Source organism: Pseudomonas sp. KU43P, from assembly GCF_033095865.1.
In the GTDB taxonomy this organism is placed as follows: Bacteria; Pseudomonadota; Gammaproteobacteria; order Pseudomonadales; family Pseudomonadaceae; genus Aquipseudomonas.
Map to the genome: position 1 here is coordinate 5,367,501 of NZ_AP019365.1, position 115,343 is coordinate 5,482,843.

The 115,343-nt window shown below is 62.6% G+C and carries 98 protein-coding genes and 1 tRNA gene (2 of these 99 cut by a window edge); 53 read left to right on the top strand and 46 right to left on the bottom strand.

The window, feature by feature from the left end:
- Window positions 1-1,054: the 5' portion of a tyrosine--tRNA ligase gene (gene tyrS / locus KU43P_RS24660; protein WP_317660064.1), read on the bottom strand. The gene continues 146 nt to the left of window position 1, outside the view; 1,054 of the gene's 1,200 nt are visible here — the first part of the coding sequence; the start codon lies at window positions 1,052-1,054; the stop codon falls past the left edge of the window.
- 215 nt (window positions 1,055-1,269) lie between these two features.
- On the opposite strand from tyrS, the gene KU43P_RS24665 reads away from it, so the two are divergent.
- Together KU43P_RS24665 and KU43P_RS24670 are read left to right on the top strand one after the other, a co-directional pair.
- On the top strand, window positions 1,270-2,688 hold the full coding sequence (locus tag KU43P_RS24665; RefSeq protein WP_317660065.1) for a peptidoglycan DD-metalloendopeptidase family protein: 1,419 nt from the start codon (window positions 1,270-1,272) through the stop codon (window positions 2,686-2,688).
- A 4-nt stretch (window positions 2,689-2,692) separates the two neighbouring features.
- On the top strand, window positions 2,693-3,784 hold the full coding sequence (locus tag KU43P_RS24670; protein ID WP_317660066.1) for an anhydro-N-acetylmuramic acid kinase: 1,092 nt from the start codon (window positions 2,693-2,695) through the stop codon (window positions 3,782-3,784).
- A gap of 60 nt (window positions 3,785-3,844) precedes the next feature.
- Here KU43P_RS24670 and erpA read toward each other — a convergent pair whose 3' ends face one another.
- Complete coding sequence (gene erpA / locus KU43P_RS24675) at window positions 3,845-4,195, bottom strand: iron-sulfur cluster insertion protein ErpA (protein WP_317660067.1); 351 nt, start codon at window positions 4,193-4,195, stop codon at window positions 3,845-3,847.
- A gap of 145 nt (window positions 4,196-4,340) precedes the next feature.
- Entirely contained in the window at window positions 4,341-5,375 is a 1,035-nt protein-coding gene (gene argC, locus KU43P_RS24680) for an N-acetyl-gamma-glutamyl-phosphate reductase (RefSeq protein ID WP_317660068.1), read from the bottom strand.
- A 144-nt stretch (window positions 5,376-5,519) separates the two neighbouring features.
- Between argC and hemJ the strand changes: the two genes are divergently transcribed.
- The 6 genes from hemJ (at window position 5,520) to KU43P_RS24710 (ending at window position 9,949) form a co-directional block, all read left to right on the top strand.
- Window positions 5,520-5,945: a protoporphyrinogen oxidase HemJ gene (gene hemJ, locus KU43P_RS24685; protein WP_317660069.1), complete on the top strand. Its 426-nt coding sequence runs from the start codon at window positions 5,520-5,522 to the stop codon at window positions 5,943-5,945.
- Window positions 5,946-5,975: 30 nt separating this feature from the next.
- Window positions 5,976-6,932 (top strand): NAD(P)H-dependent flavin oxidoreductase, encoded by a 957-nt coding sequence (locus KU43P_RS24690; RefSeq protein ID WP_317660070.1) that lies wholly within the window; start codon window positions 5,976-5,978, stop codon window positions 6,930-6,932.
- A gap of 67 nt (window positions 6,933-6,999) precedes the next feature.
- On the top strand, window positions 7,000-7,782 hold the full coding sequence (locus KU43P_RS24695; protein WP_317660071.1) for an SDR family NAD(P)-dependent oxidoreductase: 783 nt from the start codon (window positions 7,000-7,002) through the stop codon (window positions 7,780-7,782).
- 63 nt (window positions 7,783-7,845) lie between these two features.
- Window positions 7,846-8,184 (top strand): histidine triad nucleotide-binding protein, encoded by a 339-nt coding sequence (locus tag KU43P_RS24700; protein ID WP_003255518.1) that lies wholly within the window; start codon window positions 7,846-7,848, stop codon window positions 8,182-8,184.
- Window positions 8,185-8,250: 66 nt separating this feature from the next.
- On the top strand, window positions 8,251-8,898 hold the full coding sequence (coq7, locus tag KU43P_RS24705; RefSeq protein WP_317660072.1) for a 2-polyprenyl-3-methyl-6-methoxy-1,4-benzoquinone monooxygenase: 648 nt from the start codon (window positions 8,251-8,253) through the stop codon (window positions 8,896-8,898).
- A gap of 10 nt (window positions 8,899-8,908) precedes the next feature.
- Entirely contained in the window at window positions 8,909-9,949 is a 1,041-nt protein-coding gene (locus tag KU43P_RS24710; RefSeq protein WP_317660073.1) for a DUF2157 domain-containing protein, read from the top strand.
- Between the two features lie 40 nt (window positions 9,950-9,989).
- Here the strand turns inward: KU43P_RS24710 and KU43P_RS24715 are convergent, their stop codons facing one another.
- Window positions 9,990-10,412, bottom strand: coding sequence for an OsmC family protein (locus KU43P_RS24715; RefSeq protein ID WP_004376171.1), 423 nt, complete (start codon window positions 10,410-10,412; stop codon window positions 9,990-9,992).
- A 191-nt stretch (window positions 10,413-10,603) separates the two neighbouring features.
- On the opposite strand from KU43P_RS24715, the gene crp reads away from it, so the two are divergent.
- Window positions 10,604-11,248 carry a cAMP-activated global transcriptional regulator CRP gene (crp, locus tag KU43P_RS24720; protein WP_317660074.1) on the top strand — a complete coding sequence of 215 codons (645 nt, stop codon included), beginning with the start codon at window positions 10,604-10,606 and terminating at the stop codon, window positions 11,246-11,248.
- On the opposite strand, the gene KU43P_RS24725 is transcribed toward crp, so the two are convergent.
- From KU43P_RS24725 to KU43P_RS24740, 4 genes are all read right to left on the bottom strand, one after another.
- Window positions 11,245-11,949 (bottom strand): biotin/lipoate A/B protein ligase family protein, encoded by a 705-nt coding sequence (locus KU43P_RS24725; protein WP_317660075.1) that lies wholly within the window; start codon window positions 11,947-11,949, stop codon window positions 11,245-11,247. The two genes, crp and KU43P_RS24725, sit on opposite strands and share 4 nt — an antisense overlap.
- 88 nt (window positions 11,950-12,037) lie before the next feature.
- On the bottom strand, window positions 12,038-12,871 hold the full coding sequence (gene trpC, locus KU43P_RS24730) for an indole-3-glycerol phosphate synthase TrpC (protein ID WP_317660076.1): 834 nt from the start codon (window positions 12,869-12,871) through the stop codon (window positions 12,038-12,040).
- Window positions 12,868-13,917 carry an anthranilate phosphoribosyltransferase gene (gene trpD / locus KU43P_RS24735; protein WP_317660077.1) on the bottom strand — a complete coding sequence of 350 codons (1,050 nt, stop codon included), beginning with the start codon at window positions 13,915-13,917 and terminating at the stop codon, window positions 12,868-12,870. The genes trpC and trpD overlap by 4 nt, the downstream gene beginning before the upstream one ends.
- Before the next feature lie 9 nt (window positions 13,918-13,926).
- Window positions 13,927-14,520 (bottom strand): aminodeoxychorismate/anthranilate synthase component II, encoded by a 594-nt coding sequence (locus KU43P_RS24740; protein WP_317660078.1) that lies wholly within the window; start codon window positions 14,518-14,520, stop codon window positions 13,927-13,929.
- A gap of 359 nt (window positions 14,521-14,879) precedes the next feature.
- On the opposite strand from KU43P_RS24740, the gene estP reads away from it, so the two are divergent.
- Complete coding sequence (gene estP, locus KU43P_RS24745) at window positions 14,880-16,781, top strand: esterase EstP (RefSeq protein WP_317660079.1); 1,902 nt, start codon at window positions 14,880-14,882, stop codon at window positions 16,779-16,781.
- Between the two features lie 100 nt (window positions 16,782-16,881).
- Here estP and trpE read toward each other — a convergent pair whose 3' ends face one another.
- From trpE to KU43P_RS24790, 9 genes are all read right to left on the bottom strand, one after another.
- Complete coding sequence (gene trpE / locus KU43P_RS24750; protein ID WP_317660080.1) at window positions 16,882-18,363, bottom strand: anthranilate synthase component I; 1,482 nt, start codon at window positions 18,361-18,363, stop codon at window positions 16,882-16,884.
- 70 nt (window positions 18,364-18,433) lie between these two features.
- Window positions 18,434-19,252, bottom strand: a complete 819-nt coding sequence (locus KU43P_RS24755; RefSeq protein WP_317660081.1) for a phosphoglycolate phosphatase — start codon at window positions 19,250-19,252, stop codon at window positions 18,434-18,436.
- Window positions 19,249-19,923: a ribulose-phosphate 3-epimerase gene (rpe, locus tag KU43P_RS24760; RefSeq protein WP_029885954.1), complete on the bottom strand. Its 675-nt coding sequence runs from the start codon at window positions 19,921-19,923 to the stop codon at window positions 19,249-19,251. The genes KU43P_RS24755 and rpe overlap by 4 nt, the downstream gene beginning before the upstream one ends.
- Before the next feature lie 209 nt (window positions 19,924-20,132).
- The gene (locus KU43P_RS24765; protein WP_317660082.1) at window positions 20,133-20,960 is read right to left on the bottom strand and encodes an ABC transporter permease; all 828 of its coding nucleotides are present in this window, start codon (window positions 20,958-20,960) and stop codon (window positions 20,133-20,135) included.
- A gap of 11 nt (window positions 20,961-20,971) precedes the next feature.
- Window positions 20,972-22,219 (bottom strand): ABC transporter permease, encoded by a 1,248-nt coding sequence (locus tag KU43P_RS24770; RefSeq protein ID WP_317660083.1) that lies wholly within the window; start codon window positions 22,217-22,219, stop codon window positions 20,972-20,974.
- Between the two features lie 90 nt (window positions 22,220-22,309).
- On the bottom strand, window positions 22,310-23,344 hold the full coding sequence (locus KU43P_RS24775; RefSeq protein ID WP_317660084.1) for an ABC transporter substrate-binding protein: 1,035 nt from the start codon (window positions 23,342-23,344) through the stop codon (window positions 22,310-22,312).
- A gap of 40 nt (window positions 23,345-23,384) precedes the next feature.
- A complete protein-coding gene (locus KU43P_RS24780) occupies window positions 23,385-24,509 on the bottom strand; it encodes an ABC transporter ATP-binding protein (protein ID WP_317660085.1) in 1,125 nt (374 codons plus the stop codon).
- A 147-nt stretch (window positions 24,510-24,656) separates the two neighbouring features.
- Window positions 24,657-25,286: a response regulator transcription factor gene (locus KU43P_RS24785; RefSeq protein WP_317660086.1), complete on the bottom strand. Its 630-nt coding sequence runs from the start codon at window positions 25,284-25,286 to the stop codon at window positions 24,657-24,659.
- A complete protein-coding gene (locus tag KU43P_RS24790) occupies window positions 25,283-27,685 on the bottom strand; it encodes a PAS domain S-box protein (RefSeq protein ID WP_317660087.1) in 2,403 nt (800 codons plus the stop codon). The genes KU43P_RS24785 and KU43P_RS24790 overlap by 4 nt, the downstream gene beginning before the upstream one ends.
- A 94-nt stretch (window positions 27,686-27,779) precedes the next feature.
- Here KU43P_RS24790 and KU43P_RS24795 point away from each other — a divergent pair, with 94 nt between their 5' ends.
- Window positions 27,780-28,778: an alpha/beta hydrolase family protein gene (locus tag KU43P_RS24795; RefSeq protein WP_317660088.1), complete on the top strand. Its 999-nt coding sequence runs from the start codon at window positions 27,780-27,782 to the stop codon at window positions 28,776-28,778.
- A 93-nt stretch (window positions 28,779-28,871) separates the two neighbouring features.
- Here the strand turns inward: KU43P_RS24795 and KU43P_RS24800 are convergent, their stop codons facing one another.
- The 3 genes from KU43P_RS24800 to KU43P_RS24810 are packed head-to-tail and all read right to left on the bottom strand — an operon-like array spanning window position 28,872 to window position 31,325.
- Window positions 28,872-29,636, bottom strand: a complete 765-nt coding sequence (locus KU43P_RS24800; protein ID WP_317660089.1) for a TerB family tellurite resistance protein — start codon at window positions 29,634-29,636, stop codon at window positions 28,872-28,874.
- 1 nt (window position 29,637) lies between these two features.
- Window positions 29,638-30,309, bottom strand: a complete 672-nt coding sequence (murU, locus tag KU43P_RS24805; RefSeq protein ID WP_317660090.1) for an N-acetylmuramate alpha-1-phosphate uridylyltransferase MurU — start codon at window positions 30,307-30,309, stop codon at window positions 29,638-29,640.
- Window positions 30,306-31,325, bottom strand: a complete 1,020-nt coding sequence (locus KU43P_RS24810; RefSeq protein ID WP_317660091.1) for an aminoglycoside phosphotransferase family protein — start codon at window positions 31,323-31,325, stop codon at window positions 30,306-30,308. The genes murU and KU43P_RS24810 overlap by 4 nt, the downstream gene beginning before the upstream one ends.
- A 130-nt stretch (window positions 31,326-31,455) precedes the next feature.
- Here KU43P_RS24810 and KU43P_RS24815 point away from each other — a divergent pair, with 130 nt between their 5' ends.
- From KU43P_RS24815 to KU43P_RS24865, 11 genes are all read left to right on the top strand, one after another.
- Window positions 31,456-34,263 (top strand): LPS-assembly protein LptD, encoded by a 2,808-nt coding sequence (locus KU43P_RS24815; RefSeq protein ID WP_317660092.1) that lies wholly within the window; start codon window positions 31,456-31,458, stop codon window positions 34,261-34,263.
- Window positions 34,244-35,563, top strand: a complete 1,320-nt coding sequence (gene surA, locus KU43P_RS24820) for a peptidylprolyl isomerase SurA (protein WP_317660093.1) — start codon at window positions 34,244-34,246, stop codon at window positions 35,561-35,563. Before KU43P_RS24815 ends, surA begins: the two co-directional genes overlap by 20 nt.
- Window positions 35,560-36,549 carry a 4-hydroxythreonine-4-phosphate dehydrogenase PdxA gene (gene pdxA, locus KU43P_RS24825; protein ID WP_317660094.1) on the top strand — a complete coding sequence of 330 codons (990 nt, stop codon included), beginning with the start codon at window positions 35,560-35,562 and terminating at the stop codon, window positions 36,547-36,549. Before surA ends, pdxA begins: the two co-directional genes overlap by 4 nt.
- On the top strand, window positions 36,546-37,346 hold the full coding sequence (gene rsmA / locus KU43P_RS24830) for a 16S rRNA (adenine(1518)-N(6)/adenine(1519)-N(6))-dimethyltransferase RsmA (protein WP_317660095.1): 801 nt from the start codon (window positions 36,546-36,548) through the stop codon (window positions 37,344-37,346). The genes pdxA and rsmA overlap by 4 nt, the downstream gene beginning before the upstream one ends.
- Window positions 37,347-37,493: 147 nt before the next feature.
- Complete coding sequence (gene apaG / locus KU43P_RS24835) at window positions 37,494-37,874, top strand: Co2+/Mg2+ efflux protein ApaG (protein WP_008091198.1); 381 nt, start codon at window positions 37,494-37,496, stop codon at window positions 37,872-37,874.
- Entirely contained in the window at window positions 37,874-38,740 is an 867-nt protein-coding gene (locus KU43P_RS24840) for a symmetrical bis(5'-nucleosyl)-tetraphosphatase (protein ID WP_317660096.1), read from the top strand. The genes apaG and KU43P_RS24840 overlap by 1 nt, the downstream gene beginning before the upstream one ends.
- A 14-nt stretch (window positions 38,741-38,754) precedes the next feature.
- A complete protein-coding gene (gene glpE / locus KU43P_RS24845; protein ID WP_317660097.1) occupies window positions 38,755-39,084 on the top strand; it encodes a thiosulfate sulfurtransferase GlpE in 330 nt (109 codons plus the stop codon).
- Window positions 39,085-39,366: 282 nt separating this feature from the next.
- A complete protein-coding gene (locus KU43P_RS24850) occupies window positions 39,367-41,289 on the top strand; it encodes a PrkA family serine protein kinase (protein WP_317660098.1) in 1,923 nt (640 codons plus the stop codon).
- A 141-nt stretch (window positions 41,290-41,430) separates the two neighbouring features.
- Window positions 41,431-42,702, top strand: coding sequence for a YeaH/YhbH family protein (locus tag KU43P_RS24855; RefSeq protein WP_317660099.1), 1,272 nt, complete (start codon window positions 41,431-41,433; stop codon window positions 42,700-42,702).
- Complete coding sequence (locus KU43P_RS24860) at window positions 42,699-44,267, top strand: SpoVR family protein (protein WP_317660100.1); 1,569 nt, start codon at window positions 42,699-42,701, stop codon at window positions 44,265-44,267. Before KU43P_RS24855 ends, KU43P_RS24860 begins: the two co-directional genes overlap by 4 nt.
- A 60-nt stretch (window positions 44,268-44,327) precedes the next feature.
- On the top strand, window positions 44,328-45,443 hold the full coding sequence (locus KU43P_RS24865; RefSeq protein ID WP_317660101.1) for a multifunctional CCA addition/repair protein: 1,116 nt from the start codon (window positions 44,328-44,330) through the stop codon (window positions 45,441-45,443).
- Window positions 45,444-45,561: 118 nt separating this feature from the next.
- Here KU43P_RS24865 and folK read toward each other — a convergent pair whose 3' ends face one another.
- Both folK and folB read right to left on the bottom strand, forming a co-directional pair.
- Window positions 45,562-46,071 carry a 2-amino-4-hydroxy-6-hydroxymethyldihydropteridine diphosphokinase gene (folK, locus tag KU43P_RS24870; RefSeq protein WP_317660102.1) on the bottom strand — a complete coding sequence of 170 codons (510 nt, stop codon included), beginning with the start codon at window positions 46,069-46,071 and terminating at the stop codon, window positions 45,562-45,564.
- Window positions 46,062-46,418 (bottom strand): dihydroneopterin aldolase, encoded by a 357-nt coding sequence (gene folB, locus KU43P_RS24875; protein WP_317660103.1) that lies wholly within the window; start codon window positions 46,416-46,418, stop codon window positions 46,062-46,064. Before folB ends, folK begins: the two co-directional genes overlap by 10 nt.
- Window positions 46,419-46,492: 74 nt before the next feature.
- Here folB and plsY point away from each other — a divergent pair, with 74 nt between their 5' ends.
- Window positions 46,493-47,062, top strand: a complete 570-nt coding sequence (gene plsY / locus KU43P_RS24880; protein ID WP_317660104.1) for a glycerol-3-phosphate 1-O-acyltransferase PlsY — start codon at window positions 46,493-46,495, stop codon at window positions 47,060-47,062.
- Window positions 47,063-47,068: 6 nt separating this feature from the next.
- On the opposite strand, the gene tsaD is transcribed toward plsY, so the two are convergent.
- Complete coding sequence (gene tsaD / locus KU43P_RS24885; protein WP_317660105.1) at window positions 47,069-48,094, bottom strand: tRNA (adenosine(37)-N6)-threonylcarbamoyltransferase complex transferase subunit TsaD; 1,026 nt, start codon at window positions 48,092-48,094, stop codon at window positions 47,069-47,071.
- Between the two features lie 204 nt (window positions 48,095-48,298).
- Here tsaD and rpsU point away from each other — a divergent pair, with 204 nt between their 5' ends.
- From rpsU to KU43P_RS24910, 5 genes are all read left to right on the top strand, one after another.
- Window positions 48,299-48,514: a 30S ribosomal protein S21 gene (rpsU, locus tag KU43P_RS24890; protein ID WP_003255575.1), complete on the top strand. Its 216-nt coding sequence runs from the start codon at window positions 48,299-48,301 to the stop codon at window positions 48,512-48,514.
- 295 nt (window positions 48,515-48,809) lie between these two features.
- Window positions 48,810-50,792, top strand: a complete 1,983-nt coding sequence (gene dnaG, locus KU43P_RS24895) for a DNA primase (protein ID WP_317660106.1) — start codon at window positions 48,810-48,812, stop codon at window positions 50,790-50,792.
- A gap of 67 nt (window positions 50,793-50,859) precedes the next feature.
- A complete protein-coding gene (rpoD, locus tag KU43P_RS24900; RefSeq protein ID WP_317660107.1) occupies window positions 50,860-52,710 on the top strand; it encodes an RNA polymerase sigma factor RpoD in 1,851 nt (616 codons plus the stop codon).
- A 122-nt stretch (window positions 52,711-52,832) separates the two neighbouring features.
- On the top strand, window positions 52,833-56,579 hold the full coding sequence (locus KU43P_RS24905) for an EAL domain-containing protein (RefSeq protein ID WP_317660108.1): 3,747 nt from the start codon (window positions 52,833-52,835) through the stop codon (window positions 56,577-56,579).
- A 16-nt stretch (window positions 56,580-56,595) separates the two neighbouring features.
- Window positions 56,596-56,672: transfer RNA gene (locus KU43P_RS24910), tRNA-Ile, on the top strand.
- Window positions 56,673-56,721: 49 nt separating this feature from the next.
- Here the strand turns inward: KU43P_RS24910 and KU43P_RS24915 are convergent.
- Window positions 56,722-57,276 carry a serine acetyltransferase gene (locus KU43P_RS24915; RefSeq protein ID WP_317660109.1) on the bottom strand — a complete coding sequence of 185 codons (555 nt, stop codon included), beginning with the start codon at window positions 57,274-57,276 and terminating at the stop codon, window positions 56,722-56,724.
- Between the two features lie 119 nt (window positions 57,277-57,395).
- Between KU43P_RS24915 and KU43P_RS24920 the strand changes: the two genes are divergently transcribed.
- The 10 genes from KU43P_RS24920 to KU43P_RS24965 all read left to right on the top strand — a co-directional run bounded on the left by KU43P_RS24920 (window position 57,396) and on the right by KU43P_RS24965 (window position 68,074).
- Entirely contained in the window at window positions 57,396-57,857 is a 462-nt protein-coding gene (locus KU43P_RS24920) for an Lrp/AsnC family transcriptional regulator (RefSeq protein ID WP_317660110.1), read from the top strand.
- Window positions 57,858-58,020: 163 nt separating this feature from the next.
- Window positions 58,021-59,703: a flavin monoamine oxidase family protein gene (locus KU43P_RS24925; RefSeq protein WP_317660111.1), complete on the top strand. Its 1,683-nt coding sequence runs from the start codon at window positions 58,021-58,023 to the stop codon at window positions 59,701-59,703.
- Between the two features lie 14 nt (window positions 59,704-59,717).
- Window positions 59,718-60,512 carry a carbon-nitrogen hydrolase family protein gene (locus tag KU43P_RS24930; RefSeq protein ID WP_317660112.1) on the top strand — a complete coding sequence of 265 codons (795 nt, stop codon included), beginning with the start codon at window positions 59,718-59,720 and terminating at the stop codon, window positions 60,510-60,512.
- 97 nt (window positions 60,513-60,609) lie between these two features.
- A complete protein-coding gene (gene pqqF, locus KU43P_RS24935) occupies window positions 60,610-62,898 on the top strand; it encodes a pyrroloquinoline quinone biosynthesis protein PqqF (protein WP_317660113.1) in 2,289 nt (762 codons plus the stop codon).
- Between the two features lie 166 nt (window positions 62,899-63,064).
- Window positions 63,065-63,136: a pyrroloquinoline quinone precursor peptide PqqA gene (gene pqqA, locus KU43P_RS24940; protein WP_008365141.1), complete on the top strand. Its 72-nt coding sequence runs from the start codon at window positions 63,065-63,067 to the stop codon at window positions 63,134-63,136.
- Between the two features lie 80 nt (window positions 63,137-63,216).
- A complete protein-coding gene (gene pqqB, locus KU43P_RS24945; protein ID WP_317660114.1) occupies window positions 63,217-64,128 on the top strand; it encodes a pyrroloquinoline quinone biosynthesis protein PqqB in 912 nt (303 codons plus the stop codon).
- 9 nt (window positions 64,129-64,137) lie between these two features.
- Window positions 64,138-64,893, top strand: a complete 756-nt coding sequence (gene pqqC, locus KU43P_RS24950; protein ID WP_317660115.1) for a pyrroloquinoline-quinone synthase PqqC — start codon at window positions 64,138-64,140, stop codon at window positions 64,891-64,893.
- Window positions 64,890-65,165, top strand: coding sequence for a pyrroloquinoline quinone biosynthesis peptide chaperone PqqD (gene pqqD / locus KU43P_RS24955; protein WP_317660116.1), 276 nt, complete (start codon window positions 64,890-64,892; stop codon window positions 65,163-65,165). The genes pqqC and pqqD overlap by 4 nt, the downstream gene beginning before the upstream one ends.
- The gene (gene pqqE / locus KU43P_RS24960; protein WP_317660117.1) at window positions 65,137-66,285 is read left to right on the top strand and encodes a pyrroloquinoline quinone biosynthesis protein PqqE; all 1,149 of its coding nucleotides are present in this window, start codon (window positions 65,137-65,139) and stop codon (window positions 66,283-66,285) included. The genes pqqD and pqqE overlap by 29 nt, the downstream gene beginning before the upstream one ends.
- Window positions 66,251-68,074: a S9 family peptidase gene (locus KU43P_RS24965; RefSeq protein ID WP_317660118.1), complete on the top strand. Its 1,824-nt coding sequence runs from the start codon at window positions 66,251-66,253 to the stop codon at window positions 68,072-68,074. The genes pqqE and KU43P_RS24965 overlap by 35 nt, the downstream gene beginning before the upstream one ends.
- A 35-nt stretch (window positions 68,075-68,109) precedes the next feature.
- Here KU43P_RS24965 and KU43P_RS24970 read toward each other — a convergent pair whose 3' ends face one another.
- The gene (locus KU43P_RS24970; protein WP_009681539.1) at window positions 68,110-68,268 is read right to left on the bottom strand and encodes a YqaE/Pmp3 family membrane protein; all 159 of its coding nucleotides are present in this window, start codon (window positions 68,266-68,268) and stop codon (window positions 68,110-68,112) included.
- A gap of 138 nt (window positions 68,269-68,406) precedes the next feature.
- Window positions 68,407-69,687 (bottom strand): aspartate aminotransferase family protein, encoded by a 1,281-nt coding sequence (locus KU43P_RS24975; RefSeq protein WP_317660119.1) that lies wholly within the window; start codon window positions 69,685-69,687, stop codon window positions 68,407-68,409.
- A 210-nt stretch (window positions 69,688-69,897) separates the two neighbouring features.
- Here KU43P_RS24975 and KU43P_RS24980 point away from each other — a divergent pair, with 210 nt between their 5' ends.
- Window positions 69,898-70,824 carry a LysR family transcriptional regulator gene (locus KU43P_RS24980; protein ID WP_317660120.1) on the top strand — a complete coding sequence of 309 codons (927 nt, stop codon included), beginning with the start codon at window positions 69,898-69,900 and terminating at the stop codon, window positions 70,822-70,824.
- 230 nt (window positions 70,825-71,054) lie between these two features.
- Here KU43P_RS24980 and KU43P_RS24985 read toward each other — a convergent pair whose 3' ends face one another.
- The 10 genes from KU43P_RS24985 to bioB form a co-directional block, all read right to left on the bottom strand.
- Window positions 71,055-72,833, bottom strand: a complete 1,779-nt coding sequence (locus KU43P_RS24985; protein ID WP_317660121.1) for an acyl-CoA dehydrogenase C-terminal domain-containing protein — start codon at window positions 72,831-72,833, stop codon at window positions 71,055-71,057.
- A gap of 124 nt (window positions 72,834-72,957) precedes the next feature.
- Entirely contained in the window at window positions 72,958-74,241 is a 1,284-nt protein-coding gene (locus KU43P_RS24990; RefSeq protein WP_317660122.1) for a sensor domain-containing diguanylate cyclase, read from the bottom strand.
- Window positions 74,242-74,469: 228 nt separating this feature from the next.
- Window positions 74,470-76,602 (bottom strand): cytochrome-c peroxidase, encoded by a 2,133-nt coding sequence (locus KU43P_RS24995; RefSeq protein ID WP_317660123.1) that lies wholly within the window; start codon window positions 76,600-76,602, stop codon window positions 74,470-74,472.
- Between the two features lie 623 nt (window positions 76,603-77,225).
- Window positions 77,226-79,031, bottom strand: a complete 1,806-nt coding sequence (locus KU43P_RS25000; RefSeq protein ID WP_317660124.1) for a phenylacyl-CoA dehydrogenase — start codon at window positions 79,029-79,031, stop codon at window positions 77,226-77,228.
- 303 nt (window positions 79,032-79,334) lie between these two features.
- Window positions 79,335-79,631: a pyrroloquinoline quinone biosynthesis protein PqqE gene (locus KU43P_RS25005; protein ID WP_317660125.1), complete on the bottom strand. Its 297-nt coding sequence runs from the start codon at window positions 79,629-79,631 to the stop codon at window positions 79,335-79,337.
- Window positions 79,632-79,748: 117 nt separating this feature from the next.
- Window positions 79,749-80,429 (bottom strand): dethiobiotin synthase, encoded by a 681-nt coding sequence (gene bioD / locus KU43P_RS25010; RefSeq protein ID WP_317660126.1) that lies wholly within the window; start codon window positions 80,427-80,429, stop codon window positions 79,749-79,751.
- Between the two features lie 10 nt (window positions 80,430-80,439).
- Complete coding sequence (gene bioC, locus KU43P_RS25015) at window positions 80,440-81,258, bottom strand: malonyl-ACP O-methyltransferase BioC (RefSeq protein WP_317660127.1); 819 nt, start codon at window positions 81,256-81,258, stop codon at window positions 80,440-80,442.
- Window positions 81,251-81,982: an alpha/beta fold hydrolase gene (locus KU43P_RS25020; RefSeq protein WP_317660128.1), complete on the bottom strand. Its 732-nt coding sequence runs from the start codon at window positions 81,980-81,982 to the stop codon at window positions 81,251-81,253. Before KU43P_RS25020 ends, bioC begins: the two co-directional genes overlap by 8 nt.
- On the bottom strand, window positions 81,975-83,147 hold the full coding sequence (gene bioF, locus KU43P_RS25025) for an 8-amino-7-oxononanoate synthase (protein WP_317660129.1): 1,173 nt from the start codon (window positions 83,145-83,147) through the stop codon (window positions 81,975-81,977). Before bioF ends, KU43P_RS25020 begins: the two co-directional genes overlap by 8 nt.
- A gap of 1 nt (window position 83,148) precedes the next feature.
- On the bottom strand, window positions 83,149-84,207 hold the full coding sequence (gene bioB / locus KU43P_RS25030; protein ID WP_236236981.1) for a biotin synthase BioB: 1,059 nt from the start codon (window positions 84,205-84,207) through the stop codon (window positions 83,149-83,151).
- A gap of 89 nt (window positions 84,208-84,296) precedes the next feature.
- On the opposite strand from bioB, the gene KU43P_RS25035 reads away from it, so the two are divergent.
- From KU43P_RS25035 to rarD, 4 genes are all read left to right on the top strand, one after another.
- Window positions 84,297-85,034: a ComF family protein gene (locus KU43P_RS25035; protein ID WP_317660130.1), complete on the top strand. Its 738-nt coding sequence runs from the start codon at window positions 84,297-84,299 to the stop codon at window positions 85,032-85,034.
- A 54-nt stretch (window positions 85,035-85,088) separates the two neighbouring features.
- Window positions 85,089-85,853 (top strand): TOBE domain-containing protein, encoded by a 765-nt coding sequence (locus tag KU43P_RS25040; RefSeq protein ID WP_317660131.1) that lies wholly within the window; start codon window positions 85,089-85,091, stop codon window positions 85,851-85,853.
- 64 nt (window positions 85,854-85,917) lie between these two features.
- On the top strand, window positions 85,918-86,892 hold the full coding sequence (locus KU43P_RS25045; protein ID WP_317660132.1) for a serine/threonine protein kinase: 975 nt from the start codon (window positions 85,918-85,920) through the stop codon (window positions 86,890-86,892).
- Between the two features lie 63 nt (window positions 86,893-86,955).
- Window positions 86,956-87,843 (top strand): EamA family transporter RarD, encoded by an 888-nt coding sequence (rarD, locus tag KU43P_RS25050; protein WP_317660133.1) that lies wholly within the window; start codon window positions 86,956-86,958, stop codon window positions 87,841-87,843.
- Window positions 87,844-88,190: 347 nt separating this feature from the next.
- On the opposite strand, the gene KU43P_RS25055 is transcribed toward rarD, so the two are convergent.
- Window positions 88,191-88,709, bottom strand: coding sequence for a glycine cleavage system protein R (locus tag KU43P_RS25055; protein WP_317660134.1), 519 nt, complete (start codon window positions 88,707-88,709; stop codon window positions 88,191-88,193).
- A 454-nt stretch (window positions 88,710-89,163) separates the two neighbouring features.
- Between KU43P_RS25055 and KU43P_RS25060 the strand changes: the two genes are divergently transcribed.
- Window positions 89,164-91,341 carry a malate synthase G gene (locus tag KU43P_RS25060; protein ID WP_317660135.1) on the top strand — a complete coding sequence of 726 codons (2,178 nt, stop codon included), beginning with the start codon at window positions 89,164-89,166 and terminating at the stop codon, window positions 91,339-91,341.
- Window positions 91,342-91,471: 130 nt separating this feature from the next.
- Here KU43P_RS25060 and KU43P_RS25065 read toward each other — a convergent pair whose 3' ends face one another.
- Window positions 91,472-91,915, bottom strand: coding sequence for a response regulator (locus tag KU43P_RS25065; RefSeq protein ID WP_317660136.1), 444 nt, complete (start codon window positions 91,913-91,915; stop codon window positions 91,472-91,474).
- Between the two features lie 190 nt (window positions 91,916-92,105).
- Between KU43P_RS25065 and KU43P_RS25070 the strand changes: the two genes are divergently transcribed.
- The 8 genes from KU43P_RS25070 to KU43P_RS25105 all read left to right on the top strand — a co-directional run bounded on the left by KU43P_RS25070 (window position 92,106) and on the right by KU43P_RS25105 (window position 103,299).
- Window positions 92,106-94,043, top strand: a complete 1,938-nt coding sequence (locus KU43P_RS25070) for a putative nucleotidyltransferase substrate binding domain-containing protein (RefSeq protein WP_317660137.1) — start codon at window positions 92,106-92,108, stop codon at window positions 94,041-94,043.
- Window positions 94,040-94,750 carry a PolC-type DNA polymerase III gene (locus KU43P_RS25075; protein WP_317660138.1) on the top strand — a complete coding sequence of 237 codons (711 nt, stop codon included), beginning with the start codon at window positions 94,040-94,042 and terminating at the stop codon, window positions 94,748-94,750. The genes KU43P_RS25070 and KU43P_RS25075 overlap by 4 nt, the downstream gene beginning before the upstream one ends.
- A gap of 217 nt (window positions 94,751-94,967) precedes the next feature.
- Window positions 94,968-95,486, top strand: a complete 519-nt coding sequence (locus KU43P_RS25080; RefSeq protein ID WP_317660139.1) for an RNA polymerase sigma factor — start codon at window positions 94,968-94,970, stop codon at window positions 95,484-95,486.
- Window positions 95,483-96,439: a FecR domain-containing protein gene (locus tag KU43P_RS25085; RefSeq protein WP_317660140.1), complete on the top strand. Its 957-nt coding sequence runs from the start codon at window positions 95,483-95,485 to the stop codon at window positions 96,437-96,439. Before KU43P_RS25080 ends, KU43P_RS25085 begins: the two co-directional genes overlap by 4 nt.
- Before the next feature lie 212 nt (window positions 96,440-96,651).
- Window positions 96,652-99,084 carry a TonB-dependent siderophore receptor gene (locus KU43P_RS25090; RefSeq protein WP_317660141.1) on the top strand — a complete coding sequence of 811 codons (2,433 nt, stop codon included), beginning with the start codon at window positions 96,652-96,654 and terminating at the stop codon, window positions 99,082-99,084.
- Between the two features lie 82 nt (window positions 99,085-99,166).
- On the top strand, window positions 99,167-100,279 hold the full coding sequence (locus KU43P_RS25095; RefSeq protein WP_317660142.1) for a PepSY-associated TM helix domain-containing protein: 1,113 nt from the start codon (window positions 99,167-99,169) through the stop codon (window positions 100,277-100,279).
- Window positions 100,276-100,455, top strand: a complete 180-nt coding sequence (locus tag KU43P_RS25100) for a hypothetical protein (protein WP_317660143.1) — start codon at window positions 100,276-100,278, stop codon at window positions 100,453-100,455. The genes KU43P_RS25095 and KU43P_RS25100 overlap by 4 nt, the downstream gene beginning before the upstream one ends.
- Window positions 100,456-100,527: 72 nt before the next feature.
- Window positions 100,528-103,299, top strand: coding sequence for a dermonecrotic toxin domain-containing protein (locus tag KU43P_RS25105; RefSeq protein ID WP_317660144.1), 2,772 nt, complete (start codon window positions 100,528-100,530; stop codon window positions 103,297-103,299).
- A gap of 108 nt (window positions 103,300-103,407) precedes the next feature.
- Here the strand turns inward: KU43P_RS25105 and KU43P_RS25110 are convergent, their stop codons facing one another.
- The 8 genes from KU43P_RS25110 to glnE all read right to left on the bottom strand — a co-directional run bounded on the left by KU43P_RS25110 (window position 103,408) and on the right by glnE (window position 113,501).
- Entirely contained in the window at window positions 103,408-104,847 is a 1,440-nt protein-coding gene (locus tag KU43P_RS25110) for a lipopolysaccharide kinase InaA family protein (RefSeq protein WP_317660145.1), read from the bottom strand.
- Window positions 104,847-105,599, bottom strand: coding sequence for a lipopolysaccharide kinase InaA family protein (locus tag KU43P_RS25115; RefSeq protein WP_317660146.1), 753 nt, complete (start codon window positions 105,597-105,599; stop codon window positions 104,847-104,849). Before KU43P_RS25115 ends, KU43P_RS25110 begins: the two co-directional genes overlap by 1 nt.
- Entirely contained in the window at window positions 105,596-106,330 is a 735-nt protein-coding gene (locus KU43P_RS25120) for a lipopolysaccharide kinase InaA family protein (RefSeq protein WP_317660147.1), read from the bottom strand. Before KU43P_RS25120 ends, KU43P_RS25115 begins: the two co-directional genes overlap by 4 nt.
- Window positions 106,330-107,136 (bottom strand): lipopolysaccharide core heptose(I) kinase RfaP, encoded by an 807-nt coding sequence (rfaP, locus tag KU43P_RS25125; protein ID WP_317660148.1) that lies wholly within the window; start codon window positions 107,134-107,136, stop codon window positions 106,330-106,332. Before rfaP ends, KU43P_RS25120 begins: the two co-directional genes overlap by 1 nt.
- Window positions 107,133-108,257, bottom strand: a complete 1,125-nt coding sequence (locus KU43P_RS25130; protein WP_317660149.1) for a glycosyltransferase family 4 protein — start codon at window positions 108,255-108,257, stop codon at window positions 107,133-107,135. The genes rfaP and KU43P_RS25130 overlap by 4 nt, the downstream gene beginning before the upstream one ends.
- On the bottom strand, window positions 108,257-109,315 hold the full coding sequence (gene waaC, locus KU43P_RS25135) for a lipopolysaccharide heptosyltransferase I (protein ID WP_317660150.1): 1,059 nt from the start codon (window positions 109,313-109,315) through the stop codon (window positions 108,257-108,259). Before waaC ends, KU43P_RS25130 begins: the two co-directional genes overlap by 1 nt.
- A complete protein-coding gene (waaF, locus tag KU43P_RS25140; protein ID WP_317660151.1) occupies window positions 109,316-110,365 on the bottom strand; it encodes a lipopolysaccharide heptosyltransferase II in 1,050 nt (349 codons plus the stop codon). It abuts the gene before it with no gap.
- Between the two features lie 202 nt (window positions 110,366-110,567).
- Window positions 110,568-113,501 carry a bifunctional [glutamate--ammonia ligase]-adenylyl-L-tyrosine phosphorylase/[glutamate--ammonia-ligase] adenylyltransferase gene (glnE, locus tag KU43P_RS25145; RefSeq protein WP_317660152.1) on the bottom strand — a complete coding sequence of 978 codons (2,934 nt, stop codon included), beginning with the start codon at window positions 113,499-113,501 and terminating at the stop codon, window positions 110,568-110,570.
- A 383-nt stretch (window positions 113,502-113,884) separates the two neighbouring features.
- Between glnE and aceE the strand changes: the two genes are divergently transcribed.
- A protein-coding gene (aceE, locus tag KU43P_RS25150; RefSeq protein WP_176516957.1) for a pyruvate dehydrogenase (acetyl-transferring), homodimeric type crosses the window boundary here: on the top strand, window positions 113,885-115,343 show its 5' portion. It continues 1,187 nt past the right edge of the window; the window shows 1,459 of its 2,646 coding nt (coding positions 1-1,459); it begins with the start codon at window positions 113,885-113,887; the stop codon falls past the right edge of the window.

The window sequence follows — 115,343 nt, forward strand, 5'->3', positions numbered from 1 at the left end:
CGGAATTCTTAACCAGGCCTGCGCGATTCAGCACCGCAGCGATCGGCAAGCTTTCTGCCGCCGCAACCTCAACCTCAGGCAAGTCTTCTGGCAACTCACCTTCCTTCATACGGTTACCCGCCGCGCGGTGAGCATTGGCCGCAGCCTCTTCGCCATGGAAACGCGCAACGATCTCTTCCGCAAGCTTGATCTTGATATCACGCGGGTTGGCGCCATTAGCCACATCGACACGGAACTGCTCGATCTCTTCCATCGAGCGGAAGCTCAGCAACTCGAAGTAACGCCACATCAGCGTGTCCGGAATCGACACCAGCTTGCTGTACATCACTCCAGGCGCCTCCTGGATGCCGACGTAGTTGCCCAGCGACTTGGACATCTTCTTCACGCCGTCCAGCCCCTCGAGCAGCGGCATGGTCACGATGTTCTGCGCCTCCTGGCCGTAGGCACGCTGCAGCTCGCGCCCCATCAGCAGGTTGAACTTCTGATCGGTGCCGCCCAATTCCACGTCAGCCCTCAGCGCTACCGAGTCGTAGCCCTGTACCAGCGGGTAAAGGAATTCGTGAATGGCAATCGGCTGATTGGTGGTGTAACGCTTGTCGAAGTCATCGCGCTCGAGCATACGCGCAACGGTGTACTGCGATGCCAGGCGAATGAAGTCGGCCGGGGTCAGCTTGTCCATCCAGGTGGAGTTGAAGGCGACTTCGGTCTTGGCCGGGTCAAGGATCTTGAACACCTGCTGCTTATAGGTCTCGGCATTGTCCAGCACCTGCTCGCGCGTCAGCGGCGGACGCGTGGCGCTCTTGCCGCTTGGGTCACCGATCATCCCGGTGAAGTCACCGATCAGAAAGATCACCTGATGCCCCAGCTCCTGGAACTGGCGCAGCTTGTTGATCAGCACCGTATGCCCCAGGTGCAGATCGGGCGCAGTTGGGTCGAAGCCTGCCTTGATGCGCAGAGGTTGGCCGCGCTTGAGCTTCTCCACCAGTTCCGACTCGACCAACACTTCTTCCGCACCGCGCTTGATAAGCGCCAGCTGCTCTTCAACCGACTTCATAAACAGACCCGCTAGGCTCAGATTCAAGGGGAGCCAACCATACAAGATCGGCCATCAAATACAAGTTTCGCAATGGAATGTGACCTGACCGCAGCGTTGCGGCGTCTACGCGCCCTTGCGTGAAAGTGGATTTGGTTATATTTTATACAGTTATTTCATCTTCATCATGTCATTCATCTTTTCCATATTCACTTTTCTTCAAAGTCACCTTACCTATGACCAACGAAACGCCTAAAGCGCCCCCGCTTTATCCGAAAAGCCATCTGTTGGCCGCCAGCGGCATCGCCGCCCTGCTCAGCCTGGCCCTGCTGGTATTTCCGTCCAGCGAAGTAGAAGCAAAGAAAACTACCCTCAGCCTGGAACTGGAAAGCCCGGCCGAACAATTAAAGGACGAGTCCAACGCCGCCCCACTGGTACAAGTCGAGGGCGATCAGGGCACGCCGTTCGCGCAGATCGAAGGCGCGCAGCCCACTACCGAACAAGCCGCCCAGGAAGCACCTGCTGCCGAGCAGAAACCAGAAGCCAAAGACCCCAGTCATCGCGAAGTCACGGTGGCACGAGGCGACACCTTGTCGACGCTGTTCGCCAAGGTAGGCCTGCCGGCCAACGCGGTCCATGACCTGTTGGCCAGCAACAAGCAGGCCAAGCAATTCAGCCAGCTTAAGCATGGTCAGGTGCTTCAGTTCGAACTCGACAAGGATGGCCAACTGGCCAGCCTGCACAGCAAGGTCAGCAACCTTGAAACCATTCGCCTGACCAAGAGCGCCAAGGGCTTTACCTTCGATCGTGAAATCAGCAAGCCGGTGGTGCGCACCGCCTACGCCCACGGCGTGATCAAGAGTTCGCTGTCAGCTTCGGCCCAACGGGCGGGGCTTTCCCACAGCATGACCATGGACATGGCCAAAGTGCTCGGCTACGACATCGACTTCGCCCAGGACATCCGCCAGGGTGACGAGTTCGACGTGGTCTACGAGCAGAAGGTCATGGACGGCAAGGTGGTCGGCACCGGCAACATCCTCTCCGCCCGCTTCACCAACCGCGGCAAGACCTACACCGCCGTGCGCTACACCAACAAGCAGGGCAACACCAGCTACTACACCGCCGACGGCAATAGCCTGCGCAAGGCATTCATCCGTACTCCGGTTGATTTCGCTCGCATCAGCTCGCGCTTCTCCGCCGGGCGCAAGCACCCGATCCTGAACAAGATCCGTGCGCACAAAGGCGTCGACTATGCCGCTCCCCGGGGCACACCGATCAAGGCTGCCGGTGACGGCCGCATCGAGTTGGCGGGCCGTCGCGGCGGCTACGGCAACACGGTGATCATTGCCCACGGCAACAGCTACAAGACGCTCTACGGACACATGCAGGGCTTTGCCAAGGGCATCAAGACCGGCAGCAATGTGAAGCAGGGCCAGATCATCGGCTACATCGGCACCACCGGCCTGTCCACGGGCCCGCACCTGCACTATGAGTTCCAGGTGAATGGCGTGCACGTCGACCCACTGAGCCAGAAAGTGCCTATGGCCGACCCGATCGCCAAGGCCGAACGCCAGCGGTTCCTGCAGCAGAGCCAACCCCTGATCGCCCGCATGGATCAGGAAAAGGCCACCATGCTCGCAGCGAACAAGCGCTGACCTCATGGCGCTCTACCTGGGGGTGATGTCCGGCACCAGCCTCGATGGCCTGGACATTGCCCTGATAGAACAAGGCGAGCAGCCAGAACTGCTCGCCACTCACTACGTACCGATGCCCTCCGACCTGCGACAGGCGCTCCTCAGCCTTTGCAGCAGCGGCCCGGACGAGATCGCTCGTGCCGCCCTGGCGGAAAACCGCTGGGCTAGCCTGGCGGCTGAAGGCATCCAGCGATTGCTGGCAAACCAGGGCCTGCAAGCCGGCAATATCCGCGCGATCGGCAGCCATGGGCAAACTATCCGCCACGAACCGGCCAAGGGCTTTACTGTGCAGATCGGTAACCCGGCATTGCTCGCCGAGCTCACCAACATCAGCGTGGTTGCCGACTTCCGTCGCCGCGACGTGGCCGCCGGGGGCCAGGGTGCACCGCTGGTTCCAGCCTTCCATGAAACCCTGTTCAGCCACCTTGGAAAGCGCCTGGCGATCCTCAATGTTGGTGGTTTCAGCAACTTGAGCCTGATCGAGCAGGACAACCCAGTACAGGGTTTTGACTGCGGCCCTGGCAATGTACTGCTGGACGCCTGGATCGAGCACAAGCGCGGCCATACCTATGATGCAGACGGTGCCTGGGCGGCCAGCGGCGTAGTACAGCCCGACCTGCTGAACGCGCTGTCGAGCGACCCGTTCTTCGCCGGCAGCGGGCCGAAGAGCACTGGCCGCGAGGTATTCAACCTGCCCTGGTTGAATAGCCACCTGGCCCGCCTGCCGGCCTACCGTGACGAAGACGTTCAGGCCACTTTGCTGGAACTGACGGCGCGCAGCATCATCGACGCGCTGCTAAGCGCCCAGCTGGGCACTGAAGCTTTGCTGGTGTGCGGCGGTGGCGCCCGCAATGGAAGATTGATGGCTCGCCTTGCCGCGCTGCTGCCCAATGCTCAGGTTGCCAGTACCGGCGCGCACGGTATCGACCCGGACTGGGTCGAGGCCATGGCCTTTGCCTGGCTTGCCCATTGCTGCCTTGAAGGCATCGCCGCCAATCGCCCCAGCGTCACCGCCGCCAAGGGCCTACGCGTGCTCGGTGCGATCTACCCGGCCTGACAGGCCATTTCACAATGCAAAACGCCGCGCTTGTGCGCGGCGTTTTCATATCATCCGGCTTCAGATCGAGAACGAGGAACCACAGCCACAAGTAGTGGATGCATTCGGGTTCTTGATCACGAAGCGCGAACCTTCCAGACCTTCCTGATAGTCCACCTCGGCGCCTGCCAGGTACTGGAAGCTCATCGGATCGACCACCAAGGACACACCCTCGCGCTCGACGATGGTGTCATCCTCGGCCACATCTTCATCGAAGGTGAAACCGTACTGGAAGCCCGAGCAACCGCCACCAGTCACGAACACACGCAACTTCAGGCGATCGTTGCCTTCCTCGGAAACCAGGGTCTTCACCTTTTGCGCTGCCCCCTGGGTGAATTCCAAAGCCGTGGGGGTGAAGGTTTCGACGCTCATGTAGATTCTCCCGGCGCAGTGCCGCCATAAAACTCGATGACGCGCATTATCCGCTTCTCCGAGAAAATCGGTCAAGAATTGTGCGGCTTTAGTCGCGGCAGACAAAAAGGCCCGCACTGGGCGGGCCTCTTTGACAAACCTGCGCTTACGGCAGCAGGCCAGCGTGGGACAGGCCCATGCGCTCGTCCAGGCCGAACAGGATGTTCAGGTTCTGCACTGCCTGGCCTGAAGCCCCTTTCACCAGGTTGTCGATCACCGACAGCACCACCACCAGATCCCCACCCTGTGGGCGATGAACGGCAATACGGCAAACGTTGGCACCACGTACGCTGCGGGTCTCCGGGTGGCTGCCCGCCGGCATCACGTCGACGAACGGCTCATCGGCATAGCGTTTTTCGAACAGCGCCTGCAGGTCGACCGAGGTATCGGCGACGGTCGCGTAGAGGGTGGCATGGATGCCACGAATCATCGGGGTCAGATGCGGTACGAAGGTCAAGCCGATGTCCTTGCCCGCAGCCAGGCGCAGGCCTTGGCTGATTTCCGGCAGATGGCGATGCCCCTTCACCGCGTAGGCCTTCATGCTTTCCCCAGCTTCACAGAACAGCGAACCCACGGCCGCACCACGGCCGGCACCGCTGACGCCCGACTTGCAGTCGGCGATCAAGCGTGCCGGGTCGGCCAAGCCAGCCTCGAGCAGTGGCAGGAAACCAAGCTGGGTAGCGGTGGGGTAACAGCCCGGCACCGCGATCAGGCGTGCTTCGCGGATCTTGTCGCGGTTCACTTCCGGCAGGCCGTAGACCGCATCCTTGAGCAGCTCGGGCGCACCGTGCGGCTGACCGTACCATTTGCCCCACTCGGTGGCGTCCTGCAGGCGGAAGTCGGCGGACAGGTCGATGACTTTGGTCCCAGCCGCAAGCAGCTCGCCAGCCAGCGCATGGGCAACGCCGTGCGGGGTGGCGAAGAACACCACGTCGCAGGCCGCCAGGGTCTTGCTGTCCGGCACACTGAATGCCAGGCCGTCGTAGTGGCCGCGCAAGTTTGGATACATGTCGGCGACCGCCACGCCCGCTTCGGAACGCGAAGTGATGACCGCCACTTCGGCCTGTGGATGCTGCGCCAGCAGACGCAACAGTTCGACGCCGGTGTAACCCGTGCCGCCGACGATACCGACCTTGATCATAACGCTTGCCCCTTTTATCAACGAGCCGACTGGAAAGCGCACGATAATAGGGGGGCCAGGCGCCTGTAACAACTCTTCGGGTGACCCTTCGGGCACTTGGCCTCTACTATCTGACGACCGTGAAAACCTGAAGGAACTCCCTCCATGCTTTATCTATGGATCAAAGCGCTGCATATCGTCAGCGTGGTCTGCTGGTTCGCCGGCCTGTTCTACCTGCCTCGTCTGTTCGTCTACCACGCCCAAAGCCAGGACAGCATCAGCCAGGAACGCTTCGTCACCATGGAGCGCAAGCTGTACCGCGGCATCATGAACCCGGCAATGATCGCCACATATGTGTTCGGAGCCTGGATGCTATACCTCACGCCCGGCTGGCTGAGCCAAGGCTGGCTGCATGCCAAGCTGACCCTGGTGATCCTGCTGACTGGCTACCACCACGTATGCGGCGCTCAACGCAAACGCTTCGCCAGCGGTACCAATACTCGCGGTCACGTCTACTACCGTTGGTTCAACGAAGTGCCGGTGCTGTTCCTCTTGGGCATCGTGATCCTCGTGGTGGTCAAACCGTTCTGACACACATCGTTCTGCACTGGAGCCTTGCCCATGTCTTTGCCTGCCTCGCTCGAACAACGCCTGCGCTTGCCCGTGGTCGCCGCCCCCATGTTCCTGATATCCAACCCTGATCTGGTCCTGGCCTGCTGTGGTAATGGCATCGTGGGCAGCTTCCCGGCCCTGAACCAGCGCGACAGTGCCGGTTTCAAGGCCTGGCTCGAAGAGATCGAGGCCGGCCTGGCAAAGCTGCATGAACCCGCTCCCTATGCCGTGAACCTGATCGTTCACCCCACCAACCCACGCCTGCAGGCAGACCTGGCACTGTGCGTGGAGCATCGTGTGCCGATCGTCATCACCAGCCTGGGTGCGGTGAAGGAAGTGGTGGATGCGGTACACAACTACGGCGGCCTCGTGTTCCATGACGTGACTACCCGCCGGCATGCAGAAAAAGCTGCCGAGGCCGGCGTCGATGGCCTGATCGCGGTGGCGGCGGGCGCTGGCGGGCATGCCGGTACCTGGAGCCCGTTCGCCCTGGCGGCCGAAATTCGCCAGTTCTTCGACAAGACCCTGTTACTGGCTGGTTGCATCAACCACGGCCACGAGATTCTGGCTGCCCAGTTGCTGGGGGCCGACCTGGCCTACATGGGCACTCGTTTCATCGCCACCCGCGAAAGCCATGCGCAGGATGCCTACAAACAGATGCTGCTCGATGCCCAAGCCGCTGACATCATTCACACGCCTGCGGTTTCGGGCATACCGGCGAGCTTCCTGCGGCCAAGCCTGGAACAGGCCGGTTACGACATGGCGGCGCTGAAAGCGGGGCACGAACAGGGCAAGCTCAAGCCCCTCGATGACGAAGCGAAAGTGTGGAAGACCGTCTGGTCTGCCGGCCAGGGCGTAGGCGAGATCCATGACCTGCCCACTACTGCCACACTGATCGAGCGCCTTCACGGTGAGTACCATGCAGCGCTCGAACGCAGCCAGTCATTAAGCGTCAAGGCCTTGTAGCAAAAGGCAACACCTTGCCTGGCCAAGTTGTACACTAAGCGCCCTCTTCAGCCCCCAGGAGCCTTGCATGACCCGTTACGCCATGATCACCGGTGCTTCCAGCGGCCTGGGCCTGGCCCTGGCGGAAGCCCTGGCGCGGCGTGGGCGCAATCTGATCCTGGTGGCACGCCATCGCGAAACACTGGAGCCGGTAGCCATCGAGCTGACCCAGCGCTTCGGCGTCGAGGTACTGTTTCGCGCCTGCGATCTGAGCCAGCCGCTGCGCCTGTCAGGTTTCGTGCTCGAGCTGGAAGAGGGCGAGCGACGCATCGACCTGCTGGTAAATTGCGCCGGCCAACGCACCTATGGCCCATTCCTGGCCCACGAATGGGCTGATGAGCAGGACCTGCTTGAGGTCAACATCCTTGCCTTGAGCCGCCTCTGCCACGCCATCGGCAACCTGATGGCGGTGCAAGGTGGCGGGCAGATCCTCAATGTGGCCGGCCTGGCTGCTGCTGCGCCCGGCCCCTGGATGGCCACCTACGCGGCAAGCAAGGCGTATGTGCTGAGTTTCAGCGAAGCACTGCGCGAAGAGCTCAAGCCCACCGGCATCAAGGTTTCGGTACTGTGCCCTGGCCCGGTGCGTTCGGCACTTCGGCGCATTCCACGGCTCGACGGCAACAGCCGCTGCCTGAGTCCCGAGGAAGTGGCCCTGTACACCGTGCGCGCCCTGGCAAAGAACCGCGCCCTGATCATGCCAGTGCGGCGCAACCGCTGGCTGGCCTTCGCCCCGCGCCTGTTGCCGCGCTGGCTGGCGCGCAAGTTGGCAGGCTTCATTCACCGCCGTTACTGCCCGGTCGGCATGGAATAGCCTCTGGGCGAGCGGCGTCTTGCTGAGTACACTCGGCCCGACCCTCACCATGGAGCAAGTGCTGTGGACGATTTATTCCTCAAAATCATCAACCGGGAAATCCCGGCGGATATCATCTACGAAGACGACCAGATTCTGGCCTTCAAGGATATCGCCCCCGCGGCGCCAGTACACTTTCTGGTCATCCCGAAGAAACACATCCGCACCCTCAACGACCTGACCGAAGAGGACAAGGCCCTGGCCGGCCATATCCTGTTCACTGCCCAGCGCCTGGCCGTCGAGCAAGGTTGTGAAGAAGGTTTCCGCGTGGTCATGAACTGCAACCCGAAGGGTGGCCAGACCGTCTACCACATCCATATGCATGTGCTCGGCCAACGCCAGATGAACTGGCCACCGGGCTGACCCAAGGCAAGCCCCTCCCGGGCGATTGAGGTAAACTGTCGGGCATCACTTCAGCGGAGGTGCCCGATGGCCACCGAACGTCACTATTCGCCGCTCGACCGCTTGTTGCTGCAGGCAGATACCGCCATGCGCACCTTGCTGCCCTTCAGCGGCCAACCGTCCCGGCCCTCCCCGGCCATCATCCAGCCGGATGTCGAACTGGACGAGAACCAAACCCGCCATGTGGCCGGGCTGATGCGCATCAACCATACCGGCGAAGTCTGCGCCCAGGCGCTCTACCAGGGCCAGGCCCTGACTGCCAAGCTGCCGCAGGTGCGCAAGGCGATGGAACATGCAGCCGAGGAAGAAGTCGACCACCTGGCCTGGTGCGAACAGCGCATCCGCCAGCTCGGCAGCCACCCAAGCGTGCTCAACCCGCTGTTCTATGGCATGTCCTTCGGCATCGGCGCTCTTGCCGGCCTGGTCAGCGACAAGGTCAGCCTGGGTTTCGTCGCCGCTACCGAGCACCAAGTATGCAAGCACCTGGACGAACACCTCGAACAGATTCCCCACGAAGATGAAAAATCCCGCGCAATCCTCGAACAGATGCGCGTGGATGAAGAGCATCACGCCGAGTCGGCTCTCGAGGCCGGCGGCTATCGCTTCCCCGCTCCGGTACGCTTCGGCATGAGCTTGATGGCCAAGGTCATGACCAAGAGCACCTACCGCATTTAAGGGCACGCCCATGACGGACCGCATAGACGCCAAGGATCTGGCGCGAGCCGTGCAAGCCGGCATTCTCCAGCCGGGCCAGGACCAGGCCCTGCTGGACTTCCTGCGTCATCAGCCCGCCTCGCGCGGCAGTTTTCAGCTGGCTCACGTTGCCTTCTACTTCGGCGCCCTGCTGATAATGGGCGCCATGGGCTGGCTGCTCACCGAGGCCTGGATGCGCATCGGCGACTGGGCCCTGATGGCCATCGCTGCCTTGTACATCGCCTTGCTAACCGTCTTCGCACTGAACCTGCAGAGGCGCCAGCAACCCGTTGCCGCTGGCGTGCTGGCGGCCGTGGCAGTGAGCATTGTGCCATTAGCAGTGTTCGCCCTCGAACGGCTGGCTGGCTGGTGGCCGCTGGACGATGCACAAACTGACTATCACCAGTACTACACCTACGTTCAGGGTGGCTGGCTGGTGATGGAGTTAGCCACGGTGCTCGCCGGCTTGCTGATGCTGCGGCTGATTCCCTATCCATTCATCGTGATGCCCATTGCGATCGCGCTGTGGTTCATGTCGATGGACCTGAGCGAGTGGATATTTGGCTCGTCGTTCAGCTGGGAGCAGCGACGCACGGTTTCGCTGTGGTTCGGGCTGGGGTTGTTGCTGGTGTTTCTGCTTATCGACGGCCGTACCCGCGAGGACTATGCCCACTGGGGTTACCTGGCGGGACTGGCAGCGTTCTGGGGCGGGTTGACGATGATGGAAAGCGACAGCGAACTGGGCAAGGCGCTGTACTGCCTGATCAACCTCGGCCTGATGGGCATGGCTGTGCTGCTTCGTCGGCCGGTGTTCATGGTGTTCGGGGCGCTGGGGGTGGCGGCCTATCTCGGCTATCTGTCTTACGAGGTGTTTGCCGAATCGCTGCTGTTCCCGGTGGTGCTGACGCTGATCGGACTCGGTGTCATCGGCTTAGGGCTGGGGTATCAGAAGCGGCGGGAGCAGTTGAGCCAGGCCGTAAGGCGCCGGCTACCGGGGTGGTTGCTGGTGGCCTTGCCAGCCTTGCGCAATTGAAGAATGCCGGAGCCGCTTCACGGCCCCGGAAAAATCAGGATCAACCCAGCTCTACAATCTCGTACCCGTGGGTGATTTCCACACCCGCTCGCTCCAGCATGATCGACGCCGAGCAATACTTCTCCGCCGACAGCTCCACCGCACGCTTGACCTGAGCCTCTTTCAGCCCACGGCCTTTGACCACGAAGTTCATGTGGATCTTGGTGAAGACTTTCGGGTCCTCACTGGCGCGCTCGGCTTCAAGAAAGGCTTCGCAGCTCTCCACCGCCTGCCGGGATTTCTTCAGAATGCTCACCACGTCGAAGCTGCTGCAGCCACCCAGGCCGAGCAGGAGCATTTCCATCGGGCGCACGCCCAGGTTACGGCCGCCAGCCTCAGGCGGGCCATCCATCACCACCACATGGCCGCTCCCCGATTCGCCGAGGAACATCGCTTCACCGGCCCACTGGATGCGTGCCTTCATCTGTCCTTACTCCTGGAATTCGCAAAAGGGTGTCAGCTTAAGCCTTGTATGGCTGTCGGAAAAGCTCAATGCACGTCGCATTTGTGCCGAAACATCCTGCAGTGTCTGATAAGCTGGCGCCAATTGACTGGCGCGTCGCGTCAAGCAATGACTAACAAGAGCCTATGCGTCGCATCGAACAGGATTTCGTGATGGTTGCCTCAGCCCTACCCGCCAAGATCAAGAACATCGACAAGCTGCTGGTGCATTGCCAGCGCCGCCGCTACACCGCCAAGAGCAACATCATCTGTGCCGGTGATCGTGCCGAAACCTTGTCGTTCATCATCAAGGGCTCAGTAACCATCCTGATCGAGGACGACGAAGGTCACGAGATGATCATCGCCTACCTCAACAATGGCGATTTCTTCGGTGAACTGGGGTTGTTCGAGCCAGCGAACAGCGACCAGCAGCGTAGTGCCTGGGTACGTGCCAAGACCGAATGTGAAGTGGCAGAGATCAGCTATGACAAGTTTCGCGAGCTGACCCGCCAGGACCCTGAAATCCTCTATGCCCTCGGCAGCCAGATGGCTCAGCGCCTGCGCAATACCACGCGCAAGGTCGGCGACCTGGCCTTCTTCGATGTGACCGGCCGGGTTGCCCGTTGCCTGCTCGACCTGTGCAAGCAGCCGGATGCGATGACCCACCCGGATGGCATGCAGATCAAGATCACCCGCCAGGAAATCGGCCGCATCGTCGGCTGTTCGCGGGAGATGGTCGGCCGCGTCCTCAAGGATCTCGAAGAGCGCAGCCTGGTGCAGGTCAAAGGCAAGACCATGGTGGTCTACGGCACCCGTTAATCCTTGGGCAGCGCCGCCAGCACATCGTTGTAGGCCCGTGACAACCTTTCGAACCAAGGCGCCTCGGGCACGACTTCGTGCAGTGCGATATGGCTATCGGCACGGCAGCGCTGGTCAAGTTCGCAACATTCATTGAAACGGTTGACCGCAGCGACCATCGACTCGCGCTCGTTATCCAGCAGCAGCGCGCCATGTACCAGTACGACCGGGCGCTTGCCGCCCAGCCCCTGGCGCCAGCGCTGCGCCGTACCAACCAGCTTGCGACCGTTCAGGTTGACGTTGTAACGACCATCACAGAAGGCGCCATCGATCTCACCCACCGAAGCCACACCACCCCATTCACGCAATACATCGCACAGTGGCAGGCAAAGGCGCTCATAGGCGTTTTCGATACGGCCGTGGTCGCCTTCGCTGCGCGGGGCGACATACACCAGCGCAACGTTCACCGTCGAGTGGGACTGAGGCACAGGCTCTCCGCCGGTTTCGCGCAACAACACCGGCCAGCCTGCGATGGCCAGTTCCGAGCAGGCGGCTTCGAAGTTGTCCAGGCGGCTCATGCGCCGGGGCATGACCAGAGCGTGGTCGGTCGGGCGCCAGAACAGCACACCACTTTCATGCTCGCCGCGGCAGACGGCGGCCAGCAACTCCTGTTCGGCGTGAAGGCCCTGTTCGACGGTCAGCGCCAGAGGTTGGTCAGTCATTGTCCACCTTTGATGTGGTTGCTACTTGCCCCGCGAAGAGGTCGGAGCAGACATACAAAAAAGCCGGCGTGAGCCGGCTTCGTTTCAATCAGTCCAGTTGCTGAACATTCTTCTTCACCTGATCAGGGAAGAACAGCCGCTGCAACTCCAGCCCTGGCTGCTCGGCCCGCATGAACGCCTCGCCGACCAGGAACGAGTACACCTCGTTGATTTCCATCAGCTCGACATCCGCACGATTGAGAATGCCGCTTTCAGTAATGGCCAGGCGATCACGCGGAATACGCGGCAACAAATCGAGGGTGGTTTCCAGGCTGACATCGAAGGTGTGCAGATTACGGTTGTTGACACCCACCAACGGTGTGTCGAGTGTCTTCAAGGCACGCTCAAGCTCATCACCGTCATGCACTTCGACGAGGACGTCCAGGCCGACGTCCTTGGCGGTAGCGGCCAATTCGCCCATCTTCACATCATCCAGCGCCGACACGATCAGCAGCACGCAGTCGGCACCGAGTGCACGGGCTTCGACGATCTGGTACGGGTCGACCATGAAATCCTTGCGGATCACCGGCAGCGATACTGCGGCACGGGCCTGCTTCAGGTACTCGTCAGCGCCCTGGAAGTAATCCACATCGGTCAGCACCGACAGGCAGGTCGCTCCGCCTTTCTCATAGCTGACAGCAATGTCCGCAGGCACGAAGTTCTCGCGGATCACACCTTTGCTCGGCGAAGCCTTCTTGATCTCGGCGATGACTGCCGGCTTCTTGCGCTTGGCCTGTTCGATCAGGGCATTGGCGAAACCACGCGGCGCATCGGCGGCCTTGGCAAGGCGCTCCAGCTCGGCAAGGCTGACGCGCGCGCTGCGTTCGGCCACTTCCTGGAATTTACGGGCAATGATCCTTTCCAGCACCGTCGGCACACTCATGCTTCGTTCTCCACCTTGAATACCGCCGTAAAGGCACCCAACTCCTGCAGTTTCTCCCAGGCCAACCCGGTGTGCAGAACGTCGTGGGCCAGTTCCACACCGGCCTTGAGGCTCATGGCGTGGTCTGCGGCATACAATGCCGCGCCTGCGTTGAGCACAATCATCTCGGCCGCTTTCTGGCCATTTTCAGTCTTGCGGCGGCCCAGAGCGTCGCGGATCAACTCCAGCGAAGCTTGCGGGTTCTCGACGGCCAGGCCATGCAGGCTCTGGCTCTTCATGCCGAGGTCTTCCGGTTCGACCCAGTATTCGGTGATTTCATCGTTCTTCAGTTCGGCAACGAACGTCGGCGCGGCCAGGCTGAACTCGTCCAGGCCGTCCTTCGAATGCACCACCAGCACATGCTTGCTGCCCAGGCGCTGAAGCACTTCGGCCAGCGGGCGGCACAGCGCCTGGGTGAACACGCCTACCACCTGATGCTTCACTCCGGCCGGATTCGTAAGCGGGCCGAGCATGTTGAACAAGGTACGCAGGCTCAGATCACGACGCGGGCCGGCGGCGTACTTCATCGCAGTATGATGGCTCTGCGCGAACATGAAGCCGATGCCGAGGCTGTCGATGCAGCGTGCAACCTGGACGGGCGTCAGGTTCAGGTAGATACCTGCGGCCTCCAGCAGGTCGGCGCTGCCGCTCTTGCCGGACACCGCGCGGTTGCCGTGCTTGGCAACCGTGCAACCCGCTGCCGCCAGGACGAAAGAAGAGGCAGTGGAAACGTTGAAGATGTTGGCGCCGTCACCGCCGGTACCAACGATATCGACCACGCCATCGAGGCTTTTCAGTTCGACCTTGTCGGCCAGCTCGCGCATGACCGATACCGCGCCGACGATTTCGTCGATGCTCTCGCTCTTCATGCGCATGCCCATCAGAAAGGCACCGATCTGCGCTTCGCTGCACTGGCCAGTCATGATCTGGCGCATCACATCGCGCATTTCCTCGGTGCTCAGGTCCAGGTGGCCGACGATACGGCTCAACGCGCTCTTGATATCCATGTTCGATCCTTAGCGGCGGCCGCCGGTCTGCTTGAGGAAGTTGGCGAACAGCTCGTGGCCCTGCTCGGTGAGGATGGACTCGGGGTGGAACTGTACCCCTTCGATATTCAGCGTCTTGTGACGCAGCCCCATGATCTCGTCGACCGAGCCATCATCGTGGGCGGTCCAGGCGGTCACTTCCAGGCAATCGGGCAGCGTCTCGCGCTTGACCACCAGGGAATGGTAGCGGGTCACCGTCAGCGGGTTGTTGAGGCTGGCGAAAACGCCAAGGTCGCGGTGGTAGACCGGGCTGGTCTTGCCGTGCATCACCTGGCGGGCGCGCACCACGTCACCACCGAACGCCTGGCCGATGGACTGGTGGCCCAGGCACACGCCGAGGATTGGCAGTTTGCCGGCAAAATGCAGGATGGCCTCGATGGATACACCTGCTTCGCTTGGCGTGCATGGGCCCGGAGAAACGACGATGCGCTCGGGGTTGAGGGCTTCGATGTCGGCAATGGACATTTCATCGTTGCGAATGACCTTCACCTCGGCACCCAGCTCGCCAAGGTACTGCACGACGTTGTAGGTGAATGAGTCGTAGTTGTCGATCATCAGTAACATCGGTTGAACCTCTTGAATCTACTGACTTTGAATTCGAACCTTCCCCGGCCACGCGCATAGGCAGTGGATGTTCAAGCAAACAGGAAGGTAAACGGGGGCGGGCCGGACGGGCCGGCAGGGGATAAAGTCAGGCGCGCCAACGCCAACGGGCGTGGGCCTTGATTACGCGCATCAAGAGTTTGCTGACGATCAACACGGGATAGGTCTCGCTCATACGTCCCGGCACAGTAGCTTACCGGCGCGGCGGGCGCAATATGCCCGTAAACACGGGGAAACGAATGGACTTGGAAGGCTTGCCCGGCGATTTGCTAAGGTCGATCGGGTTGCTTCCATAAAAACAATGAAAAGGATGTTCACCGATGCGCAAAGCTCCGCTGCTGAGTTTCGCCCTTGCCTCGCTGGCTCTGGCGTGTGGCCAGGCACTCGCGACCCCCTCCCCTTACTCCACCCTGATCGTGTTCGGAGACAGCCTCAGCGATGCCGGGCAATTTCCCGACCTGACGGGCGGTACATCAGGTTCACGCTTCACCAACCGTGATGCTCAGGGCAATTTCGCACCCGTATCTCCGATGATTCTCGGTAGCAAACTGGGCTTCGGCGCCAGCGAACTGGGCCCGTCGACATCACCCGGCAACGCGGCCCAGGGTCTACCCGACGGCAACAACTGGGCCGTCGGCGGCTATACCACCGAACAGATCCTGGCATCGATCACCAATACCTCCGAAACAGTCATCCCTCCCGGCCAACCAGGGGCCGGGACGGTGCTGCGGGAGCGGCCGGGCTACCTCGCCAACGGCCTGCGGGCCGACCCCGATGCGCTCTACTACCTGACCGGCGGGGGCAACGACTTCCTTCAAGGTCTGGTCAACACCCCCGCCGATGCCGCAGCTGCCGGTGCTCGCCTGGCGGCCAGTGCCCAGGCCCTGCAGCAGGGTGGCGCACGCTACATCATGGTCTGGCTGCTGCCCGACCTGGGCCAGACGCCAAACTTCAGCGGTACGCCCTTGCAGAACCCACTGTCGCAACTCTCCGGCGTATTCAACCAGTCGCTGATCAACCAGCTCGGCCAGATCGACGCCGAGATCATTCCGTTGAACATTCCGCTATTGCTCAACGAAGCACTGGCCAACCCGACCGATTTCGGCCTGGCCGGCGGCCAGAACCTCGTGGGCACCTGCTACAGCGGCAGCAACTGCGTGGAAAACCCTGTGTACGGCATCAACGGCCTCACCCCCGACCCAACCAAGCTGCTGTTCAACGACTCTGTACACCCGACCATCGCCGGCCAACAGCTGATCGCCGACTACGCCTACTCGATTCTTGCTGCCCCGTGGGAACTGACACTGCTGCCGGAAATGGGCCACGCCAGCCTGCGTGCTCACCAGGACGAGCTGCGTAACCAGTGGCAGACGCCCTGGCAGGCTGTGGGGCAATGGCAGGCCTTCGTCAGCGCTGGCGCCCAGTTCCTGGACTTCGATGACCAGCGCAGCGCGGCCAGTGCAAACGGGCATGGCTACAACCTGACCCTTGGAGGTAGCTATCGGCTGACTGATGCTTGGCGTCTGGGGCTGGCTGGCGGTGTTTATCGGCAGAAACTGGAAGCAGGCCAACAGGATTCGGACTACAAGCTCGACAGCTATCTGGCCACAGCCTTCGCCCAGTTCCGTCAGGACCGTTGGTGGGCCGATGCTGCGCTGACGGCGGGGCATCTGGATTACCGCGACCTCAAGCGCACCTTCGCGCTAGGCGTGAATGACCGTAGCGAGAAAGGCGACACCGATGGCGAAGCCTGGGCTGTGACGGGTCGGCTGGGATACAACCTGGCGACCGAGGCCAGCAGTTGGCAGCTGGCACCGTTCATCAGCGCCGATTACGCCCGAGTGAAAGTGGATGGTTATGACGAGAAGAGCGTGCGTTCGACGGCCTTGGGCTTCGATGACCAGGATCGCACTTCGCGGCGCCTGGGCGTGGGGATGCTCGGGAGCGTGCAAGTGCTGGCGAATACCAGGCTTATCGCCGAGGTCGCACAAGAGCATGAATTCGAGGATGACCAACAGGATGTGACTCTGCACCTGACAACGCTACCCGCCAACGATTTCACCCTGACCGGGTACACGCCGCACAGCGACCTCACCAGAGCCAGCCTGGGGGTGAGCCATGAGTTGTTGGCAGGGGTGCATCTACGGGGGCATTACAACTGGCGCAAGAGTGACGATCTGACCCAACAAGGGGTGAGCCTGGGGGTCAGCGTCGACTTTTGAATCGCCGCTCCCACAAGTACACCACAGCCATTGCAGGCAGTGGCTTACCTGCGGGAGCCGGCAAGCCGGCTCTCAAAGGCTTCTCAGGGCGCCCGTCTGTTTACTTTGCAGAAGTCTGCTCGGCCAACGCCACAGCACGGAACATCGCCCGGCGTTTGTTGATGGTTTCTTCCCACTCCAGCGCCGGCACCGAGTCGGCAACGATGCCGCCGCCGGCCTGCACATGCAGTTCACCGTCCTTGATCACCGCCGTGCGAATGGCAATTGCAGTATCCATGTTGCCGTTCCAGGCGAAGTAACCCACTGCACCGCCGTAAACACCGCGCTTGACCGGCTCCAGCTCGTCGATGATTTCCATTGCGCGGATCTTCGGCGCCCCCGACAAGGTGCCCGCCGGCAGAATCGCCCGCAGTGCATCCATGGCGGTCAAGCCCTGGCGCAGTTGGCCGGTGACGTTGGACACGATGTGCATCACATTGGAGTAACGCTCGATCACCATCTTCTCGGTCAGGCGCACACTGCCGGTCGACGACACCCGACCTACATCATTGCGGCCCAGGTCAATGAGCATCAGGTGCTCGGCAATCTCTTTTTCGTCCGACAGCAAGTCGTCTTCCAGCGCCCGGTCCGCTTCTTCGGTCGCCCCTCGCGGGCGAGTACCGGCGATCGGGCGTACGGTGACCAGGTTGTCTTCCACCCGCACCAGCACTTCCGGCGAGCTGCCAACCACATGGAAGTCGCCGAAGTTGAAGAAGTACATGTAAGGCGTCGGGTTGAAGCAGCGCAGCGCGCGGTACAGATCGATGGGTGCTGCCTTGAAGTCGATCGACATGCGTTGTGACGGCACCACCTGCATGCAATCACCCGCCAGGATGTACTCCTTGATCCGCCCTACCGCATTCTCGTAATCGTCACGGGTGTAGCTGGAGCGGAATGTCGGCTCGGCCGCCACCGGGCCACTGAGGTCGAGGCCGCGGCGTGGCGTGATCGGCTGACGCAGGGTTTCCAGCAAACCTTGCAGGCGCGCCTGACCCTGTTCGAACGCCTGCTCCTCGGCCGGGTCGACCAGCACGATGGCGTGCATCTTGCCCGCCAGGTTGTCGAACACCACCACAGCATCGGAGACCATCAGCAGGATATCCGGCACGCCCAGCGGATCCGGGTTCGGGCTGGCACCCAGGCGTTTTTCAACATAGCGCACGCAGTCATAACCGAAGTAACCCACCAGGCCACCGTTGAAGCGTGGCAAGCCAGGGATGTCGGCGACCTTGTAGCGGTCTTTGAACGTTTCGACGAAGGCCAGTGGGTCTTCGACGTCATGGCTTTCCACCTCGACGCCATCCTGCAGGATGCTGACGTGATAGCCATGCACACGCATCACGGTACGCGAAGGCAGGCCGATCATCGAGTAACGGCCCCACTTCTCACCGCCCTGCACCGATTCGAGCAGGTAGGTGTTCGGCTGGTCAGCCAGTTTCAGGTAGATCGACAGCGGTGTGTCGAAGTCGGCCAGGGTTTCGCAGGCCAGGGGAATGCGGTTGTAGCCGGCAGCGGCCAGGCGCAGGAATTCTTCGCGGATCATGGGTAGCCTCGTGGCAAGCAGCAATAGGGTCAGGCAAGCGGACGGGCCGGCAGGCGCCGGCGGGCAGAAGTCAGGCGCGCCAGCGCCAACGGGCCAAGGCCTTGATGACTTTCATCCAGAATTTGCCAGTGACCGCCACGGTGGACTCTCTGTCTTGTGAGGCTTGAAGGTCCGCCAACGTTATCCCAGTGGCCGGGTCTGCGCAACCGGGGAGCAGCGCGCGCAGGTCGTCGATCACCAGGTTGGGGGATTCTTCATCGATGGGCCGGCCGTGGTTGTAGCCATAGCTCAGGCCAACACACTTGACGCCGGCAGCCTTGGCCGCCAGCACATCGCTGCGCGAGTCGCCGACGAACAGCGACTGCGCCGGCGTGACACCAGCCATTTTCATGACATGCAGCAGCGCAGCGGGGTCGGGCTTCTTCTGTGGCAGTGTGTCGCCACCGATGATCCAGCGGAAATAGCGGCCGATCTTCATCTGGTCCAGCAGCGGGGCGACGAAACGCTCCGGCTTGTTGGTAATCAGCGCCATCTCCACACCCTGTTTCTGCAGCCAGCGCAGGGTGTCCTTCACGCCGGGGTAGACCACGGTGAGTTCATGGTTATCGGCATAGGCCTCCATGAACAGCGCCAGGCCTTGTTCAGCCAGCGCGTCGTCCACGGCACCGTGCTCGATACCACCAGCAAGGGCCCGGCGCACCAGTACCTGGGCACCGTTGCCGACCCAGTGACGAACCGCGTCAAGACCTGCGGGCGGGCGCCCGAGTTCGAGCAGCATGCGGTCCACGGCAGCGGCCAGGTCTGGGACCGAGTCGATCAGGGTACCGTCCAGATCGAACATCACCAGCCTGGGCAGCGCCCCCGGGAACAGCTGCTCGAAGCCGCTCATGGGCGCGCCTGGGCCAGTTCGGCGCGCATCTTGGCGATGACTTCCTGGTAGTCCGGGGCATTAAAGATGGCCGAGCCGGCCACGAAGGTGTCGGCGCCAGCGGCAGCGATCTCGCGAATATTGTTGACGTTGACGCCACCGTCGATTTCCAGACGGATATCACGGCCACTGGCGTCGATCAACGCACGCGCTTCGCGCAGCTTGTCGAGGGTGCCAGGAATGAACTTCTGACCGCCGAAGCCTGGGTTGACGCTCATCAGCAGGACCATGTCGATCTTGTCCATCACGTACTTCAGTGCATCCAGGCTGGTCGCCGGGTTGAACACCAAGCCGGCCTTGCAGCCGCCGTCCTTGATCAGCTGCAGCGAACGGTCGATGTGCTGCGAGGCTTCCGGGTGGAAGGTGATGTAGGTGGCGCCAGCTTCGATGAAGTCGCCGATGATGCGATCGACCGGGCTGACCATCAGGTGCACGTCGATCGGTGCCGTCACGCCGTACTTGCGCAGGGCGGTGCAGACCATCGGGCCGATGGTCAGGTTAGGGACATAGTGGTTGTCCATCACATCGAAGTGAACGATGTCGGCCCCGGCGGCCAGCACCTTGTCGACGTCCTCGCCCAGGCGGGCGAAATCGGCGGAGAGAATGGAGGGGGCAATAGCGTAGGGCTGCATGGCGCACCTGTTGGCAGAATCACGGTGGCGCGCATTGTAACTCAGGGAATTGGATACAGGCTGATTGGTATCAATCCGTGTCGACGGGTGCCACTTTATTGCCCGTACTGGTCCTCTCGCCGGCAAGCCGGCTCCCTCAGGACCTGCATTGCCCGCTGTCCCTGTGGGAGCCGGCTTGCCGGCGATAGGGCCAGTACCGACAACAGCTATCAAGCAGGCTGCTGGGTTCTCAGCTTCTCGCTGCGCCCACGCAACCACTCCAGGGTGAGCAACAGCACCACCGAGAAGGCAATCAGCAAGGTCGCCGCCGCCGCAATCGTCGGGCTGAGGTTCTCGCGAATGCCGCTGAACATCTGCCGCGGCAAGGTCGCCTGCTCCGGGCCAGCGAGGAACAGCGTCACCACCACTTCATCGAACGACGTGGCGAAGGCGAACAGCGCACCGGAAATCACCCCAGGCGCAATCAGCGGCAAGGTCACCCGGCGGAAGGTCAGCAGCGGCGAGGCACCGAGGCTGGCAGCCGCCCGCACCAGGTTGTAGTTGAACCCCTGCAAGGTGGCCGACACGGTGATGATGACGAAAGGCACGCCCAGTACCGCATGCACCAGAATCAGCGAAATGAAGCTGTTGCCCATGCCCAGCGGGGCGAAGAACAGGTAACTGGCCACGCCGATGATCACGACAGGCACCACCATTGGCGAAATCACCAGCGCCATCACCAGAGACTTGCCCGGGAAATCGCCGCGGGTCAGTCCGATGGACGCCAGGGTACCGAATACCATGGCCAGAAGCGTTGCCGCCGGAGCGACGATGATGCTGTTCTTCAGCGCTCGCATCCATTCCGCCGAGGCGAAGAAGTCGTGGTACCACTGCAACGAGAAGCCTTGCAGTGGGTACACCAGGAAACTGCCACTGTTGAACGACAGCGGCACGATCACCAGCACCGGCAACACCAGGAACAGCAGGATCAGGCCGCACAGGATTCGCAGGCTGTAGAACCACACCCGCTCCACGGGCGACATGTATGGGCTCAACATAACAAGGCTCCTCAGCTCAGGCGCAGGCGGCTGGCGCCGACCAGCCAGCTATAGATCAGGTACAGCAGCACGGTCGCCAGCAGCAACAGCCCACCCAGTGCGGTGGCCATGCCCCAGTTGATGCTGGTGTTGGTGTAGAAGGCGACGAAGTAGCTGACCATCTGGTCGTTGGGGCTGCCGAGCAGCGCCGGGGTGATGTAGTAGCCGATCGCCAGGATGAACACCAGCAGGCAACCGGCGCCAACGCCTGCGTAGGTCTGCGGGAAATACACCCGCCAGAAGCTGGCGAACGGATGGCAGCCCAGGGAGATGGCCGCCCGCATGTAGCTGGGTGAGATGCCCTTCATCACGCTGTACAGCGGCAGGATCATGAACGGCAGCAGGATGTGCACCATCGAGATGTACACACCGGTGCGGTTGAATACCAGTTCCAGCGGTTGATCGATGATGCCCATGGCCATCAACGCACTGTTGATCAGGCCGCCCGACTGCAACAGGACGATCCACGCCGCTACCCGCACCAGGATCGAAGTCCAGAATGGCAGCAGCACCAGGATCATCAGCAGGTTGCTCTGCCGAGTCGGCAGGTTGGCCAGCAGGTAGGCCAGCGGGTACGCCAGCACCAGGCAGATGGCCGTGATCACCACACCCATCCACAGGGTGCGGGCAAAGATATCCAGGTAAATGGCCTGGTCGGGCGTGGCCTTGGCCAGTTCACCGAGGTCATCGATACGGTGATCGAGTGCTGCCAGCAGGTAGAACGAGGTCACCGAACTGGTGTTGCGGCGAATCGCCTGCCAGTAGGCCGGGTCGCCCCAGCGCTCGTCGAGGGTTTGCAGGGCGTCCTTATAGGAGGCTGGCTCCGCCTTGAACGGCAGTGCCCGCGCAGTTTTCGCCAACAGGCTGCGGTAGCCGGCGAGCTCCATGTTCAGGCGCTTGGACAGGTCGCCCAGGGTCTGGTTCTTGCGGGATTCGGCCAAGTCCTGGCTCAGGGCCTTGTAGACCTCTTCACCCGGCAGGCTCTTACCGTCCCACTGCGCGATGGATTGGACCGTGCGCGGCATGCCGCCAACCACTTCCGGGTTGCCGACGCTTTTGTACAGCAGCGCCGCAATCGGCACCAGGAAGACCAGCAGGAGAAATAGCGCAAGTGGCGCGATCAGGGCCTGCGCCTTCCAGCGGTTGACCCGCTCGGCGTGCTTGAGGCGCTGCTTGAGACTTGGACCTGCGCCTTCGTTGAGGGGCACTGCAATGGCCATGGCGAACTCCGCAAAACAGGCTGAAATTGGGGCTGTCGTGCAGCCCATCGCCGGCTTGCGACGATGGGCCGCACAGCGGCCCCATGTCGTTTACTTCTTCGCCGCCCAGGCGTTGAAGCGTTGCTCCAGCTGCTCGCTGTTGTCGGCCCAGAAGGCCACATCGATCTGCACCTGATTGGCGATGTTCTCAGGCGTGGTCGGCATGTCTTTCTTCACGTCGTCCGACAGCAGGCTTACAGCCTTGGAGTTGGCCGGGCCGTATGCGATGTTTTCGGAATAGGTCTTCTGCTGCTCTGGCTGCACACTGAAGGCAATAAATTTCTTCGCCTCGTCCGCATCCTTCGCGCCTTTCGGAATGGCCCAGGCATCGAAGTCGTAGATACCGCCGTTCCACACCACCTTCAGGTTGCTTTCTTTCTGCACCGCAGCGATGCGGCCGTTGTAAGCCGAACTCATGACCACGTCACCCGAGGCCAGGTACTGCGGAGGCTGGGCACCGGCTTCCCACCACTGGATGCTTGGCTTGAGTTCGTCGAGCTTCTTGAAGGCACGGTCCACACCTTCCTTGGTGCCTAGTACCTGATACACATCCTTCGGTGCCACGCCGTCAGCCATCAGCGCGAATTCGAGGGTGTACTTGGCACCTTTGCGCAGGCCGCGCTTGCCCGGGAATTTCTTCGTGTCCCAGAAATCGGCCCAGCTGGTAGGCGCGGTCTTGAGCTTGTCGGCGTTGTAGGCCAGCACTGTGGACCAGACGAAGAAGCCCACGCCGCACGGCTGGATAGCGCCCTTCACATAGTCACTCTCATTGCCGAACAAGGCTGGGTCGAGTTCTTCGAACATGCCTTCATCGCAACCGCGGGCCAGCTCTGGCGATTCTACTTCCACCAGGTTCCACGACACGCTGTTGGTATCGACCATGGCTTTGACCTTGGCCATTTCACCGTTGTACTCGCCCGCGACGATCTTGCCCTTGCCGGCCTTTTCCCAAGGCTCATAGAACGCCTTGACCTGGGCCGCCTTGTTGGCGCCGCCAAAGGAGACCACGGTCAGGTCCGCTGCCATGGCCTGGCCGGCGGCGAACAGGCCAAGGGCCAGGGCGGTCAGTTTCAACTGCTTGCGCATTATTATTCTCTCCACAGTACAGGGTTGGTGAAGCAATCCATCAGTGGGCTTCGGCAATCGGATCGAGCGCGCGGGCGTGCTCCACCTCCCAGCCCAGCGGTACCACATCGCCCACGGCCAGTGCCGGGTCGAGCTCGGCGATCGGCTGCTTCACGAAGAAGTCGGCCTTGCCGCAGACCTCCAGGCGCACACGCACGTGGTCGCCCAGGTAGATGAACTCGGCCACACGGCCGGAGAAGCGGTTGACGCAGCTTTGGCTGTGGCCGTTGAGGCGCACGCGCTCTGGGCGTATCGACAGGGTTACCGGCTCACCGGCCTGGCCGACATTCACAGCCAGTGCCTCGACCCGCTCGCCCCGCGCCAGTTGCACCTGGCAACGGTTGCCGTCAGTGGCCAGCAGGGTGCCGTTAATACGGTTGTTCTCGCCGATGAAGTTGGCGACGAAGGTATTGCGCGGCTCCTCGTAGAGCGTGCGCGGGTCGGCAATCTGCTGGATTTCGCCCTGGTGGAATACCGCCACGCGGTCGGACATGGTCAGCGCTTCGCCCTGGTCATGGGTCACGTACACCACGGTCACGCCGAGGCGCTGGTGGATGTGTTTGATCTCCATCTGCATGTGTTCGCGCAGCTGCTTGTCGAGGGCGCCGAGCGGCTCGTCCATCAGCACAAGTTGCGGCTCGAACACCAGGGCACGAGCCAGCGCTACCCGCTGCTGCTGCCCGCCGGACAACTGCCCGGGGTAGCGCTTGGCGAAGGCGTCGAGCTGAACCATGTTGAGCACGCGCTTGACCCGCTCGCTGATGTCGGTCTTGCTCAGGTTGCGCACGCTCAAGGGGAAGGCCAGGTTCTCGGCCACCGTCATGTGCGGAAACAGCGCGTAGTTCTGGAACACCATGCCGATGTCGCGCTTGTGCGGCGGCACGTTGTTGATCGAACGACCGGCCAGCTGGATTTCGCCAGCGGTGGGGGTTTCGAAACCGGCGAGCATCATCAGGCTGGTGGTCTTGCCCGAACCGGAAGGGCCGAGCAGGGTGAGGAATTCACCCTTGCGAATGTCCAGGTTGAGGTCTTTCACGATCAGCGATTCGCCGTCGTAGCTCTTCTGCACACCACGGAAGCTGACCAGCGTTTCGCCAGTGGTCGCGTTCGAATTCGCCTCGCTCATGCCTGCACCTTCTTGTTGGATGACTGCGTGGCAAAAGACTAGAACAAGAGCAAACGCCCGGAAATCGGGGCTGAAGAGAGAATGCCATCATCCAGGTGGAAGATGGTGTGTAGGGATTGCCCTACACACTTGTCGCAAACAGAACACTCACACCAATTTGTGCTCCATGGCGTATTTCACCAGCTCCGCCAGCGAGTTGACCTTGAGCTTTTGCATCAAGCGCGCCTTGTGGGTGCTGATGGTCTTGCTCGACAGCGCCAGTTGCTGGGCGATGTCGTTGACGTTGGCGCCCTGCGCCAGGCGCTCGAACACCGAGAATTCGCGCTCGGACAATAGCGTATGCAAGGGGCGGGTCTCGGTCAGGCCCACTTCGAACACCATACGGTCGGCCAGCGCCGGGTCGATGTAGCGCCCTCCCCCCGCCACCCGGCGGATCGCCGTCAGCAGCAGGGCCGGGTCGCTGTCCTTGGTGGCATAGCCGGCCGCGCCGGCCTTGAGCGCACGGGCCGCCATCTGCGCCTCGTCGTGCATCGACAGCATCAAGATCGCCGGCGGGTTGTCCAGTGCGCGAATCCGCGGAATCGCCTCAAGGCCGTTCACGCCGGGCATGGAGATGTCCAGCAACACCACCTCGCACGGCGTATGGCGCAACGTCTCCAGCAACTGCTCGCCATTGGCGGCCTCCCCCGCCACCTGCATATCCTTGGCAAGGCCGATCAACTGCTTGATGCCCTCACGGACAATGGTGTGGTCTTCGGCCACCAGCACTCGAATCACGCTCGTTCTCCTACTTCCAACGGAATGGCCACGCTCAGGCTGGTGCCCTCGCCCGGTTCACTGTCCAACGTCATGCTGCCGCCCAACATCAGCACCCGCTCACGCACTCCCACCAGGCCGAACGAGGTCGGCCTGGGCTGGTCGTGGCAGAAACCTCGGCCGTCGTCGCTGACAGTCATGCGCAGTTGCCCTCTTTCGCGCACCAACTCAATTTCCACGCTGTGCGCCTGGGCGTGGCGCATGACGTTGGTCAGCGCCTCCTGCAGGATGCGGAACAGCCCGGTGGCCTTGGCATCGCTCAATGCTGGCAGATTTTCCGGCACCTGTACCAAGCAAGGAATCTGCGTGCGCGCCTCGAAACGCCGGGCCTGCCATTCGATGGCCGAGGCAATGCCGGCGTCGAGAATCGGCGGGCGCAATGCCGTGGCTACGTCGCGTACCAACTGGAACAACTGGGCAATCAGGCGCTTCATGCTGGCCAGGCGCTCGTTCAGTGCCGGGTCGAGCTCGGCAAACGCCAGCTCGCACATCGACACTTCCAGCTTGAGCACCGTTAGCATCTGACCGAGTTCATCATGCACTTCGCGGGCAATGCGGGCTTTTTCTTCTTCGCGCACGCTTTCAAGATGCGCCGACAGCTCACGAAGCTGTTCCTGGGATTTGCCCAGCGCCATCTCGGCCCGCTTGCCTTGGGTGATGTCCCACACCACGCCGTCCCATACCACTCGGCCATTGGCCAGGTGGCGAGCACTGGCCTTGATGTCGGCCCAGCGCTGCTCGCCGTCGCGGGTCAGGATACGTCCCTGCCAGGACCAGTCCTGGCCACTGGCAATGGCCAGGTCCTGCACCTGGTGATAGTCGGCCCGGTCTTCGGGATGGACCAGGTTGCGCAGGCCCATCTGCGGGTGCTGTATCTGCGCGGGGGTATAGCCGACCAGGGCCTCGCTACCCTCACTGATATAGGGAAACTCAGGGTCACCTTCGGCGGGGGCAGGTTCCAGGCGAAAGACCAGGCCCGGTACATTGCCGGCGATACCTTTGAGCCGAGCCTCGCTTTCGCGCAGCGCCGCCAGGGCACGGTGGCGTTCGGTCACATCGGCAAGGTAGACGACCAGGTATTCGGCATCACGAAAGCGCAGGAAGCTCAGCGAAAGCTCCACCGGCAGCAAACTGCCATCGGCGCACAGGCAGTGCGTCTCGAACTGCCGCGCACCACCTTCCCCATTACGGGCGCCCTTCCACAACTGAAGCCAGCGATCCATGCCGAGGTTGGGTTCGAAGTCGATCAGCGGGCGCTCGAGCAACTCGGCTTCGGCATACCCGAGCATGCGTTCCACGGCATGGTTGGCGTAGCGCACGTGGCTGTCCCAGTTGACCCAGAGGATACCCACCGTGCTCTGGTCGATAGCGAACTGACTCAGACGAAGTGCCTCCTCACGCCCCTGTCGCTCGGTCAGGTTTTCCCGGGCAGCCAGCAGGCTACGTTCAAGCTGGCGCTGTTGGCGGCGCTGCCATACCAGGGTGGCCAAGGCACATAGCAGCAGCATGCCGAACAGCAGCGCGAGGTTCTGCCAGAAGCCTGCCGACTCGCTCAGGCGCGGGTACTTGGGCTGCAGCCAGCGTTGATGCAGTTGTTCCAGCTCTTTGGCGGGCATGGCCTGCAGGCCACGTTCGAGCACGTCGGCCAGTATCGGCCAGTCACGCCTCGATCCCACCCGCAACAACTGCGGCAGGCCGATATCGCCCACCACCACCAGTTCGCTGAACTCGCTTTCGCGCGAAAGACGGCTGAGCTGGGCCTCATCGAGCACCGCAAAACTGACCTGGCCGCCGATGACCAACTGTAGGGCCTCTCGCTCGCTGGGCACGCCCTGCAGGTTGAGGTTGGCGTAATTGCCACGCAGGTAGTCGGCCAGTACGCTGGGCATGCGCACCGCGACACGGTCATCGGCATCGAGCTTTTCCAGCTCCACGGCCATCGCCCCGGTACGTGGCCCCACCACCAGCTGCGGCACGCGCATGTAAGGGTCGCTGAACAGCCATTGGCGCAAGCTGGCGGGCGTCTGGGTCAGGCCTGGGGCAAAATCGATTTCGCCCGCCTGCAGGGCATGCTCAAGGCTCGCCTGGTCGGCGAAGTTGCGCCAGGTCAGGTCCAGCTGGAGCACCTGGGCCAGCCAGTTCACAAGTTCCACGTTGGCCCCGTAAAGCTGCTGCAGCCGACGGTCGAACTGAGCATAGGGGGCCTGCAGCACAAGGCCGACGCGCAAGCTGCGGTGGCTGTCTAGCCATTGCTGTTGGGCCGGTTCGAGGGCTACCGTTGGCGCCACTTCCGGTCTTGCCAAGGCGATCAAGGGCAGCAACAAGCAGCCGATAACCCACAGGCGACGCAATCGCTTCATTTACACGCTCGTCTAGGCAAAGGCGGCCTGCAGCATGGCCGTCACGGGCAAATACTATTAGGCTGCCGGTATTATTCTGGCCTTGGGTTGATTCATGCTCACACTTTATCGCACGACGCTGGCAATGTGCTGCCTGGCCTCGCTCCTGCCCCTCGGCGCCGTGGCCGCCGACGCTGAAAAACCGCCAGCGGCCACCGAAACAGCAGCCACGTCCGCCCCTCGACCGCCCCTTCTGGAACGCAGCCAGGAAGACGCGCAGGCCTTGGAGCGACTGGTGCCAAAGGCCGAGCAGCAGACCCTGCAGGCCGGCAACGAGAATTTCCTGGCACTGTGGAAGCCGGCCAACGACAGCGACCCGCAAGGCGCGGTGATCATTGTGCCGGGTGCCGGTGAGAACGCCGACTGGCCAAACGCGGTCGGCCCGCTGCGGAGCAAGTTCCCCGATATCGGCTGGCACAGTTTGAGCGTGAGCCTGCCTGACCTGCTTGCCGACAGCCCGCAAGCGCGAGTCGAGAGCAAGCCGACCGCCGAGCCGCAGAAAGACAAAGGCGAAAGCGCTCCCGCCAAGGACACCCCGGCCGACGCCAACGCCAACATCGCCCAAGCCACTGCGGCCGATAGCGACACTGCACAAAGCACCGACGCCGAGCAGGCGACCGAGCAGAATGACCAGGCCGACGCCGAACGCATCTTCGCCCGCCTCGATGCCGCCGTCGCCTATGCCCAGCAGCACAACTCGCGCAGTATCGTGCTGATCGGCCATGGCAGCGGTGCCTACTGGGCGGCGCGCTACCTGAGCGAGAAGCAGCCGGCACAAGTGCAGAAACTGGTGATGATCGCCGCACAAACGCCCGCACGGGTCGAACATGACCTGGAAAGCCTGACACCGACGCTAAAGGTGCCGACCGCCGACCTCTATTACGCCACCCGCACCAGCGACCGCAAGGCAGCCGAGCAGCGCCTGCAAGCCAGCAAGCGGCAGAAGGACAGCGAGTACAAACAACTCTCCCTGATTGCCATGCCGGGTAACAAGGACGCCGAGCAGGAGCAACTGTTCCGCCGCGTGCGCGGGTGGATGGCGCCTCAGGAATAGACCGCAGGTAGCCATCGCCGGCAAGCCGGCTCCCACAAGGATCCCACAGGCCTCAGGATCAGTCTGGGAGCCGGCTTGCCGGGGATAGCGGCCTCAGAAACCCCTTCGTTTGCGAATCAACGCATAGGCCTGATGCAGCTCTCGGGTCCGCTCGGTGGCCTCGCGCACTTGTGCCTCACTGGCCCCGGACCCGGCCAGCTTGTCGGGATGATGCCGGCTGACCAGACGGCGATAGGCCTGCTTGACCCGATCACCCTCCGTATCCGCCTCGACGCCCAATAGGCGCAGTGCCGCCGCATAAGTCATGACGCCAGACGTCACACTGGCCTTGCGTGGCTCGTACTCCAGCGACATGGCCTGCACCTGACGCCGGCTGAGCCCCAGCTTCTGCCCCCAGTCCAGGAGCAGATCACGCTCACGCTGGCCGGCCTTGCCATCGGCCCAGGCCATGCGCCAACACGCACGCAACGTGCCTTCGGCCGCGTGCGGCTGCAGGCGAATGCGCCGCAAGTGGCCACTCAAACGGTCTTTGCCCGCCTTGCCCCGGTTGAACGCAGCGATCGCCCGTAGCCGCTGCGCCTCGGCCATGTCCAGGCGGACCATTTCCTGGCGGGCCTGCTGGATATGTTGCTCGGCTACCCGCCCATCACTCTTGGCCAGACGCCCGAGCAGCACGAACAGCAACTCCTCGTCTCGCAGTGCCGGGCGGCCCCCCAGGCGTTCGCGCATATCGTCCCAGCCCTGCACCCGTATGCGCCGATCCATGGCCTGCCCCAGCAGCGCCCCGAGCAACGCCCCAGGAATGCTGGCTACCGCGAAGCCTGCGCCCAGCCCGATCACCGTGCCTGGCCACCACATCTCAAGCGCGCTCGCCGATCAAGCGCTCGACCTCGGCCAGGCGCTCCAGGGTGCCGACATCGACCCAGTGGCCGCGGTAATGCTCGCCGCTGACCTTGCCTGCCTGCATGGCCTGACGCAACAGCGGCGCCAGCTTGAAGGCGCCTGGCTGGCAGCCTTCGAACAAGGCCGGATGCAGAACTGACAGGCCGCTGAATGTCAGGGTGCCGGGCGCATCGTCGCCATCCGCCACCTGCTCTCCCAGCAGGCGGAAGTCGCCTCGACCGTGATGGCCCGGGTTATCGACCAGCACCAGGTGTGCCAGCCCCTGCAGCGGGCCCCGCAGGCGCGTGAAGTCGTAATCGGTCCAGACATCGCCATTGACCAGCAGGAACGGCGTATTACCCAGCAGAGGCAGCGCCTTGAAGATTCCGCCCCCCGTCTCCAGCGGCTCCCCCTCTGGCGAATAGCGGATGCGCAGGCCAAAACGACTGCCGTCGCCCAGGTGATCCTCGATCTGCTGGCCCAGCCAGGCATGGTTGATCACCACTTCGGTGAAACCGGCAGTTGCCAGTGCGCGCAGGTGGTACTCGATCAACGGCTGGCCGGCGACCGGCACCAAGGGTTTTGGCGTATGCAGGGTGAGCGGGCGCATGCGCTCGCCCTTGCCTGCCGCCAGGATCATCGCTTTCATGCACGCACTCCGGCCTTGAGTTCTGCGATCAGTTGGCCCAGTTCCCCGAGCTCGGGGCGGCGGCTGATCACTTCATCTATATAGGCGAAGAAACGCGGCACGTCGGCCAGGTAACGGGGTTTGCCATCGCGGTGGCAGATTCGGGCGAAGATGCCGATCACTTTCAAGTGGCGCTGCACGCCCATCAGGTCACTGGCGCGCTGGAAGTCTTCGAACACCGGCTGCACCGGGATGCCGGCGGCTTGCGCCTGGCCCCAGTAGCTGCGCAACCAGCCTTCGACACGTGCCTGCGGCCAGCTGAGGAACGCGTCCTTGAACAGGCAGGTGATGTCATAGGTCACAGGGCCGTAGACCGCATCCTGGAAATCCAGCACGCCAGGGTTGGGCGCGCTCTGCATCAGGTTTCGCGGCATATAGTCGCGGTGCACCAGCACTTTTGGCTGGGCCAGGGCGCTGTCGAGCAACAGCTGGCTGACACGCTGCCAGGTCGCTTTCTGCTCTTCGGTGAAGGCCTTGCCGAGTTCGCGGCCCACGTACCATTCGGGGAACAGCTCGACTTCACGGCGCAACAGCGCATCATCGTAGCTGGGCAACGGTGCATCCATCGGCAAGCGCTGGAATGCCAACAGCGCAGCGATGGCATCGGCGAACAGAGCGTCGGCGTTGTCGACATCAATGATGTCCAGGTAGGTCTGGTGGCCCAGATCGCCCAGCAGCAGGAAGCCTCGCTCCAGGTCCTGGGCGTGAATCTGCGGCACATGCACGCCTGCGCCGGCCAGCAGTCGATCGATGTCGACGAATGGTCGGCAATTCTCCTGGGGAGGGGGCGCATCCATGATCACGAAGCTGCGGCCCGCGCCCTGCCAGCGGAAGTAACGGCGAAAGCTCGCGTCGCTGCTGGCGGCGGTCAGGCTGCCTTCAGGTACCTCGCCCCAGGCGTTGTCGCGGAAAAGGTCATTGAGCTGCTCATCGAGCCAGACAGTCAGTTGTTGCAGGCGTACATCGTGTTCAGGCATTACAAGGGTCTCCGACGGCCCTAGCCGTCAAGCGGGTCATGCTTTATTATCCAGCATCTTTTTCAGACCATCGAGAGGCGTGCGGCCCCACACGCGGGCAGATGGCACGCAGGAAGCCCGGACTAATAAGATGGCATTGAAATCCCCCGCGTTTCGTAGAAAGTTTCCGTTGCTGGTGACCGGCGGTCTGCTGGCCATGCAACCTCTGGCCACCTCCTATGTGGTGGCTGCCGAGCAGTTCGACTGCCAAGTGTCCGCCTCCGGTGGTTGGGACTGCAAGCCCAAGACCCCAGTCAACAACCTGCCTCCGCGCCCCGTGCACGAGGGTGCTGCGCTCACGTCCGGCACCGAAGCCCCGTCGGCTGAAGCCGAAAGTGGCGAAAAGCCGATGCTGGTCACCGAGAGCAAGGGCCGTGGCCTGAAGTCGCGCAGCGAAGACTACAGCCACCTGGACTGGGTTCCGCGTGAAAAGCTCACTGCAGCACAGCTGGCCGAAACCGGCCCGTACTGCGGTGGCGCGTATGTCGAGCCTACCCGTCCTGGCATGGCCGACACCACGCCGAAGGACGAATCGCCGACCTACATCAATGCCAAGGTGTCCAAGTACCAGCAGGAGCAGCAGATCGCGACCCTCGCCGGTGACGTGGTCATGCGCCAGGGCAGCATGCAGGCAGAGGCCGACGAGGCCAACCTGTACCAGACCGAAAACCGCGGCGAGCTCAAAGGCAACGTCAAGATCCGCGACAACGGCTCGCTGGTGGTGGGCGACCAGGCACAGATTCAGCTCGATACGGGCGAAGCCCAGGTCGACAACGCCGAATATGTGATGCACAAGTCGCACATCCGCGGCAACGCTCTGTACGCCAAGCGTGGCGAAAACGCCATCATCCGTCTCAAGGACGGTACGTATACCACTTGCGAACCGGGCAGCAACGCCTGGCAGCTGAAGGGCAACAACATCACACTGAACCCGGCCACCGGCTTCGGTACCGCGACCAACGTCACCCTGCGGGTCAAGGATTTCCCGGTGTTCTATACACCGTACATCTACTTCCCGATCGACGACCGTCGCCAGTCCGGCTTCCTGCCGCCGTCGTTCAGCAGTACCAGCGATACCGGCTTCATGCTGGTCACGCCGTACTACTTCAACCTGGCGCCGAACTATGACGCCACGTTGTACCCGCGCTACATGACCAAACGCGGCCTGCTGATGGAAGGTGAGTTCCGTTACCTGACCAAGTCCAGCGAAGGCCAGTTCGGCGGCGCGTACCTGAACGATAAGAACGATGATCGCAAAGACCAGACTGACTACAAAGAACAGCGCTGGATGGTCAACTGGCAGCACAAGGGTGGCCTGGACGAGCGCCTGCTGGCTGAAGTCGATTACACCGACATCAGCGATCCGTTCTACTTCCAGGACTTGGAAAGCGACCAGATCGGTGTCGAGAGCCGTGATGCGCTGAACCAGCGAGGGGCACTGACCTACCGTGGAGACAGCTATCAGGCTCGCCTGAACTTGCAGGCCTACGAGATGGCAACCATCTCGAAGATCACGCCGTACAACAAGCTGCCTCAGATCACCCTCAATGGCATGCTGCCTTATCATCCGGGTGGCTTCGACTTCAGCTACAAGACCGAAGCCGTGCGCTTCGATCGTGATCTGAAAACCGGCCCTGTCTTCAACGAAGATGGCGAACTGGATACCACCGCTGGGGCCAGAGGCCAACGCCTAGACGAGAATCTCTTCGGTATAGCCCGTTCCAACGGTAATCGCCTGAACGCCGCACCAGCGATCAGCCTTCCGATGGAAGCCAGCTACGGATACATGAAACCGAAGCTCACGTACATGTACACGCACTATGATCTTGACCTGGATAGCAAGGGTAAGAACGATCTCGTTATCAACCCAGGACGAGTCCCACTATACGGTGACTTCAAGAGTAACCAGGACCGTGACGTCCCGATTTTCAGCGTCGACAGCGGTCTATACTTTGACCGCAACACCTCGCTGTTCGGAACCAACTACCGTCAGACCCTCGAGCCACGTCTGTTCTATCTTTACGTCCCGTATAAGGACCAGACGGACATTCCCCTGTTCGACACGGGCGAGTCTGTATTCAGCTACGACTCGCTGTTCCGTGAAAACCGATTCAGTGGCACCGACCGCATCGGTGACGAGAACAAGCTGTCTCTCGGCGTGACCACGCGCTGGATCGAGGAAAACGGCTTCGAGCGTCAGTTCCTGAGTGTTGGTCAGGCCTACTACTTCAAGGATCGCAAGGTCCAGCTGCCAGGTATCGACTACCGCACCCGCACTGACTCGCAGTCGGATGTGTCGCCATACGCCCTGCTGTACGGATATCGCTTCAACCGCGACTGGCGCTTCAACGCCAACTACAACTGGGACCCGGATACCCGCAGCCCACGTTCGGGCGCGGCGATGTTCCACTACCAGCCGGAAGACAATCCGAACAAGATCGTCAACCTGGGCTATCGCTACCGCAACGACACCATCGCCTATGACTCCGCTACCGGCACCTGGAAAGTGGGCGGCGGCGACTATGGCACCCCGGGCAGCGCAAACTATGTCAAGGATTACTACAAGATCCAGCAGCACGACTTCTCGGTCATCTGGCCGATCGTGCCGCAATGGAACGTGATCGCCCGCTGGCAGCATGACTACAACCGCAACCGCACCCTGGAAGCCATGGGCGGTTTCGAGTACGACAACTGCTGCTGGAAACTGCGTCTGATCAACCGCTACTGGATCGACTATGACGACTTCAGCCAGGCCACGCCAGTAAACGAAAAAGGCGACCATGGCATCTTCCTGCAGATCGTGCTGAAAGGCCTCGGTGGCGTGGTAGGCAACAAGGTCGAATCTTTCCTCGACGAAGGCATTCAAGGTTACCGTACACGTGAAGACCAAGCTTATTGATCGTCTGCGTCCAGCATTGCTGGGCGCTGTATTGCTGAGCGGCGTGGCCCACGCCGCGCCGCAGCCCCTGGACCGTGTGGTGGCCATCGTCGATAACGACGTGGTCATGCAGAGCCAACTGGACCAACGTGTCCATGAGGTACAGCAAACCATCGCCAAGCGTGGCGGCGGCGTTCCGCCGACCAGCGCGCTTGAGCAGCAGGTACTGGAACGCCTGATCGTCGAGAACCTGCAGTTGCAGATTGGCGAGCGCTCCGGCATCCGCATCACCGACGAAGAACTGAACCAGGCCATCGGCACCATTGCCCAGCGCAACGGTATGTCGCTTGACCAGTTCCGCGCCGCGTTGGCCCACGACGGCTTGTCGTTCGACGATGCCCGTGAGCAGGTCAAACGCGAGATGATCATCAGCCGCGTGCGCCAGCGTCGTGTCGCCGAGCGCATCCAGGTTTCCGAACAGGAAGTGAAGAACTTCCTCAACTCGGACCTGGGCAAGATGCAGATGTCGGAAGAGTACCGCCTGGCCAACATCCTGATCCCGACTCCGGAAGCTGCCAACTCGGAAGCCATCCAGACGGCGGCTCGTCAGGTCGGCGATGTCTACCAGCAGCTCAAGCAGGGCAAGGACTTCGGCCAGATGGCCATTGAACGCTCTGCCAGCGAAAACGCCCTGGAAGGCGGCGAGATGGGTTGGCGCAAAGCCGGCCAACTGCCACCTGACTTCGCCAAGATGCTCAGCAGCATGGCCGTGGGCGACATCACCCAGCCCATCCGCATCCCCAACGGCTTCATCATCCTCAAGCTCGAGGAGAAGCGCGGTGGCAGCGAGAACGTGCTGCGCGATGAAGTGCATGTGCGCCACATCCTGATCAAACCAAGCGAAATTCGCAGCGATGCCGCCACTGAGCAGCTCGCCGAGCGCCTGTATGACCGGATCAAGAACGGTGAAGACTTCGGCGAGCTGGCCAAGAGCTTCTCGGAAGACCCAGGTTCTGCCCTCAACGGCGGCGACCTCAACTGGGTCGACCCGAACAGCCTGGTGCCCGAGTTCCGCGAACAGATGGCCAACGCCCAGCAAGGCGTCGTGACCAAACCGTTCAGAACCCAGTACGGCTGGCACGTTCTGGAAGTGCTGGGCCGCCGCGCCACCGACAGCACCGAACAGGCCCGCGAGCAACAAGCGCTGAACGTGTTGCGTAACCGCAAATACGACGAAGAGCTGCAGACCTGGCTGCGCCAGATCCGCGACGAAGCCTACGTTGAAATCAAGCTGCCTGGCGCCGACCAGGCCGCGCAGTGAAGCCCCTGCGCTTCGCCGTCACCCCCGGCGAACCAGCCGGCATAGGCCCCGACCTGTGCCTGCTGCTCGCCGCCGACGCCCAGCCCCACCCCCTGATCGCCATCACCAGCCGTGACCTGCTCGCCGAGCGGGCCACGCAGCTGGGGCTGGCCGTCAACCTGCTGCCGGTACTGCCAGGGCAATGGCCAGACCAGCCCGCGCCCGCCGGCAACCTGTATGTGTGGGATACCCCGTTGGCAGCGCCAGTGGCGGCCGGCCAGCTGGATCAGGCCAATGCCGCATTCGTCCTGGAAACGCTGACCCGTGCCGGGCAAGGCTGCATGAACGGCGATTTCGCTGGCATGATCACCGCCCCGGTGCACAAGGGCGTGATCAACGAAAGCGGCATCGCCTTCTCTGGCCATACCGAATTCCTCGCAGACCTGACCCACACCGCTCAAGTCGTGATGATGCTGGCAACCCATGGCCTGCGCGTGGCCCTGGTGACCACGCACCTGCCGCTACGGGACATTGCCGATGCCATCACCCCTGAGCGCGTGGAGCGGGTAACGCGTATCCTGCATGCCGACATGCGCGACAAATTCGGCATTGCCAATCCACGCATCCTGGTCTGCGGGCTCAACCCGCACGCCGGAGAAGGCGGCCACCTGGGCCGCGAAGAAATCGACATCATCGAGCCGACACTGGCCCGCCTGCGCAGCGAAGGCATGGACCTGCGCGGGCCACTGCCGGCCGATACCCTGTTTACCCCCAAGTATCTGGAGCACTGCGACGCGGTGCTGGCGATGTACCATGACCAGGGCCTGCCTGTACTCAAGTACAAAGGCTTTGGCGCCGCCGTCAACGTGACCCTGGGCCTGCCGATCATCCGTACATCGGTCGATCACGGCACCGCCCTGGACCTGGCCGGCAGCGGCAAGGTCGACACCGGCAGCCTGCGCGTCGCCCTGGAAACCGCCTACCAGATGGCCGAGAACCGACCATGAACGAGCAATACCAACACCGGGCGCGCAAACGCTTCGGCCAGAACTTCCTGCATGACGCGGGCATCATCGACCGCATCCTGCGCGCGATCAACGCCAAGGCCGGCGAACACCTGCTGGAAATCGGCCCGGGCCAGGGCGCCCTCACCGAAGGCCTGCTGGGCAGTGGCGCACAGCTTGACGTGGTAGAACTGGACAAAGACCTGGTGCCGATCCTGCAGCACAAGTTCGCAGGCCGCGACAACTTCCGCCTGCACCAAGGCGATGCGCTGAAGTTCGACTTCAATCAGCTGGGCGTACCCGCGCGTAGCCTGAAAGTGGTCGGCAACCTGCCTTACAACATTTCCACACCACTGATCTTCCATCTGCTGAGCCACGCGGGGCTGATCCGCGACATGCACTTCATGCTGCAGAAGGAAGTGGTCGAGCGCATGGCCGCAGGCCCGGGCGGTGGCGATTGGGGCCGCCTGTCGATCATGGTGCAGTACCACTGCCGGGTCGAACATCTGTTCAACGTCGGCCCTGGCGCGTTCAACCCGCCGCCGAAGGTGGACTCTGCCATCGTGCGCCTGGTACCCCATGAAGTGCTGCCGTACCCGGCCAAGGATCATCTGCTGCTCGAGCGCGTGGTGCGTGAAGCCTTCAATCAGCGTCGCAAGACCCTGCGCAACACCTTGAAGGGCCTGCTTGACAGCCAGGCCATCGAAGCAGCCGGCGTAGACGGCAGCCTCAGGCCTGAACAGCTGGACCTGGCCGCCTTCGTGCGCCTGGCCGACCAACTGGCTGACCAGCAAGGCTGATTCAACCTGTAGCGGCCCTGTCGCCGGCAAGCCGGAGTCAGGGCCGCTACAGCCAAATCACCTTCCCTGCGCACACTGGCCCTCCCCCCCGCCAATAGCCTAGACTGCATGGATCGCCGTATTCGTGTGTTTGCTCAAGGCCCTTGCATGTCCGACCCCCGCTATCAGATCGACGTCAGCGTCGTGACCCGCTACCTCAAAGAACAATCCGACCCCGAAAGCAGTCGTTTCGCCTTCGCCTATACCATTACCGTGCAGAACAACGGTTCGGTCACAGCCAAGCTGATGTCCCGCCATTGGCTGATCACCAATGGTGACGGTGAAGTCGAAGAGGTGCGCGGCGCCGGTGTGGTTGGCCAGCAGCCAACCATCGAGCCTGGCCAGAGCCACACCTACAGCAGCGGTGCGGTGATCAGCACCCGTGTAGGCACCATGCAGGGCAGCTACCAAATGTTCGCCGAAGACGGTAAACGCTTCGACGCAGAGATCGTGCCTTTCCGCCTGGCGGTACCGGGGGCCTTGCACTGATGGCCACCTACGCCGTCGGTGACTTGCAAGGCTGTCTTCAGCCACTCAAGTGCCTGCTCGATCGGGTCAAATTCAATCCGACAGTCGATCGCCTGTGGTTGGTCGGCGACCTGGTCAACCGCGGCCCCGAATCGCTGGAAACACTGCGTTACCTCTACTCGATTCGCCAGTCGCTGGTCTGCGTGCTGGGCAACCACGACCTGCATCTGCTGGCAGCCTGGCACAACGTCGAGCGCCTGAAGAAAAGCGACACGCTGCGTGAAATCATCGAGGCACCTGATGCCGACCTGCTGCTGGACTGGCTGCGCCAGCAGAAGCTGCTGCACTACGATGAACCACGGGGCATCGCCCTCGTACACGCCGGCATCCCGCCCCAGTGGACCCTCGGCAAGGCGCTCGAACTGGCCGCCGAGGTCGAAGTGGCGCTACGGGATGATGAGCGCCTGAAGCTCTATCTGGACGGCATGTACGGCAACGAGCCGAACAAATGGAGCAAGAACCTCAGCGGTATCGAACGCCTGCGGCTCATCACCAATTACCTGACCCGCATGCGCTTCTGCACCGCCGAAGGCAAGCTCGACCTCAAGAGCAAGGAAGGCGTGGGCACTGCGCCCAAAGGCTACAAGCCGTGGTTCACCCATAAAGACCGCCGCTCCCGCCACGTGAAGATCATCTTCGGTCACTGGGCAGCGCTTGAAGGCCGCGTCGACGAGCCTGGCGTGATTGCCCTGGACACCGGCTGCGTGTGGGGGGGTGCCATGACCCTGTACAACGTCGACAGCGGTGAGTACCACCGCTGCGAGTGCACTGACGACGGCAGCCTGCGTCAGCCCGCACAACCCGCTAAACTCAACGATCACCCCTGAAGGAAGCCGTACCCATGAGCGAATTCAAGCGCATCCCTCCCGAGCAGGCACTGGCCCTGCGCGCGCAAGGTGCGGTCGTCGTCGACATTCGCGACCCGCAAGCCTTTGCCGCCGGCCACATCACGGGCGCCAAACACCTGGACAACCACTCGGTCGCCGACTTCATCCGCAACGCCGACCTCGACGCCCCGACACTGGTGGTCTGCTACCACGGCAACTCCAGCCAGAGCGCGGCCGCCTATCTGGTCGGCCAGGGCTTCTCGGACGTGTACAGCGTCGACGGTGGTTTCGAGCTGTGGCGCGCCACGTACCCGGCCGAAACCGCCCAAGGCGCGCCTGAGTAATTTTTTCATTTTTACTGCAGCCCGCGCCCCACGCGGGCTTGCGCCTTACCTGACGAACGGTCACCGGCAACTTCTCCGCCGCTTCCCCTTGACCTTGCGGATAACCAACTATTCTTAAGCGCAGGCCATCCAAAAAAGGGGAGAGCCGGTACACCGGCGTGCGGGTCATCGGTAGCGTTACAGGGTGTTCTGGGGGGTATACAGCAATCGGCGAACCCGGTTGCATGCCAGCATCAGCTGACTGATCCGGCGTCGTCTCCACGTATCGAGCGAGGTGACGTCATGAGTATTTTTAGCCACTTCCAACAACGTTTCGAGTCTACGCGCCAGGAAGAACTCTCGCTGCAGGAGTACCTCGAGCTGTGTAAAGAGGATCGCAGTGCCTACGCCTCGGCGGCTGAACGGCTGTTGCTGGCCATCGGTGAGCCGGAACTGATCGACACCTCAACCAACTCCAGGCTGTCGCGAATCTTCTCCAACAAGGTGATCCGCCGGTATCCGGCCTTTGCCGACTTCCATGGCATGGAAGAGTGCATCGACCAGATCGTTTCCTACTTCCGCCATGCCGCCCAAGGCCTGGAAGAGAAGAAACAGATCCTCTATCTGCTGGGCCCGGTAGGCGGCGGTAAATCGTCGCTGGCCGAAAAACTCAAGCAGCTGATGGAAAAGGTCCCCTTCTATGCGATCAAGGACTCGCCAGTATTCGAGTCGCCGCTGGGGCTGTTCAATGCCACCGAAGATGGCGCCATTCTCGAAGAAGAGTACGGCATCTCGCGGCGCTACCTGAACACCATCATGTCCCCGTGGGCTACCAAGCGCCTGCAGGAATACGGTGGTGATATCAGCAAGTTCCGGGTGGTCAAGCTCTACCCGTCGATCCTCAACCAGATCGCCATCGCCAAGACCGAGCCGGGCGACGAGAATAACCAGGACATCTCCGCCCTGGTCGGCAAGGTGGATATCCGCAAGCTGGAGGAATTCCCGCAGAACGACGCCGACGCCTATAGCTACTCGGGCGCACTGTGCCGGGCCAACCAGGGCCTGATGGAATTCGTCGAGATGTTCAAGGCACCGATCAAGGTCCTTCACCCGTTGCTCACCGCCACCCAGGAAGGCAACTACAACAGCACCGAAGGCCTGGGCGCGATCCCCTACTCCGGGATCCTGCTGGCCCACTCCAACGAATCGGAGTGGCACACCTTCCGCAACAACAAGAACAACGAGGCGTTCATCGACCGGATCTACATCGTCAAGGTGCCGTATTGCCTGCGCGTCAGCGACGAGATCAAGATCTACGACAAGCTGCTGGTCAATAGTTCGCTGGCCAAGGCCCATTGCGCGCCGGACACGCTCAAGATGCTCGCCCAGTTCACCGTGCTCTCGCGCCTCAAGGAGCCGGAAAACTCGAACATCTATTCGAAGATGCGCGTCTATGACGGCGAGAATCTCAAGGACACCGACCCGAAAGCCAAGTCGATCCAGGAGTACCGCGATGCTGCGGGTGTCGACGAGGGCATGAACGGCCTGTCGACCCGTTTTGCCTTCAAGATCCTGTCCAAGGTGTTCAACTTCGACCCGCACGAGGTGGCGGCCAACCCGGTGCACCTGCTGTATGTACTGGAGCAGCAGATCGAACAGGAGCAGTTCCCGGCAGAAGTGCGCGAACGCTACCTGCGCTACCTCAAAGAGTACCTGGCACCGCGTTACATCGAGTTCATCGGCAAGGAAATCCAGACGGCCTACCTCGAGTCGTATAGCGAGTACGGCCAGAACATCTTCGACCGCTATGTGCTGTACGCCGACTTCTGGATCCAGGACCAGGAATACCGCGACCCGGAAACCGGCGAGATCCTCAATCGCATTGCCCTCAACGAAGAGCTGGAGAAGATCGAGAAACCGGCAGGCATCAGCAATCCGAAGGACTTCCGCAACGAGATCGTCAACTTCGTGTTGCGTGCCCGTGCCAACAACAACGGCAAGAACCCGAGCTGGCTGAGCTACGAGAAGCTGCGTGTGGTGATCGAGAAGAAAATGTTCTCCAACACCGAAGACCTGCTGCCGGTCATCAGCTTCAACGCCAAGGCCAGCAAGGAAGATCAACAGAAGCACAACGACTTCGTCACGCGCATGGTGGAACGTGGCTACACCGACAAACAGGTGCGCCTGCTGTCGGAATGGTACCTGCGGGTCAGGAAATCGCAATAACGCGGCAGGTTTCCAGCCGCAAGCTGCAAGCTGCTCGGCATCAGCGCTCCGGCCTGGGCCACAGCTTGCAGCAGCGGTGGCTGCTCTTTCTTGCAGCTTGAGGCTTGTGGCTTGCAGCTGCATCCAGTCACCGGAGGGACCATGAGCTACGTTATCGACCGACGCCTGAACGGCAAGAACAAGAGCACGGTCAACCGCCAGCGCTTCTTGCGGCGTTACCGTGAACACATCAAGAAAGCCGTCGAAGAGGCCGTGAGCCGCCGCTCCATCATGGACATGGAGCATGGCGAGCAGATCAGCATTCCGGGACGGGACATCGACGAACCCGTGCTGCACCATGGCCGTGGCGGCAAGCAGACCATCGTGCATCCGGGCAACAAGGAATTCACAGCCGGCGAACATATCCCCAGGCCCCAGGGCGGCGGCGGTGGGGGCGGGCGTGGCAAGGCTGGCAACTCTGGCGAGGGCATGGATGATTTCGTCTTCCAGATCACCCAGGAAGAGTTCCTCGAATTCATGTTCGAAGACCTCGAACTGCCCAACCTGGTCAAACGCCACCTAACCGGTGCCGACACCTTCAAAACCGTGCGTGCCGGGATCGCCAACGAAGGCAACCCATCCCGCATCAATATCGTCCGCACCTTGCGCTCGGCCCATGCCAGGCGGATCGCTCTGACCGGCAGCAGCCGCGCGTTGCTGCGTGAGGCGCAAAAAGAACTGGCCCGGCTCAAGGTGGAGGAGCCAGACAACTTCTCTGATATCCAGGAAGTCGAGCAGGAAATCGAACGGCTCAAGGCGCGCATCAACCGCCTGCCGTTCCTCGATACCTTCGATCTCAAATACAACCTGCTGGTCAAGCAGCCCAACCCAAGCTCCAAGGCGGTGATGTTCTGCCTGATGGACGTCTCCGGCTCCATGACCCAGGCCACCAAAGACATCGCCAAGCGCTTCTTCATCCTCCTGTACTTGTTCCTCAAGCGTAACTACGACCGCATCGAGGTGGTTTTCATCCGCCACCACACCAGCGCCCGCGAAGTCGACGAGGAGGAGTTCTTCTATTCCCGAGAAACCGGCGGCACCATCGTCTCCAGTGCGCTGAAGATGATGCAGGAGATCATGGCTGAGCGTTACCCGGCCAGCGACTGGAACATCTACGCGGCCCAGGCTTCCGACGGCGACAACTGGAACGATGACTCGCCGATATGCCGCGAGATCCTGTCCAAGCAGATCATGCCGCACGTGCAGTACTACACTTACGTTGAAATCACCCCACGTGAGCATCAGGCGCTGTGGTACGAGTACGAGCGAATCGGCGAGGCATTCCCCGATACATTCGCCCAGCAGCAGTTGGTTTCGGCCGGCGATATCTACCCGGTCTTCCGTGAACTCTTCCAGCGCAGGTTAGCCACATGACCGCCAGAGCACAGAGACGCCAACCCATTTCCACCGGGTCCGAGTGGACGTTCGAGCTGATCCAGACCTACGACCGGGAAATCAGCCGCCTGGCCGAACGTTATGCCCTGGACACCTACCCCAACCAGATCGAAGTGATCACCGCCGAGCAGATGATGGATGCCTATGCCTCCGTCGGCATGCCGCTGGGCTATCACCACTGGTCCTACGGCAAGCAGTTCCTCAGTACCGAGAAGTCCTATAGCCGCGGCCAGATGGGCCTGGCCTACGAGATCGTGATCAACTCCGACCCGTGCATCGCCTATCTGATGGAAGAAAACACCATGTGCATGCAGGCACTGGTGATCGCCCACGCTTGCTATGGCCATAACAGTTTCTTCAAGGGCAACTACCTGTTCCGCACCTGGACGGATGCCACGTCGATCATCGACTACCTGGTTTTCGCCAAGCAGTACATCGCCCAGTGCGAGGAGCGCCACGGCATCGATGCCGTGGAAGACCTGATCGACTCCTGCCACGCCCTGATGAACTACGGCGTCGATCGCTACAAGCGCCCCTATCCGATCTCGGCCGAGGAAGAACGCCGACGCCAGAAGGACCGTGAAGAACACCTGCAGAGGCAAATCAACGACCTGTGGCGCACCATACCCAAAGGCGCTGAAAAGGGCGGAGACCGCGACGATGCGCGCTTCCCCTCCGAGCCTCAGGAAAACATCCTCTATTTCATCGAAAAGAATGCCCCGCTGCTCGAACCCTGGCAACGCGAAGTGGTGCGCATCGTGCGCAAGATCGCCCAATACTTCTACCCCCAGCGCCAGACTCAGGTCATGAACGAAGGCTGGGCAACCTTCTGGCACTACACGCTGATGAACGACCTCTACGACGAGGGCCTGATCACCGAAGGCTTCATGATGGAGTTCCTGCAGTCACACACCAGCGTAGTGTTCCAACCCGGTTTCGACAGCCCCTACTACAACGGCATCAACCCCTACGCCCTGGGCTTTGCGATGTATACCGACATCCGTCGCATGTGCGAAAACCCCACCGAAGAAGACCGCCGCTGGTTCCCTGACATCGCTGGCAGTGACTGGCTGTCGACCATCAAGTTCGCCATGAGTAGCTTCAAGGATGAAAGCTTCATCCTGCAGTACCTGTCACCCAAGGTGATCCGTGACCTCAAGCTGTTCAGCATCCTCGATGACGACCAGCGTGACGACCTGCTGGTGCCGGCCATTCACGACGAGGCGGGCTACCGCATCATCCGTGAGCAACTGGCTTCCCAGTACAACCTCGGCAACCGCGAACCGAACGTGCAGATCTGGAGCATCGACCGCCGTGGCGACCGCTCCCTCACCCTGCGTCACCAGCAGCACAACCGCAAACCCCTTGGCGACTCCACCGAGGAGGTGCTCAAGCACCTGCACCGGCTGTGGGGCTTTGATATCCACCTGGAGACCGTTCAGGGCGACCAGATAGTCAAGACCCACCACATGCCGCCCCGTGGCGAGCACGGCGAAAGCGGCGATTACGGCCGCATGGACCTTGCAGTCATTCATCACCTCTAGACGCATGACGCCATCATTGCTGCCGACAGGGTATCCTGTGGGCAGTAATGGAGGTTGCACATGCACATCTACAAAGTTGGCGGCGCAGTCCGTGATCGCCTGCTCGGGCGCCCTGTCAGCGACATCGACTGGCTGGTGGTTGGCGCTACCGTCGAAGAAATGCACGCCAAAGGCTACCGTCCGGTAGGCGCTGATTTTCCGGTTTTCCTGCATCCCAAGACTGGCGAGGAGTACGCTCTGGCCCGCACCGAGCGAAAGAGCGGGCGTGGTTATGGGGGCTTTACTTTCCATGCCAGCCCAGACGTGACGCTCGAAGAAGATCTGATTCGACGCGACCTGACCATCAATGCGATGGCCGAGGACGGCCACGGCAATGTCATTGATCCCTACAATGGCCAGGATGATCTTGAGCAGCGTATTCTACGCCATGTTTCGCCGGCATTCGCCGAAGATCCCCTGCGAGTATTGCGTGTTGCGCGCTTCGCCGCGCGCTATGCCCCACTCGGTTTTCGGATCGCCGATGAAACCCTGACGCTGATGCGGCAGATCAGCCAATCAGGCGAACTGCAGGCATTGACCGCCGAGCGCAGCTGGAAAGAAATCGAGCGCGCCCTGCTGGAAGACGCGCCCCAAGTATTCGTCCAGGTCTTGCGTGACTGCGAAGCCTTGCAACAGCTGATGCCCGAACTCCAGGGCGATGCAGCGTCGCTGGCCGCTCTTGTTCAGGCCGCCAAGCATCATCAGCCCCTGCATGTTCGCTGGGCTTGCCTGCTGCATGGTCTTGATCCAGCCTCGATCAAAGCACTCAACCAGCGCTTCAAGGCGCCCCGTGAATGCCAGGAACTGGCCCAGCTGGTGGGGGAATTCGGTGGGCAGGGGCAAAGAGCACTTGAGCTCGAACCCGAGACATTGCTGGAGCTGCTACAGAAATTCGACGTGTATCGGCGACCGCAGCGTTTCGAGGATTTCATAGCTGCGTGCGAAATGGCTGCCCGAGGGCACGGAGCGCAAAACTACCCACAGGCTGAATACTTGCGTGGTGCGGCAACGGCAGCAAGGGCGGTGGATGTGAAGCCCTTGGTGGAGGCTGGGCTGATCGGGCAGCGACTGGGGGACGCACTCAAGGAAAAACGGCTGAAAGCGTTACAAGACTACAAAACCGGCGCCGGGCTTTAAAAACAAGATTAGGCATGCTGGCCCTACGCAGATGAGTCCCCGCCTACAAAGCCTCGCCGCCTTGCGGATTGGCGCTAGGCCTGTAGGAGCGGATTCATCCGCGAAGGGGCCACCCGGTTCAAGCAGGCGTAAGCTGCAACCCACGCCATTCGAACGCCACTGGCGCCAGCACCTGCTCGATCTGTGCTTCCTGCCACAACTGCGCCATGCGCTTCCCTGCCCCCGGGTGCACCAGATCAGGCGCCAGCAGCGACAGTGGCCACAGCACGAATGCGTTCTTCAGAATCTCTGGCCTGGGCAGCACCAAACCATCATGGTTACCGTGCAGATCGTCGTACATCAGCACGTCAATATCCAGCGGCAAGCCCTTGCGATCAGGGGCATAGCGGCCGTTGTCGGCCTCGATGAACTTGAGCCGGCGGTCCAGCTCCATCAGTGGCAGGTCGGTCTTGCCCGTCACCACGAAGTTGATGAATGGGCCGCTTTTGATCCCTACCGCCTGGCTTTCGAAAGCCGGAGAACAACGCATGTCGGTGAGGATGGCGGCCAATGCATCGAGCCCGGCACACAGGTGTGTGTGGCGGTCTGTGTTGCTGCCAAGCCCCAGGTAAACCGTGCTCAGAGGCATCCGCGCTCGATCTCCACGCCAACACCACCACGGGCTGCCGGAACCGCGCCCGGCTTGGTCAGCTTCAGGCGTACCCAGGGAATATGAAACTCTTCCATCAGCGCAGCGACCAGCCGTTCAGCGAAGGTTTCTACCAATTCGAAGCGTGCCTGCTCGGCAAAGCCTTGGATACGTGACGAAACGCTGGCGTAGTCCAACGCCAGGTTCAGATCATCTCCAGCCGCGGCCGGGCGATTGTCCCAGGCGAAACTCAGGTCCAGGCGCAGGCACTGGCGAATATCCCGCTCCCAGTCATAAGCACCGATGACGGTCTCGACTTCCAGGCCTTCGATGAACACTCTGTCCAAGCACTTCTCTCCACAGCACGACAAGGGCGACTGGCGCCGTTAGAATCAGGGCGTCCTCGCCCGGAATAGTTAGCATGTTTTGGTTACTGGCGCTGCTCGCCTACCTGCTCGGCTCGCTGTCCTTCGCCATTGTCCTCAGCCGCCTCTCGGGCAGCCCGGACCCGCGTTCCAGCGGCTCAGGCAATGCCGGCGCCACCAACATGCTACGCCTGGCAGGCCGTAAACTGGCGATCCTGACCTTGCTTGGCGACCTGTGCAAGGGCTTGTTGCCGGTACTGCTCGCACGACTGGCCGGGCTCGATATGCAGGAACAGGCCTGGATCGGTGTCTGCGCAGTGCTGGGCCACCTGTTCCCAGTGTACTTCCACTTCCAGGGCGGCAAGGGCGTGGCCACGGCGGCTGGCATGCTCATGGCCCTGTATTTCCCGGCTGCGCTACTGGCCATCGGCGCCTGGCTGCTGACCTTCTACCTCACCCGCACCAGCTCGCTGGCGGCACTTATCGCCACCCCCCTGACCCTGCCATTGCTGGCCTGGCGCGAGCCCGGGGCCTTGCTGCCGGTCAGCGTGCTCACGGTGATGATCGTCTGGCGCCACCGCAACAATCTGCGAGACCTGTTCGCCGGGCGCGAGCGGCACTTCTGAAGCCATTCACACCGGCGGCAACTGCTCCATCGGCCAGCGCGCCTGCACGCTGATTGCCAAGTCCTGCTGCTGCCCGGCCAACAGGCGCTGGCAACCGGCATAGGCAATCATTGCGCCATTGTCGGTGCAGAACTTGGGACGTGCGTAATACACGTTGCCCTTGATCCCGGCGAGCATGTCTTCCAAGGAAGCACGCAACGCCTTGTTGGCGCTCACGCCACCGGCGATGACCAGGCGTTTGAGGCCGGTCTGCTTCAGTGCGCGCTTGCACTTGATGGTCAGAGTCTCCACCACTGCCTGCTGGAACGCCAGGGACACGTCGCAACGGGTTTGCTCATTGTCGTCACCAGCATCGCGGCACTGTTGCCAGGTGTTGAGCGCGAAGGTTTTCAGGCCACTGAAGCTGAACTCCAGGCCTGGGCGATCGGTCATCGGCCGCGGGAACACGAAGCGCCCAGGCACACCCTGCTCGGCCAGTCGAGCGATTTCCGGGCCGCCAGGGTAGTTCAGGCCGATCAGCTTGGCAGTCTTGTCGAATGCCTCGCCAGCGGCGTCATCCAGGCTCTCGCCCAGCAGCTGGTAATGGCCGATGCCATCGACCCGCACGAGCTGGGTATGCCCGCCAGACACCAACAAAGCGACGAACGGAAATTCTGGAGGATTTTCCTCCAGCATCGGCGCCAGCAGATGGCCTTCCATATGGTGTACGCCGATCGCCGGGATATCCCAGGCGAACGCCAGGGCCTGGGCGCACGAAGCGCCGACCAGCAGCGCGCCGACCAGGCCAGGACCCGCGGTGTAGGCGATGGCGTCGATCTCGGTGGCCACGCAACCGGCCTCGTCCAGGACCTGGCGGATCAGCGGCAGCATGCGCTTGACGTGGTCGCGCGACGCAAGCTCGGGCACGACGCCGCCAAACACACGGTGCAGGTCGATCTGGCTGAACAGCGCATCGGCCAACAAACCGCGCTCACTGTCGTATAATGCGACGCCGGTTTCGTCGCAGGATGTTTCCAATCCCAGTACTAGCATGGGCTCGTCCCTTGTGGGGGCTGAATTCGAAGCCGCGCATGATAGTCCCCGTGCCGGGTGCCGACCAGCGGTTTTCGATCAGAGGCTTTGCATTCCGGCTTGCTAAGGGTTAACATCCGCAACCCTTGAAAACCGACGTTCTCCAGCACACCTTTGTTTTGCCAGGAGCACGTCTACCCCGGTAATGAATTAAGGTAGCCCTGGATGCCAGCCGTCAAAGTTAAAGAGAACGAACCCTTCGACGTAGCTCTGCGTCGTTTCAAGCGCTCCTGCGAAAAAGCCGGTGTACTGGCTGAAGTTCGTAGCCGCGAGTTTTACGAGAAGCCGACCGCAGAGCGTAAGCGCAAAGCAGCTGCTGCTGTTAAGCGTCACGCCAAGAAAGTTCAGCGCGAACAGCGCCGCGCCGTTCGTCTGTACTAATACAGACGTTCAACGCAAAGCTTCTGCCCTGCCCGGCTCACCGCCGGGCCGATGGCAGCGGTTTGTTTCAACCTTGAGCAGCTAGCCCAAGGCGTCCGCCGCAACCCGCAGCGGGCAATTGCGTGAACACGTCAGAACTGGTTTCGGCCAGCCGTGCACGTCACCACTGACGAGCCCCTGGTAATCCCGGTGGCTACCGACGAGCACACATTCCCTCGCACTTCCCCCTAGCATCACTCGCCCCAACCGGCGCGCTAGCGATTAGACTTGCCAGTTGCCAGATGACGAGACTGCCATGGCCGGGCTGATTCCCCAAAGTTTCATTGACGACCTGATCAACCGCCTCGACATCGTCGACGTGGTGAGTTCGCGCGTCCAGCTGAAAAAGACCGGCAAGAACTACTCGGCCTGCTGTCCGTTCCACAAGGAGAAGACTCCCTCCTTCACGGTCAGCCCCGACAAGCAGTTCTACTACTGCTTCGGCTGCGGTGCCGGCGGCAACGCCCTGGGCTTCGTCATGGACCACGACAATCTGGACTTCCCCCAGGCCGTCGAGGAACTGGCGCGCGCAGCCGGCATGGAAGTGCCTCGCGAGGAAGGCCGACGCGGGCAGAAACCGCGCCAACCAACCGACTCTCCGCTCTACCCCCTGCTGGACGCCGCCGCCGAATTCTACCGCCAGGCCCTGCGCAACCACCCTACCCGCAAGGCCGCGGTGGATTACCTCAAGGGCCGCGGCCTGTCAGGCGAAATCGCTCGAGACTTCGGCCTGGGCTTCGCTCCGCCGGGCTGGGACAACCTGCTCAAGCACCTGGGCGCCGACACCTTGCAGCAAAAGGTGATGATCGATGCCGGCCTGCTGATCGAGAACGCCGAAAGCGGCAAGCGCTACGACCGCTTCCGCGACCGGGTGATGTTCCCCATCCGCGACAGCCGCGGGCGCATCATCGCCTTTGGCGGCCGCGTACTCGGCGACGACAAGCCCAAGTACCTGAACTCCCCGGAAACTCCGGTTTTCCACAAAGGCCAGGAGCTGTACGGGCTGTACGAAGCGCGCAAGAACAACCGCAACCTTGACGAGATCATCGTCGTCGAAGGCTACATGGACGTCATTGCCCTGGCCCAGCAAGGCCTGCGTAATGCGGTAGCCACCCTAGGCACCGCCACCAGCGAAGAACACCTCAAGCGATTGTTCCGCGTGGTGCCGAGCGTACTGTTCTGCTTCGACGGCGACCAGGCCGGCCGAAAGGCTGCCTGGCGCGCCCTGGAGTCGACCCTGTCGGCCCTGCAAGACGGGCGCCGAGCGCGTTTCCTGTTCCTGCCCGAAGGCGAAGACCCCGACAGCCTGGTGCGTGCCGAAGGCACCGATGCTTTCATGGCGCGCATCAACCAGCACGCACAGCCGCTGGCCGACTATTTCTTCGAGCAGTTGAGCAATGAAGCCGACCCGCGCTCGCTGGAAGGCAAGGCACATATGGCGACCCTGGCTGCGCCGTTGATCGAAAAGATCCCCGGCGCCAATCTGCGTCAGCTGATGCGCAATCGCTTGAAGGAAATCACCGGCCTGGATCCGCAGCAGGTCGAGCAACTGGCCCAGCATGCTCCTGCCGCCAGCAGCGTCCCGGACTACGACCCTGGCTTCGATTACGATGCCATGGCCAGTTACACCCCCGATTACAGTGATATGCCGGTGCATGACTATGCCCCGGCGCAGCAGGAACAGCAGTGGAAGCCAAACAAAGGTGGCGGCAAGAAGCCGTGGAGTGACAAGCCCTGGGACAAGAATCGCAAGGGCGGCAAGCCTTGGCAGCAACGCGACGAAGCACCACCACGCACACCGGCCCCCGTGGAGCCGCCGACCCTGGCCGCCCTGCGCACCTTGCTGCACCACCCGCTGCTGGCCAGCAAGGTCGAGGACGCCAGCCACTTCGCGGATGAAGAGCACCTCTACAGCCAGCTGTTGGTGGCCTTGATCGAAGCCGCGCAGAAAAATCCTGGGCTAAGCTCAATGCAGTTGATTGCGCGCTGGCACGGGACCGAACAAGGCCGCCTGCTGAGGGCCTTGGCAGAAAAGGAATGGTTGATCGTGGCCGACAGCCTTGAACAACAGTTTTTCGACACTATAACTAGCTTGTCCGCCCGCCAACGCGAGCGCAGCCTGGAACAACTGCTCAGAAAAGCACGTCAAAGCGAATTGACCAGCGAGGAAAAATCGCAGCTCCTCGCCCTGCTGAGCCGGAATGTTCCCGCACAAACGCCGACCTCATCTGGCGCGTGAGGCCCATGCTCGGGTATAATCCTCGGCTTGTTTTTTGCCCGCCAAGACCTTCAGTGGATAGGGTGTTATGTCCGGAAAAGCGCAACAGCAGTCTCGTATCAAAGAGTTGATCACCCGCGGTCGTGAGCAGGGCTACCTGACTTACGCGGAGGTCAACGACCACCTGCCTGAGGATATTTCAGATCCGGAACAGGTGGAAGACATCATCCGCATGATCAACGACATGGGGATCAACGTATTCGAGAGTGCTCCGGATGCGGATGCCCTTCTGTTGGCGGAAGCCGACACCGACGAAGCCGCGGCCGAGGAAGCCGCTGCAGCGTTGGCGGCAGTTGAAACCGATATCGGCCGCACGACCGACCCGGTGCGCATGTACATGCGCGAAATGGGTACCGTCGAGCTGCTGACCCGCGAAGGCGAGATCGAAATCGCCAAGCGTATCGAGGAAGGCATCCGTGAAGTGATGGGCGCTATCGCCCACTTCCCGGGTACTGTCGACTACATCCTCGGCGAATACGACCGTGTTACCACCGAAGGTGGCCGCCTGTCGGATGTTCTCAGCGGTTACATCGACCCTGACGACAACATCGCCGCCCCGACCGAAGAGGTACCGATTCCTGGTGCCAAGGCCGCGGCCGCGAAGGAAGAGTCCGACGACGAAGAGGAAGAATCCGAAAGCAGTGACGATGAGGAAGAGGCCGAGAGCGGTCCGGACCCTGTCGTTGCAGCCCAGCGTTTCGGTGCCGTTTCCGACCAGCTCTCCATCACTCTCAAGGTGTTGAAGAAGCATGGCCGCGATCACGCCGAAAGCATCGGTGCGATGCAGGCCCTGGCCGATCTGTTCATGCCGATCAAGCTGGTGCCAAAGCAGTTCGATGTTCTGGTCGAGCGTGTTCGTGACGCCCTGAATCGCCTGCGCCAGCAAGAACGCGCCATCATGCAACTGTGCGTGCGTGACGCGCGCATGCCGCGTGCCGACTTCCTGCGCCTGTTCCCGAGCAACGAAACCGACCAGACCTGGAGCGGTGACCTGGCCAAGCGCAACACCAAATGGGCTGCCGCCCTGGGTGAAAAGGACGCTGCCATCGTCGCTTGCCAGCAAAAGCTGATCGACCTCGAGACCGAGACCGGCCTGACTGTCGCCGAGATCAAGGAAATCAACCGTCGCATGTCCATCGGCGAGGCCAAGGCCCGTCGCGCCAAGAAAGAGATGGTCGAGGCGAACCTGCGTCTGGTGATCTCCATCGCCAAGAAGTACACCAACCGTGGCCTGCAGTTCCTCGACCTGATCCAGGAAGGCAACATCGGCTTGATGAAAGCGGTGGACAAGTTCGAATACCGCCGCGGCTACAAGTTCTCGACTTACGCCACCTGGTGGATCCGCCAGGCGATCACCCGCTCGATCGCCGACCAGGCGCGCACCATCCGTATTCCGGTGCACATGATCGAGACGATCAACAAGCTCAACCGCATTTCCCGCCAGATGTTGCAGGAAATGGGTCGCGAACCGACCCCGGAAGAGCTCGGTGAGCGCATGGAGATGCCTGAGGACAAGATCCGCAAGGTATTGAAGATCGCCAAAGAGCCGATCTCCATGGAAACGCCGATCGGTGATGACGAAGACTCGCACCTGGGCGACTTCATCGAGGACTCGACCATGCAGTCCCCGATCGACGTGGCCACGGTCGAAAGCCTCAAGGAAGCGACTCGCGACGTGCTCTCGGGCCTGACCGCACGTGAAGCCAAAGTGCTGCGCATGCGTTTCGGTATCGACATGAACACCGACCACACCCTCGAAGAGGTGGGCAAGCAGTTCGACGTGACCCGTGAACGGATCCGTCAGATCGAGGCGAAGGCGTTGCGCAAATTGCGCCACCCGACTCGCAGCGAGCATCTGCGCTCCTTCCTCGACGAGTGATGACAAAACCCCGGCCCAGGCCGGGGTTTTTTTTATGTGACAAAAGGTCGTGGCCACTCGCTACCCACCGGACCGAATGCCCGTCTACACTCGAGTTCAGACCACCTGAATGCGAGGCTGATATGCCGCCTATGCCGGCCATTCTGTTGCTGATCCTGATCCTGTGGAACACAACGGCCGGCGCCCTGACCCTGACTGACGAGGAAAAAACCTGGCTCACTGCCCACCCGCAGCTGAAGCTGGGCGTCGACGCCTCCTGGCCACCGTTCGAGTTTCGTGACCAGGAGGGCCGGTACCAGGGATTGGCCGCCGATTACATCGCTTTGCTTCAGGAACGCCTGGGCGTAACGCTCAAACCCGTCGAGCCCAGCAGTTGGACCGAAGTGCTCCAACAAGCACGGGAAAGCCGTATAGACCTGCTGCCCGGCATCATGTCTACACCAGAGCGTCAGGGCTACCTGGCCTTTACCCGCCCCTACCTTGACTTTCCGATCGTCATCCTGGCCCATGAAGGCGGTGCACAGCCGCGCACACTCAAGGACCTGTACGGCCTGAAGATCGCCGTGGTGGAAAACTACGCGCCCCACGAACTGTTGCGTACCCACCACCCCGACCTCAACCTGGTGGCCATGCCCAATGTCAGCTCGACCCTGCAAGCATTGGCCACCGATGAAGTGGATGCTGTGGTCGGCGACCTAGCTTCGAGCATCTGGAGCTTACGCCAGCTCAAGCTCGACGGTCTGTACGTCAGTGGCGAGACCCCCTACCGCTATCAACTGGCCATGGCTGCGCCGCGTGACAACAAGGTATTGATCGGCATTCTCGACAAGGTCATGGCCGACATGTCCAGCGACGAAATCAGCCAGATCCAGCAACGCTGGGTGGGTAACGTTGTGGACCAGCGCAGCTTCTGGCGCGACATGCTGATGTATGGCCTGCCCGCCGTCCTGCTGCTGGTGGCCATCCTCGCGACGGTCATCCGCATCAATCGCCGGCTCAGCTCGGAGATCTCCCGACGCATCGCGCTGGAGCAGGAGCTACGCAGCAGCGAATACCACTACCGCGGCCTTATCGAAAGCCTATCGGCCATTGCTTGGGAAGCCGACGCCAACGATTTCACCTACAGCTACGTTTCGCCCCACGCTGAAGACCTGCTTGGCTACCCCCTGCACGACTGGCTCAAACCCGGCTTCTGGCGCAGCATCCTGCACCCGGATGACGCCTTGTGGGCCCAGGCTTTCTGCGAAAGCGAAACCGCCGCCGGGCGCGATCACAGTCTTGATTACCGGGTGATCCGCGCCGATGGCCAGCCCCTTTGGATACGCAATATCGTCAGCATGATCGAGCACGGTCACCGGCCGGTGATGCGCGGGCTGATGATCGATATCAGTGAAACCAAGCGTACCGAGGATGCCCTGCGCTTGTCCGAGCAGAAGTTCGCATCGGTCTTCCAGCAATGCCCCGACATCCTGCTGATAGCCCGCCTGGTTGACGGCTGCCTGCTGGAAGTGAACGAGGCTTTCGAAGAACAGATCGGCCTGACCCCAGGCCAGGTGATAGGCCGCACCGCGACCGAGCTGAACCTGTGGGGTGCGCAGGACACCGGTCCACTGCTGCTCGAACGTTTGAACCAGGGCGGCGGTATCCGCAACCTGGAAATGAACTTCCGTCGCAGCAATGGCCAGCTGTTTACCGGCCTGACTTCCGCCGAAACCTTCGAACTGGACGGGACCGTGGCCTTCGTCGTTGCGGTGCGCGATATCAGCCAGCTGAAAGAGACCCAACAGCAACTGCAAATCTCCGAAGAGAAGTTCGCCAAAGCCTTCCACGCGTCCCCCGATGGCCTGCTGCTGTCGCGTCAGAGCGATGGCCTGTTGGTCGAGGTCAACGACGGCTTCTGTCGCCTGACCGGCTACGAGATCAACCCCTCGATCGACCAGACCTCGTTCGACCTGGGGATCTGGGTCGACCTCAATGAACGCAAGCGCATGATCGACCAGCTCGCCCGCGACGGGTTCGTGCGCGATTTCAGTTGCCATATTCGCCGCAGCGACGGGCAGATCCGCCTCTGCGAACTGTCCGCTCGCCCACTGCCCATCGGTGGCATCGAGTGCATGCTGACCATCGCCCGCGACATCACCGAGCGCCACCTGATGCAAGAGAAGCTGCAACTGGCCGCCACCGTGTTCGAAAACACCGCCGAAGGGGTGCTGATCACCGACATCGACCAGCGCATCAGCGCAGTCAACCGGGCCTTCAGCGAAATTACCGGCTACAGCGAAATCGAGGCGCTCGGCCAGACCCCGCGCCTGCTCGCCTCCGGGCAGCATGACAGTGCCTTCTACGCGGCAATGTGGCACCAGCTCACCGCCGAAGGGCACTGGCAGGGTGAAATCTTCAACAAGCGCAAGAACGGAGAGCTGTACCCTGGCTGGCTGACCATCAGTGCCGTGCGCAACAGCGAGCATGCGATCACCCATTTCGTCGCCGTGTTCGCCGACATTTCCAGCCTCAAGCATGCCCAGGCCAAGCTCGACTACCAGGCCCACCACGACCCGCTCACCGGCCTACCCAACCGCGCGCTGTTCGAAAACCGCCTGCAGGCCGTGCTCACCTGTTCGCAAGTTTCCAATCGCCAGGGCGCCGTGCTGTTCCTGGACCTCGACCGCTTCAAGCATATCAACGACAGCCTGGGCCATCCGGTCGGCGACCTGCTGCTAAAAGGTATTGCCCAACGCCTCAAGGAGCAGGTGCGCGACGTGGACACCGTAGCCCGTCTGGGCGGCGACGAGTTCATCATCCTGCTGCCAGGCCTGCACCGGCCCAGCGATGCCAGTGCCATCGCCAATAAGCTGCTGGCGGGCTTCAGCGCGCCGTTCCAGGCAGGCGAGCACGAGTTCTTCACCAGCGCCAGCATTGGCATCAGCTTGTACCCGCAGGATGGTACCGACGTGGCCACACTGATCCGCAACGCCGACGCGGCCATGTATCGCTCCAAGGCCAAAGGTCGTAACCGTGTGGAAGCCTATACCCGCGACCTCACCGCCCAGGCCAGCGAACGCATTGCCCTGGAGCACGAACTGCGCCGCGCCATCGAGCGCAACGAAATGAGCCTGAGCTACCAGCCCAAGTTCAGCCTCAAGACCCAGACGCTGGTAGGCGCCGAAGCGCTGATCCGCTGGAGCCACCCCACGTTCGGCGAAGTGCCGCCAGAGCACTTCATTCACCTCGCCGAAGAGAACGGCACCATTCTTCAGATTGGCGACTGGGTGCTGGAACAAGCCTGCCGGCAGATGCACCAATGGAAGAGGGACTATCAGGCCTTTGGCCCGCTGTCGATCAACCTTGCCGGTGCACAACTGCGCCACGGCGGCCTGGCCAAACGCATCGAACTGTTGCTCAAGACTTACCAGCTCAAGGCCGGCGACCTGCAACTGGAGATCACCGAGAACTTCATCATGAGCCAGGCCGAGGAGGCGCTAGCCGTGTTGCACCAGCTCAAGCAGCTTGGGGTGCAACTGGCCATCGATGATTTCGGCACCGGGTATTCATCACTGAGCTACCTCAAGCGCCTGCCGCTGGACATCCTCAAGATCGACAAGTCGTTCATTCGCGGGCTACCCGATGACCCGCACGACGCCGCCATTGCCCGAGCCATCATCGCCCTGGGCCGCAGCATGCAGTTGACGATCATTGCCGAGGGCGTGGAAAACCTTGCGCAGCAGCGGTTCCTGTCGACCGAAGGGTGCGAGCAGATACAGGGGTACATCGTCAGCCTGCCATTACCACCCGAGGAATTCGCTGCGAGTTTTCTTCGCATAGCACTATCCGATCTTTCGGATGGCACGCTTTCAAAACCCTCGTTATAATCCGGGCACTTACTGAGGGCCTATAGCTCAGTTGGTTAGAGCAGAGGACTCATAATCCTTTGGTCCACGGTTCGAGTCCGTGTGGGCCCACCAGATACGACAAAGCCGCGCAATTGCGCGGCTTTTTTGCGTCTGTCCGACTCTACCCTGCGTTATCCCGCAAATGGGTTTGGCGAGGGTTGTAGAACGTGGTGTTGGCCGGGATATCCCGAGTCACCAGCGACATGGCACCAATCACCACATTGTCACCGATGCTGATGTGGTCGGCGATGATGCAGCTATTGGCCCCTAGGCTTACGTTGTCACCAATGCGCAGCGCGTAGTCATCCAGCCCTAGCGTCTTGATCCCGATCGAGCAGTTCTGGCGAATGAAGAAGTTGCGGCCAATAACCACATGTCGGGTTATCACCACCCCCGGCAGATGAGCGATGCGCAGCCCGGGAGCGATCCGTGCACCGATGTCGATATCAACGGCGTACTTCAGGTTCAAGCGCTGCTGCATGCGTCGGGCATGACGCCGAGCCAGGCCGCCGCGGGCATCGAGATACTGCGCCAGGCGAAAAGCGAAGAGAAAACGCAGCTTGTTGTTCTTGCGTGCACGCCGCAAGACACTGAACAGCAGACTGATGCGGCGTCCGGGGCGTTTCTTGTTGGAGACTTCAATCTTCCAACATTCGAGCAGGTCGGCGAACTTCACACCGGGCCTCCAAAAAAATCGGGCCACAATGATGCCGCAAAAGGTCTCTCCGTGCACTTGGCCTTGCCCTGCTCCCCTCTGGCTGGCTAGGCTTGCCAGCCCATTGCAGAGACCTCTCCATGACGGATTCGCGCCCTATTACCCTCGACGAGATCGACCGCCAACTGATCGCCCTGCTGCAGATCAACGCCCGCGAAAGCGTCGCCACCCTCGCCCGACAACTGGGCATTGCCCGCACCACCGTCAACTCGCGCCTGGCGCGACTGGAAAAAGCCAAGGTCATCACCGGCTACGGCGTACGCCTGGGTCAGCGCCTCATCGGCGGCGGCCTGCAAGCCTATGTGGGGATCAAGGTGCAGCCACGCTCCGGCAAGGAAGTGGTACGGCGCTTGAGTGCCATGGGGCAGGTACAGCAACTGTGCGCGGTGAGCGGCGAATTCGACTACGTGGCCTGGTTGCGTAGCGATACGCCAGAGCAGCTCGACCAGTTGTTGGACCAGATAGGCAGTGTCGATGGCGTGGAAAAGACCACCACATCAATCATCTTGAGCAGCAAGGTCGACCGCGGCCATCCTGGTTAAGTTCGTCAAAAGCAGTTAAATAGCTGTCGTTATGACGAAACAACTTACATTCAGCCACCACTCTGCATCTTAATTACGAACACCCCGCTTCATAAAATGACCCCCAGGCATCTCCTATACTCAGGCTCCGCCCTTAGCGCAGCCGCTCTGGCAAGGTCACTTCATGAACAAGAAAAACCGCCACCCCGCAGACGGCAAGAAACCCATCACTATCTTCGGTCCGGACTTTCCCTTCGCCTTCGACGACTGGCTGGAACACCCGGCGGGCCTGGGCAGCATCCCCGCTGATCGGCACGGCGAGGAAGTGGCCATCGTCGGTGCGGGCATCGCGGGCCTGGTGGCGGCCTACGAACTGATGAAGCTGGGCCTGAAGCCGGTGGTGTATGAAGCCTCGAAGCTGGGTGGCAGGCTGCGCTCACAGGCCTTCAACGGCACCGACGGCATCATCGCGGAGCTGGGCGGCATGCGCTTTCCAGTCTCCTCCACTGCCTTCTACCACTACGTGGACAAGCTGGGCCTGGAGACCAAGCCTTTCCCTAACCCGCTGACCCCTGCCTCGGGCAGCACGGTGATCGACCTGGAAGGCCAGACCTACTACGCCGAAAAGGCCAGCGACCTGCCTGCTCTGTTTCACGAGGTGGCCGATGCATGGGCCGATGCACTTGAAAGCGGTGCCCAGTTCGCCGAGGTCCAGCAAGCGATTCGCGACCGTGATGTGGTGCGCCTGAAAGAACTGTGGAACAAGTTGGTCCCCCTGTGGGACGACCGCACTTTCTACGACTTCGTCGCCACCTCGCGCTCGTTCGCCAAGCTCAGCTTCCAGCACCGCGAAGTGTTCGGCCAGGTCGGTTTCGGCACCGGTGGCTGGGACTCGGACTTCCCCAACTCGATGCTGGAAATCTTCCGCGTGGTGATGACCAACTGCGACGATCACCAGCACCTGATCGTCGGCGGCGTGGAACAGGTGCCGCAAGGCATCTGGCGCCACGTGCCCGAGAAGTGCAGCCACTGGCCAGAAGGCACCAGCCTCAGCTCGCTGCACGGTGGTGCACCGCGCACCGGGGTCAAGCGCATTGCCCGCGCCGCCGATGGGCGCCTGGCCGTCACGGACAACTGGGGCGACACACGGCACTACGGCGCGGTTCTCGCCACCTGCCAGAGCTGGCTGCTGACCACCCAGATCGACTGTGAGGAATCGTTGTTCTCGCAGAAGATGTGGATGGCCCTGGACCGCACCCGCTACATGCAATCGTCGAAGACCTTCGTCATGGTCGACCGGCCATTCTGGAAGGACAAAGACCCGCAAACCGGGCGTGACCTGATGAGCATGACGCTCACCGACCGGCTGACCCGTGGCACCTACCTGTTCGACAACGGTGACGACAAGCCGGGGGTGATCTGCCTGTCCTACGCGTGGATGAGCGACGCCCTGAAGATGCTGCCGCACCCGGTGGAGAAGCGTGTGCAGCTGGCCTTGGACGCCTTGAAGAAGATCTACCCGAAAACCGACATCGCCGGGCACATCATCGGCGACCCGATCACCATTTCCTGGGAAGCCGACCCGCACTTCCTCGGTGCGTTCAAGGGCGCGTTGCCAGGCCATTACCGCTACAACCAGCGCATGTACGCGCACTTCATGCAACAGGACATGCCCGCCGAACACCGGGGCATGTTCATCGCCGGTGACGATGTGTCGTGGACGCCAGCCTGGGTCGAAGGTGCGGTACAGACTTCGCTGAACGCGGTGTGGGGTATCATGAATCACTTTGGTGGCCACACCCACCCGGACAACCCGGGCCCGGGCGACGTGTTCGACGAGATCGGGCCTATCGCCCTGGCAGATTGAGAAAAGGAGGCAGCATGCGCATCGCTCTGTTCCAGGGCACACCCAACCCGCTGGATGTGCCCGGCAACCTGCAACGGCTGCGGCACCAGGCGCAACTGGCGGCCGAGCAGGGCGCGCAGTTGCTGGTGTGCCCGGAGATGTTCCTGAGCGGCTACAACATCGGCCTGGCACAGGTCGAACGCCTGGCCGAGGCCGATGATGGCCCGTCGGCCATGGATGTGGTGGAGATCGCCCAGGCCCATCGCATTGCCATCGTCTATGGCTACCCGGAGCGCGGCGACGATGGTGCCATCTACAACAGCGTGCAGTTGATCGACGCCCATGGCCGCAGCCTGTGCAACTACCGCAAGACCCACCTGTTCGGTGAGCTGGACCGGACGATGTTCAGCGCCGGCCCCGACCACTTCCCGGTGGTCGAGCTGGAAGGCTGGAAGGTCGGGCTGCTGATCTGCTACGACATCGAGTTCCCGGAGAACGCCCGGCGCCTTGCGCTGGCTGGAGCTGAGCTGATTCTGGTGCCGACGGCGAACATGGCCCCCTACGACTTCGTCTGCCAGGTGACCGTGCGTTCGCGGGCCCAGGAAAACCAGTGCTACCTGGTGTATGCCAACTACTGTGGCGCGGAAGACGAGATTCAGTATTGCGGGCAGAGCAGCATCATCGGGCCGGATGGCACCCCGCTGGCAATGGCCGGCCGCGAAGAATGCCAATTGCTGGCGGAAGTGGTGCGTGAGCGCGTTGCACAGGGACGCGAAGCGTTTCCCTACCTGACGGATCTGCGCCAGGAGGTGCTTTGGCGTAACGCCTGACACGGGCCGTTTTGCGGTCTCATCATCGGCAAGTCAGCGATGAGACCGGGCCAGCCAACACAGATGGGTTAGCATGAGCACCTGCCCCGGAGTTCCCATGCCTGACGCTACCCGCCACCTCACCCTCGCCAACGGCCTCCAGCTCACCCTGCGCCACGCCCCGCGCCTCAAGCGCTCGGCGGCAGCATTGCGGGTGCATGCGGGCAGCCATGATGCACCGGTGAAATGGCCAGGCCTGGCACACTTCCTCGAACACCTGTTCTTCCTTGGCACGTCTCGTTTTCCACTGGCCGATGGCCTGATGCGCTACGTCCAGGCCCTGGGCGGCCAAGTGAACGCCAGCACCCGCGAACGCACCACCGATTTCTTCTTCGAAGTACCACCAGCGGCCTTGGCCGGTGGCTTGCAGCGCCTATGCCAGATGCTTGCCGAACCCGACCTTGGCATCGAGCGCCAGCGCCGCGAGCGTGAGGTGATCCACGCCGAGTTCATCGCCTGGTCACGCAACCCCCAAGCCCAACAGCACTATGCGTTGCTGCAATCGGCACCAGCAGGTCACCCCCTGAATGGCTTTCATGCAGGCAACCGCTACACGCTGGCCTTGCAAGATCCAGCCTTTCAACATGCCCTCACAGGCTTTCATCACCGCTTCTATCGCGGCGGCCAGATCACCCTTAGCCTGTGTGGCCCGCAAACACTCGACGCGCTCGAACAGCTTGGCAGGCAAGCCGCCGAACTGTTCGCACCAGGGGATCCTGTACATCAGTCCCCGCCGCCCACTTTATCGGCGCAGCACAGCAGGTGGCTCTTCGCGCACGACAACCTCCCCGCAGGAGCCGAACAGGCACTGGAACTGCTGCTCGCCTACCTGAACGACTGCAGGCCTGGCGGCTGGGTCGGCGCCCTCCAGGAGCATGGCTGGCTGCAAGGGTTCAAGCCGCAAATACTGTACGCCTTCGCCGGGCAGATACTCTGGCACATCGACTTGCAGCTAAGTGCCGACGCCAACACCGATCAGGCCTGGGCCCTGTTGCAGGGATGGTTCGGTTTTCTGCGTCAGCTTGACCCGGTGCAACTGAATGTCGAGTTCGGGCTGTTGCAACAGCGCCGCGAACGCATCGCCAGCGCGCTTGAGCTGGCTCGACGGGACAGTACCCATCAGCCCTATGCGGCACTGGACAGCCAAGCCCTGCACGCACTCAAGTCACTGCTCGAACAGTTACCCTGCAGCGAGCATGGGCAATGGTCACTGCCTGCAGTCGACACGCTGTTGCTGGATCAATTGCCAACCGCCACAGGGCACACGATGCCCGCAGCGGTAAAGATCAGCGATCAACTACCTGCGGCGCGCCAACAGGCAGCCCTCTACTTGCGTTGGCATGTCCCTTCCACGCTGCGCCTGCCTCTGCACGCCGCACTCGAGCGCGCCTTGCGTCCTCTGCAGCAACGATGTGAGCGAGCCTCGTTGCACCTGCAGTTGAGCGCCGTGGGCGAGCACTGGCAACTGCGCTGCGCCGGGCATCCGGCTGCGGTGATACGGGCCGTGGAGCAGGCACTGACTATCCTGTCCGCGCCATCAGCTGGTGACTGGATAGCGTCAACACATCAGCCACCCGCCCTGATTCCGATCAGAGCACTGCTCGAGCGGCTGCCGAATGCAGTGCTCGGCAACCAGCCCCAACCAGTGCCCGCCAGCCCGCTTGCACAGCAGATGCTTGAGGACGCGTGGCAACACAGCCGATGGCATGGGCTTGCTGCGGGTTTCGACGAGGCTAGCTGCGCTGCGCTAGCCACCGTCTTGCAAGGCTGCCCCGGCCTGGCTGGCCAAGTGGATACCGCACCAGCCTGGCAAGGCCCTCGCTGGCACCATGCCCAGGTTTCCGGCAATGAGCATGCGCTGCTGCTGTTCTTCCCGCTGCCAGCTCACCAGCAGGCCTGCGGGCGCCTGCTGGCCCAGCTGCTGCAGGGGGCGGTGTACCAACGTCTGCGTGTGGAATTGCAACTCGGCTACGCGGTGTTCAGTACCTTCCGTCAGATCGAAGGGATGGGCGGCCTGCTGTTCGGCGTGCAATCGCCGCACGTTCGCCAGGATGAAATCCTCGACCATCTGCGCGCCTTGCTGCATCAGGGGGTGACACTCGAACCCGCAGCCCGCCAGGCACTGGCCGAGCAATTCGATGAAACGGCCATGGCCAACGACGATCTCGCGCAATGGCTGTGGCAGACACACCTAGCGATACAAACCCAGCCGCTGGCATCGCTGCGCGCGTCTATTCTCAAGACGGAACAAACTGACCTGGATGACCTGCTTCACGCAGTGCTTGACGACCATGCCACCTGCTTGTGCCTGGCCAACGCAGCCGCGCCAGCAGATTCGTGGTGGTAGGCAAACCCGGATTATTACGTTCGCTGCAAGAGCGCTTTTCGAAGAATTAACCTTCCGGTACAAATTTTTCTTGTAAGATAGCGCAATCCCAGCCAATGGAACCTCCTGCTCAAGGCGGCATCCCAACAGTAGCTGACACCCCCAACCCATCCGGAAGGAGACTCCCATGTGGACCAAACCTGCATACACTGACCTGCGTATCGGCTTCGAAGTGACCATGTATTTCGCCAGCCGCTGAGCCTTGCTTGCGGCTTGACGCCTCGGCCCGCCGGGGCGTCGTCGTTTTTCGGATACGCTTTTCGGACAGAGAGCCCAGCCATGTACATCCAGATTCTCGGCTCCGCCGCCGGCGGCGGTTTCCCCCAGTGGAACTGCAACTGCGTCAACTGCAAGGGCTATCGCCAGGGTACCCTGCGCGCCACGGCACGCACCCAGTCGTCCATCGCCCTGTCCGACGACGGTGAGCACTGGATCCTGTGCAACGCTTCGCCCGACATTCGCGCCCAGCTCCAGGCCTTCGCGCCCATGCAGCCAGCGCGCGCCCTGCGTGATACCGGTATCGATGCCATCGTCCTGCTCGACAGCCAGATCGACCACACCACCGGCCTGCTCAGTCTGCGCGAAGGCTGCCCGCACCAGGTCTGGTGCACCGATATGGTCCACCAGGACCTGACCACCGGCTTCCCGCTGTTCAACATGCTCAGCCACTGGAACGGTGGCCTGCAATGGAACCGGATCGAGCTCGAAGGCAGCTTTGTCATCCCCGCCTGCCCCAACCTGCGCTTCACCCCGTTCCCCCTGCGCAGCGCCGCACCGCCCTACTCGCCGCACCGCTTCGACCCGCACCCGGGCGACAATCTGGGGCTGCTGGTAGAAGACACGCGCACTGGCGGCAAGCTGTTCTATGCCCCCGGCCTCGGTCAGGTCGACGACAAGCTGCTGGCGATGATGCAAGGCGCCGACTGCCTGCTGGTGGACGGCACGCTGTGGGAAGACGACGAAATGCAGCGCCGAGGTGTCGGCACCCGCACCGGCCGCGAAATGGGCCACCTGGCACAGAACGGCCCAGGCGGCATGCTCGAAGTGCTGGACGGCTTCCCGCGCCAGCGCAAGGTGCTTATCCACATCAACAACACCAACCCGATTCTCGACGAAGACTCCCCAGAGCGGGCCGAAGTGCAGCGCCGCGGCGTTGAAGTCGCCTACGATGGCATGAGCATCGAGTTGTAAGGAGGCGCCATGAGCGAAGCACTGCCACTGTCACCGGCCGAATTCGAACAAGCCCTGCGCGCCAAGGGCGCCTACTACCACATTCATCACCCGTACCACGTTGCGATGTACCAGGGCCGCGCCACTCGCGAGCAGATCCAGGGCTGGGTAGCCAACCGCTTCTACTATCAGGTCAACATCCCGATGAAAGATGCTGCGATCCTGGCCAACTGCCCGGACCGCGAAGTACGCCGCGAGTGGATCCAGCGCCTTCTCGACCACGACGGCGCCCCAGGCGAGGACGGCGGTATCGAAGCCTGGCTGCGTTTGGGCCAGGCCGTGGGCCTTGACCCCGACCAGCTACGCTCCCAAGAGCTGGTGCTGCCTGGGGTGCGCTTTGCCGTCGACGCCTACGTCAACTTTGCCCGCCGCGCCAGTTGGCAGGAGGCAGCGAGCAGCTCGCTGACCGAGCTGTTCGCCCCGCAGATCCACCAGTCGCGCCTGGACAGCTGGCCGCAGCATTACCCGTGGATCGACCCTGCCGGCTACGAATACTTCCGCACCCGCCTGGGCCAGGCTCGGCGTGATGTGGAGCACGGTCTGGCAATCACCTTGCAGCACTACACCACGCGGGCCGGCCAGGAGCGTATGCTGGAAATCCTGCAGTTCAAGCTGGATATCCTCTGGAGCATGCTCGATGCCATGAGCATGGCCTACGAGCTGAACCGTCCGCCCTATCATTCCGTCACCCAGGACCGGGTGTGGCACAAGGGGATCGCCCTATGAGTCTTGATCGCAAACACGTACCGAACTGGCGCAACGGCTACCGCTTCCAATATGAGCCAGCGCAAAAAGGCCACGTGCTGCTGTACCCCGAGGGCATGATCAAGCTCAACGACAGCGCCAGCCTTATCGGTGGGCTGATCGACGGCAAGCGCGATGTGGCGGCGATCATCGCCGAGCTTGAACAACAATTCCCTGGTGTGCCCGAGGTCGCCGACGACATCGAGCAATTCATGGAGGTGGCCCGTGCCGAACACTGGATCACCCTCGCCTGAGGTACCGGTCGGTCTGCCGTTGTGGCTCTTGGCCGAGCTGACCTACCGCTGCCCGCTGCAGTGCCCGTACTGCTCCAACCCGCTGGATTTTGCCGAGCAGGGCAAGGAACTGACGACCGCGCAGTGGTTCAAGGTAATGGCCGAAGCACGCGAAATGGGCGCAGCGCAGATCGGTTTTTCCGGCGGCGAGCCGCTGGTACGTCAGGACCTTGCCGAGCTGATCGGCGAGGCCCGCCGGCTCGGTTACTACACCAACCTGATCACTTCGGGCATCGGCCTGACCGAAGCACGCATCGCCGCCTTCAAGGAGGCCGGGCTGGACCATATCCAGATCAGCTTCCAGGCCAGCGACGAACAGGTGAACAACCTGCTGGCCGGCTCCAGGAAAGCCTTTGCGCAAAAACTGGAAATGGCTCGTGCGGTAAAAGCCCACGGCTACCCGATGGTGCTCAATTTCGTCACCCATCGGCACAACATCGACAAGATCGACCGCATCATCGAGCTGTGCATCGCCCTGGAAGCCGACTTCGTCGAGCTCGCCACCTGCCAGTTCTACGGCTGGGCGCACCTCAACCGCCTGGGCCTGCTGCCAACCCGCGAGCAGCTCGAGCGCGCCGAGCGGATCACCAACGAGTACCGGGCAAAGCTCAAGGCCGAGGGCAACCCGTGCAAGCTGATCTTCGTCACCCCGGATTATTACGAGGAGCGCCCCAAGGCCTGCATGAACGGCTGGGGCAGCCTGTTTCTCACCATCACCCCTGACGGCACAGCCCTGCCGTGCCACGGCGCCCGGCAGTTGCCGGTACAGTTCCCCAATGTGCGCGACCATGACCTGCGGCACATCTGGTACGACTCGTTCGGCTTCAACCGTTTCCGTGGCTATGACTGGATGCCCGAGCCCTGCCGCTCCTGCGACGAGAAGGAAAAGGACTTCGGTGGCTGCCGTTGCCAAGCCTTCATGCTCACCGGCGATGCCAGCAACGCCGACCCGGTGTGCGCCAAGTCGCCCGACCACGGCATCATCCTCAAGGCCCGCGAGGAGGCGCAAACCGCTGATCTCGCCATTGAACAGATGACCTTCCGCAATGAGCGCAACTCCCGTGTCATCGCCCGCGGCTGAATTCAGCGCCGCCCAGGCCGTCGCCGCCGGCACCGATTTCGCCGAACTCAAGGTCGGTGCACAGGGGCTGTTCTGGAACGAGTTCCGCCCTGCCGATGGCGCCTGTCGGGTGTGGCGCTGGCACGGGCATCAGGCCAGCTGCCTGACGCCGGACGGCTTCAGCGTACGCAGCCGTGTCTATGAGTACGGCGGCGGCAGCTTCTGCCTGGGTGGCGACGGGCTGTTGTTCGTCAATGAACAGGACCAACAAGTCTATAGCCAGCCACTGGATGGCGGAGCACCTCGTGCCCTGACCCACGATAGCGACTGCCGCTTCGGCGATCTGCAGTGGCACGACGGCAAGGTGCTGGCCGTGCAGGAACGTCACGGGCAGTGCGTGCAGCATCGCCTGGTCGCCATCGAAGAAAGCCGTCTCGATGTGCTTGCCGAGGGCGCCGATTTCTATGCCTCCCCCATCCTGAGCGATGATGGCGCACGGTTAGCGTGGATCGAGTGGGACCGCCCGGCACAGCCCTGGACGGTCACTCGGCTCATGTGCCGCGAGCGGGACGCCGTTGGTGCCTGGGGGCCGGCGCACTGCATCGCTGGTGCGCAAGAGTCCTTGCAACAACCGCGTTTCGATGCACAAGGCAGGCTTTATTGCCTGTCAGATCGCAACGGTTTCTGGCAGCCTTGGGGCGAAATCGACGGCCGGTGGCAACCGCTGCCTGCAGACCCTGCGGATCATGCAGCAGCACCCTGGCAGCTTGGCACCAGCACCTGGCTGGCAGTGGGGCCTGATGCCTACCTGGCAACCTGGTTCGAAGACGGCTTCGGCCAGTTGGGGCTGCGCAGCGCGGATGGCCGAGTGGAACGCTTCGCCAGCGCCTACACCCGTTTTCGCAGCCTGGCCATGGATGACGAGCAGCTCTACGCCATCGCCGCATCGCCGATCAGCCCACCCGCTATCATTGTCATCGATCGTGCCAGCCACGAAGTGCGTATCCTCGCGGGAGGCGCCGAGGTGCTGCCAGTCGATTGCATCAGCCTGCCCGAGCCGATCCATTACGATAGCGACGGCAGCATCGCCCATGGTTTCTTCTACCGGCCATCGCACGCCCCAGGCCCGGCGCCGCTGGTGGTATTCATCCACGGAGGCCCGACTTCCGCCTGCTACCCGGTGCTCGACCCGCGCATTCAATACTGGACTCAACGGGGCTTCGCCGTTGCCGACCTGAACTACCGTGGCAGTACCGGCTATGGTCGCCAGTATCGCCAGGCGCTGCACCTGCGCTGGGGCGAAAGCGACGTTCAGGATGCCTGCGCAGCGGTCGAACACCTGGCCGCGCGTGGCTTGGTCGACCGGGGCAAGGCTTTCATTCGCGGTGGCAGTGCCGGCGGCTACACCACCCTGTGCGCCCTGGCTTTTCATGATGTGTTCCGTGCCGGCGCCAGCCTGTATGGCGTCAGCGACCCGATTGCCCTGGGCCGCGCCACCCACAAGTTCGAAGGCGACTATCTGGACTGGCTGATCGGCGACCCGCAACGGGATGCCGAACGCTATCGCCAACGTACCCCGTTGCTGCATGCCGCGCAGATCAAGGTACCGGTGATTTTCTTCCAGGGCGAGCTGGATGCCGTGGTGGTACCGGAGCAGACGCGGTGGATGCTGCAGGCGCTACGGGCCAACGGCATCGAGGCCGAAGGGCACTTCTATGAAGGGGAGCGGCATGGCCTGCGCAAGGCCGAGAACCTTGCGCATGCGCTGGAAGAAGAGTGGAAGTTCTATTGCCGGGTGTTGGGGCAGTAGCATCCTGGGGCCGCTGCGCGGCCCCCCTGGCTGATTCAGCGCTTGGCGATGATGTACACCGCATGCACGATCCCCGGAATGTACCCCAGCAAGGTCAGCAGGATATTCAGCCAGAACGCGCCGCCAAACCCCACCTGCAGGAACACACCCAGCGGCGGCAGGATGATGGCGATGATGATGCGAATGAAGTCCATGCGAGTTTCTCCTCAAAGGGTCTAAACAGAGACTAGCGGCGCCAGGCAGAGGTTCCACAGGCAAAAAAAACGCCCCTGGCCAAATGAAACAGGCCAAGGGCGATGCGCAGGAACGCCAGACGGTTCGTTGAATTCGTGTTACGCCGAAGCTTCGCGGCGGGCATGCTGTTGCGCATGCAGGCGGGCAAAAGCCCGTGCCAGACGCAGGAGCATCTCGTCGATATTGCCCTTGCTCACGGTCAGTGCCGGCGAGAAACGCACCACATCCACTTGCGGTGCATTGAGCAGCAGCCCTTCGTGCAAGGCCGCCTGTATCAGGTCATGGGCCAGATTTTCCTGCAGTTGCAACCCCCAGAGCAGGCCTTGGCCGCGCACTTCGCCCTGGCCATAGCGTCCAGCCAGACGGCTCAGGCCATCGCGCAGATGGCGGCCACTGTCCTGGACATGCTCGAAGAAGCCCGGCTCCAGGACGGTATCGAGTACGGCGAGGCCTGCAGCGCTCATTAGCGCGTTGCCATGGTGACTGCCCTCCAGTTCACCCGGCTCGGCGCAGCAGGCGCTGCCGCGCGCCAGCAAGGCCGCCAGGGGCACGCCGCCACCCAGGCCCTTGCCCAGGGTGATGATGTCGGCGCGCACTCCGTAGGTTTCCTCGGCCAGCAGCGCACCGCAGCGGCCGATACCGGTCTGCACTTCGTCGAGGATCAGCAGAATGCCCAGTTCGCGGCACAGCTTCTCGACCCCCTGCAGGTACGCCTTGGTGGCCGGAATCACACCAGCTTCACCCTGAATTGGCTCGAGCATGATCGCCACGGTGCGCGAGTCGACTTGCGCATGCAGCGCCGCCAGGTCGTTGAATGGCACCTTGCTGAAACCCGGCAGGCCTGGCTCGCAACGGTTGCACGGCAGCGGGTCGGAGGCCGACAGCGCGCCCAGGCTGCGGCCATGACAACCCTGGGTGGCGGTGATGATGTGGTAAGCGCCGTTGCGGTGCAGCTGGCCCCACTTGCGTGCCAGTTTGATCGCCCCTTCGCAGGCTTCGGCGCCGCTGTTGAGCAGGTAGGCTTGGTCGCTGCCGGTGCTTCGGCACAGGCGATCGACCAGCTTCAGCAGCCCACGGCTGTGGAAACCGGCCCCTGGGTTGATCAACGCCTGGGCCTGGCTGCCCAACGCCTTGACCAGCACGCTCGGGCTATGGCCCAGGCTGTTCACTGCACAACCCTGTGTGAAGTCCAGATAGGCATGCCCTTCGCTATCCCACAACCAGGAACCCTGACCACGCACGAATACATGATCGGCGCGGGTGCTGCCCGGCATCAGGCGCTCGCGAGACGGCAATGGCGCGTCCACTTCGATCACCGGCGCACGCTTGGGCTCGGCAACCGCGGCAGGAGCCGAGCGGCGCAGGTTGAACAGGTTCATCAAGGCTCCAACAATCACGAAAGAGGGCGGCCAGGGTCCGGTCTTGATGCCGGCGCTTGATAATTTTGCCTTGCCTATCAAAAGTGTTTTTCAACCGGGGTAACAATCAGCTGATTGCTCGCTGTAACCCGTTGCAATACGGCGATAGACTAGGCGTCGGCAGCGCGTGCGGCCATTCCGTTTTTCCAGCTTTTTCGATAAGTGTTAGTTATGGATTTTCGCCAACTGCGTTATTTCGTCGCGGTGTATGAAGAAGGCCACGTCGGCCGCGCGGCGGAGCGTCTGTCGCTGTCCCAGCCGGCACTCTCGCAACAGATCCGCCAGCTTGAGCACAGCCTCGACCTGAGCCTGTTCGAGCGCAGTAACAAACGCCTGCTGCCGACCCTCGCTGCGCATACTCTGTATAACCATGCCCTGCCCCTGCTCGATGGCCTGCAACGCGCCCAAGAGGCAATGCGCAGCTTCAAAGGCCAATCGCTGCGCACGCTTGCCATTGGCGTGCTGCAAACCGTCCGCCCTAGCCTGGTGCCGCAACTGCTGGAGCGGGTGCGCAAGGCCCAACCGCATCTTGTGGTGCAGATCTATGAACTGTCGGGGCTGGAGATCGAGCGGCGGCTGCTCAATGGCAGCCTGGACATCGGCATCAGTTACCTGCCACCGCGTCAGCCAGGCTTGCATGGCCTGCTGCTGTACGAAGATGAGCTGCAACTGGTCATCCCAGATACCCATCCGTTGAAGGACTTCAAGAAGGTATCCATCCGCCAGGCCGCAGAGTTGCCGATGCTGATGCTCGGTGAAGAATTCCAGATTCGCCAGATCTGGAAGGAGCAGTTGGCCAGCCAGGGGCGAAGGCCTCAGGTTCAGGCAGAGATGAACAACATGGCGGGGATTCTCGACAGCCTGTCGCATACCGCGCTGGCCACGATTCTGCCAGGGCGGGCCAAGGATGCCGCCGAAGATGACCAGGGGCTGTTGTGGAAGCCGTTGAGCGAGCCGCGGGTGCCGCTCAAGGTCGGCCTGGTATTCCGTGATGCCCAGCGTCAGCAGGCCTCGGTAGAGCTGCTGCGCAACCTGCTGGAGGAAGAAGCCGATGCCAGGCCGCTCGGGGCATCAAAGCTGGATGTGCTGGGCGGATAAACCACGCGCACAAAGAAAACCCCGCCTAAGCGGGGTTTTCCAGACTGTTTCCCTGTGACATCCCTATCGCCCCACCGTCCTGGCAGGAATTCCTTCGTTGTCCCTGTTCTGTCCTTTGCGCTTCCTGCGCAACGTCCATGTACAAAGAGTAACCGTGGATCCAATCTGAGGCCAGTGGCGAAAAGTCACCACGTCATGTAGGAAAATGCTTACAAGCAACCTGATGGCATTCAGAACTGCTCGGCATCCAGCAGGTACAGCGACTCGCTCCCCGCCTTCACCGACGCCACCAGCGAATGCACACGTGGCAACAGGCGTGCGAAGTAGAAACGTGCAGTGCCCAGCTTGGCCGAGTAGAACGCTTCGTCGCCTTCACCCGCCTTGGCTGCCCGCGCCATCAGCGCCCACATGTAGCCATAGGCGACATAGCCGAAGGCATGCAGGTACTCGACCGATGCCGCACCGATTTCGTTCGGATTGCCCTTGGCCTTCTCCAGCACCCACTCGGTCAGCCCATCGAGCTGGTCCAAACAGGCTGCCAGCGGCTTGGAAAATTCGTCCAGCTCGCTGCCGGCACTGGCAATGAACTGGCGGATTTCATCGGAGAACAGCCGGTAGTATGCGCCACCGCTGGCCACCACCTTGCGCCCCATCAGGTCCAGGGCCTGGATACCGTTGGTGCCTTCGTAGATCTGGGTAATGCGCACGTCGCGCACGAGCTGCTCCTGGCCCCATTCGCGAATGTAGCCATGGCCGCCGAACACCTGCTGACCATGCACCGCGCACTCCAGGCCCAGGTCAGTGAGGAAGGCCTTGGCCACCGGCGTCAGCAGTGCCACCAGCTCTTCGCTGCGCTTGCGCGTGGTTGGGTCTTCGCTGTACTTGGCGCTGTCCAGTTGCATGGCAACGTAGGTGGAGAAGGCGCGGCCACCTTCGATCAGCGCTTTCATGGTGAGCAGCATGCGCCGCACATCCGGGTGCACGATGATCGGGTCGGCTACCTTGTCCTTGGCCTGCGGGCCAAGGGGGGCGCGACTTTGCAGGCGATCGCGGGCATATTCCACGGCGTTCTGGTAGGAGCGCTCGGCCGAGGCCAGGCCTTGAATGCCCACGCCAAGACGCTCGTAGTTCATCATCGTGAACATCGCCGCCAGGCCTTTGTTCGGTTCGCCGACGATGTAACCGACGGCTTCGTCGAAGTTCATCACACAGGTGGCCGACGCCTGGATACCCATCTTGTGCTCGATCGAGCCGCAGGTGGCCGGGTTGCGCGCGCCGAGGCTGCCGTCTTCGTTGACCAGGAACTTCGGCACCAGGAACAGCGAGATGCCCTTGGGCCCAGCCGGTGCGTCCGGCAGCTTGGCCAGCACCAGGTGGATGATGTTCTCCGTCAGGTCGTGTTCACCACCGGTGATGAAAATCTTGGTACCGCTGACTTTGTAGCTGCCGTCCGCTTGGGGCTCGGCCTTGGTGCGGATGATGCCCAGGTCGGTGCCCGCATGGGGTTCGGTCAGGCACATGGAACCGGCCCAGATGCCGGCATACATGTTCGGCAGGTACTTTTCCTTGAGCGCTTCGCTGGCATGGGCGTTGATCGACAGGCAGGCGCCGGCGGTCAGCATCGGATACAGGCCGAAGGCCAGGCTCGATGCGTTGACCATTTCCTCGACCTGGGCGGAGATTGCCTTGGGCATGCCCATGCCGCCGAACAGCGGGTCGCCACCCACACCTACCCAACCGCCTTCGGCGTAGGTCTTGTAGGCCTCGATAAAGCCGGCTGGCGTGCGCACCGCGCCGTTATCCCAGTGGCAGCCCTCTTCGTCGGCGGCGCGGCTGAGCGGAGCAATGGTCTTGCCAGTGACCTTGCCGGCCTCTTCCAGCACGGCCAAAGCCGTTTCAGCGTCGACCGCCTCGGCCAGCTCGGGCAGTTGTGCCCACTGCTCGGCCACGTTGAAGACTTCATTCAGAACGAAGCGCATGTCGCGCAGGGGCGCTTTATAGTCAGCCATCACAACCTCTCGCTAGTCGGGTCGGGGGCGGTCACTGCGGACCGCGGCACGGGGTTGAATCCAGTGTAACCGAACAACTTTTGCGAGACATAGGGTCATCACGCGACCATATAGTCATATTCGGTCACGCCATACGAACCGCTCCCCGACGCGATTGTTGCCCGTGGACCATGACACAATTACGCCCGGCGCCCTTGGCGCTGTACAGCGCCTGGTCAGCAGATTTGAGCACTTCCTCTGGGTTACGGTGGTCGACCTGGCGTTCCGCCACGCCGATGCTGATGGTCACCGAAACCGTACCTGCGCCACTGCCGTTGCGGCGTTGACGACCTGTGGAGTCGTCCTGCGGTCGGTTGTTCTGGTCACGCAACTGCATGGCGTAGTTGGCGATCATTTCGCGCACCGCTTCCACGTGCGGCACGCATTCCTCTGCGGTCTTGCCGGCAAACACCAAGGCGAACTCTTCGCCACCGTAGCGATAGGCTCGGCCACCTCCGGTGATCTTGGACAAACGGCTGGCCACCAGGCGCAGCACCTGATCGCCCACATCATGGCCGTGGGTGTCGTTGAATTTCTTGAAGTGATCGACGTCGGTCATGGCGATCACGTAATTGCGCCCTAGACGCTGCATGCGCTCATTCAGTGCACGGCGCCCCGGCAGACCGGTCAGCTCGTCACGGAAGGCCATCTGGTAAGCCTCGTGCGATACCGCAGCAGCGATCATCAGCATTACCTGGCTGCACATGATGTTCAGGGTGAACGGCAGGATGAAGGTCTTGGGCAACATCCAGAAGATGCCTACCAGGCCGATGAGCTGCGCCGCGTGCAAGGGCCTGGGTTCGCGCAGGTATTGCACCACCAGCAGGATGAACACACCGATGAACAGCGGGTAGACCATCTGGATCAGGCTCATCCACTGGCCATGCAGCGCCGGCCAGCGAATTTCCGCCAACCACGCCAGCAGCGCGTCGGGGAAGCTCTGCTCCAGCGCAACCGCCACACTGCCGACGGCGAACAGCACGGCGAAGCGGGCGAGCAGGTCCTGGGCCAGGTGGGTACGCTCCTGCCAGGCGCCGAACAGGCCGAACAAGGCCGGCAGCAGCAGGCAGACAAGGTGGAAGATCACCGCAGCGTCTTCACGCACACGCCCATTGTCGCGGTAGTAGTCGGTCTGGGTGTCGAGCAGGAAATAGGCGATGTACACCGTGACCATCAGAAACAGCTCGCGCTGACGACGGTATACGGCGCAATAAGCACCGCCCAGCAGCAGAACCAACGTGGGCAGCACGTTGAACAGTGAAGTGAAGAAGACGCTGAGGTCTCTCACATAGGCCGCCGCAAGCCCTGCCAGCAACAGAAACAACGAAGGCAGAAAATGGCTGGCACGTACAGCGTTTGGACGAAACAAGGGTAATCTCCAACCCGGCAGATCAATAATGGCATTGTGCCCCTACTTCATCGGCAGCGCACATGAATAGATGAGGACAAAGGTGATTAACGGCAGGATGGACGGGGGGCTTGAGCTTTTCTTGTAACTGGATCTTGAGCTCGCGCTGCAGACCAAAGTATTGAAACCCGCCAACCCTGTGGGCAGACGGGTTTCCACCGCTCGCCGGCGATGCAACGAGAGACGCTGTTACAAGTCGTTGTTGAACGGCAGCAGCGGCCCCTGCAGAGCGGAGCGACCTCCCGCGCCCACGGCATTGAGTTGGAAAATGGCATCCAGCGCTGGCCGAGAGGGGGTCGCCGCACCTTGCGAGACAGAGTTCTCATCGCCCTTCTCACCCTGCGGCAGCATCAGAGAGGGGTGATCGAACGGTGCCCGTTCCCACGCGACTCGCGGATCGGTCAAGCCGACCTCCATGAACTTGACCAATGCATCCACTTCATCCGGGGTCAGGTTCAGCGAAGTCATGTCTGGGTCCAGGTTGGAGCCGTTGTGCTGATTGACTGCCGGATGATCGAAACCGCTGGTGTTGCTGGCGTCCTCGCCACGGCGGTCGCCGCCGCGGTTGTAGAACTCCATGACCTGTTGCAGCGTTGCCCGGCTGCCGTTGTGGAAATACGGCCCGGTCAACGCGATGTTACGCAGCGTTGGAGTCTTGAAGGCGCCATCGACCGCGTCGCGGAAACCGACACTGGGCTTGAGCGTCGGATCGCAAGGGACCGCTGCGCTCAGCGGCGCTTCGAAGGTGCAGACGTCGACATCCAGTGGATCAGGGATATTTCCGCCTTGCAGCAAAGTGTTGTATTGACGGGTGAAGGACAACGGATTGCCCCAGCTGTCAGTACCGCCCAGCGCCAGGTCTTCTGAGGTCGGGCGCACACCGGTGTTGTAGAAACCGTTGTCGTAGAGCGTGGTCAGGCCGTCCGCCATGACCATGCGCTCGATGCGCTCACGAGGCTCGAACAGTAGCCGGCTGGCCGCGTTGGTCAACTCTGCACCACCATGGCAGGCAATGCATTTACCCTTGCCCAGGAACAGCTCCATGCCCTTCACCTGCTGAGCGTTCATGGCGCTGTGGTCGCCCTGCAGATAGGCATCCAGCGGTGCCTGATCGGAGATCAGCGTGGCCTCGTACATCTGAATCGCCAGCCCGAAGTAAAGCGAGAAGTTTGCTTCCATCTGGCTGTAGGGCTGGCCACCCAGCGATACCTGTTGGGTAGCATTCCACAGGCGTGGCTGGAATGCGTCCTTGATCAGCTCGCGATAGGTTGGCCGGCGGGCACTGGAGACGGGGCCGAGCACCGAATCGGTGGGTGAGATTTTCTGCCCCTTGAGCATCATGCTGTCGAGCATGCGCCGGCCAATGTCAGCGAAGGTACGCCCACCACAGGACATTTCCACCGCGCTGCCGGGAGGCCCCACGGCTTGAGAGGCCGCCGAGGCATCCTTGAGGGCCAGCCGTGCCTTGACGGCCACGCCACTGCGATCCTTGGTCACGAAAATTGCTGCGTCAGGGTCGCGATTGCCAAACGGCGAAAAGCCGTTGAATACGTTGTTGGCCCGGCCATCCCAGAAGTTGCGGACGTTGAAAGCCGCATTGATGACCGAAGGCGCATTGCGCCCTGTGCTGCGCCGAACGTTGATACCGCCTACCTGGAATATCCCGTCCGGTTGCTGAGTGCATTTGTCAAAGCGCGATTGCCGGGGTTTTACGAAGTTGGCGTCGACCACACCCTGTGAGCCAATGACGTCGTCCGTTGAATAGACAATCATCGAGTTTCTGTCCAGGGGGTTGGCCAGCACGTGGGTCGGGAAGTCCCCTTTCTTCAACGTGTAGTTGGGCCCGCCCTTGCCACCGGAACGCGTGGTGTAGCTCGGCAGGTCGCCTGGAATATCGGCGGCCGTGAAGGGCTTGTTGAAGATCGATGCAACGTTCGCATTGGTGTTGGCCTGGCCTGGGTTTATCTGGTTGATGACCCGGTGATCGGCACCCGCATGGTAGTGGCAGGAAGCACAGGCGGTGGTGCCGTCACTGCCAATCGCCATGTCCCAGAACAAAGCCTTGCCCAAGGTGATTGCTGCCACACGATTGGTCACATAGTCGGACATCAGGTCGACCTTGCGGCCATCTTCGGTACCCGAAGGATCAGGCGGTACCATGCCACGCAGTGAATTCAGGCTGGGCACTTCCGGTGCTTGCTCAGCGGTCCCGGCGGGGTCTGCGGCCCGAACGCTCATGAACGGCATGCCGACAGCGGTGAGGGTCACCGCTATCGCACAGGCCAGATGGGGGATACGCAACGTTCTCAGAGACTCGACCATGATGAACTTCCCGATTCAGCACGGAGTCGCCAGGCTCCGTATTGGGTTGTGACGAGATGAACTCATCTGCTCTCCATCTTGCAGCTCGCAGGCTCAGCCACTACTACTGAAAGTTGTCTGGGCAGCACGAGGCCTCGCTGGCAAAGTAATCTCTTGGCTCAGTTTTTATAAAATGGGTATTCGCGCCACGCGGTGCGCTTAATGCCACAATAGCTGTAACAAGGTATTTCGGGAGAACAAGTACGATATTTTTTTATACCGACTCACTTACAGGTCCATGCCGTAAAATTCTGACAATGGTACCTCCTCAATTGTGGTGGTAGTTCCCCACCACAACTGGGTCTACTCCCCCAAAACCCCAGCAGCCAGCGCTCGACGAGGGTGTGAAAACGCCGGCAAACAGAACCGGCAAGCACCTGGCAATGTATTTGCTAGTTCATACCTGGCGGCCATTATTCGGACATGCTCGCCATTCAAAGAAACTAAAAACTTTGACGTGCACGCAAGGTGTACTGCGCCAGCATTGGCAATTGTATTTGCACTTACTGAACAGACCAGCCTGGTTGAAACGCAAAAAAAAGCCGCTCACTAGGAGCGGCCTTCTTTGAGTACTTCACCCAGGCTTAATAACCCAGCGAGAAGTCTTCTTCCTTCATGTCCATCAGGTTATTGGCACCCGACAGCATGGTCGCCACGTGGGTACGTGTGCGGGGCAGGATACGCTGGAAGTAGAAGCGCGCGGTCTGCAGCTTGGCGGTGTAGAACGCCTCTTCACTGGTACCGGCAGCCAGCTTCTCGGCAGCCAGGCGCGCAATATCGGCCCAGAAGTAGGCCAGGCACACGTAACCGGAGTACATCAGGTAGTCCACCGAGGCAGCACCCACTTCTTCGCGGTCTTTCATCGCGGCCATACCGACCTTCATGGTCAGCTCGCCCCACTCCTTGTTCAATGCCGCCAGAGGCTCGACGAATTCCTTGAGCGAATCGACGCCTTCCTGCGCCTGGCAGAACTTGTGCACGATCTTGGTGAAGCCCTTGAGCGCTTCGCCCTGGGTCATCAGCACTTTACGGCCGAGCAGGTCCAGTGCCTGGATGCCGGTAGTGCCTTCGTACAGCATGGAGATGCGGCTGTCGCGCACGTTCTGCTCCATGCCCCACTCGGCGATGAAGCCGTGGCCACCGTAGATCTGCACACCGTGGTTGGCCGCTTCGAAGCCGACCTCGGTCATGAAGGCCTTGGCGATCGGGGTCAGGAAGGCCAGCAGGGCGTCGGCCTTCTTGCGCTCTTCCTCGTCCTGGCTGTACTTGACGATGTCCACCTGCTTGGCGGTGAAGTACACCATCGCGCGGTTGCCTTCGGCGAAGGCTTTCATGGTCAGCAGCATGCGACGCACGTCTGGGTGAACGATGATCGGGTCAGCGGCCTTGTCCGGCGCTTTCGGGCCGGTCAGGGAACGCATCTGCAGGCGGTCACGGGCGTACTTCAGGCCACCCTGGAAGGCCACTTCGGCATGCGCCAGGCCTTGCAGTGCAGTGCCCAGGCGCGCCGTGTTCATGAAGGTGAACATGCAATTCAGGCCCTTGTTGGCTGGGCCGATCAGGTAGCCGGTGGCGCTGTCGAAGTTCATCACGCAGGTGGCGTTGCCGTGGATGCCCATCTTGTGTTCAAGGGAGCCGCAGCTCACGCCGTTGCGCTCACCCACGCCGCCTTCGGCGTTGGGCAGGAACTTCGGCACGATGAACAGCGAAATACCTTTGGTGCCAGCCGGGGCGTCAGGCAGGCGCGCCAGGACGATATGGACGATGTTATCGGCCATGTCGTGCTCGCCGGCGGAAATGAAGATCTTGGTACCGGAAACTTTGTACGAACCGTCGGCTTGCGGCTCGGCCTTGGTGCGCAGCATGCCCAGGTCGGTACCACAGTGCGGCTCGGTCAGGCACATGGTGCCGGTCCACTCGCCGCTGACCAGCTTGGTCAGGTAGGTGTGCTGCTGCTCTTCGGTGCCGTGGGCAGAGATGGTGTTCATCGCGCCATGGGACAGGCCTGGGTACATGCCCCACGACCAGTTGGAGCCGCCGACCATCTCGCTCAGGGCCAGGCCCAGCGACTCTGGCAGGCCTTGGCCGCCGTGGGCGACGTCATGCGCCAGGCTCGGCCAGCCGCCTTCGACAAATTGCTCGTAAGCTTGCTTGAAGCCGGTCGGGGTCTTCACGCCCGACTCGCTCCAGGTGCAGCCTTCCAGGTCGCCGACGCGGTTCAGCGGGGCCAACACCTGCTCACAGAATTTCGCACCTTCTTCAAGGATCGCGTCGACCATGTCTGGCGTTGCGTCCTGGCAACCCGGCAGGCTCTGATAGTGCGCCTCGTAGCCGAGCAGCTCGTCGCGGACGAAACGAATATCACGCAAGGGGGCTTTGTAATCAGGCATTGCGATGAACCTCTGTGATGAGTTCGGTGGGGAGACCGCTGATACCGACCAGCTCTTGGCGGCTTTCGATCAAACAGTTGTTTGAAACTTACGTTTAGCACCGCCGGATGTCAAGAAGGGACCATAGTGCCATTTACGCCACGAAAAAAGGCATTCATGCCATCACTGAAAATACAGGCCATAAATGACAGTGGGAGCGGGCTTGCCTGTGAAAACAGCAGCCCAGACAGCGCAAGGTTGTCTGTTTTGCCGCATTCGCAGGGCAAGCCCACTCCCACAGGAAGAGGCTGAATATTTTTTGGATCAGGCGTAGGTGTCGATGAATCGACCGAGCATTTCGTCGGAAGCCTTGGCGACCTTTGCGCCCAGTTCGACTTCGGTCTTGCCCAATGCCAGCTGTACAGTGCTGGTCGCCAGGTCCATCTGCTGACTGCGATCGACCGCACGCAGGCGTTCGGCCTGAAAGTCGCTGGACTGGCTGGTGGCGGCGCGCTCGACGGAAGTGTTGGCGATCTGGCCGGCGGCCTGATCGATGCGGTTCTGCCCGGCCTGTATGGCGCCGAGGCCCGCGTAGTAGGCGGAGCTACCGGTGATTTCCATGTCAGAACTCCAATGACGCTGGATAGGAACAGGGGGAATTAAAGCAGGCCCTGGCTGAAAAGGCCCGTTTAAATCCCTAATGGCACGGTGCTAGTTGATAGACCCCGGGCATGCCCGTCAGTCCAGCAAGTCCAGCTGCAGGTGCTCTGCCACAGCATCCGCGGTCGCCAGCTTGAGCCTGGGCACTCGCCCCAGGCAAGGCGCCGGCAACCGTTCCGCCAGGCTCGCCAGGTTCTCTTCCAGGCGCGAAGTACGCGGCTCGATGATATTGGCTACCCAACCCGCCAACTGCAGCCCATCACGTGCAATGGCTTCAGCACTGAGCAGGGCATGGTTGATGCAGCCCAGCCGCACGCCCACCACCAGAATCACCGGCAGTTTCAGCGCAACCGCCAGGTCGGAGAGGTTGGCATGGTCGGACAACGGTACTCGCCAGCCACCCGCGCCTTCGACCAGGGTGAAATCCGCCCCTTGGTCCAGCACATGGCGCATGGCCTTGAGCAGAGCCGGTACTTCCAGCGCTACTCCTGCCTCGCGTGCGGCCACATGGGGAGCGATGGCAGGCTCGAAGGCAAAGGGGTTGATCGCTTCATACGCCAGCTTCAGCGTGCTCTCGTCGATCAGGGCCTGGGCATCGGCATTGCGCAGCCCTTTGGGCGTGGCGGTACAGCCGGAGGCCACCGGCTTGGCGCCCAGAGTGCTCAAGCCCTGCAAACGTGCCGCATGCAGCAGCCCTGCGGCGATAGTGGTCTTGCCAACATCGGTGTCGGTCCCGGCGATGAAATAGGCTTGGCTCATGTCGCTCCTCTCATGCCCGTGGCTTGCGCATCACACCATAGACCACCTGGTAAGTGGCTGGCAGCCCCTGAGGCTGGCGGAATGCCTCGTATGCCTGCAGCATGGCCTGCACACGGGCGCGCCCGGTCAGGCCGGAGGGCCGCCCAGGGTTGAGGTTGTGGGCGCCGAGCGCCTTGAGTTCATGGGTCAGGCTGCGCACATCCGGGTAGTGCAGCACATGAGGCTGGCGCTGCAGGCCGAGCTGCTCGAAGCCACTGGCCGCACAAAGGCGCTGGTAATCCTCGAAACGGCGGAAGCGGTTGACGTGCACCATGCCGTCCACCGCCTGCCAACTGGCGCGCAGTTCCTCCAGCGTGCCGACACACAAGCTGCTGAAAGCCAGCACGCCACCTGGGCGCAACACCCGCTGCGCCTCGCTCAGCACGCTGGCGAACTGGCCGCACCATTGCACTGCCAGGCTGGAGAACACCAGATCGACGCTGCCATCGCCCAGAGGCAGGCGCTCGGCATCGCCGGCCACATGATAGGCAGCGCCACCCTGCTCGCCACGGGCGTGGCGCAGCATGCCTTCGGCGATATCCACGGCTACGCCGCTGGCAGACGCAAAGCGCTCAGCCAGCACTCGGCTGAAGTAGCCGGTGCCACTGCCCAGGTCGAGCCAACGCGAGGGCGTCAGGTCGCCGGGCAGCTGCTCCAGCAGGCTCACGCCCACTGCACGCTGCAGCGCCGCCACGCTGTCATAGCTGCCCGCCGCACGGGAGAACGAGGCCGCCACCTGGCGCTTGTCTGGCAACGCGCCGGGCAGGGTTGGATGGGAAAGGTCAGTCATCACCACTCTCATGCAGGAAACTCTTGATACCCGCCGCCAGCTCCTGTGGGTATTCCAGCAGGAAGGCGTGGGAACTCTCTTCGACCAGGCCTACTTCAACATCGGGCAACAGCTCGCTCAGGGCCTTGGCCGCTTCGGCCGGGACCAGCGCGTCGCTGCCGGCGAACAGGTGCAGCTGCGGGCCGCCATAGGCCTGCAGGGCTTCGCGGGTATCGAGCTGGGCCAGAACTTCCAGCCCGTTGGCGAGGTACAGCGGATCGGTATCCGGCACGCCGACACCAAGCTGGCGCAACAACGTGCGCGGTTGCTGGGCACCGTCGCTGCACAAGGTTCGAAAGCGCTTGAGGGTAACTGACGCATGGCTGCGACAGCCGTCCAGGAAGGTACCGAAGGTGTCTTCGGCCATGCCGTGCGGCCAGTCCGGGCGGGCCACGAAACTGGGGTTGCTGCCCAGGGTGAGCAACCCGCAGCAATGGTCGCCGCGTCTGCTTGCCAGCTCGCTGGCAAGCATGCCGCCGAACGACCAGCCACCCAGCCAGGTATCGGTAGGCAATTTACGGTCAAGGTGGTCAATCCAGGCCTGCAGGTCGGCCTCGGCCAGCTCCGGCAAGGGCATCAGTTCGACCTGCAGGCGGGCATCCTGTGCCCGCAGGCTGGCGGCCAGCGGCTCCAGTGCGGCGGTGCCCAGCCCCCAGCCAGGCAAAAGGATCAATCGGTTACGCATCGGCGGCCTCCAGTTGTGGATAACACTCGGCCAATGCATTCAACAATAGCTGCACCTGTGCTTCGCTGTGCGCGGCACTCAGGGTCACCCGCAGACGTGCGCTGCCGGCAGGTACGGTGGGTGGGCGAATGGCGGTAACCAGCAACCCGCGCTCGCGTAGCATGCGCGACAGGTGCAGAGCCTGGGCACTGTCGCCAATCACGATCGGCTGGATCGGCGTCGGGCTGTCCATCAGCTGCAGGCCGATTTGCTCGGCGCCCTGGCGGAACTGACGGATCAGCGCCGCCAGGTGCTCGCGGCGCCAGGTTTCGCGGCGCAGCAGCGCCAGGCTCTTGAGCGTGGCGCAGGCCAACGCCGGTGGCTGGCTGGTGGTGTAGATGTAGGGCCGGGCGAACTGCACCAGCGCCTCGATCAATTCCTCGCTACCGGCAACAAAGGCGCCGGCAGTGCCGCATGCCTTGCCCAGGGTACCGATCAACACCGGCACATCCTCGATGCCCAGGCCGAAATGCTCGACGATACCGCCACCCTGGGCGCCCAAGGTACCCAAGCCGTGGGCGTCATCGACCATTAGCCAGGCATCGCGCGCCCGTGCAACCTTGGCCAGTGCTGGCAGGTCGGCAAGGTCGCCGTCCATGCTGAACACCCCGTCGGTGACCACCAGGGTATTGCCGGTGGCCTTTTCCAGGCGGCTGGCCAGGCTGGCTGCATCGTTGTGCAAATAGCGGCTGAAACGCGCGCCACTGAGCAAGCCACCGTCAAGCAGTGAAGCGTGGTTCAGGCGATCCTGCAGCACCGTGTCGCCCTGCCCCACCAAGGCAGTGATGGCGCCCAGGTTGGCCATGTAGCCGGTGGAAAACAGCAGCGTACGGGGGCGCCCGGTCAATTCGGCCAGTGCCTCTTCAACAGCGTGGTGCGGCGCACTGTGACCGATCACCAAATGCGAAGCGCCACCACCGACTCCCCAGCGTTCGGCACCGCCCTGCCAGGCCTTGATGACATCAGGGTGGTTGGCCAGGCCCAGATAGTCATTGCTGCAGAAGGCCAGCAACGGCTGGCCGTCGACCACGACGTGCGGCCCCTGCGGACTTTCCAGCAACGGCCGCTGCCGATACAGGTCTGCGGCGCGCCGTTCGGCCAGGCGCGCCGCCAGATCGAAGGCCATCTCAGGCAGACGCGGCGTTGTAGAACAGCTCGCTGCTGCGTTGCTCGACCAGCGCCTGCTCGATGGCGGCCTGGTGCACTTCGTCGGCATGCTCTTCGCGCGCTTCGGGCTTGATGCCCAGGCGAGCGAACAGTTGCATGTCCTTGTCGGCCTGAGGGTTGGCGGTGGTCAGCAGCTTTTCGCCATAGAAGATCGAGTTGGCACCGGCCATGAAGGCCAGGGCCTGCATCTGCTCGTTCATCTGCTCGCGGCCGGCGGACAGGCGCACGTGCGACTTCGGCATGAGGATGCGCGCTACCGCCAGCATGCGAATGAAGTCGAACGGGTCGACATCTTCTTCCTCGGCCAGCGGCGTGCCAGCCACCTTGACCAGCATGTTGATCGGCACCGATTCCGGATGCTCGGGCAGGTTGGCCAGCTGAATCAGCAGCCCGGCGCGGTCGTCCAGCGACTCGCCCATGCCGAGAATGCCGCCAGAGCAGATCTTCATTCCGGCATCGCGCACATAGGCCAGGGTCTGCAGGCGTTCGCCGTAGGTGCGGGTGGTGATGATGCTGCCGTAGAACTCCGGCGAGGTATCGAGGTTGTGGTTGTAGTAGTCCAGGCCGGCCTGGGCCAGGGCCTGGGTCTGCTCCTGATCGAGCTTGCCGAGGGTCATGCAGGTTTCCAGGCCCATGGCCTTCACCCCTTTGACCATCTCCAGCACGTAGGGCATGTCCTTGGCGGACGGGTGCTTCCAGGCGGCGCCCATGCAGAAGCGGGTCGAGCCGATGGCCTTGGCCCGTGCAGCCTCTTCCAGCACCTTCTGCACTTCCATCAGCTTCTGTTTTTCCAGCCCGGTGTTGTAGTGGCCGGACTGCGGACAATATTTGCAATCTTCCGGGCAGGCGCCGGTCTTGATCGACAGCAGCGTCGATACCTGGACACGGTTGGGGTCGAAATGCGCGCGGTGCACGGTCTGGGCCTGGAACAGCAGGTCGTTGAACGGTTGCTGGAACAGCGCCTTGACCTCTGGCAGGGACCAGTCGTGACGTGTTGTTGCAGTTGTGCTGGCGCTCATCGGCGTTTCCTTGTTTAGGCTGTAGCTGGCGCCGGGACAGGAATGCCCACCAGCGCATCACGGATAGCTCGCATAGTCATGGAAGGCCTATGAACTGTCAACCACATGCAAAACCGATGGTTTACATCTGTACAAATATCGAACAATTCTGTTTGCTGTGCGACGAAATTGCCGAACAGCCCTACCCGCTGTGCGTCGCCTGCGAGCAGGCGCTGCCCTGGCTAGATGAGTACTGCTTGCGCTGCGCGCTGCCATTGCCCATGGCCGGCTTGACCTGCGGCCAATGCAGCCGGCGCGCACCGGCCTTCGAGCAGGTTATCGCCCTGTGGCATTACGGCTTTCCCGTGGACACGTTGATCAGCCGTTTCAAGCATCGTCGGCAATGGCCGCTGGGGCGGCTGATGGGCGAACTCCTGGGCCATGGCCTGCGCCACCGCTATGCCGAAGGGCTGGCCGTTCCTGATCTGTTGTTACCGGTACCGCTGGCCAGGCGTCGGCTGCGTGAACGGGGGTTCAATCAGGCCGGGATGTTGGCGCGGTGGCTCGCGTCGCAGCTGGGCGTCCCTTGCGATGAACGCTTGCTGCTGCGCACCCGTGACACGCCTGCCCAGCAGGGGCTCGATGCCAAGGCGCGACGCCGGAACCTGCGCCGGGCATTCACCTTGCAGCGGCCGGGCATGGTCGAAGGCAAGCATGTCGCCCTCATCGATGATGTGCTAACGACTGGCACCACGGCCCAAGCGATTGCCCAGCTGTTGCGCAAGGGCGGCGCACGGCGCGTCGACGTCTACTGCCTGGCGCGAACGCCAAAGCCGGGCCAGGCTTGACTGTCCACCTGCACGAAGGCACCGTCACCCCATCAGCCCATGACCATCAAGCCCATGTCCCTACCTGCCCTGCTTACCCAACACATCGCCCGCCGCCCGCAGCGCATCGCCCTGCTCCAGCACATCGCCGAGCAAGGCTCGATCACCCGCGCCGCCAAGGCTGCCGGTATCAGCTACAAGGCCGCCTGGGATGCCATCGACGAGCTCAACAACCTGGCCAGCCAGCCACTGGTCGAGCGCAGTACCGGCGGCCGTGGTGGTGGCGGCGCACGTCTCTCGGCTGAGGGCGAGCGGGTACTGCGTCTTTATCAGCGCCTGCAGAACCTGCAGGCGCAATTGCTCGAAGCGGCCGAAGAATCCAGTGACCTCGACCTGCTCGGGCGCCTGATGCTGCGCACCAGCGCCCGCAATCAGCTGCAGGGCCAGGTCAGCGGCCTGCGCCGAGAAGGTCGCCACGACCGAGTGAGCCTGGCCCTGGGCGGTGGGCTGGAAATCGCCGCGCTGATCACCCATGACAGCACCGCTCGCCTGGAGCTGACACTGGGCACCATGGTTGTGGCGCTGCTCAAGGCGGGCTGGGTGCAGTTGCTTGGGGCCGGCGAAGAGACCGAGGCAGGCAGCAATGTGCTGACAGCCACCGTCGAAGAAGTATTGGTTGATGGGCATGAGCCCAGTGAAGTACGCCTGGCGCTGAGCAATGGGCAGACGCTGTATGCGTTTGCCGAGGCGCAGTGGTTGGCGGAGCAGAAGGTGCAGGCAGGGAGCGAAGTGCGGGTACAGTTCCATCCGTCTTCGGTCTTGCTGGGGGTGCCGGTCTAGGCTTGCCCCCGCGAAAGGGCCGGCACTGATAACATGAGTGCTTGCAGCCACCCCCGGAGCACTCATGTCGCACCCCTTCGCCACACTCACCCCCGACCTGGTCCTGGACGCCGTGGAAAGCCTCGGCTTCCTGAGCGACGCCCGTGTCCTCGCGCTGAACAGCTACGAGAACCGCGTCTACCAAGTGGGTATCGAAGATGCGCAGCCACTGATCGCCAAGTTCTACCGCCCGGGCCGCTGGAGCGACGCCGCGATCCTTGAAGAACACCGCTTCAGTGCAGAACTCGCCGACTGCGAAGTCCCCGTGGTCGCGCCGCTGCAGCACGAAGGCCAGACCCTGTTCGAACACCAGGGTTTTCGTTTTACCCTGTTCCCGCGCCGTGGCGGGCATGCGCCCGAACCCGGCAACCTCGACCAGCTCTACCGCCTCGGCCAACTGCTGGGCCGCCTGCATGCCGTAGGCGCGGCCCGGCCGTTCGAGCACCGTGAGGCCCTGGCTGTGGACAACTTCGGCCACGCCTCGCTGAACACCCTGCTCGACGGCGGCTTCGTGCCGAAAGACCTGCTGCCAGCATTCGAGTCCGTAGCCCGCCACCTGCTCAAGCGCGTCGAGGACGCCTACGCCCGCACCCCCCATCAGGTCATCCGCCTGCACGGCGACCTGCACCCCGGCAACCTGATGCACCGCGACGAGATCTACCACGTCGTCGACCTTGATGACTGCCGCATGGGCCCGGCCGTGCAAGATCTGTGGATGATGCTTGCCGGCAGCCGCGAAGAGCGCATGGGGCAGCTGGCCGAACTGATCGATGGCTACAACGAGTTCCATGACTTCGACCCGCGCGAACTCGCCCTCATCGAACCGCTGCGCGCCCTGCGCCAGTTGCACTACAGCGCCTGGCTGGCTCGTCGCTGGGACGACCCAGCGTTCCCCCCGAACTTCCCCTGGTTCGGCCAGCCACGTTACTGGGGCGACCAGATTCTCGCCCTGCGCGAACAACTGGCGGCACTGGATGAACAACCGCTGAAATTGTTCTGAAGCGCACCACGGTCTGTCTACAATAGGCGTCGCTTCAATTAGCTTCCTAAGCAAGGATTCTGCATGCACGCCGCAAACCCGCGCCGCGGGTACCTCCTGGGCCTTGGCGCCTACATCATCTGGGGCTTGTTCCCGCTGTATTTCAAAGCGATCCAGAGCGTCCCGGCGGTGGAGATCATCGTCCACCGTGTGCTCTGGTCGGCCCTGTTCGGTTCACTGTTACTGCTGGTATGGAAACATCCCGGCTGGTGGCGCGAACTGCGCGACAACCCACGCCGACTGGCGATCCTCGCCCTCAGCGGGGCACTGATTGCGGGCAATTGGCTCACTTATGTATGGTCGGTGAACAACGGCCGCATGCTGGAGGCCAGCCTTGGCTACTACATCAACCCACTGGTGAACGTGCTGCTGGGCATGCTGTTGCTGGGCGAGCGTCTGCGCCGGCTGCAATGGCTGGCCGTGGGCCTGGCGGCGCTCGGTGTGGCGCAGCAGGTATGGCAAGTCGGCAGCCTGCCCTGGGTATCGCTGGTGCTGGCCCTGAGCTTCGGCTTCTATGGGCTGATTCGCAAACAGGCGCCGGTTGCGGCGCTGCCCGGCCTGGTGGTGGAAACCTGGATGCTGGTACCGCTGGCGCTGGGTTGGCTGTTGCTACACCCCACCGCGATGAGCGCGCAGCCGTCGTTCTATAGCAGCAGTGAGGCGCTGTGGCTGATGGCCGCAGGGCCGGTGACGCTGGTGCCACTGGTATGCTTCAACGCCGCCGCGCGGCACCTGCCTTACACCACCCTGGGCTTCCTGCAGTACCTGGCGCCCACCCTGGTGTTGATGCAGGCGGTGTGGCTGTTCGACGAGCACTTGTCACCCAGCAGCCTGGTGGCCTTCGTGTGCATCTGGGCGGGCCTGGCGTTGTACAGCGTCGATGCCTGGTTCAACTTGCGCAAGCGCGCCTGATCAAAAAATGATCACAAAACTGCAGGCCACGTAGTTCGTGGCCTGTGTAGACATCTCCAAAGGTTATCCACACCCTCGTCCCCGTGGTTTGTGCACAAGCTCCTGAAAACTGGGTGTTTTTTGCTCAAATGGCGGGAGGGCTTGCCCTTGCTGGGCTGGCGCGGTGCGCCCCCAGCTTATCCACAGGGCCGTCCCCGTTAAAACGGGATAACCGGCTGGGGCGTTCAGGCACCTATCGCCGGCAAGCCGGCTCCCACAGCAGCGGCACTTAGCCCGAGACTGGCGTTGCACCCGTGGGAGCTGGCTTGCCAGCGATGAGGCGCGAAGCGGCCCCGGCATTCACTTGATCAATCCTCAGGCCGCAGCTTCAACTCCACCATCAAATCATCTGCCAGGCTCTCCAGCTTCTGCTGCAGCTCATCGAGCGACAGGGTTAGCGGCAGCGCCAGCAAGGCGTCGGCATGGAACAAAGGTTCACTGCTCATCGGCGCCGGGCGCACTTCGGTGGTGAAGCGCTCCAGGTTAACCCCATGGTCAGCCAACATGCGGGTGATATCGCGTACGATCCCTGGCCGATCATTGCCCACCAGTTCCATGGCGATGGGCTTCCAGGTGCAGGATGGCTCGATGCCGCTTTCGGCGATCAGCACGCGGATGCTGTACTGGCTCAGCGCCTGCAGCGATTTCACCAGCTCGTCGTAATTCTCGGCGGGTACCGCCACGCGCAAGATCCCGGCGAACTGCCCGGCCATGCGCGACATGCGGCTCTCCAGCCAGTTGCCGTTATGGTCGGCAATGCACTGGGCAATACGTTCGACCTGGCCGGCCTTGTCAGGAGCGATCACGGTCAGTACAAGATGATCCACAGCGCCTTCCTCTGCGTGCAGCCGCTCAGGCGGCGAAAATACGGGGATCGATTCAGTATAGGCAAGGCGCGGCAACCTGCCGCAGGACAGTCCGCATAACTAATCGTGTACTGTTTCAAGATTTATCTGGAACAATCCACCAGTTTTTTGCGAACATACCCACTCCCAGCGTGACCCTACGCGACCAACCGGTCGCAGAGCGACGCTTTTAGTCTGATGTTTACCTGCCTGCTGCTTCATGTAGTATGCATCGGCGCGGACTACAAAACGTCGTTTCGATGTCTGCCAAGGCGCCTGTGAAAATACGCAAACCGCCCGCCGGCCCGTCTGGCGAGCCGCACCCAGCCGCGCTCGTGGATGACGAGAGCACGCACTGGTGCCGTGTTTAGAGAAGCGCTACAGGCTTAATACAGAAGAGCGAAAGCGAAACAGCTGAGCAGAGGTGAGGCAAGCAATGACTGGATACGTTCACGTCGGTGGCCTTCAGGTCGCCAAGGTCCTGTACGACTTCGTCAACAACGAAGCCATTCCGGGAACCGGCATCGTCGCCGAGCAGTTCTGGGCGGGTGCCGAGAAGATCATCAACGACCTCGCTCCCAAGAATAAAGCCTTGCTCGCCAAGCGCGACGAGCTGCAGGCCAAGATCGACGCCTGGCACCAAGCGCGCAAAGGCCAGGCCCATGACGCCGTCGCCTACAAAAGCTTCCTCCAGGAAATCGGCTACCTGCTGCCGCAAGTCGAAGACTTCCAGGCCACCACCCAGAACGTGGACGAAGAAATCGCCCACATGGCCGGCCCACAGTTGGTAGTGCCGGTCATGAACGCCCGCTTCGCCCTGAACGCTGCCAACGCCCGTTGGGGCTCGCTGTACGACGCGCTGTACGGCACCGACGCCATCAGCGATGAAGGCGGCGCCGAAAAAGGCCAGGGCTACAACAAGGCCCGTGGCGACAAAGTCATCGCCTTCGCCCGTGCCTTCCTCGACGAAGCCGCGCCGTTGGCGGCCGGCTCGCACGTCGATTCCACTGCCTATCGCATCGAGGCCGGCAAGCTGGTGGTCACCCTCAAGGGGGGCAGCAACAGCGGCCTTCGTGACGACGCCCAGCTGATTGGCTTCCACGGCGACGCCGCCGCGCCGACCGCCGTGCTGCTTAAGCACAACGGCCTGCACTTCGAAATCCAGGTCGACGCCAGCACTCCGGTCGGCAGCACCGATGCCGCCGGCGTCAAAGACATCCTGATGGAATCGGCGCTGACCACCATCATGGACTGCGAAGACTCGGTCGCCGCCGTGGATGCCGACGACAAGGTCATCGTCTACCGCAACTGGCTGGGCCTGATGAAAGGCGACCTGGCCGAAAGCGTTAGCAAAGGCGGCAAGACCTTCACCCGCACCATGAACCCGGACCGCGAGTACGCCGCACCCAATGGTGGCAGCGTCACCCTGCACGGTCGCTCGCTGCTGTTCGTGCGCAACGTTGGTCACCTGATGACCAACCCGGCGATCCTCGATGCCCAAGGCAACGAAATCCCCGAAGGTATCCAGGATGGCCTGTTCACCAACCTGATCGCGCTGCACAACCTCAACGGCAACACCAGCCGCAAGAACACCCGTACCGGCAGCGTGTACATCGTCAAGCCGAAGATGCACGGCCCTGAAGAAGTGGCATTCGCCGCCGAAATCTTCAGCCGCGTCGAAGACCTGCTGGGCATGAAGCGCAACACCGTCAAGGTCGGCATCATGGACGAGGAGCGCCGTACCACGGTCAACCTCAAGGCCTGCATCAAATCGGCGGCCGAGCGCGTGGTGTTCATCAACACCGGCTTCCTCGACCGTACCGGTGACGAAATCCACACCTCCATGGAAGCCGGCGCCGTGGTGCGCAAGGGCGCCATGAAGAACGAGAAATGGATCGGCGCCTACGAGAACAACAACGTCGACGTGGGCCTGGCTACCGGCCTGCAAGGCCGTGCGCAGATCGGCAAGGGCATGTGGGCCATGCCAGACCTGATGGCCGCGATGCTCGAGCAGAAGATCGCTCACCCGCTGGCCGGCGCCAACACCGCCTGGGTACCTTCGCCGACCGCCGCCACCCTGCACGCCCTGCACTACCACAAGGTCGACGTTCAGGCGCGTCAGCGTGAGCTGGCTTCGCGCACGCCAGCTTCGGTGGACGACATCCTGACCATCCCGCTGGCTGCCGACACCAACTGGTCGGCCGAAGAGATTCGCAACGAGCTGGACAACAATGCCCAGGGCATCCTCGGTTACGTGGTGCGCTGGATCGACCAGGGCGTGGGTTGCTCGAAGGTGCCGGACATCAATGATGTCGGCCTGATGGAAGACCGCGCCACCCTGCGTATCTCGGCCCAGCTGCTGGCCAACTGGCTGCGCCATGGCGTCGTCACCCAGGAGCATGTGCTCGAAAGCCTCAAGCGCATGGCTGCGGTTGTGGACAAGCAGAACGCCGGTGACGCCCTGTACCGCCCGATGGCGCCGAACTTCGACGACAACGTCGCGTTCCAGGCCGCTGTGGAGCTGGTAGTGGAAGGTGCCAAGCAGCCGAACGGTTACACCGAGCCGGTACTGCACCGCCGTCGTCGCGAGTTCAAGGCGCGTAACGGGTTGTAAGGCTGCAGGGGGCCGCTTTGCGGCCCATTCGCCGGCAAGCCGGCTCCCACAATTACTGCATCGCGCTCAAGTACGCTGCTGTACCTGTGGGAGCTGGCTTGCCGGCGATCAGCCCGCAACAGGCACCCAACTAGTCGATCTTCAACTCCTTCTTCACCAGCCCCAGCAACTTGCCCAGGTCCACCGGCTTGAGCAGGAAATCCACCACCCCCAGGTGCATCACGTCCACCGCCTCTTTCACATCGGTGTCACCCGACACCACGATGATCGACAACGCAGCCCGCTCCGATTCACGCACCTGCCGTATCAGGTCCAGGCCATCCTTGGGTTCCATGCGCAGATCGGTGATCATCAGGGCAATTCGCGGCTCATAGTGCAGCTTGAACATCGCCTCCTGAGCGCCGTCGGCAATCATGCAGTCGATGCCCCTGCTCTTCAGGTACAGGCACAGCGCCTCGCTGTTCACCGGATTGTCGTCAACCACCAGCACCACGGGTTTCGGTGCAACCGGCGCACTCACCACGGCCAATGCTTCACGCTCCGCGTCACTCAGGATGTCGTCATGCTCAACCATGGTCGTCTCGTCAAATAAATAGCCCACTCAGCCGATAAGACCGCACCTTGCGAAATTGATCACAGCACGCCCATAGACTTACGTCCAATGGGCACCACACGGCCACCAGCCGACCATGGGGGCCGAGAACAACAAGGCCGGCACCTATATATAGATATATATAGTTCGGCGTAGCGATACGGTCAGTTTCATGAGCAAAAAGGACGCCTACAGCCAGGCGGGCAGGACCGCGGTCCTGCAGAACATTCAGGGCACACTGCAGTTCCTGCAGCGCTTCCCCCCGTTCAACCAGATGGAGCACAGCCATCTGGGCTTTCTGGTGGAACAATGCCAGCTGCGGTTCTACGCCAGCGGGGAAAGCATCCTCAAACCCGCCGATGGCCCTGTCGAGCACTTCTACATCGTCAAGCAGGGCCGGGTAGTCGGCGAGCGCCAGCACCTGGTCAAGCCGGGCGTGGAAACCACCTTCGAGATCACCAGCGGCGAATGCTTCCCGCTGGCTGCCCTGCTTGGCGAACGCGCCACCCGCACCGAGCACCTGGCCGGCGAAGACACCTTCTGCCTGCAATTGAACAAGTCTGCCTTCATCCGCCTGTTCTCGATGTCGGATGTGTTTCGAGATTTTGCACTGCGTGGTGTCAGCAGCCTGCTCGAACAGGTCAATCAGCAAGTGCGCCAGCGTGCGGTGGAAACCCTCGGTACCCAGTACTCGCTGAACACGCCACTCGGCGAGCTGGCCATGCGTCACCCGGTGGTCTGCACGCCGGATACTCCGCTGCGTGACGCCGTGCGGCTGATGCACGAGCAGCAGGTCGGCAGCATCGTGGTGGTCGACCCGAAGCGCTACCCGGTGGGCATCTTCACCCTGCGCGACCTGCGCCAGGTGGTGGCCGAAGCCGACGCCGACCTGGGCGCGCCGATCGACCGGCACATGACCGCCAAGCCGTTCTACCTCAGCCCGCAAGCCACGGCCTTCGACGGGGCCATGGCGATGACCGAACGGCACATCGCCCACGTCTGCCTGGTAGAAAACCAGCGCCTGTGTGGCGTGGTGTCGGAACGCGATCTGTTTTCCCTGCAACGTGTCGACCTGGTGCATCTGGCGCGCACCATCCGCCACGCACCACGCCTGGACACCCTGGTTTCGCTGCGTGGCGAAATCGGTCAGCTGGTCGAGCGCATGCTCGCCCACGGCGCCTCCTCGACCCAGATCACACAGATCATCACCCTGCTCAACGACCATACCGTATGCCGGGTGATCGAGCTGGCCTTGGCTGAGCGCGGCGACCCCGGCGTGCCCTTCAGTTGGCTGTGCTTTGGCAGCGAAGGCCGCCGCGAACAGACCCTGCACACCGACCAGGACAACGGCATCCTGTTCGACGCCGCCGACAGCACCGAGGCCGAGGCCATTCGCACCCGCCTGCTGCCGCTGGCGCAGTACATCAACCAGTGCCTTGCCCAGTGTGGCTTTACCCTGTGCAAGGGCAACGTCATGGCCGGCAACCCCGAGCTGTGCCTGTCGCGCACCGAATGGGCACGGCGTTTCGCCGGTTTCATCCGCGAGGCCAGCCCGGAGAACCTGCTTGGTTCGAGCATCTACTTCGACCTGCGCGTGGTCTGGGGCGACGAACAGGGTTGCGAACAGCTGCGCCAGAACCTGCTTGAACACGTGGCCGACAACCGTATCTTCCAACGCATGATGGCCGACAACGCCCTGCGCCAGCGGCCACCGGTGGGCCGCCTGCGCGAATTCGTGCTGACCCGTCAGGGCAACGACAAGGCCGCCACCCTCGACCTCAAGGTCCAGGGCCTGACCCCCTTCGTCGATGGTGCCCGGCTGCTGGCCCTGGCCAATGGCATTGGCGCCTGCAACACCCTGGAGCGCCTGCGTCAGCTGGTCGACAAAGGCGTCATCGAAGCACTCGACGGCGCCGCCTACGAAGAGGCCTACCACTTCATCCAGCAAACCCGCATGCAGCAACACCAGCGGCAGACCCGCGACAACCTGCCTTACTCCAATCGCCTCGACCCGGACAGCCTCAACCATCTGGACCGGCGCATCCTGCGCGAGTCGCTGCGCCAGGCCCAGCGCCTGCAGAGCAGCCTGGCCCTGCGGTACCAGTTATGAGCCTGTTCGCCTGGCTGCGCCCGGTCAGCGTGCCGCTCGACGATGCCGTGCGCGAACGACTGTCGCGCTTGCCCAAGCCAGCGCCGTTGGGCGTATGTTCATTGCGCGAGCAACGCTGGGTGGTGCTCGACCTGGAAACCAGCGGCCTGAACCCCAATCGAGATCAGGTACTGTCGATCGGCGCCGTGGCCATCGAAGACGGTGCCATCGACTTTTCCCAGCAATTCGAGCGCACCCTGCACCGGCCGACGCAGAAGACCAACGCCAGCGTGCTGATCCACGGGCTGGGGCCCAGTGCCCTGGCTGCGGGATGTGACCCCGCTGAAGCCCTGCTCGACCTGCTCGAGTTCATCGGTACCAGCCCGGTACTGGCCTTCCATGCGCCGTTCGATCAACGCATGCTGGCCCGGGCATTGAAGGAAAGCCTTGGTCACCGGCTACAGCAGCATTTTCTCGACGTGGCCGAGCTGGCCCCGATGCTCAACCCCGATACCGTATTGCGCGAGGCCGGGCTGGACGACTGGGTCGCGCGCTTCGGCCTGCAGATCGAAGAACGCCACCATGCCAGCGCCGATGCGCAGGTGACGGCGGAGCTGGCCCTGATTCTCCTGAGCCAGGCGCGCCGGCAGCAGCTCGATAGCCCGTTGCAACTGGAACAGCGCGTGCGTGGGTGGCGGCGGCGCAAATTGCAGAGCCACGGCCTTTGACAGAGGGATTGGCCCTATCGCTGGCAAGCCCGCTTTCACAAGGCCCATGGCGTACCTGTGGGCGCCGGCTGGCCGGCGATAGGGCTAGCCATGACAACCTCGATTCCCCCCTCCATGCTGGCAATCCGATAAGCGTCCATTGCACCCCACCCCCCGCCTCTGCAACAATCGCGAATAATTATCGTTAGTTAATGCATTCGTTCCGGGGGGACGCTGCGTGTCTTCTGCTCAAAGCCCACACGCCGATCTGGTCGGTGCGCTGTATCGCGACCATCGCGGCTGGCTGCTCGCCTGGCTGCAACGCAGCCTGGCTTGCCGTCAGCGGGCCGAAGACCTGAGCCAGGACACCTTCGTGCGCCTGCTCGGCCGCGACCAGCTCGATACCCCCCGCGAACCCCGCGCCTTCCTCGCCGCCGTGGCCAAGGGCCTGATGTTCGACCACTTCCGCCGCGCCGCACTGGAGCAGGCCTACCTGGCCGAACTGGCGCGCATCCCGGAAGCCGAGCACCCCTCGCCGGAAATCCAGCACCTGATCCTCGAAGACCTCAAGGCCATCGACCGTCTGCTCGGCAAGTTGTCGAGCAAGGCCCGCGCGGCCTTCCTGCACAACCGCCTGGACGGCATGGGCCACGCCGAAATCGCCGAGCGCCTGGGGGTGTCGGTGTCGCGGGTGCGCCAGTACATCGCCCAAGGCATGCGCCAGTGCTATGTCGCCCTGTATGGGGAGCCGACGTGAACGCTTCACCGGTTTCAGCCCGCGTCCTGGAAGCCGCCATTGCCTGGAAACTGAGCCTGGACGAGGGTAGTGGCACAGCCGATGAGCGCAACGAATTCATGCGCTGGCACGCCGCCAGCGAAGAACATGCCCGCGCCTGGCGCCAGCTTGGTGTCCTTGACCAGCGCGTCAGCGCCGCCGCCGGCCCGGCCCGCCAGGCCCTGCTGCAATCGCGCGTAAGCCTGCGCCGGCGAATCGGCAGGGCAGGCAGCGGGCTGGCCGGCATGCTCCTGCTCGGTTCGCTGCTGGCCTGGCTGGGCGCGCCGTCGCTGCAGCCCAGTTACTGGCTGGCGGATCAGCGCACGGCCACCGGCGAGCTGCGCACGCTTCGCCTGGAAGACGGCACCCTGCTGAGCTTGAACAGCCACACGGCGGTCGACATCGATTACCAGGGCGAGCAACGCGTGCTGGTCCTGCACCAGGGCGAAATTTCGGTCGAAACCGGCCACAACGACCCTCGCCCACTGCTGGTACGCACCGACGATGGCCGCCTGCGCCCATTGGGCACCCGCTTCCTGGTGCGCCGCGAAGACCAGGGCACGCGCCTGGAGGTTCTGCAGTCCTCGGTGGCCGCCATGCCGCTCAACAGTGGCGACGAGCAAGTGCTGCACGAAGGCCAGCAGGTGCTGATGAGCACCAATGGCCTGGGCCAGGTCGGCCCGGTGCCAGCCGGCGCCGATGCCTGGACCCGCGGCATGCTGGTGGTGGACAACGTGCGCCTGGCTGACCTGCTGGCCAAGCTCGGCCAGTACCGCAACGGGCACCTGGGGGTGGCCGATGAAATCGCCGACCTGCGCGTGTCGGGCAGCTTCCCGCTGACCGATACCGACCTGGCACTGGCCTCGCTGGTGCCGGCGTTGCCGGTAAAGGTCGAGCGCCATACGCCATGGTGGGTGACCGTAGTCCCTAAATAGAGGCCCTATCGCCGGCAAGCCGGCTCCCACAGGGAAAGCACAGTCCTTCTGAGCAATGACTTTCCTGTGGGAGCCGGCTTGCCGGCGATGGGCCGGAACAGCCAATAACCGAACCCAAATAATTCTCACTTTTTTTCAGATTACCCCTGTCACTTCTGAAATCTCGCTCGGCAAGGAAGCAGAAAGCACTTATCCGTCGAGGAGCCCGCTGCATGTCCCGTGCCGTTGATCGTTTCCTGCGTCCCAGCCTGATGGCCCTGGCCATTGGCTTGGCCGCCCCATTGGCCAGCCCTGCCCTGTTCGCCGCCGAGCAAAACGCCCAGCGCGCCTACAACCTGCCCAGCGCCCCGCTGGCCAGCACCCTGAACCAGATCGCCAGCCAGTCGGGCATTGCCCTGGCCATTGACCCGGCGCTGGTCAGTGGTCGCAATTCGGCACCGGTCAACGGCCAGTACGACGGCCTCGGCGCCCTGCAAGCGGCCTTGCGTGGCACAGGGCTGCAACTGCAGCAGAGCAGCGTCGGCAGCTACAGCCTGGTGGCCGTTCCGGATGGCAGCCTGGCGTTGCCGGAAACCAGCGTGAATGCCAACAGTGACAGCGAAAGCGCTTGGGGCCCGGTAGAGGGCTACGTCGCCAAGCGCACCGCCGCTGGCACCAAGACCGATACCGCGCTGGTCGAAGTGCCGCGCTCGATCTCCGTCGCCACCCGCCAGCAGATGAGCGACCGTGGCGTGCACAGCCTCGACGACGCCGTGCGCTACATGCCGGGCATCGTCTCCGCCAGCTACGGCAGCGACACCCGCTATGACTGGATGCGCGTGCGCGGCTTCGAGCCGACCCAGTTCCTCGATGGCCTGCCGCTGCCTCGCGGTGTGTATGCCAACCCTAAAGCTGAAACCTGGAACCTCGATCGCCTTGCCCTGCTGCGCGGTCCGGCCTCCTCCATCTATGGCCAGACCCCGCCTGGTGGCCTGCTGGACATGGTCAGCCGCCGGCCACAGGCCGAAAACGCCAACGAAATCGAACTGCAGTACGGCAGCGACAACCATCGCCAGATCAACTTTGCCAGCACCGGCAAGATCGATGACCAGGGCCAGTTCCTGTACAGCGTCAGCGGCGTGATCCGTGACGGCGGTACGCAGATCGACCATATCGACGACAAGCGCTACAACATCGCTCCAAGCCTGACTTGGAACATTGACGACGACACCTCGTTGACCCTGCTGACCCAGTTCACCCGCGACGATACCGGCGCCACCAGCCAGTTCCGCCCGATCCAGGGCACCAAGATCGACATGCCGTTCGGCGACATCTCGCACCACAAGAACCTGGGTGACCCGAACTACGAGTTCTACGACCGCACCTACTACGCGCTGGGCTATGCCTTCGAGCACCGCCTCAACGATGTCTGGCAGTTCCGCCAGAATCTGCGCTACACCAAATCGGACCTGGCGTTCCAGGCCATCACGCCCGGCGCCTACTACCAGCCCGGTGGTCCGGTGAAAGACGACGGCACCGTCAGCCGCATGTCCACCAACACCGATGAAGACATCAGCCAGTTCGCAGTGGACAACAACTTCCAGGCAGACTTCGCCACCGGTGACATCAGCCATACCCTGTTGCTCGGCTTGGACCACCAGCGCATCAATACCAACTACCTGTCGATCTTCGGTTTCAACGTACCCGACAGCAACGTGAACGATCCGGTCTACGGGCTGCCGATCACCCGTCCTGATCGCTCCACTGCGTTTTACGACTACAACCAGAAAACCCGTCAGACCGGCGTGTACGTGCAAGACCAGATGGCCCTGGACAACTGGCGCTTGACCTTGGGTGGCCGCGAGGACTGGGTGCATACAGGCACCAAGTACTTCAACAAGGATGACGTCACCAATACCCAGCGCGACAAGCAATTCAGCGGCAATGCTGCCATCAGCTACGTGTTCGACTCGGGCTTCGTGCCCTACCTGTCCTATGCCGAGTCCTTCCAGCCCGTCAGCAACGCCAGCGCAGACCCGGAAAAGTCGTTCAAGCCAACCGAAGGCAAGCAATGGGAACTGGGTATCAAGTATCAGCCGCCGGGTTCCAACACCTTGCTCTCGGCAGCCGTGTATGACCTGACCCAGAAAAACGTCTCGGTCACCAACAACTTCGGCGGTGTGAGCATCACCAGCCAGACCGGCGAAGTGAAGGTGCGTGGCCTGGAGCTGGAAGCCGTTTCCGACGTCACCGACAACCTCAAGGTGATCGCAGCCTACACCCTGGCCAAATCCGAAGTGCAGGACGGCCAGTACAAGGGCAACCGCCTGCAACTGATGCCCAACCAGCAAGCCTCGCTGTGGGCCGACTACACCTGGCACACCGGCGTGCTCGATGGCTTCGGCATCGGCGCCGGCGCGCGCTACACCGGCAACACCTACGGCAACGAGGCCAACACCTACCTGGGCAAGGCCGATGCCTACACGGTGTTCGATGCCTCCGTGCACTACGACCTGGGCCGCCTGGACAACAGCCTCAAGGGTGCCTCGGTGGCCGTCAACGCCACCAACCTGCTGAACAAGGACTACCTCTCTACCTGCGACGGCTACTACTGCTACTACGGCGACGAGCGCAGCGTCGTCGCCAGTGCCACCTACAAGTGGTAAGCACGTGACGCTGTGAGCGCGCCGGCCAAGCCGCCCCCCGTGGGCGGCTTTGGTCTTTCTGAACGTCGAGAAATAAAATGTAATGAAAAGCCCAACCATCCGCCGCTGGTCCGTGGTCCACACCTGGAGCAGCCTGATCTGCACAGTGTTCCTGCTGTTGCTGGCCCTCACCGGCCTGCCGCTGATCTTCCACCACGAACTGGAACACCTGCTCGGCGATGCTGCCGAGCTGCGCGAGCTGCCACCAGGCACGCCCCACCTCGACATGCAACAGCTGGTGATCAAAGCCGAACAGCACCGTCCTGGCGAAGTGGTGCAGTATTTCGGTTTCGACGAAGACGAGCCCAACGGCGTGATGGCGATTACCGCCGCCACCGCCGGCACCGAACCCAACTCGTCGCACACCTTCATGCTCGATGCGCGCAGCGGCGAAGCCGTGGCCATGCCGGCTGCCAATGGCGGCTTCATGATGGTGATGCTGCGCCTGCATGTGGACATGTTCGCCGGCTTGCCCGGCAAGCTCCTGCTGGCCTTCATGGGCGTGCTTTTCGTCGTGGCGATCGTCTCCGGCACGGTGCTCTACGCGCCGTTCATGCGCCGCCTGGCATTCGCCACGGTGCGCCATGACAAATCACGGCGCCTGCGCTGGCTCGACCTGCACAACCTGATCGGCGTGGTCACCCTGGCCTGGGCGCTGACCGTGGGGGTTACCGGCGTGATCAGCGCCCTCTCCGACCTGGTGATCGCTGCCTGGCGCAATGACAGCCTGGCCGCCATGGTCGCCCCATACCGCGAGGCGCCACCGCTCACCGAACGCGCCCCCGCCACCCAGTTGCTGGCCATCGCCGAGCAGGCCGCGCCCGGTATGCGCCCGGACTTCATCGCCTTCCCCGGTACGCGCTTTTCCAGCGAGCACCACTACGCGGTCTTCATGAAGGGCGCCACGCACCTGACCTCGCACCTGCTGACCCCGGTGCTGATCGATGCCCGCACACTCGAAGTGACTGCCGTGGGCGAGCGCCCCTGGTACATGGACGCCATGGGCCTGTCGCAGCCACTGCACTTTGGCGACTACGGTGGGCGGCCGATGCAGATTCTCTGGGCGATACTCGATGTGCTGACCATCGTCGTGCTCCTCAGCGGCCTGTACCTGTGGTGGGGCAAGCAGCGCAAAGGCAAGGGAGAACGCCCATGAGCCACCGTTCACAATCCACATGGCGTCTGTTTACCTGGCCGTTGCTGATCGCGCTGCTGGGCGCCGTCGGGCTGTTCGCGGCGCTGCTCGGTGACGGTGCCTGGGACGTGCTGGCCTGGCTCGGGCTCGGCATTCCAGCTCTATTGAGCGCACGGGCCCTGTTCTGGCGCAGTTGAGGTAGCGGGCTACCACCTGACAGGCGCCGGGCATTTTCAGCATGGGCGCCCTTGTCAGAAGGAACAGCCCGCATGCGACCTCTGGAACAACTCGAACGGATCGATCAACAGATCCGTGAACTACTGCAGAAGCTCCCGACACCCCAGACCGACGATGCAGCCACACGCGCTCGCCTGCATGGCGACCTGGCCAGTTTCTGGAGCACACCGGACGGCGAAGGACTGACGCCCCGGCAACACCTGCTGCAGCTGCGTAATGCCCAACTGGTCGCCGAAATCCGGCTGCGCCAGGATGACCAGACCCTGAGCGACGAACAGGCCGCACTGCTGCACACCTGCCTCACCTTCCCCCTGGCTGGCCAGCGCAGGCATTTGCCGTTGGGTCAACGCTCGCAGGTGTACCGCCTACTGCTCCAAGACGTTCACCCCAACTGGCGCAGCTACCTGCCGGGGATGCTGGTGGTCATCGGCGGCACCGAGGAAGGCCGGACCCTCACCGAGCACGCCACGACAGGCACAGTGCTGTTATGCAGCCTGACCCAAGGCATCGAAGCGTTCGACACCCTCGCTGACCTTCATCGGGAGCTGTGTGAAAGACTCGAAGACCCCTTGCAGAGCCAGTCGCTGCTACGCCTCTACGGCGATCCCACTCAAGCCGAGCGTGCCCGCCAGGCACAGCGCCTGCGCTATGACTGGTACGCCGACAGCCTGCTCGAAGCGCAGATCGACTTGCTCATCGACGCCCAGCGTCAACGCTGCAACGACCCGGATCTGTGGCTCGACGCTACCCACGAGCGGCTGAACGCCGCCATGGCGCTGGATCGAGACATCGACAGCCAGGCCTTGGTGCGTACACGTTACTCGCTATTGCTGGAAAAGAACCTGCCCAATTGGCTGCGCAATGCAGGCCACCAAGGGCTCAGTCACATCATGCAAACCATGCAGGAACTGGTGGCAGCAGCCGAGCGGGCGGCGGCCCCTGGTATTCTCGACATCCAAGCGTTCACCCAGAAGCACAGCCTGCTCGCCTGGGCCAAGGCGCGCCTGGGTGAGCGCTTGCGCAGCGACCTGGGCATCGACAGCCCACCCGAACAGATTCAGGTCAGCGTGGTCCGCACGCGGCGAACCGGGGCCATACTGCACCCGTTCGCCACCTCGTCCTACATTGCCTACCACGGCTTGAAGCGGGTGGGCGATGAAATGATCGAAATGGTCAAGGAGACCCAGTCGCTGGACCAACTGGCCCTGCGCAACCTGCCGTGGTTCGATACCGACTACTGGCTGACCGCACAGGTGACGCACCGTCAGGGCAAGGCGCTGCCGCCCGAATTGTCGCCAGTTTATGTAAAGAGCCTGATCAGGGATCTGAACGTCGGTGGCAGTTACAAAGACTTCCTGCAAACCCAGCTGATCACGTCCAGGGCCGGAAAGTGGCGACTGCGCAATCATGCCCTGATCAACCGTGCTCGCCTGCGTGCCGAAGCGGCCAAGGCCCGTTATGCCGGGCACTTCGGCGATGACCCCTTCGAACATGGCTATCAATGGGCGAACGCCGTGATCGATTATCCGCACAACGCTTTGCGCCCGCTGGTGGCAGGTTATGCGATCAAGGTCCGGCAACTGCGCATCCTGGGACACACGCTGCAAGGCGTGCTGTTGATCAACACCACCGCCCAGCGCTCCCCCAGTTGCGTGTTGTACACCCCGGATGCACCGGACCGCAGGGCTTGGCGCCGATTCCACAACACCCGCGAGCTACTGCGCACCCTACGCCAGCAGCCCCGTCTGAGCGACTACGTGGTCGAGCGTTTGCCCCTGCTGCCTGCCGCGCAGGTCAGGCGCCTGTTGAGCAAGGGCAAGCTCAGCACCTCCCTGAAAACGCCCGAGATCGAAGACGACCTGTTCTATGCCTGCTACATGGCCGAAGCCCGCGCCATGCTGGCCGACGCCGCTTCCAACAGCAGGACGACCAGGGAAGTCGACGCGCAGTCGATCCTCGACCTGTCCTGGCGCCTGCTCGACTTCATCAGCCTGCTGCTGCCCAGCCGGGCCTTGCTGGCCCTGTCCGTCGGGCGTATGACCATCGATATCTGGGACGGCGTCAACGCGTTCAAGCAGGATGATGCAGAAGGCGTGCTACGCCATGCCTACAACGCCCTCAGCCATGCCAACGACGCCGCCATCAGCTACGCCGGCTCCGGCTTGCTTCGACGCACCTTGCGCGGCATGCCCAAGCAACCGCCATTACCCTTGCCCAAACGCTTCGAGGTGCAGGTGGATGTCAGCACCTTGCGCTACCGCATCGATGGCATCTACGGCGAAGGGGTGTACGAGCAGATCTCGCCGTTTGGAGGGATGTCGCAGTACTTCGTCAAGGACAAGGACAACCGTCACTACAAGGTCAGCTTCGATGGCCAGCGCTGGCGGGCCATCGACCCCGAGCAGCCGGATGCCTACCTGCAGCAACCGGTGAAGCGCAAGGCCGACGGGCAATGGGTGATCGACTCGCCATTGCTCTGGCATGACGGGCTGCCGGATGTGCAGCAGATGGTGGATGACTGTTACCTGAGCGAGCCGCTCGAGGGTATGGCGCTGGAGCCGGAGAAAGGGCTGCATGAGGCGGATGGGCAGTTGTACCTGCAGTTGCACAAGGGGCAATTGCCGGTGCGTCGGCATCTACTGCCGGATCGTTTGCATCTAGCCATCCCGGCAGCACAGGACGCCGGGGTGGTGCCTTGGGCAGTGTTGCGCTGGGAGGCGCGCACATGGCTGGTTCGCGTGCGCCAGGCCGGGCGCAGCAGTGACTGGTTGCCGCTGCCGGATGCACCAACCCAGTCTGCCTGAAGCGCTGTAGGAGCCGGCTTGCCGGCGATGAGGCCGGAACAGGCAACCCTGAACTGTCTGTTCGGGCCCTATCGCCGGCAAGCCGGCTCCCACAGGGATCGCGTTGAGCTAGTCCAACTTCGGCAGTAAACGGTCAAGGCGTTGATGCAGGGCGCTGCCACTCGGCCAGTTGCGCAGCAACCGGGCGCGGTCCCGGGCATAGGCCGGTGCGAAACTGAGCTGGGTGGCATGCTGGCACATGGCGTCGAGGTCGATCAGCGACCACTGGCCGTCCTGCCAGAACAGGTTGTGGCCCTTGAAGTCACCATGGCTGATGCGTTCGCGGATCAGCTGCTGCATCAGGTGCACCAATGCATCGATCTGCTCCTCCGGCGCATCGCCGTTTTCCACATAGGGCGCGAAGCATGCGGTCAGGTCCGGGCCATCGGCAAATTCGGTGACCAAAAATGCCCGGCTGCGCAGGCCCATGACCCGTTGCTCCAGCACTGCCAGCGGGCGCGGTGTGGCAATGTCCAGAAACTCCAGCCGGTGGCCTTCGATCCATGAATGCCAAGCCCGGCTTGGGCGCCAGAAGCGCTTGAACCAGTGCGCGGTATTTTTGATGTTGTAGCGTTTGAGTACCAGCGTGCGACCGCCCACCTCAATGCGCGCCACGCTGGCGGCACCGCCGGTCTTGTACAAATGCCCCTGGTCGATCAGGGCATCGGCCTGCTCCAGCACCGGCAGCATGGCCTCCACTTCGCCACGGCGAATGGCCCGCAGGCCGGACATGTTGCGCTCGACGCTGAACAACGTGCATTCGCGGCCAGCCTTTTCCAGGTAATCCTTCAGGCGCCAGTTGCGCACCTTGTCCACCTGTTTCTGCAGTGCTTCCATCGGCAAGGCATGCTCGGCGTTGGCCAGCAGGTAGTGCACCAGCAGCTCTTCGATGAACGGTTCCAGGCGCTTGGGCAACTGGGCGAAGAACACGCCGAGGTTTTCCAGCACGCGCGGGCGCGACAACTGCTGGCCAGGCGTTTCGGCCTTGATGCCGGCGCCGTCGATCAGATACAGCTTGCCGCCGTGACGCAACAGGTTGTCCAGGTGCAGGTCTTCCTGCCACAGGCCCTTGGCATGCATCTGTGCCACAGCGGTCAGCGCTTCGCCAAGCACCAGGTGCTGTTCGTCCGCAAGCACCGGCAGGTTTTCCACTGCGGCCCAGGCATCGGCCAGGCTTTCGGCACCGTCGAGGTATTCGAACAGCAACCAGCCGCCCTCGCCTTCCTTCAGGCCGTCGGCCAGCAGTTTCGGCGTGGTCAGGCCTTGTTCGGCCAGCAGCTTCACACCTTCCAGCTCACGCTGGAAGTGCCGCGCGGCACTGCTGCCCACCAGCAGCTTGGCCAGCACCGGGGTGCCACGCCAGACGCCGGCACCGACATAGCGCTGGCCCGGTAACACACGCAGCAGGCTCAACAGCTGCAGCTCGGCGCTACCGGCCGCATCGGCCAGGGTCACCGACAGCGGCAGCGATGGGCTGCGCCCGGTGGCTTTCAATTCAGACAAACGCATCAGCGGGCCTCTTTTTCACGACGGCGTTGCGTCAAGCGTTGCAGCCAGTCATCGACCAGGGCACTGTCGGCTGGCTTGGTCAGGTAGGCGGCCAGCAGTTGGCGCACGTCCGCCTCGCTCCAGGCACGGGCGCGGCGCAGCAGCGGCTCCAGGTCCTTGAGCCGGTCACGTTTGCCGAACAGCAGCGGCCGGGTCTTTTCCAGGTCGATCAGTTGCGCGTCCCAGCCGTCACGGCGTTGACGCAGGAAGATGTGCTTGGGGTAGAAGCAACCGTGCACCTGACCGGCGCTGTGCAGCGTACACGCCAGTTGGCCGGTGGCCTGGAGAATGCCGGCACGCTCGGCCTCGGCCAGTTGCGGCCACCGGCCCAGCAGGCTTTCCAGGTCGCTCCAGTCGTCCAAGGCACGGGTCAGCAGAATCGCCCGATGCTGGCCGTCCTGCTTGCGCTCGCCATAGAACACCGCCTGCAGAGCCGGGATGTGCAGCTTCTGGTAGCGGGTGATATTGCGGAACTCACGGGCGAAGGTCGGCTCGCCGAATGGGCTGTGCAAGGTGCGGGTCAGGTAGTCGCACTGACGCTTGAGGTAGTAGCCCTTGCCTTCGAGCTCCAGGCGGAACACGCTGCTCCAGCCACCACGGCCGGTATTGGGTTCGTCCACAGCGTCGAGCTGCAGCGCCCACAGCGCCTCGAAGTCATTCAGGCCATGGCGCTTGAGCAGCGCCAGATCCGCGCTGGCCAGGTAATCGGTCATTCCCTTCCCTCGAAGAAACTCAGTACCTGGCGAATGCGCCGCTTGTCGCGCGCGTTCAGGCGCTCGCGCCCGCGGTACTGCAGGTAGAAACGCAGGCGCTGGGTCGCCGACAGGTGATATTTGGCTACTTTGTCCAGGCAGGCCAGGTCCTTGATCATTCGGTGGCGCCACATGAAGCCGCGCCAGAAGTCACCGGTCGGGCAGTCGATGAAGAACACCGTGCCGTGATCGTCGACCAGCAGATTGCGCCATTTGAGGTCGTTATGGGCAAAACGATGCTCGTGCATGATCCGGGTATGGCGCGCCAACTGGCGGCTGAGGTGGTCGACCCAGCCGCGGTCGGCCAGCCGTGGGTCGTTACGATCCGCCAGCGCCGACAGGTCTTCGGTGTTCGGCAGCTCGCGGGTGATCATCGCGCCACGGCCAAATGCCAGGCCGTGGCGCTCCATGCCCCAGGCGACCACTTCGGCAGTGGGAATGTCCCACTTGGCGAACTGCTTGAGGTTCTGCCATTCGGCCTTGATGCGCGGCCGCCCCAGGTAGCGGCGCATGTGCTTGCCGGCACCGGTGTAGCGCTTGACGTAATAGTGGACGCCGTCCCGCTCGATACGGATGACCTCGCTGAGCGGGTCGCGTGTCAGGCGCTCGCCCTGCAAGGCGAACACCGCATCGAGACTGCCGAAGTCCGCCGCCAGGTGTTCATAACCCGGCGCCAGGTTCCAACCCGCCATCAGAGTGCATCCCCATAGCGTTGCTTGCGGTCGTAGAGTTTCTGCGCCTTGCGGTCGAGCCAGGCGAGCAGCGCCGCCTCATCGCGGAGGACCTGGCGCAGCGGGCGCTGGAAGTACCCGCGCAGGAAGCGCAGCTTGTCACGCTGGGTCAGGCCGATGTCCAGCGCCGAGAAATACAGCGCAGCCAGATCTTTGTCGCGCCAGCGGCGGCTGATTTTCGCCCGGGTCTGGGCGCGGTGCAGGTCGATGACCGACAGTTTGAAGTCATCCGCCGTCACCGGGCGGTCGGTGTGCAGCAGAAAGTGGCAGATGTAGCAGTCGCGGTGGTTGACCCCGGCGCGGTGCATGCCGCCGGTCATCTTCGCCACTTCGGCAATCAGCGCATGCTTGAGGCGGGGCTCGGGCGGCTGCTTGACCCAGTCGAGGCTGAAATCTTCCAGGCTGATGGTCGGCGCCAGCTCTTCGGTGACGATGAACGAGTGCTGGGTCGCCGGGTTGCTGCCGCGCTCGCCATAGGCAACCGCGGTCATGGTCGGCACACCCACCTCATGCAGGCGCTGGATGGCCTGCCATTCCTGGCCCGCGCCGAGCACCGGCAGCTTGGCAGTGAACAGGTTCTTGAAGATCTCGCCCCAACCGATGCCGCGGTGAATCTTGACGAAGAACCCTTCGCCATCGACCTCGGTGCGCAGCGTGCGGCGTCCTTCCAGCTCGCGGTAGACCTCGCCTTGCAGCGCTTCCACGGCCTCGAAGGCATCACGCCCGGCCCACAGGCGCTTGAAGGGTTCGGCCAGTATCAGCTTCATGCGGTCTCCTGCCCCAGGATCACGTCGGCAGCATGCTGCGGCATGCTGTACAGGTCTGCGGTCTCGGCGAAGGCCAGGCCGTTGCGCGACCAGTCGGCCCGCGCTTGCGGCTCTTCGAGCATGCGTTGCAGGTAGCGGTTGAGTTGCTCCTGCTCGAACGGCTCGTCCAGCACCAGGCCGCTGTCGGCCTCGGCGATGTAATGGGCGTAGCCGCAGACCTTGGACACCAGCACCGGCAAACCGGCCACCAGGGCTTCGAGCAGCACCGTGCCGGTGTTCTCGTTGTAGGCCGGGTGAATCAGCACATCAGCGCCGAGCAGGAAGCGCGGGATATCGCTGCGCCCCTTGAGGAATTGCACCTGATCGCCCAGGCCCAGGGTAGCGCTCTGCAACTGGAAGACCTTGGGATCGTCCTGGCCGATGACCATCAGCTTCGTACGCTTGCGCAGCGCCGATGGGAGTGCGGCCAGCGCCTTGAGGCTGCGGTCCACGCCCTTGGTCTTGAAGCCCGAACCGATCTGCACCAGCAGCAGGTCGTCATCGCCCAGGTTGAACTCCTTGCGGAACTCGGCACGGATCTCGGCGGCATTGGCCGGCGCGCGACGGTCCTGGGAAATGCCCGGCGGCAGCAAGTGGAAACGCTCGACAGGGGTGCCGTAGTGCTTGATGAACAGCGGTTGCTGCACCTCGGAAATCATCAGTACTTCGGTGTGCGCATCCTTGGCGAACACTGCCCGCTCGTACTCGGCAAAGTGCCGGTAGCGGCCCCAGCGCCGATAAAGGCCGCCACGCAGGGTCTGAGCCTTGTCCTCGAAGCAGCCGTCGGCGGCGTAGTACACGTCCAGCCCCGGCATCTTGTTGAAGCCCACCAGCCGGTCGACCGGGCGCTTGGCCAGGTCCGCGGCCATCCAGGCGCTGAGTTTCTCGTTGCGACGGTGGTTGAAAATCGCCTTGACCGGCGCCACCAGCACCTCGAAGCCCGGGGGAATATCACCTTCCCAGATCAACGTGTAGACACGGATCTGGTGGCCCCGCTTCTGGCACTCCAGGGCAATGCGCATGAAATCGCGCTGCAGCCCGCCGAACGGGAAATACTTGTAAAGCACGAAAGCCAGTTGCATCAACGGACATCCTCAGCCAGCAGCAGCGCGCTCAAGCGGCTCGCTACATGCTCGGGATTCAGGCGAGTGAAGCACAGCGGCCACTCGCGTTTCAGATCGAACCGGCGCAGGTCGTCGGCGCTCGGTTTGTAGGTGCACTTTTTCTGCAGGCATGGCGCGCAAGGGAAGTCGCTGGCCTGGTGGACCTGGACGCGGCCATAGGCGCCGGTCAGGCCTGGGTTGGTCGGGCCGAACAGGGAAATGGTCGGCACATCCAGCGCGGCGGCCAGGTGGCCGAGGCCGGTATCCACCGCCACGCAGGCCTTGGCCGCCGCCAGCACTCGGGCGACGCCGGCAAGGTTCAATTTGGGCAGCACCTGGCAGTTATTCAAGCCCTGGGCGATGCGCTCGGCACGCGCCTTCTCCGCCGGGTTGCCCCACGGCAGGCGCACCTGCAGCTTGCGCCGGCCCAGGCGTTCGGCCAGTTCACGCCAATAGGCCTCGGGCCAGTGCTTGGTCGCCCAGGTGGTGCCATGCAGGAACACCACGTAGGGAGCGGCCGGCGGCAGTTGCAGGCGGTCGAGGTCCAGGCCGTAGTTACCGATCCCTTCTGGCAGGTCATAGGCCAGGGCCATGGCGAACAGTTGGCGCACACGTTCCACCGCGTGCTGGCCGACCGCGACCGACAGGCGCCGGTCATAGAAGCGGCTGGCCAGGCCTTCACGGGCCGAGTAACGGTCGAGGCCGGCCACCGGCGCCTTGACGTAGCGGGTCAGCCAGGCCGACTTGACCAGGCCCTGGGCGTCGATCACCAGGTCGTACTTGTGCTCGCGCAGGCGTTGTTTAAAGGCCTTCCACTCGCCGCTCTTGAGGGTCTGCCAGAGGTTCTTGCGCCAACGGCGGATGGCCACCGGGATGACTCGGTCGACCGCCGGATGCCAGCTGGGGATTTCGGCAAAGCCTTCTTCCACCACCCAGTCGAAGCGGATGCCCGGGATCGCGTGCGCGGCATCGGTGAGCGCTGGCAGTGTGTGGATCACATCGCCCAGCGACGAGGTCTTGATGATCAGTACCCGCACTTAGTCGACCTCGGCCACGGTATCGATCAGGTTCGGCCCGCCCAGGCTGTGCAGGGCGGCAATGACTTTGCCAGGCTCCAGCAGGCGCAGGCAATTGTAGTGGCCGAAGCGGCAGGTGCGGTCGAAGCACGGGCTGCATTCGATACCGGTGCGCACGATCTCCACCTGCTCCGCCAGCGGTGGCGTGAAGCCTGGGGACGTCGAACCGTACACGGCCACCAGCGGGCGGTTCAACGCTGCGGCCACATGCATCAGGCCGGAGTCGTTGGAGACCACGGCATTGGCGCAGGACATCAGGTCGATGGCCTCGGCCAGCGAGGTTTCACCCGCCAGGTTGTAGGACTCCTCACGCAAGCCCGGAATCAGCCGGTCACGGATCTGCTCGCCGACAGCGTGGTCGTTTTTCGAGCCGAACAGCCACACCTGCCAGCCCTGGCGAATCATCGCGTCGGCCACCTCGGCGTAGTGCTCCGAAGGCCAGCGCTTGGCCTCGCCGAACTCGGCACCAGGGCACAGTGCCAAGACCGGGCGGTCGAGCTCCAGCCCGAACTTGGCCATGGCCGCTTCGCGGCTCTGGGCTTCGATCTGCAGGCTGGGGCGCGGATAGGGCTGCGGCAGCTCGGCGTTGGGTGCATAGGCCAGGGCCATGAAGCGCTCGATCATCAACGGGTAGCGGGCCTTGTCCAGCTTGCGCACGTCGTTGAGCAGGCCGAAACGCATTTCACCACGCCAGCCGGTGCGCTTGGGGATGCCAGCGAAGAATGGCACCAGTGCCGACTTCAGCGAGTTGGGCAGGAGGATGGCCTGGTCGTACTGGCCGGCCAGGGACTTGCCGATACGCCGGCGCGTGGCCAGCTCCAGCGCGCCGTGACCGAGCGGGAAGCTCAAGGCCTGGCGCACCTCGGGCATGCGCTCAAGGATCGGCCGGCTCCACTCGGGGGCCAGCACATCGATCACGCAGTCGGGGTGCTGCTGTTTCAGGCACTGGAACAGGGTCTGCGCCATCACCATGTCGCCGACCCAGCTGGGGCCAATGATCAGTATTCTCATGCTTAGTCCAGAAACGCTCGGGGAGGCTGCAGGCTGCGTTACAGCCTGGCCTCCCCTCTTTATATTCAGGCTATGTGGCGGACAGTGTACCACCGAGGGTCGGTTGTGCCTGTAATCGCCGGCAGGCCGGCTCCCACAGGCTCCCCGCAGCTTTCAAGCCTTGTGCAATAACTGTGGGAGCCGGCTTGCCGGCGATTGGCCCTCAAGTCAGGCCCAACTCACCCCAGATCCGCCGCACTTCGCGGCGTTCATCGGCAAACAGCGTCGCGTCGATCACCCCAGCCTGCTTCTGCAAGGCCTGGCGGTGTGATGCAGAACGAAACGCCTTGTACACCTCACGCAGCAGGATCGCATCGCTGGCCGGCATCAATTTCGCCTGCTCCAGTTCTTCCAGAATGCGGATGTTATCGGTCCATCGGAGTATGGCCGGATGGTCGTGAGACCAGGCCAAAGCGGCGTATTGCACCATAAATTCGATATCGACGATACCGCCGGCGTCCTGCTTGATATCGAACGCCACGCCAGCGTCGAAAGCGTTGCTGTCAGTGCCCGCAGCCGTGGCCTTGGTGCCCAGGTTGTCACGCATCTTGGCGCGCATCTCGCTGACTTCACTGCGCAGCTTGTCGAGGTCGCGGGGCTGGCCCAGGACCTTCGCGCGCACGCCCTCGAACGCCGTTGCCAGCTGCTTGCAGCCCACCAGCACCCGGGCCCGCACCAGCGCCTGATGTTCCCAGGTCCAGGCATCGTTCTGTTGGTAGCGCTCGAATGCGCCCAGCGAACTGACCAGCAGGCCTGACGCGCCGGAGGGGCGCAGGCGCATGTCGACGTCATAGAGCTGGCCGGAGTTGGTCTGGGTAGTGAGCAGGTGAATGATGCGCTGGCCCAGGCGCGTGTAGAACTGCGCGCTGTCGATCGGCTTGGCGCCGTCGGTTTCGGCTTGCGGATCACCGTCGTGAAGGAATACCAGGTCCAGGTCCGAGCCGTGGCCCAGTTCCAGGCCACCCACCTTGCCGTAGCCGATGATGATGAAGCCCGGGTCGCACAGGCTGCCGTCGCTGCGCTTGGGCTGGCCATGGCGGGCCACGGTCTGGCGCCAGGCCAGGGCCAGCACCTGGTCGAGGATGGCTTCGGCCAGCCAGGTGAGGTAGTCGCTGACCTTCATCAGGCGCAGGTTGCCGCTGATTTCCGAAGCCGCCACGCGCAGGCTGTGGGCCAGCTTGAAGTGGCGCAGCGCCTCCATCTGCTGTTCCAGATCGTCCTCGGGAATGCGCGTCAGCCGTTCGCGCAGCTCGGCCGCCAGCTCCGGCGCCATCGGCGGGCTGAACAGCCGGCCTTCATTGAGCAGTTCGTCGAGCAGCAGCGGGTAACGGGCGATCTGTTCGGCGATCCACGGGCTGGCCGCGCACAGGGTCAGCAGGCGACGTAGCGCACCGGGGTTTTCGGTGAGCAGCACCAAGTAGGCAGAGCGCCGCGCTACAGCTTCGACCAACGGCAGCACCCGCTCCAGCACCAGGTCCGGGTTGTCGTGTTCCACGGCCTGGGCCAGCAGCCGTGGGATGAAAGCGTCCAGGCGCTCGCGGCCGATGCGCTGCATCGAGCGCAGCTGCGGGCTGACACGCAGCCCGGTCAGCCTCCGCAGGGCTTCGGCCGGCTGGGTGAATCCAGCCTCCTGCAACTGCCGGCAGGCAGCCTCTTCGTCCTGCGCCTGCTCCCACAGCGGCGACCACTCGCCGCCCACCACCAGCTCGCCCTCGCCGTCTTCGTCATCCGGGTCGGCGATCACCTGGCGGAAGTGCCAGTCGACCCGGCCACGCCAGTGCATCAGATGCTCATGGAAACTCGCCCAGTCGGCATAACCGAGGATGTAAGCCACCCGCGCACGGTCGAGCTCACTGTCCGGCAGCATCTGCGTCTGGCGGTCGGCAATGGCCTGAATGGCATGCTCGGTGTAGCGCAGGAACTCATACCCCTCGCGCAGTTCGAGCACCACGGCCGTGGGCAGATAGCCCTGGCCCTCCAGGGTTGCCAGCACCTTGAGCAGAGGCCGCTGCTGCAGGCTCAGGTCACGCCCGCCGTGAATCAGCTGGAAGGCCTGGGCAATGAACTCTACCTCGCGGATGCCGCCGGCGCCGAGCTTGATGTTGTCGGCCATGCCCTTGCGCCGCACTTCCTGCTGGATCAGCTGCTTCATGGTGCGCAGCGCCTCGATGGCCGAGAAGTCCAGGTAACGGCGGTAGACGAACGGTCGCAGTATTTCCTGCAGCTGGGCACCCGCGGCCTGGTCGCCGGCCACCACCCGCGCCTTGATCATGGCGTAGCGTTCCCAGTCGCGGCCCTGGTCCTGGTAGTACTGCTCCAGGGCGTTGAAGCTCATCACCAGCGCGCCGGCCGAACCATAGGGGCGCAGGCGCATGTCGACGCGGAACACGAAGCCATCGACGGTCACCGGGTCGAGCGCCTTGATCAGCCTCTGGCCCAGGCGGGTGAAGAAGTCCTGGTTGTCCAGCGACCGCTTGACCCCTTCGGTCTCGCCGCCTTCGGGGAAGGCAAAGATCAGGTCGATATCCGACGAAAGGTTCAGCTCCACCGCGCCCAGCTTGCCCATGCCTAGCACCACCATGTGCTGCGGCTGGCCGCTGCGGTTGCCAATCGGCGTACCGAACTGCTGGCAATGGCGCGGGTACAGCCATTGATATGCTTCGTCGATGGCTGAGTCGGCCAGATCGGACAGGTCGCGGCAAGTCTCGCCGAGTTCGGCCTGGCGGGTGATGTCGCGCCAGATGATGCGCAGTTGCTGGCGGTTGCGTTCGCGGCGCAGGTTGCGCGCCAGTTCGTCTTCGCTTTGTGCTGCCCGGGCTGCTGCGGCGACATGCCCGCGCAGCTCGCCCGGGGCATAGCGGCGGTCCAGTTCGCCACTGGCCAGCAGCGCGAACAGCATGGCCGGCTCGCGCTGGGCCAGGCCGAGCACGAAGTCGCTGGCCGCCGCCACTTGGTCGAACTGCTGGCGATGGGCCGCGCTCCAGGCACTCAGGTCGAGGTCAGGATGGCTGGCCAGCGCATCGAGCAGAAACTGCTGATTGCGCGCGACCAGCGGTTGCAGGGTGGCAGGCAGTTCGAGCGGCAAAGGCAGGCGCATGGTCTATCCTTGATCGGCGTGAAAGAGAGGGGTAAATGCGGCCACGGGGAGGCTGGACCACGGTTGGACTGTCGTACAAAAGTTGGAAATAGCTGAAAAAAACGAATCATTGGCAGTAAACATCAAGAATCACCCGTTCGCGACACAACGCCAACCAACATGAACGTTTTTCCTCACAAGCCAAGGTGCGACCAAACGTCGCATTTGTGTAGTTTTACTACTACCCCGACCGTGCAAAAGCATGAAATACGAAAGCAAATGTAGTAAAACTACACGCCGCCGGTGCACACTCCGGTAATCCAAGAATTCACGACGTCTGCCCATAAGGCCAGTCGCAAACTCAGGCCCCCGATTCTGGTGGCCTTTCCGCCCTGGAGCAAGCCATGCAAGACCTCGATCCAATCGAAACCCAGGAATGGCTGGATGCCCTGGAGTCGGTCCTCGACAAAGAAGGCGAAGACCGCGCTCATTACCTGATGACCCGCATGGGCGAGCTGGCCACCCGTAGTGGCTCCCAGCTGCCATACGCAATCACCACGCCATACCGCAACACCATCCCCGTCACCCACGAAGCACGCATGCCTGGCGACCTGTTCATGGAACGCCGCATTCGCTCGATGGTGCGTTGGAACGCGCTGGCCATGGTGATGCGCACCAACCTGAAGGACTCGGACCTGGGCGGCCACATCTCCAGCTTCGCCTCCAGTGCCACCCTGTACGACATCGGCTTCAACTACTTCTTCCAGGCCCCGACCGAAGAACACGGCGGCGACCTGATCTTCTTCCAGGGCCACGCTTCGCCAGGCGTCTACGCCCGCGCCTTCATGGAAGGCCGCATCAACGAAGACCAGATGAACAACTTCCGTCAGGAAGTGGACGGCAAAGGCCTGTCTTCGTACCCGCACCCATGGCTGATGCCTGACTTCTGGCAGTTCCCGACCGTTTCCATGGGTCTGGGCCCAATCCAGGCTATCTACCAGGCACGCTTCATGAAGTACCTGGAAGCCCGTGGCTTCATCCCGGCCGGCAAGCAGAAGGTCTGGTGCTTCATGGGTGACGGCGAGTGCGACGAGCCGGAATCCCTGGGCGCGATCGCCCTGGCTGGCCGCGAGAAGCTGGACAACCTGATCTTCGTCATCAACTGCAACCTGCAGCGCCTCGACGGCCCGGTTCGCGGCAACGGCAAGATCATCCAGGAACTCGAAGGCGTGTTCCGTGGCGGTGGCTGGAACGTCAACAAGGTCGTCTGGGGCCGCTTCTGGGATCCACTGTTCGCCAAGGACACCAACGGTGCCCTGCAGCGCCGCATGGACGAAGTCATCGACGGCGAGTACCAGAACTACAAGGCCAAAGACGGCGCCTACGTGCGTGAGCACTTCTTCAACACCCCAGAGCTCAAGGCCATGGTCGAAGACCTGTCCGACGACGAGATCTGGAAGCTCAACCGTGGCGGCCACGACCCGTACAAGGTCTATGCGGCCTACCACCAGGCGGTCAACCACAAAGAGCAGCCGACCGTCATCCTGGCCAAGACCATCAAGGGTTACGGTACCGGTGCCGGCGAAGCCAAGAACACCGCGCACAACACCAAGAAGGTCGACGTCGACAGCCTGCGTCACTTCCGTGACCGCTTCGACATCCCGGTCAAGGATGCCGAGCTCGAGAACCTGCCGTTCTTCAAACCAGAAGAAGGCTCTGCCGAAGCCAAGTACCTGGCCGAGCGTCGCGCCGCACTGGGTGGTTTCGTGCCTCAGCGCCGTGCCCAGAGCTTCAGCGTGCCGACCCCGCCACTGGAAACCCTGAAGGCGATCCTGGACGGCTCGGGCGACCGCGAAATCTCCA

Coding starts and splice junctions, on each gene's coding strand:
- KU43P_RS24865 (WP_317660101.1), top strand. CDS start 44,328: ATGCACATCTACAAAGTTGGCGGCGCAGTCCGTGATCGCCTGCTCGGG.
- KU43P_RS25115 (WP_317660146.1), bottom strand. CDS start 105,599: ATGACCGATTACCTGGCCAGCGCGGATCTGGCGCTGCTCAAGCGCCAT.
- KU43P_RS24695 (WP_317660071.1), top strand. CDS start 7,000: ATGACCCGTTACGCCATGATCACCGGTGCTTCCAGCGGCCTGGGCCTG.
- KU43P_RS24765 (WP_317660082.1), bottom strand. CDS start 20,960: ATGTTGAGCCCATACATGTCGCCCGTGGAGCGGGTGTGGTTCTACAGC.
- KU43P_RS24690 (WP_317660070.1), top strand. CDS start 5,976: ATGTCTTTGCCTGCCTCGCTCGAACAACGCCTGCGCTTGCCCGTGGTC.
- KU43P_RS24770 (WP_317660083.1), bottom strand. CDS start 22,219: ATGGCCATTGCAGTGCCCCTCAACGAAGGCGCAGGTCCAAGTCTCAAG.
- KU43P_RS25035 (WP_317660130.1), top strand. CDS start 84,297: ATGAACTGTCAACCACATGCAAAACCGATGGTTTACATCTGTACAAAT.
- trpC (WP_317660076.1), bottom strand. CDS start 12,871: ATGAGTGTGCCGACGGTGCTGGAAAGGATCATTGCCCGTAAATTCCAG.
- trpD (WP_317660077.1), bottom strand. CDS start 13,917: ATGGATATCAAGAGCGCGTTGAGCCGTATCGTCGGCCACCTGGACCTG.
- bioF (WP_317660129.1), bottom strand. CDS start 83,147: ATGGCCTTCGATCTGGCGGCGCGCCTGGCCGAACGGCGCGCCGCAGAC.
- KU43P_RS24815 (WP_317660092.1), top strand. CDS start 31,456: ATGGCATTGAAATCCCCCGCGTTTCGTAGAAAGTTTCCGTTGCTGGTG.
- KU43P_RS25040 (WP_317660131.1), top strand. CDS start 85,089: ATGTCCCTACCTGCCCTGCTTACCCAACACATCGCCCGCCGCCCGCAG.
- KU43P_RS24710 (WP_317660073.1), top strand. CDS start 8,909: ATGACGGACCGCATAGACGCCAAGGATCTGGCGCGAGCCGTGCAAGCC.
- KU43P_RS24775 (WP_317660084.1), bottom strand. CDS start 23,344: ATGCGCAAGCAGTTGAAACTGACCGCCCTGGCCCTTGGCCTGTTCGCC.
- crp (WP_317660074.1), top strand. CDS start 10,604: ATGGTTGCCTCAGCCCTACCCGCCAAGATCAAGAACATCGACAAGCTG.
- KU43P_RS24980 (WP_317660120.1), top strand. CDS start 69,898: ATGGATTTTCGCCAACTGCGTTATTTCGTCGCGGTGTATGAAGAAGGC.
- KU43P_RS25100 (WP_317660143.1), top strand. CDS start 100,276: ATGAGCCACCGTTCACAATCCACATGGCGTCTGTTTACCTGGCCGTTG.
- KU43P_RS24665 (WP_317660065.1), top strand. CDS start 1,270: ATGACCAACGAAACGCCTAAAGCGCCCCCGCTTTATCCGAAAAGCCAT.
- KU43P_RS25045 (WP_317660132.1), top strand. CDS start 85,918: ATGTCGCACCCCTTCGCCACACTCACCCCCGACCTGGTCCTGGACGCC.
- KU43P_RS25130 (WP_317660149.1), bottom strand. CDS start 108,257: ATGCAACTGGCTTTCGTGCTTTACAAGTATTTCCCGTTCGGCGGGCTG.
- hemJ (WP_317660069.1), top strand. CDS start 5,520: ATGCTTTATCTATGGATCAAAGCGCTGCATATCGTCAGCGTGGTCTGC.
- KU43P_RS24780 (WP_317660085.1), bottom strand. CDS start 24,509: ATGAGCGAGGCGAATTCGAACGCGACCACTGGCGAAACGCTGGTCAGC.
- KU43P_RS24670 (WP_317660066.1), top strand. CDS start 2,693: ATGGCGCTCTACCTGGGGGTGATGTCCGGCACCAGCCTCGATGGCCTG.
- pqqF (WP_317660113.1), top strand. CDS start 60,610: ATGCCTGACGCTACCCGCCACCTCACCCTCGCCAACGGCCTCCAGCTC.
- KU43P_RS24965 (WP_317660118.1), top strand. CDS start 66,251: ATGAGCGCAACTCCCGTGTCATCGCCCGCGGCTGAATTCAGCGCCGCC.
- KU43P_RS24795 (WP_317660088.1), top strand. CDS start 27,780: ATGCTCACACTTTATCGCACGACGCTGGCAATGTGCTGCCTGGCCTCG.
- KU43P_RS25075 (WP_317660138.1), top strand. CDS start 94,040: ATGAGCCTGTTCGCCTGGCTGCGCCCGGTCAGCGTGCCGCTCGACGAT.
- KU43P_RS25000 (WP_317660124.1), bottom strand. CDS start 79,031: ATGCCTGATTACAAAGCCCCCTTGCGTGATATTCGTTTCGTCCGCGAC.
- rsmA (WP_317660095.1), top strand. CDS start 36,546: ATGAACGAGCAATACCAACACCGGGCGCGCAAACGCTTCGGCCAGAAC.
- KU43P_RS25005 (WP_317660125.1), bottom strand. CDS start 79,631: ATGGAAATCACCGGTAGCTCCGCCTACTACGCGGGCCTCGGCGCCATA.
- KU43P_RS24755 (WP_317660081.1), bottom strand. CDS start 19,252: ATGAGCGGCTTCGAGCAGCTGTTCCCGGGGGCGCTGCCCAGGCTGGTG.
- rarD (WP_317660133.1), top strand. CDS start 86,956: ATGCACGCCGCAAACCCGCGCCGCGGGTACCTCCTGGGCCTTGGCGCC.
- dnaG (WP_317660106.1), top strand. CDS start 48,810: ATGGCCGGGCTGATTCCCCAAAGTTTCATTGACGACCTGATCAACCGC.
- KU43P_RS24855 (WP_317660099.1), top strand. CDS start 41,431: ATGAGCTACGTTATCGACCGACGCCTGAACGGCAAGAACAAGAGCACG.
- KU43P_RS24790 (WP_317660087.1), bottom strand. CDS start 27,685: ATGAAGCGATTGCGTCGCCTGTGGGTTATCGGCTGCTTGTTGCTGCCC.
- murU (WP_317660090.1), bottom strand. CDS start 30,309: ATGAAAGCGATGATCCTGGCGGCAGGCAAGGGCGAGCGCATGCGCCCG.
- KU43P_RS25095 (WP_317660142.1), top strand. CDS start 99,167: ATGAAAAGCCCAACCATCCGCCGCTGGTCCGTGGTCCACACCTGGAGC.
- KU43P_RS24810 (WP_317660091.1), bottom strand. CDS start 31,325: ATGCCTGAACACGATGTACGCCTGCAACAACTGACTGTCTGGCTCGAT.
- KU43P_RS24985 (WP_317660121.1), bottom strand. CDS start 72,833: ATGGCTGACTATAAAGCGCCCCTGCGCGACATGCGCTTCGTTCTGAAT.
- KU43P_RS25060 (WP_317660135.1), top strand. CDS start 89,164: ATGACTGGATACGTTCACGTCGGTGGCCTTCAGGTCGCCAAGGTCCTG.
- folK (WP_317660102.1), bottom strand. CDS start 46,071: ATGCCTCTGAGCACGGTTTACCTGGGGCTTGGCAGCAACACAGACCGC.
- bioC (WP_317660127.1), bottom strand. CDS start 81,258: ATGACTGACCTTTCCCATCCAACCCTGCCCGGCGCGTTGCCAGACAAG.
- pqqD (WP_317660116.1), top strand. CDS start 64,890: ATGAGTCTTGATCGCAAACACGTACCGAACTGGCGCAACGGCTACCGC.
- rpsU (WP_003255575.1), top strand. CDS start 48,299: ATGCCAGCCGTCAAAGTTAAAGAGAACGAACCCTTCGACGTAGCTCTG.
- plsY (WP_317660104.1), top strand. CDS start 46,493: ATGTTTTGGTTACTGGCGCTGCTCGCCTACCTGCTCGGCTCGCTGTCC.
- KU43P_RS24840 (WP_317660096.1), top strand. CDS start 37,874: ATGGCCACCTACGCCGTCGGTGACTTGCAAGGCTGTCTTCAGCCACTC.
- estP (WP_317660079.1), top strand. CDS start 14,880: ATGCGCAAAGCTCCGCTGCTGAGTTTCGCCCTTGCCTCGCTGGCTCTG.
- KU43P_RS25120 (WP_317660147.1), bottom strand. CDS start 106,330: ATGGCGGGTTGGAACCTGGCGCCGGGTTATGAACACCTGGCGGCGGAC.
- bioD (WP_317660126.1), bottom strand. CDS start 80,429: ATGAGCCAAGCCTATTTCATCGCCGGGACCGACACCGATGTTGGCAAG.
- rpoD (WP_317660107.1), top strand. CDS start 50,860: ATGTCCGGAAAAGCGCAACAGCAGTCTCGTATCAAAGAGTTGATCACC.
- trpE (WP_317660080.1), bottom strand. CDS start 18,363: ATGATCCGCGAAGAATTCCTGCGCCTGGCCGCTGCCGGCTACAACCGC.
- KU43P_RS25090 (WP_317660141.1), top strand. CDS start 96,652: ATGTCCCGTGCCGTTGATCGTTTCCTGCGTCCCAGCCTGATGGCCCTG.
- KU43P_RS24850 (WP_317660098.1), top strand. CDS start 39,367: ATGAGTATTTTTAGCCACTTCCAACAACGTTTCGAGTCTACGCGCCAG.
- glpE (WP_317660097.1), top strand. CDS start 38,755: ATGAGCGAATTCAAGCGCATCCCTCCCGAGCAGGCACTGGCCCTGCGC.
- rfaP (WP_317660148.1), bottom strand. CDS start 107,136: ATGAAGCTGATACTGGCCGAACCCTTCAAGCGCCTGTGGGCCGGGCGT.
- coq7 (WP_317660072.1), top strand. CDS start 8,251: ATGGCCACCGAACGTCACTATTCGCCGCTCGACCGCTTGTTGCTGCAG.
- pqqC (WP_317660115.1), top strand. CDS start 64,138: ATGAGCGAAGCACTGCCACTGTCACCGGCCGAATTCGAACAAGCCCTG.
- waaF (WP_317660151.1), bottom strand. CDS start 110,365: ATGAGAATACTGATCATTGGCCCCAGCTGGGTCGGCGACATGGTGATG.
- pqqB (WP_317660114.1), top strand. CDS start 63,217: ATGTACATCCAGATTCTCGGCTCCGCCGCCGGCGGCGGTTTCCCCCAG.
- KU43P_RS24905 (WP_317660108.1), top strand. CDS start 52,833: ATGCCGCCTATGCCGGCCATTCTGTTGCTGATCCTGATCCTGTGGAAC.
- KU43P_RS25065 (WP_317660136.1), bottom strand. CDS start 91,915: ATGGTTGAGCATGACGACATCCTGAGTGACGCGGAGCGTGAAGCATTG.
- KU43P_RS25020 (WP_317660128.1), bottom strand. CDS start 81,982: ATGCGTAACCGATTGATCCTTTTGCCTGGCTGGGGGCTGGGCACCGCC.
- argC (WP_317660068.1), bottom strand. CDS start 5,375: ATGATCAAGGTCGGTATCGTCGGCGGCACGGGTTACACCGGCGTCGAA.
- KU43P_RS24740 (WP_317660078.1), bottom strand. CDS start 14,520: ATGTTACTGATGATCGACAACTACGACTCATTCACCTACAACGTCGTG.
- KU43P_RS25110 (WP_317660145.1), bottom strand. CDS start 104,847: ATGCGTTTGTCTGAATTGAAAGCCACCGGGCGCAGCCCATCGCTGCCG.
- KU43P_RS25105 (WP_317660144.1), top strand. CDS start 100,528: ATGCGACCTCTGGAACAACTCGAACGGATCGATCAACAGATCCGTGAA.
- KU43P_RS24725 (WP_317660075.1), bottom strand. CDS start 11,949: ATGACTGACCAACCTCTGGCGCTGACCGTCGAACAGGGCCTTCACGCC.
- KU43P_RS24860 (WP_317660100.1), top strand. CDS start 42,699: ATGACCGCCAGAGCACAGAGACGCCAACCCATTTCCACCGGGTCCGAG.
- KU43P_RS24995 (WP_317660123.1), bottom strand. CDS start 76,602: ATGGTCGAGTCTCTGAGAACGTTGCGTATCCCCCATCTGGCCTGTGCG.
- KU43P_RS25070 (WP_317660137.1), top strand. CDS start 92,106: ATGAGCAAAAAGGACGCCTACAGCCAGGCGGGCAGGACCGCGGTCCTG.
- bioB (WP_236236981.1), bottom strand. CDS start 84,207: ATGAGCGCCAGCACAACTGCAACAACACGTCACGACTGGTCCCTGCCA.
- apaG (WP_008091198.1), top strand. CDS start 37,494: ATGTCCGACCCCCGCTATCAGATCGACGTCAGCGTCGTGACCCGCTAC.
- erpA (WP_317660067.1), bottom strand. CDS start 4,195: ATGAGCGTCGAAACCTTCACCCCCACGGCTTTGGAATTCACCCAGGGG.
- KU43P_RS24975 (WP_317660119.1), bottom strand. CDS start 69,687: ATGAACCTGTTCAACCTGCGCCGCTCGGCTCCTGCCGCGGTTGCCGAG.
- KU43P_RS24715 (WP_004376171.1), bottom strand. CDS start 10,412: ATGAAGGCACGCATCCAGTGGGCCGGTGAAGCGATGTTCCTCGGCGAA.
- KU43P_RS24920 (WP_317660110.1), top strand. CDS start 57,396: ATGACGGATTCGCGCCCTATTACCCTCGACGAGATCGACCGCCAACTG.
- glnE (WP_317660152.1), bottom strand. CDS start 113,501: ATGCGCCTGCCTTTGCCGCTCGAACTGCCTGCCACCCTGCAACCGCTG.
- KU43P_RS24800 (WP_317660089.1), bottom strand. CDS start 29,636: ATGTGGTGGCCAGGCACGGTGATCGGGCTGGGCGCAGGCTTCGCGGTA.
- KU43P_RS24970 (WP_009681539.1), bottom strand. CDS start 68,268: ATGGACTTCATTCGCATCATCATCGCCATCATCCTGCCGCCGCTGGGT.
- rpe (WP_029885954.1), bottom strand. CDS start 19,923: ATGCAGCCCTACGCTATTGCCCCCTCCATTCTCTCCGCCGATTTCGCC.
- KU43P_RS24925 (WP_317660111.1), top strand. CDS start 58,021: ATGAACAAGAAAAACCGCCACCCCGCAGACGGCAAGAAACCCATCACT.
- KU43P_RS24930 (WP_317660112.1), top strand. CDS start 59,718: ATGCGCATCGCTCTGTTCCAGGGCACACCCAACCCGCTGGATGTGCCC.
- tsaD (WP_317660105.1), bottom strand. CDS start 48,094: ATGCTAGTACTGGGATTGGAAACATCCTGCGACGAAACCGGCGTCGCA.